We start from the raw sequence: 115,343 nt of genomic DNA on the forward strand, positions 1-115,343 counted from the left end.
TGCCTGAACGGATACATGACAAATCTATCGTTTATCAAATCGTCGGTAAGCCTAAAGCTATAGCCATTAAGCACGATAAAGAAAATCATTCATAATCGCTATAGCAACTAGTGTAGACACTTGACGTTCCTTGTGATTTGATAAATAGAGGTTTTTATCTGACTTCACAACAAGGGCTTCTGGATGACTTTGAAAGTGAACATTACCATGCTTATCTTCAATAGCCTCTATTACCCCCTCACTGGAAAATGCTGCAACTTTATATCCAAGTGACTCCAATTTTCTTCTATTTTCTGGTGTATTACCTACTGCTCCTGAATGAGCATCTGGAAAATATGTTGAAAACCAGCCATTTTCATTAGGTATTAGGAATTTGGCTACTACTTCTGCTAAACGACTATTTGGAACGATCTTTATCTGCTGGAGAGGTACATCCTCTTTCTGTGGATTAGGTGCTGATTTTAAATGAGATCTTCGTTTCTCTTCATCACTCACAACACTCACTACTTCAATTCCCTTTGCATTCATTATGCCTTCACATATGCCAAGTAAATGAATTGCAGGGTTATCATCCACTATTTTTACAATTGCTTCAGTAACAAGCTGGCGACAAGGAGTGGGTGCTGAGTGTAAATTATCCGGAATAAATATTCTATTTATTTTGTGCTCTTTAACAAACTTTGCAACTTCAACTTTTATTCGGTCTAATGTTAGCTTCTTTGCCAATGTTTCATCTTGTTTTGCAAAGATAAGCGACTTTTCTTGGATTTCTTTTAAGTTAATTATTTTATTGTAGTCAATGAGTACGGTTTTAACTCCAAAGTTATTAAACATCTCGTAGATATTTTGAGATAGCCCAAGCTCATGTGCTTCTTCCGTTTTCAACAAACCAACAACTATGTCATTATTTACTGTATTTTCTGCCGTCAAGACAGTTGACGCTGGTTCTTCTTTTCTGGTTACATGTTGAGATGCCGGTTTTTCACTAACGCCAGCATAAGTAATATTGCTTAATAATAGAACTATAATTAATAAGATATTAAATAGTTTATTATAATATTTATATACTATGACTTGCCTCCCTAATATTTATATTACGATATAGAGTATTTTATAACAAAAAGGCAAGTTTGCCAAGAAAGAGAAGGTGGCCTGAGCAGGAATCGAACCAGCGACACAAGGATTTTCAGTCCTTTGCTCTACCAACTGAGCTATCAGGCCAACTGTATACTTTTATTTTTAGATAAAAAATGTTATTATGTCTATCAAAAGTTTTTAAAGTAGTTTATAAAAATAAAGGATGAACATTAATGACAAAATAGGAATCTACCCTGGCACATTTGACCCTATAACTTTTGGGCATCTTGACATAATCAAAAGAGCGTGTAAACTAGTCGATAAATTAATAATAGGAGTTGCAGAAAACGTTAATAAGCATACTGCCTTTGACACAAAGCTACGCACAAGCATGGCTGAAAATGAAATCAAAGGGCTAGGAATTGATGCAGATGTTATATCTTTTAATGGGTTGCTAGTGAAGTTTGCCAAAGAGCAGAATGCTTCTGTTATTATTAGGGGATTAAGAGCAGTATCGGATTTTGATTACGAGTTTCAAATGAGCTGGGTAAATTATAAACTTCTTCCTGAAATCGAAACCATATTTCTTCCTGCTTCTGAAGATACTCAATTTATCTCATCAAGCTTTGTAAAGGAAATAGCAAGATTAGGAGAAGATGTTAGCAAATTTGTATCAAAAGGTGTTCAAAACGAATTGATTAACCTGAATAGGATAAAAAATGGAGAATAGTGCTTGTTGTTTTTTATTTCTGAATGGGTATATTCAATATATAAAATGTTATAAGCTAAAGGAGCAGCATGTCAAAAGTGAGGGTTAATAATAGAAAAGTTTGTTGTCATGGTGATGAGAATGATGAGGGTTCCGGCCATCCATTAATATATTTAGATATGGGAGAAGAAGAGGAAATAGCCTGCCCTTATTGTGAAAAGACGTTTGTCCATGACTGCACTGTAGAAGCGGTTGGGGAGCTGACTAGGGATGAGCTCTAATGGCACTTCTGCAGACTTAGCTTATGTAAATAGCAATAAGAGGGGCAGTAAAAATGAAACTGTCCATACGGTCGAGCACTCCCCCATGGCCAGGTATCATATTTCCACTATCTTTAACACCGTAAGCTCTTTTAACAAGCGACTCAGTGAAATCGCCAAGTTGCGCTAGAATAGCAATTGCAAGGCCAATGATTGGAGAATAAAAAATTGAAAATAGACCAAAAAATATTGATCCAAAAATTGTACACACTACTCCAGCTAAAATCGCACCAAGAAGTCCTGCCCAAGTTTTTCCAGGGCTAAGAATTGGGCAAATTTTAGCTCCACCAAAATTCTTACCAAATAGGTAGGCAGTAACGTCAATTCCCCAAATGGTTAAGACGAACCATACTAATGCGTATTTTCCTTGTGGTAGATTATATAAATATATTAATGAGGCGCTTGGTAGTGCAATCAATAATAATGCAAAAACGTATAAAATTTTATTTCCTTGGGTTAGATTATACCATTCAAAAGAAGATAAAACTGCTATTGAAAAAATCAATAGGTAAAACGATAAATCACTGAAATATGTAGCAAAGGAAAATATGAATAATATTACTATTGAGGACAACATTCTAATTATAAAATTATTATCTACCATATTTTTTCTCTCTTTTTGTATAATCTTCTAATGCTTTACTCAAATCTTGACAAGAAAAATCAGGCCATAAAGTATCACAAAAATACAATTCAGCATAAGCTGCTTGCCATAATAAAAAGTTGCTTAACCTTTTTTCGCCACCAGTGCGAATTAATAAATCCAATTTTGGCAAATCTTTAGTATATAGAAATTTTTCAAATTCCTCTTCTGATACATAAGCAATATTTTCTTTTATAATATTGCTTATAGCTTGTGTAATTTCTTGCTTTGCTCCGTAACTGACTGCCACAGTGAGTAATAAACCATCGTTCTTATGTGTCATTTCTTCTGCTTTTTTAATTTGATCCAATATTTTACTGGGTAACAGACTTAAATTGCCAATAAAATTCAACTTAATGTTACAATTGTAAATGAAATTGACTTTATCTTCATTAGTTAAAACGGAGTAAAATAAATCAAATAGACAGTCAGTTTCGTTTTTAGGTCTAAGCCAATTCTCCATAGAGAATGCATACAAAGTTAAGTAGGGTATAGTTAAGTCCGTACAATACTTGGCAATATCGTATGCAACTTCACTGCCCTTTTTATAACCATCAATTTTTACCCTTCCTTGATTGTTCGCCCATCTACCATTACCATCCATAATAATTGCTAAATGTTTCGGTAAAGATTCTTGATTCAACATTTAAATTTAACCTAATTTTGACTTGAGTGAAATTTTTTGGATTTCAATGGACACCTGGAAGGTGTCAGCTACTTGCATGACAGGAAGAGAGTTACTGTAGTGACACCAATAGTTGATACTTGAATGCAAAATTGGTGTCATCCCAGTGCTCCGACACTGGGATCCAGGAAATTTGATTTCAAACAAGTGCATCAGATAGTTGTATAGTAAAGACTGGATTCCAGTGTCAAACACTGGAATGACATCATTTGCTATGTAAGCTTTCTCCATATCATTTAGTGATTCAGTATATCCTTTTCTTTGATGGACAATTCACCATCAATCTTTTTTATATTATCATCAGTAATATTTTGTATTTCCTTCTTAGCACCATGAAAATCATCTTCTGAGATTTCTTTATTTTCCTTCATTTTTTCTGTTTCTTCCATAATATCTCTACGTATATTTCTAATGGCAATCCGTGCATTTTCAGCAAACTGATGCAATAATTTCACTAATTTTTCACGGGTTTCTTGTGTCAAGTCCGGAAGAGCTATACGTATGGTGCTACCCTCGACAACAGGATTTAAATTCAGGTTAGCATTTAATATAGCGTTTTTCACTTCACCTACAACACTAATGTCCCAAACTTTAATTGATAGGGTTTTGTTATCTATAACCGAAACGCCTGCAACTTGATTTAACTTTTGATGCCCACCATAGATGTTTACAACTATACCATCAAGCAAAGATGCACTAGCTCTACCAGTGCGTACGCCTTTAATATCATCATGAAAGGACTGAATAGTTTTTAGCATTCTTTCTTTTGTTTGAGCTTTTATTTCATTTAACATAAATTACCTACTGTTTACAATCTGAAACTATAGTATAAGTACCTTGACCCTTAATAATATTGACTATTTTTTCTCCCTTCAAAGAAAAAACTATAATTGGAATAGAATTCTCACGAGCAAGTGAAATTGCTGATGCATCCATAACTTTTAAATCACGAGTCAATAAATCCGTGTAAGAAAGCCTATCATACATTACAGCATCCTCATTTTTTTTCGGATCAGCGGAGTATACACCATTTACTTGCGTACCCTTTAGAATAACATCACAATTCATTTCAACAGCACGTAAGGCTGCAGCTGTATCTGTAGTAAAAAATGGGTTGCCTGTGCCTGCTGCAAAAATTACCACTCTACCTTTTTCTAAATGACGAATAGCTTTCCTTCTGATGTAAGGTTCGCATACAGTGGCCATGGGTATTGCAGATAATACCCTAGAAGCTACTAAATTTTTTTCTAAAAAGTTTTGTAAAATTAAAGCATTGATTATAGTTGCAAGCATTCCAATATAATCACTGCTTGCTCTTTCACAACCACTTAAAGACGCAGATGTGCCACGAAAGATATTACCACCACCAACAACAATACATACCTGAACTCCAAGATTACAAACTTCAACTATGCCTTTAGATAACTCACCTATAGTCTCCATATCGTGACCAAATTGCTTTGATCCCATCAAAGCCTCACCAGAGATTTTAAATAACACCCTGGAATATTTTATTTCGCTTTTTTCATTTGTTGAAATAAACATTTTTTGCTATTTAATCTGCATCACCCAAAACAAGTAACTTGTAATTAGAGAGTTTAACAGCACTCAACTCGCTTGATTTTATAAAATCAGAAATCTTCATCTTATCATCCTTTATAAATTTTTGCTCCAGTAAAACAACTTCTTCATAGTACTTAGCCATTCGTCCATCTACTATTTTTTTTGCTACTTCTTCAGGTTTATTTAAGCTCCTCACTTGCTCTTCAATTATAGAACGTTCGTTGTTCAACTTCATTTGATCTAAATCATCTATAGACAAAGCTTCAGGCTTCATAGCAACTACATGCATAGCTATTTGTTTCCCAATCTCTTGTAGCTTCGCCTTATCACCAGATGATTGCAATGCAATTAAAGCACCAATCTTACCTAAGCCACACACATCACCATGTACGTAGCCAGCAATAACTCCATCCTTAGCTTCTAAGTAACAAAGCTTGCTTAACTCTAGCTTCTCACCAAGAACTGACGTACCATTCATAATAGCTTCCTGCACTGTGCCAATGCTTTCATACTTGGCATTTTTTAACTCATCAACGCTAGTACAGCGTTCTTGATGAGCAATTGATGCTAAATTTAAAACTAACTCTATAAATTTCTCATTCCTTGCGACAAAATCGGTTTCGCAATTGAGTTCAATCAATACACCACAATTTTCAGTCAAACACATAGCAACGAGCCCATCTGAAGCTACTCTATCAGATTTTTTGTCAGCTTTAGCAAGACCTATTGTACGTAACTTATCAACGGCTTTCTTAATGTCACCATCACATTCTTCTAATGCTTTTTTACAGTCACTTAAGCCAAGCCCTGTTCTATCACGTAATTCTCTTATATCATCTGGATTCATCTTCATTTGTTACTACCTCCCTTTCTTCTTCTTTGTAAACTTTACTACGTCTCCTTTTAGTTTGCACAATACCATCTTCTTTTTCTTGAATAAACTCATCACCCCTTATATCATCAATCTTAACTCCAGATTTTGCTAGACTAGACTCTATTCCAGCTAATATAGAGTCGGTAGCTAATTTACAATAGAGCTCTATTGATTTTCTTGAGTCATCATTTCCAGGTATTAGATAAGTAATACCATCTGGATCAGAATTAGTATCAAGTATTGCAACTATTGGAATTCCTAACTTCTTAGCCTCCTTAACCGCTATATGCTCTTTATTAGTATCAATGATGAATAAGATATCAGGAATTGCTCCCATTTCTCTAATACCGCCAAGCGCCTTATCAAGCTTTTGCTTTTTCTTTTCAATGTTTCCCAATTCTTTCTTTGTTAAAATGCTATCCTCGTCATTTAATATTTTCTCATATTGCATCAAGGTTTTTATCGAAGAAGAAACAGTGCCCCAATTAGTAAGCATACCACCAAGCCAACGATGATTCACATAATATTGACCACAACGAATCGCTTCACTTGCAATAATATCAAAAGCTTGAAACTTTGTACCAACAAATAGAATGCGACCACCTTGAAATGCAACGTCATATAAAGCCTTCATGGCCACCTGTAGCAATGGTAGTGTTTTTCGCAAATCAATTATATGTATACGATTTTCTTGATGCACTCCATATATGTATGGAGCCATTTTTGCGTTCCAGCGACTAATTTTGTGACCAAAATGTACACCAGATTCAGCTAAATCACGCACAGTGACTTTAGGCAAATTTGTCATATATCATTCCTCCAAATAGTTTATCTTCCATGGCATAACCCTAATGGGACTACTTGTACAAGCCATGTGTGAAATTAAATTATTTACATAGTAATAGAAAAGACAGCAAAGCGCAAACAAAAAATATTGACAAAGGGCAACATGTTTATTAGCTTTAAAGTTGAAGCCCGAAAATGCTAAAAAGAAATTAGGGGGGTGTAGCTCAGTTGGTTAGAGCGCATGCCTGTCACGCATGAGGTCGTGAGTTCAAGTCTCATCACTCCCGCCATATTAGTTTTAGCATAACTTAGAATTCGCAGTATTATTGCCGGTATTGAGAAACGCCTTCACCAAACTTGACATGGCATGGTATTGTAATTAATACTTAAATAGGTTTGTTTTTATCATTAACAATTAGGATTAAATATGCTCATTTCTGAAGTTTTTGCAGCAGATGCAACTAGCAATACATCAAGTATCGGCGCATCTTTTGCTAGTTTTATTCCACTGATTTTAATATTTGTGGTATTTTATTTTCTCATTATTCGCCCGCAACAAAAAAAACTAAAAGAACATAGAAAGATGATAGATCAAATAAAACGTGGTGATACAGTCATTACTTCTGGTGGAATAATAGGTGAAGTTAATAAAGTTGATGAGGCAAATGCACAATTTATAATAGAAATAGCACCAAAAGTTGAGATAAAAGTTCTAAAGTCCGCTATATCTGAGGTTTTAAGCAAAGAAACTCAAAAAGTAGCAGCTAAACCAATTAAAAAGGTAAAATCGAAAGAATGATAAAAAGAATATAAATCAACCAGTAATAAAGGCAAAAATGCTTAACATGTTTAGAAAAAAGTTTGTTTGGTGATCCATTTGTGTGCGGAATATTTGGTGTAGTAAGTAGCGGTGATTCAGTAATACCAACCTTACTAACTGGGTTACAAAAATTGGAATATAGGGGATATGATTCCTCAGGTATAGCAATCATAAATAACGAAGGTAAGATAGAAGTCAAAAAATCAGAAGGTAAAGTCGAAAGGTTATGTGAAGTTGTTGATGACAGCAAGATGTCTCACAGTACAGTTGGTATAGCACATACTCGCTGGGCTACACATGGAGTCCCAGGCCTTAAAAATGCTCACCCCATTCGTACAAATAATGTTGTTGTTGCTCATAACGGCATAATTGAGAATTACAATCTGCTAAAAAAGGGCCTAGAAGAAAGGGGCATGTCATTCCATACTGACACTGACACAGAGATCATACCAAACATGCTAACCTTATATCTTGATGAAGGATTGTCGCCAATTGATTCTCTATTTAAGTGTTTAAACAACTTACATGGCTCATTTGCCTTGGTCTTATTATTTGCAGAATATCCAGACGCCTTATTTGTTGCGAAGAGAAATTTGCCTTTAGCAATAGGCTATAACTGTAACACAGTGTTTGCTGCATCTGACTCTAATGCTTTAAGTGCATTTGTGGAAAGAATATCGCATTTGGAAGATGATGACATTGCAGTGATAAAATCTAGTGGAGTTAGTATATACAACAATGGTACACAAGTTAAACGCAGTATAGAAAATAGTAGTCCAAGTGATTTTCTAATTAGCAAAAATGGTTACCCTAGCTTCATGTTAAAAGAGATTTTTGAGCAACCGCGTGCATTAAACAAAACAATAAATCAATTTTACAAGCAATATAAAGAGGTAATATTTGCTAACAAAAAATTGTTTTCTGAGCTGAGTTACATTACTATAGTTGGATGCGGGTCATCTTATTTTGCTGGGCTAATAGCAAAGTATTGGCTGGAAAATGTCGCTCAAGTTCGAGTATATCTAGAAATCTCATCAGAATTTAGGTATAGCAACGTCAAGCTGGAAGAAGGCAGCATTGGGTTATTTATCTCTCAATCTGGTGAAACTGCAGATACCATAGAAGCGCTGCGTTATGCAAAATCACAGAAGCAAACAATCATTAGTATAACTAATACATTTAGCAGCAGCATTGAAAAGATCTCAGATATTGTGTTACATACTCTTGCTGGGCCAGAAATTGGTGTTGCTTCAACAAAAACCTTTTCTGCGCAACTTGCAACTTTAGCATGCTTTGCCGTGGAGCTTGGAAAAATAAAAGGTGTACTGGGTGGAGAGAGAATAAAACAGCTAAGCAACGCTATTAACTCTATTCCCGAGTATGTTGAGCACGTTTTGAATGTGATGAAAATACAACATATATCGGGCAGTATATTAGAACACAATAACGTTATTTTAATCGGCAGAGGAAGTTCATACGGAGTTGCAATGGAAGGCGCATTGAAAATAAAAGAGCTTTCATATATCAATACAACTGGTATTGCAGCGGGAGAAATGAAGCATGGTTCTATTGCTTTAATAGACTCTACTGTGCTTGTTATAGCAATTATCCCTTATGATGATTTATTCTTTAAAACGCTATCTAATATACAAGAGATTATTGCAAGAAAAGGCAAAGTAATTGCCTTCAGTGATAAACAAGGAGCGCCATTCCTAAGGGGAGTTTGCGCAGATGTGGTGCAACTTCCAGACACTGATAATTTTATCTCTCCAATCATCTACAGTGTTGCTATGCAATTCCTTGCTTACTTTACTGCAGCAAAAAAAGGGTTAGATGCAGATTGTCCAAGAAATTTAGCTAAGTCTGTCACGGTTGAGTAGTCCATTTAAAGTTAAAGCTAAACTTCTAATTAAGGTAACCAGACTGCATTCTGTGATTTTTAGCAAAACACGATACACAATCGTCATTCCGCTACTTGTTAGCGGAATCTATGCCGAGATACCGCGGCGGTATGAAGGTTCGCGGTGGTATGACGGTTAAGTAATTCGTCATCCCGCTGCTTGTTAGCGGGATCTAGAGATACCGCGGCGGTATGACGGTTCGCGGCGGCATAGCTATCTTCAAAAATATGGTTGAATAATTGTTAATAATAGTGTATAATTATTAATATTTTTAAGCACTTTGGCTATGGCTTTATCTAAGTTTCTCGACCCTAAGCTGGATTTAACCTTCAAAAAAATATTTGGCACTGAAAAAAATAAGAATATTCTCATACATTTTTTGAATGATATTTTAGGGTTTACCGAGATAAATACTATACAAGAAGTGGAATTCCTCAGTACTATAATGGATCCTGAAATTGCCTCTGATAAGCAAAGTATAGTTGATGTTCTTTGCAGGGATTCTAGTGGGGCCAGGTATGTGATTGAAATGCAGCTCACTCGCGATAAAGGCTTCGAAAAACGAGCTCAACTATATGCTGCTAAGGCTTACTCAAGGCAAGCTGATAAATCTGGTAAGTACATTGATTTAAAGAAGGTTTTCTTTATTGCTATCTCTAATTGTAATTTATTTCCTGATAAGCTTGATTATATATCCAGCCACACTATAAGAGATGAGAAAACCAATGAGCATGACTTAAAAGATTTTCAATTTGTATTTATTGAACTACCTAAATTTCCTAAGAATAAGGAAGAACAGCTAGAAAGCATAGTGGATCGTTGGTTATTTTTCTTCAAATATGCAGATGAAACTACGGAAGAAGACTTAAGGAAAATAGCAGAAAAAGCACCAATAATAAAGTTAGCCTACGATGAATTAGACAGGTTTAGCTGGAATGAAAAAGATTTAGTAGCTTATGAAGAAAGAATAATGGATCTACGGAAAGAAGAAGCCATTCTTGAATACAGACTTGACCTTGCTACTGAAAAAGGCATCCAAATTGGCGAAGAAAGAGGCATCAAAATCGGTAAAGAGGAAGGAAAAATCGAAGGAAAAATCGAAGTCGCAAAAGCAATGCTGGCTAACAATGTTGATGTCAACACTATTGTCAAATTTACTGGCCTTTCTATTAGTGAGATTGAAGAATTAAGTGTGAACGGTTACTAATTAAGAACTTTAATTATCAATCATAAATCACTGAATTTCGCTAGTAAATTTGTTGCCATTGTCCATATTGCACAATTGTATATAAGATATAGTATAACAATAGTGTCCGTTCAGCTAATACCAATTCCCACTGCACAATAAACGGATAGATAACAATGGAAAAAAAGCCATACTATTGCCTTTCTTTCTCACTCCACAATTAAATAACTCTACAATATCGCTTATTTGATTCACTAATAATGAGAATTGGTATAACTTTGCTATTTTTCTCTCTAGATTCTTGCAAAGTTCTACAAGATTAACCACATTACCTCACGGTTTCTCTATGATTATTTTTTTAGATTACTTGTTTACCTTATTTGCCGTTCTCCTGAACGAATATACATAAGCTATAAAAACTATCTAATAGCTACCCAAAACCCTTATTTCCCACTCAAGTTCAACATTAAATTTATCCTTTACTGCATCTTTTACTTTGTTGCCAAGGTTTTCCAAGTCAGATGCAGTTGCATTATCGTAATTGAGCAAGAAGTTACAATGTTTCTTAGAGATTCTAGCTCCACCAATATTTAACCCTAGGCAGCCAGATTTATCAATTAACTCCCATGCTCGGTAGTTTTTTGGATTTTTGAATATGCACCCAGCAGTTTTTCCTCTTATTGGCTGGCTTTTATTTTTCCTCTCAATAACTTCCTTTAACCTTTGCAGTATAAGCTCATACTCTGAGTTTACTCCTTTAAACTCAGCTTCAACAAAAATCCAATTTCCTTTTAGGCTATGTCCACGGTAAAAATACCCCATTTCTTCGCTGGAGAACTCATATAGGTTTCCATCCTCTAGATTCACTGCTTTTATGGATTGTACAACACTTGCGATATCACTACCATATGCACCTGCATTCATTTCTATTCCGCCACCAACTGTTCCTGGAATTCCAACTAGAAACTCCAACCCACTAATCTGCTGATTTCCCGCAAAGTGAGCAAGGTTGCTGAGCAGCACAGCTCCCCCAGCTACAATAGAGTTGTTACCCTTACTTTTAATATATGCAAACTCCTTACCTAATTTTACTGTTATTCCTCGAATGCCACTATCTCGCACTATTATGTTGGATGTTGCACCAATAACGCTAACTGGCAGTTCAGTATTTTTAATCAAGTATGTTAAATCTTCAATATCACATGGTTTAAATAATACATCAGCTCGTCCACCAACATTTAACCACGTCGCTTTAGACATTAAGACATCATAACGATAGATTCCACGTACTTTAGGTAAGCTTATAAGCATTTTGATTTCAACTCTAATCCTGCATCCATACCCATTTTCTCCGCATCTTCTATAAATGAAGTGCGCTCAGTGAAGTATATATTTTTTCCACTTGCTAACATACAACGAAGGTGTAGCATATTTTCGCTCACATATTCAGCCAAAGCTGCAAGTGGTGTAAAACATGAACCATTCACTGTCTTCATAAAACTGCGCTCTGATTTCACTCCTATAAAAGACATATTATTATTAATTTTCTCTAAAAGATCGATAATTTTTACATCATTCCTTCTACATTGAATACAAACCGCCCCCTGCCCCACTGCACTTAACATAACTTTTGGTGGCAATACCTCTGTAATCAAGTGATGTTTTTCTAATCTTATGAGTCCTGCTTCAGCTAGAATTATTCCATCAAAACTTTGATTTTGCAATCTGGTTGTTACATTTCCACGTAGCGATATTATATTTAGATCTGGTCTAATATTTAACAACTGAACTTTTCTTCTTATTGAAGAAGTGGCAATAGTAGCCTGCTGTGGCAAAGACTCAAGGCTATTGTGTTTATGAGAAATAAACGCATCGCATGAACTTAGCCTTTCTAAAACACAAGGAATTGTTAAACCCCCTGAGAAAAACGCAGGCATATCTTTTAGCGAATGAACTGCCATGTCTATATTATTTTCGAGCAATTCAGTCTCAATTTCTTTAATGAATAATCCTTTGCCTCCTATTTCAGCAAGATTTGCGTTTGCATACTTATCTCCAGAAGTTTTTATTTTAACAATTTCAATAGATAAGTTAGGAAAAGAATCCAGCAACTTTTGTTTTGCTTCCAAAGCCTGGGCAACCGCAAGCTTGCTTCCTCTGGTACCTATTTTGACTAGCATGTGTACGATTGTTTGTCTGATGTCATTCAAGTAGCTAACTACTTGGATCCAGTTTATATAAACCTTTGCATTTATTGTACTTTAACTTAAAACCAAAAGCAACTTTGACTTTACAAAATAATAACCTTTTATATGCATAAATAAGCTTACTGGATTCTAGTACTTGCATGACAAGGTATAAACCTTATCGTCATACCACCGCGAACCGTCATACCGTCACGGTATCTCTAGATCCCGCTAACACGTAGCGGGATGACGAATTATTTAACCGTCATACCGCGATTCATTCGCGGTATCTCTAGATCCCGCTAACAAGCAGCGGGATGACGGTTGTCGTTTAGCTATAAATATTAAAAAATTTACCAAGCGAAAAAAAAGGCAAAAGAAGCCCCGTGGTGGTTGGCTATTTACTATGTACTAAAATATCGGCGTTTTTTTTATTCTAAAACGCTTGATTAAGAGCGATTTAGCTGCTTTTAACTTGCAACTAACCTACATCGCAAGTGTTTAAGAAATTTACTAAGCAGGAAAAAAGGCAAAGAAACCCCGTAGTAGCTAGCATTCAAATTCTCCCTTGTCAATTTGACGTTTTTTGCTGTCTTAAACGCTTTGTAAGCGCGTTTCGGCTTATATAGGTAAAAACCCAGAAATTTTTAAAGACATGCGATGCACGTAGTGCGAAAAATTAAACATGAGACGCCAAATACCCTAAGTTTTTTGTCATTAACCTGCACAGATTGCGAAGATAAATAAATAGCTTCAGTTTCATGATAGGGGGGATGGCAAAGCTTGTCAAGGAATTTTTATGGCCTAGCGTCACGTGCTGGAATGACATTTGGGAATATGTTATCCGTTTGTCACTTCTAAATGATAAGAGCCTCAATGAATTTATTAGTTTATTACATGTCTCTTTTCATGTATAAATCTATAGAAAGTTTTATACGGAAGTTGTTTTATGAGCAAAATTATAGAAATCAGAGCACCAAAAACTCTTGGTGGTGAATCAGTTACAGAAGGTATAGTAAAAATAAAGAAGGGTATTGGAGAAGCAGTAAAAGTAGATGACTTGATCTTTGAAATTGAAACTGACAAAACAGCACTCGAATTAACTGCAGAAGCTTCGGGGCAAATAACTGAATTTCTTATAAAAGAAGATGATGTAATAAGTCCTGATCAATTGTTAGCGAAGCTTTCCGTGGGAGAAGTAAAAGAGGAAGCAAAAAAAGAAGATAAAAGCGAAAGTTCTGCCAAAAAAGATGCTCCATCAGCTCGTAAAATTATGGAGGAAAATGCAATTAATGCAGAAAGTGTCAAAGGAACTGGCATGGGAGGCAGAATAACAAAAGCAGATGTAATAGGCCATATAAACAAAACAGAACAGCCTGCAATAAAACAATACGAATTGCCAAAAAGTGTAGTGAGTGGAGAGCAAAGAGAGGAACGAGTAAAAATGAGTAAAATAAGGCAAGTAATTGCCGCTCGTTTGAAGGCGTCACAAAATACTGCTGCGATACTGACCACATTCAATGAAATCGACATGAAAAATGTAATGGATCTAAGAGCAAAATATAAGGACGCCTTTGAAAAAAAATATGGAATAAAACTTGGTTTTATGTCGTTTTTTATAAAGGCAGCGGTGCAAGCATTGAAAGAAATTGCTGAAATTAACGCTGAAATCTCAGGCGATGAAATCATATATAAACATTACTATGACGTAGGTGTTGCTGTTGGCACCGATAAAGGTCTTGTTGTACCAGTTATTCGGGGTGCCGATCAGATGTCATTTGCAGAAATTGAGTTGACTTTAGTTGCTCTTGGCAAAAAAGCTCGTGAGGGTAAATTACAAGTATCAGAAATGGAAGGTGCAACATTTACCATCTCAAACGGTGGAGTATACGGTTCACTTCTTTCCACTCCGATAATAAACCCTCCGCAATCTGGAATACTTGGAATGCATTCAATACAAAACAGGCCAGTTGCCATGGGCAACTCAATTGAGATTAGACCTATGATGTACATTGCCCTCTCTTACGACCACAGAATAGTTGATGGCAAAGGAGCAGTAACTTTCCTCATTAAAATAAAAAATTATATAGAAGATCCAAACAGGTTAGTTTTGGAAGTGTAGCTCAAATGAGTTGTTGTTAGTCTAGTATTGCTAAAAACCTAAATATCATCTAGTTCTGCCAATAGTTTCACAACTTCCGGATGATCAGGGCCATAATGTTTCTTAAAGATGGATGAAGCCCGTTCAAACAATTCCTTTTGTTTCTTGTGGTCACCTAGAGCACCATAAACGTCACATAAGTCTGCCAGTAGTTTGGCAACTTCAGGGTGATCAGGGCCGTAATGTTTCTCAAAAATAGGTAAAGCCCGTTCGAACAACTCTTTTGCTTTCTGAGGATCATCTAAATCCCCATAGGTGATACTTAGGTTTGCCAATAGTTTAGCAACTTCAAGATGATCAGGACCGTAATGTTTCTCAAAAATAGGTAAAGCCCGTTCAAACAACTCTTTAGCTTTTTGAGAATCACCTAAGTCTCCATAAGTTCCGCCTAGGTTTTTTAGTATTATAGCAACTGTAAAATGGTTAGGCTCATAATGTTTCTCTTGAATTGCTAAAGCCCGTTCAAGCAACTCTTTTGCTTTCTGAAGATTGCCTAAATCTCCATGAGCGTTACTTAGATTTGTCAATGTGATAGCAACTTGGAAATGATCGGAGCCATAATGTTTCTCTTGAATTGCTAAAGCCTGTTTAAGTAACTCTTTTGCTTTCTGAGGATCACCTAAAGTCCTATAAGTGGTACCGAAGCTCACTAATGTTCTAGCAACTTCGAAATGATCAGGTCCATAATGTTTTTCTTGAATTGCTAAAGCCCGTTCAAGCAACTCTTTTGCTTTCCGAGAATTACCTAAATTCCCATAGGCATCACCTAGATTGGCCAATGCAATGGCAACCTGAAAATGATCAGAACCATAGTATTCTTCAAGAATAGGTAAAGCCTGTTCAAGCAACTCCTTTTGCCTACTAGGATTACCTGAATCCCCATAAGCATTACCTAGATTTGTCAGTGCAATGGCAACTTGAAAATGATCAGAGCCATAGTGTTTCTCAAGAATAGGTAAAGCCTGTTCAAGCAACTCCCTTTGTTTCTGAGGATCACCTGAGGTACCGTAAACAATACCGAGGTTTATCAATGCAATGGCAATTTGAAAATGATCAGAGCCATAATGTTTTTCTTGAATTGCTAAAGCCCGTCCAAGTAACTCTTTTGCTTTCTGAGAATCACCTAAAGCTCTATAAGAGGTACCTAGACCTACTAATGTGCTAGCAACTTGGGAATGATCAGGCTCATAATGTTTCTCTTGAATTGCTAAAGCCCGTTCAAGCAACTCCTTTTTTTCTTCATAGTTACCTAAATTCCCATAAATGATACCGAGGTTTGTCAATATAACAGCAACTTGGGAATGATCAGGCCCATAATGTTCCTCTTGAATTGCTAGAGCCCGTTCAAGTAACTCTTTTGCTTTCTGAGGGTTACCCAGACCCCCATAAGCGTTGCTTAGGTTTGTCAGTATAATAGCAACCTGGAAATGGTCAGAGCCATAATGTTTCTCAAGAATAGGTAAAGCCTGTTTAAGTAACTCCTTTTGTCTCCTATGATTACCCAGATCCCCATAAGCGATACCTAGATTTGCCAGCGCTATAGCAACTTGAAAATTATAAGGCCCATAATATTTCTTAAAGATAGATAAAGCCTGTTCAAGCAGCTCCTTTTGTCTTCTGGGATTACCCAAGTCATGGTATCCATCGTTCATCCATATTAACAAATACACAAGATAATCCTTTTCTATTGTTTGTTTTTCTGAAGGATTTTTTGCTAGCCAATTATCTATATGTGATAAAAACGCTTCTAAGTGCGGCAATAATTGTCGCTTCTTAGCATAATCTTCTAATTTATCACTGTCGTCAGGGAAGCTTTCTTTTAGTAATTCAAAAGTCTTTTTCACAACTTTGTTTTTGCCTTGTTTTTCTAACTCTATCCTTATTACTTGCTGTACTAACCTGTGAATATTGACTAAATTTTGCTCTTCTCCTGAGTTGATCATTGAATATTGCTTAAGTAGTTGGATAGCATCACCTAACTTTTCTTCATTGCGTTCTACCCCTAAAAACATTTTTGCAGGAATGTTGTCAGGAGCAATATAGGCAATGATATCCAAGATTTCTTTGGCTTGCTGACCATACTCTGGGTTATCTTTGATTTTATCAATAGTAATTCTCCAGGTTATAAAAGTTGTCTTGGTGTAGCTATTGTCGCTGTCTTTAGGAAACTTAAAATCAAGTAATTTTTCTGCTTCCTCTTTGTATCTCTTTAAATAATCACTAATTTCAAACTTCAAGCCTACATTCTTTAATGCTATATCCCTTTCTTTTATGTATGCAACTGCCTGCTGCAAAGCTAAAGGAAAATGCTGTAATGTTTCTGCCAAATTCTTTATTTCATTTTCTTGTGACCCATCTTTTATACCTAATGCTTTTCTAATAAAGTCTATTGATTCTGGTTCAGTAAATGCACCCAATGTTAATGATTTTATATCTCCCCATTTCTGATTACGAGAGGTAATCAAAACACTAGGTTTATTATCATCAGATGATAAAAAGTGGGACGGTAAGAATTGACTAATACCAGCATCTTGACCTTCACTTCTATATTCTTCCGCATTATCGAAAACAAAGAGACTTTTTCTCTTGGCGAAAAAAGCGTATATGTCTCTTACAATAGATTCAATATCCCTATCTTCTGTAGGAATGCCTAAAGGATCTCTAGCTAACCTGAGAAAAGACTGCACCATGGTTTCATGGGTTTCAGCTTTTATCCATATAATATTGTTGTCATAATCTTTACTGTGTTCTTCAATATATTTTTTGGCCAGCTCAGTCTTACCTATTCCTCCCAACCCACTAATAGAAACCAGTTGCGATATTACTGTGGCTACACCTTGACTTTTTTGTATTAATTTGTGTAGTTCTCGTAATTCTTCTGTCCTTCCAGTGAACGATCCTACTGGATTTCTCACCTCAAATCGAAAGCCTCCTAAGATTTCTTCTTTCATCTTGCGAAAGAATTCTCTTCCGTCTTCATGTGTAAGAAAACGTCTCCCTTTTTCTTTCAACCAATCTAGCATTTTTTCTTGGAAGCGAGCGTAAACATTCTGTCTATCAATATCATTAAATTGCTCGCCTAGCTCACTTTTGATAATATCCGCTAGTTTTATTTCATTGGGCTGATTTACTGCAAATACTAACTTATCAAAAAATTCTTTTATATTGTCTTCCAACCTACCTTCATTCATCATTCGTCCAAATTCACGTTGCCACGTCTGATTTCTTTCCAATTTCCTTTTTGAGTTCTGATCTGGCTTGTTTTGGAGTTTTTTTATCTCCTCTTCTAATTCTTCCATCGCTTCTTCTACAGCACTTTCAAATGCTGGTTGCACTACTGAAATCATGTTATTGTGAATATAAGAGAACTTATATCTAGTGCCACCATCTTTAAAAAAGACATCACTAGTGTCGATTACTTCAACTAAAATTTCTATTTCCTCGTTTGGTCCTAAAGTTTTTACCCTCAACTTCTTCACTGTGTTTCGTGCTGTGCTTTGATCCAGATCAAAATCGATATTAGTACAGATAATAAAATCTTTCAGGTTACCATCTGCAAAATCTTGATTATTTTTGATCTTTAGGTAAGAAACAAAATACTTTGCTAATCCAAACTCACCACTTTTATCTTTTGTAAGTAAGTTCCCTACTCCAATTTTCTTGTTATCTTCATCTTGTGTGTGTTTAGCCTGCAAAAAACGGTATACTTTCTTACTACCTTGGGTACATTCAAATACTAAATCATCGAATTTTCTGGCCTCTTCTATTTCTGTACCTAAGCGAAAAGAGTGCTGATAGAGCACTCCTCGATGCAAAAATAGCATCAATACCTTTAGCTGGTAGATATTACCGTGCATAACTAGTTACCTCATACAGGCTGCTATAAATTTGTTTGATCTAGAATTAAAGATTACCAAACACCTAAAATAATGCAATAGAGTCTTTATGTGTTGATAGAAAGGCCTTCGAGGGTAGGAATTGCCTGGCAAACTCTTAATTCTTGATTTAAAAAAGACTTTCCAAAGACTCCCCAAATCTAATATGTAATTGCTGTAGGCTGCATTTAGTAATATAATCTCATATTAAATAAGACTTTACTTAAGTTTATGCTAGATTCTCCGCTAATTTTGACAGCCATTCTTATATTTTTCATTTTTACGTTGTCATTCTTTTTTATAAGAAAGATATTTGGATCAACAAACAAGAAGATAATAAAATCCTTTAGGAAAATTGTTCAGCAAATAAATGCATTAGAAACAGAAATGCAGAGCTTATCTGATGAGGAGCTTGCTGGTAAAACTGAAGAATTCAATCGAGAATTGAAAAATGGGAAAACGTTAAATGATCTTCTCGTACCTGCATTTGCAGTTGTGCGTGAAGCCTCTCGAAGATTTCTTAACATGAGGCACTTTGATGTTCAACTGATTGGTGGAATGGTGCTCCACAATGGCATGATATCAGAAATGAAAACAGGAGAGGGAAAGACACTCGTTGCAACTTTAGCAGCATATCTAAATTCCTTAGAAGGGAAAGGCGTACATGTCGTAACTGTTAACGACTATCTTGCAAAACGAGACACAGAGTGGATGAGCAAATTATATAATTCTCTTGGGGTTTCTGTTGCGTTTATTACGAATAACTTGACAGACGAAGAGAGGAAAGAGGCTTACAGTGCAGATATCGTGTATTCCACAAATAACGAGCTTGCCTTTGATTACCTGCGAGACAATATGAAATTTTCTCAAGAAGACATGGTTCAGAGAGGCTTTCACTACGGAATAGTTGATGAAGTGGACTCAATACTCATTGATGAAGCTCGCACTCCGCTTATTATTTCTGGCCCGGTTGAGGAAAACAATCAGATATATAAGCATATCAATAAAATAGTAACCAAATTAGTTGACTCCGATTATGAAGTAGATGAAAAAGGTAGAACGGTATTCTTGACTGAAGATGGTATTTCACGAGTGGAGGAACTACTAAGGTCATACAATCTCATTCCTGAAAATTCCTCGCTCTATGATACTGACAGCATGATAATGACTCATTATATAGACCAAGCATTACGTGCATATAAGCTGTTTACTGCTGATAAAGATTATATAGTAAAGGATGGCAAGGTAGTGATTATTGATGAATTTACTGGGCGTATGATGGAGGGCAGAAGATATTCCGATGGTCTTCATCAGGCACTTGAAGCGAAGGAGAATCTTGAAATTCAGCATGAAAACCAAACTTTAGCATCGGTCACATTTCAGAATTACTTTCGTATGTACAATAAACTTTCCGGAATGACGGGAACAGCAGCAACAGAGGCAGAAGAGTTTCGTGATATATACAGATTAAATGTAGTAAAAATTCCAACCAATGTACCTGTAAAAAGAGTTGATATTGATGATGAAATTTACGGTACAGAAAAGGAAAAATTTAATGCTGTGTTGAAGTTTATAGAAGAATGCTACAAACGCCTTCAACCGGTCCTTGTTGGCACGGTGAGCATCGAAAACTCTGAGAAGCTTTCTGCGCTTTTGCAAAGCCATTCTCTTAAGCATTCAGTATTAAATGCTCGTTATCATGAACAAGAGGCGTACATAATAGCGCAAGCTGGAGTGCCAGGTAGTATCACTATAGCAACTAACATGGCAGGACGTGGAACTGATATTCAGCTTGGTGGAAATGCTGAAATGATTGCAAAGGTGGAGCTAAAGAAGATAAAAAATGCTGATGAAAGAGAAAAAAAATACCAAGAAATAGTTGAAAGAGTAAAAAAAGATAAGGAAATTGCTATAAAAGCTGGTGGTTTATGTGTGGTTGGAACCGAAAGACATGAAAGCAGGAGAATAGATGATCAATTACGCGGCCGTTCTGGTCGTCAGGGGGATCCTGGACTTTCTAAGTTCTTTTTATCGCTCGAAGATGACCTAATGAGAATATTTGGCTCTGATAGAATGAGAAGCTTTTTACAAAAAGTAGGGTTAAAGAATAACGAAGCTATTCATCATCCATGGATCAATAAGGCACTCGAGAAAGCGCAAAAGAAAGTTGAAGCTAGAAACTATGACGTGCGGAAATCTCTACTTAAGTTTGATGACGTAATCAATAACCAACGTAAAGTTATTTTTAAGCAGAGAAACAATATCTTAGGCAACGAAATTAATGATATATTTGAAGTGTATAGCGAAGTAAATGAGAGCGTAGTAGAAGGTATAATCCAAAGTGGCTATTACGAAGATTATGTTGAAGATATAGCCAAAGAATTCCATACAAGGTATGGAATAACGCTTGATAAAGAAGACTTGGCAAAGTTTTTGAATAAACAAGAAGCTTTGAATTATATAAATGATAAGATACAAGAATTTTTTACTGAGAAAGAAAAATATTTCAACAGTCAGCACACTACAGATTTGTGGAATACGATCGTGAAGCAAATGATGATAATGACACTTGATCATTTATGGAGGGAACACCTTTCAGTTCTAGAGAGCCTAAGACAAAGCATAAGCTTACGTGCTATGGGGCAGAAAGATCCACTGAATGAATTTAAACGCGAAGCTTTCTTGATGTTTGAGTCAATGCTTGAAAAATGGAAGGAACTCACCATTCACCGCTTAGCACACTTTAAGTTGGCAGACAACCAAGAGATAGGCAATAGGTTACATTCTGCTAGAAATAGCAGACTTCCCAAAGTCTCAAGAAATGACAAATGTCCTTGCAACTCCGGAAAGAAATACAAACACTGCCATGGTGCGGTTACTGTGGTGAACTAATAATTATGGTTATACAGTTTGTTTATTTCCATCAACATTACTGCAGCTAACCTCACTTAGCTTACTGTTTAATGAATGCTCTGATGACTTATATGCAACTCCATAGGTAATACCACCAACTATCAGTACAGATGCTACAGTCATTCCAATTATTGCTAGTGCAGGTAATGCAGTGGCATAGGCAAGTACTAGTGGAACTACAACAGCAGATATAACACCCACAGTAATTCCTGCTGTTATAGCTTTAGGTCTATGGATGCATGATGGATTTGCACCATAATTTAGCAGGAGTTTTGCCATCCTTGGACTAGGTTTGTAAGGTTCATAAAAATTACCTAGTAAAGTTGTGTCACAATCTAGTAGCAGTTTTCCTCCTAACCTTATATTACGGTAACTATAATTAAGAGTAGCATAGTATAAAGGTGCCCTTCCATCCTTGTCTTTTATATTAGCATCTGCACCTTTTTTTAATAGCATTTCTATTGTTTGTATAAGTTCATAACCAATAGCATAATGCAAAGGAGTTTTTCCATCCTCGTCTTTTATATTAACATCTACTCCTCTTTGTAATAAAAGTCCCGCTATCTTTGCTGCACTATCATCCTTCATAGGAGTACATATGTTAGCATTACATGTAGCATAGTGCAAAGCAGTTCCTCCAGATTTATCCTGTAGATTAACATTTGCCACTTTCTCCAATAACATTTGCACTATTTCTATATCTCTTTTGCCAGCAGCTACATGTAAAGGAATCTCTTTATCTTCATCTTGTGCATTAACGTCTGCTCCCTCTTCTAGCAAAACTTCTACTACTTGCGTATACCCATACTGAGCAGAATAATGTAAAGAGGTTTTTTTCCATACATCTTGTACATTAACATTAGCCCCGCTTTTTATTAGGTGTTTTACTACTTTTCCACAACCATTTTTAGCTGCTATAAGTAATAAACCACAATTAAGTACTTCAAATGTGTGATTTATATCAAACTGGTTACTTTCCCACTCACTGTAGATATCTGGAAGCTTCTGCTGTAGTTCATCTTTGATTTTCTCAACTACATTTTCTGCACTCAGGTCTGGACTACTGTTGACTTCTTGTAGTATTAACCTTAATGTCATTTCCTTCTCCAAGATATAAAATTTTATTATGGCATATGGAGTGGATTATGTCAATGAAGAACTAAGAAACTGGTTCTTCTTTTTTTCTATAGCTTTAGGTTTACCTACAATTTGAAAAACAACAAATTCGTCATTCCGCTACTCGTTAGCGCCGCGGCGGTATGATGTAGGGAAACCTTTCTTGGGTTAGCTATAAAGTTAAAATTCGACCAGGGCAGCCGCAATAAGGTAGCAAACGCCATCATGTCTTTAGGAGAGTTTGCTAATGAAGGCTCTTAAGTTGACGCCATTGCCTGAACGGATACGCCAATTTTTATGTTCATTTGTAACCGTCTATTATTTTACACCCCAGTCTTTTTCAAATATTGCTAGCCCTTGGTCAGTAAGTGGGTGATTAATTAATTGTCTAAGTACTTTTGCTGGCACAGTAATTGAATCAGCACCAAGCCTTGCAGCTTCTATTACATGCGCTGGGCTTCTCACTGATGCAACAAGAACTTTAGTATCAAAACCGTAATTAGAATATATAGTACATATATCTTCTATTAGCGATAAGCCATCATAGCTTATATCATCAAGGCGACCAACAAAGGGGGAAATAAAACAAGCACCGACCTTAGCGGCAAGCAGTGCTTGTCCAGGAGAAAAACATAATGTGATGTTAACAGGTATTTTATGCTCTGTCCATAACTTTTTACAAGAAATTAATCCTTCATGTGTAAGAGGTAATTTGATCACAACATTATCAGCAATTTTTGCTAAATTCAGACCTTCTGTGATCATCTCTTCATGGCTATCTGCAACAACTTCAACACTAACAGGCCCTTTTATAATAGAGCATATTTCACGCACTAAATCCTCGTATTTATCTTTACGCCCGGACTTTGCTATTAAAGAAGGATTAGTTGTTATGCCGTCAATGAACTCCTTTAGTCCTTTAATTTCATTTAAATCAACGCTATCAAGAAAAATTTCCATATTAATCTCCTATAAAAAAAATACCCTTGCAAAATCTTGTCATCCTACCGCTTGACTTACAACCGTATGAACTTTCTGCGTTGTAAACATCAAACAGCCGATAACACAACTGTACAAATATTGAGACATAAGAGTAATTTGTACCAAGAAAAAAGATGTCATCCCAGTGCCCAGACCCCTTAGACAATGTACCATCTTTTGATTTTGTCCATTCTGGGCGGGGTTTTCAAGTTCTTTGATCTTAAATACTACATCTACTTTATCAAGATCAATGTTGACTTCTTTTACTAATGTTCTAATAAGACTACGTTTGGCTTGCCAATCTAGGTCCGATTTAACACTAGAATAAAAGCCCTTTATGCTATTTGTAATAAGATTCATTTTCTGCCGTATTCCCTTTTACCTTTTTCTTCTCTCCTTCAATCTCTTTTAAACGTTACTTCATTTTTTTTATTGCCTGCTTAAAGTCTTCCTTACTTATAGTTAGTGCATACTTTGTTGCCGTAAAAACTTCTGGTACCCAAACAATTGTAATAAGTATACACAATCTTTGTCAACTATTTTCGGCACTGGTATATTGACCTTACCCAGAAAAAGTGGAGAGAAAGAAAGGAGTTTTTTCGGGTAAAATAAAATTTTGGAGGATTAGAAATGGTAAGAGAATATACGGCAGAATTCAAATTGGAAGCTGTTAAGCTGGCAAATGAACAAAGAAAGGTAGGTCAACCAGTTGCAAAAGTAGCAAGAGATCTAGGAATAAGGGATAGTGTATTAGGAAAATGGATGAAGAAATATAACGAAAAAAAGTCAGCGGCAAATGCATTTCCAGGTAGAGGTAACATGGCTCCTTACGACAAAGAGAGGTTTGATTTACAAAGAGAGTTAGCAAGAGTAACAAGGGAAAGAGACATTTAAAAAAAAGCCCTGGCCAGTCAAAAAGAGTAAAATATTTTTTTATAAAAGAGCATAGTAACTGCTATAAAGTACAGGAATTATGTAGGATTTTCTGCTAGTGGCTACTATAAGTGGACCACAAGAAAAATAAGCAGTAGAGAATCAGCAAATAAAGAGCTACTCGCAGCTATTCAAAAAATATATCAAGTTTCTAAATGTAGATATGGAGCTCCTAAAATTCATGCTGAATTGAAGGCTTTGGGTAAAAGTTGCAACTTAAAAACAGTGCAAAGTATTATGCAGAAAAATGGTATTCAGGCTATATTGAGAAGAAAATTTAAAATTAAGAAACAACAAACGGACAGTAGAGTCGTAGCTCCCAATATATTAGACCAAAACTTTATTGTCGATCAACCAAATAAAGTATGGGATTACTTATATAAAAACCAAAGAAGGATGGCTATATTTGGCAACAATAATCGATCTATATTCACGCATGGTAGTTGGCTGGTCAATGAGCAGTTCAATAAATAAACAATTGGTTATGGACTCTTTATTAATGGCCGTTAACAAGCGTAAACCTGCCAAAAATCTACTATTACATAGTGATCAAGGTTCACAATATACTTCGCAAGGTTATCAATATCTCTTATCCATAAAAAACATAGATGAGTTATAAAGGTTGTTGTTACGACAATTCTGTTGTGGAAAGCTTCTTCAGTTCTCTAAAAAGGGAGTTACCAATAGACACCTCTTGGCACTCTAAACAGCATATCAAAACTGCTATATTTGAATATATAGAAATTTTTTATAACAAACAACGTCACTATTAACTATTGCATTCCTGAGCATTTTGATTCATCATTCTCTTTGTGAAAAACATTCCAAACTTTCTCTCCACTTTTTCTGGGTAAGGTCAGATACTATAAACTATAAAAAAATTTCTCCGATAGTTCATATAGCAAGTAAATTCACAAAATGAAGACTATTATTTTTATTACAGGTGTATCTACGGTTGGAAAATCAAGTTTGGCTCATATATTAGGTTCAAAGCTTTTTATGCCTAGAAACTTTGCAATTCCACTAACTATAGCTAACCCAAGAAAGGTTTCCCTACGTCATACCGCCGCGGTATCTCAGCATAGATTCCGCTAACGAGTAGCGGAATGACGAATTTGTTGTTTTTCAAATTGTAGGTAAACCTAAGCCACTTTAGCTATACTTGTAGAGAAAAAAGAATAGATGATGATCCTAAATATTTAATAAATTTGACTACTGAGGAATTTCAAAAATCTCAATTTTTTATTAATTGTGATATGGTACATTCTATCTTCATATAGCTTTCCTCTTCATACCTCAACTAATGAAATCAGAAGCATCAACTCCCTTTTGCAAGCAAGCAGCAATAACAGTGTTCATCATTAGAAATGCAATGGTCATTGGGCCAACGCCCCCGGGTACTGGGGTCATAGCTTTGGCTTTCCCTTTTATTCCTTCAAAGTCAACATCACCTACAAGCTTTCCTACGTTAACGCTATTTATGCCAACATCGATCACTATTGCACCTTTCTTTATCCAGTCTGCTTGAACAAAATTTGGCTTTCCGACTGCTGCAACTACTATATCCGCTTTAGAGCAATATTCAGCTAAATCCTTGCTTTGTGAATGCAAGATGGTGACAGTGCAGTTTTCTTGCAATAGCAGGTAAAACATTGGCTTGCCCACGATATTTGACCTACCAATTACCACTGCGTTTTTACCGGAAAGGTTCTCTTCAATTGACTTAATTAAATGCAAAGAACCTTTAGGAGTGCAAGGTATAAGGCAGTTTTTTTCACCTTTAACTAATTTGCCAACGTTTTCATCATGAAAGCCATCTACATCTTTTTCAACACTTACTGTGTTAATTACTCTGCTTGCACTAATATGATTTGGTAAAGGCAATTGCACTAAAATGCCATGCACAGATGGATCTTCATTTAATTCATTGATTTTTTCAATTAATTCATCTTCTAAAATATTATTAGGCAAAACAATGGTCTCAGAACTTATGCCTATTGATTCTGCTTTTTTCTGTTTGTTGCGAACATAAACCTGACTTGCTGGATTGCTACCCATGAGAATTACTTTCAGGCAAGGAAAAATGTTATACTCTCTCTTTAAAATATCAATTTTTTGTGATAGCCTCTCACATAGGTCGTTTGCTATTTTTTTACCATCAATAATAATTGTCACTTCCTTGCCACTCCTTAAAGTCGGGTAATTTGATATCAAATAAATCCAATACTTTGCCAACAGAATGATTAATAATATCATCCAACGATTTCGGTTTAATATAAAAAGCAGGCACTGGTGGAGCAATAATTGCTCCCATCTCCGTTAATTTTAACATATTTTGTAAATGCCCAAGATGCAGTGGTGACTCTCGCACCATAAGAACTAACTTTCTTCTTTCTTTTAGCGTTACATCTGCAGCCCTTGTCAATAGATTGGAAGTAACACCTGATGCGATTTCAGACATTGTCTTCATAGAGCATGGTGCTACAATCATCCCTGAGGTTTTAAATGAGCCGCTTGCTATTTTTTCTCCAATCTTTTCTTCAGAATAGTAAAAATCTGCAAGTGATGTAATATCTTCAAGTTTTTCTTTAATCTCGTGAGCTAAAGTTACTTTCCCAGCACGACTTATCACTAAATGAGTTTCATAATCGACGTCTTTCAACGCTTCTAAAATACGCACACCGTAAATAGAACCAGATGCTCCACTTATTCCAATTACAATTCTGCTATTCACTTAACTCTTCTTCGTAGCTCATTCCCAATGCACGTTTATAGGTATCAAGCAATATTTCTTGTTCCTCTCTGTCATCATCATCCATCTTCCTCAGCCTAATAATTTGTTTCATCACTTTTATATCCCAACCTTCATCTGCGGCTTTTGCATATACATCACGAATGTGATCTTGCACATCCCTCTTTTCTTGTTCAAGTTTTTCGATTCTCTCTATGTAACCCTTCAACTCTTCAGCCGTTATTTTTACTGTATCTTCCATGAAACTCCACTAATTAATTGCTGCCACTAATATTACCAATTTTTACTTGCACTTCAACAACAGTAATAATATTTTTATCTTTTTTTAAAATCTTAAAGCGAAAACCATACATGGAAAACTCCTCGCCTTCGTCAGGAATGCGCTCTATTTCATTCACAATCATACCTGCTAGAGTTGTAGCTTCTTCATCAGGGAGATTCCAGTATAACTGCCTGTTAATGTCCCTAATAGTAGATTTTCCTTCTATGTGATACATATTATCAGATATTTTCTTTATAAAATTCTCCGTAATCAAATCATGTTCATCCGAAATTTCTCCAACTATTTCTTCCAGTATATCCTCAAGAGTTACAATTCCCTGCAGTGCTCCATACTCATCAATAACAAATGCAAGGTGTTTCCTGTTCTTACGGAAGTTGTGAAGTTGCACGCTGAGCGGTGTACTTTCTGGTATGAACCAAGGCCTTGACATAACTTGGGTAATGTCAACTTCTTCCGCTTTATTATTCTTTTCACGCAAAGCATTTATTAGAGCTTTCACGTGAATTACACCTACAATGTTATCTGGTTCCTTCTGCCATAAAGGTACTCTACTGTGACTGCTGGTTAAAATCTCTCTTATTAACTCTTCTTTATTCCGATCTATATCAAGAGAAAATAGGTTTCTTCTATGGGTCATAATTTGTGATATCTCTGTCTCAGCCAAATCAAGTATGCTGCTTAGCATATCTAAATCCTGTTGCAACATAGTTCCTTCACTGCGGTGAAGAGTAATCATATTACGCATTGCATCCGCTGCAGATATCACTTCCTTATCTTTATGCAGCCCACATAATTTTAGGATGAGGTTAACAATAAATTGAATACCTAGTGTCAATGGAGAAAAAATCTTTACAAAAAACAATACAAAATAAGCAGAAAATGATGCAAATTTTTCAGGATTTTGAATAGCATAAGTTTTTGGTAGAACTTCGCAGAACAATAAAATACAAAATGTCATTATAATTGTTGATAGGAGAATGCCCTCATTTCCAAAAAGATTGATAAATATTGCTGTAAATAAAGCAGAGCAAGTAATATTAATAATTGTATTGCCGAGCAATACCGTTCCTATTGTCAATTCTTTCCTATTTAATAAGCGATCTATTACCCTGGCTTTTTTGTTACCGTCTAGCTTTAGCTTATTAACTCGAGAACGGCTAATTGAGGTTAAGCCTATTTCTGCTCCTGAGAACAAAAACGATAAAACTAACAAAACAAAAATTGCTGATGATACTAAGACCAATAACCAATCCATTAAAGTACGATGTTATTGTGATAAAAAATAAAATTAATTTTACATGTTATGAGAGGCATTTGCAAGCCTGAATTTATATTGCCGAATTTTATATACCTTTAATCTTAAAAAACAAATCATAAAGCATACTACACGCTGCGTTCACATGCTCATCCTCAATGATAAGTGGTGGGGTTACCCTTACTACTTTGTTGTTTAAAACCCTAGTTATTATTAAACCTTTATCAAGAGATCGACTAATAATTTTATCAGCTACAAGAGTTGCTAGTTCTATTCCCATTAGTAACCCTTCTCCACGAACTTCTAAAATCATCTCAGGAAATTCTTTAGCTAAAAGCAACAGCTTTTCTTTTAAATATTTACTAATTCTTTTAACATGATCAAAAAAGCCTTCTTTTAGCATTATATCGAGCACTGCATTACCAACAGTCATGGCAAGTGGATTGCCACCATAGGTTGATCCATGAGTTCCTGGAGTAATTGCTTCTGCTATATAATCTTTCACTAAACATGCAGCTACAGGAAAACCGTTACCCATAGCCTTCGCACAGGTTAGCATATCAGGTTCAATGCCGACATTTTGATAATGAAATAAAGAACCGATGCGTCCATATCCGCACTGCACTTCATCAAAGCACAAAATTATTCCTTGAGCTTTTGTTATTTCCCTTACTTTTTGAAGATATTCTACGTCTAGTGGATATACTCCACCTTCGCTTTGTATGGGCTCTAAAAATACAGCAGCTATTTCATTGTTGATTTTTTCTTCTAATGCTTTAATGTCATTTCTTGGCACTTTATCAAAACCAGAAAGGAGCGGAGCAAAACCTTCGCGTGATTTTTCATTGCCTCCAGCAGAAATTGCAGCAATACTGCGGCCATGAAAGCCTCCTTCAATTGTAATAATACGATTACGTTTTGCTTGCCCTTTTGAATAAAAGTAACGACGAATAAACTTAATTGCAGCTTCTGTTGCTTCAAGCCCACTTGAGCAGAAAAAAACTTTATCTGCAAAAGTAAGGGTTGTTAAACGCTCGGCAAGCCTTTCTTGCTCGGGAATAGTGAAAATGTTAGAGCAGTGCCATAATGAGCTCGATTGCTCTTTCAGCTTATCTGTAATGTATGGATGACAATGCCCTAAAGAAGTTGTAGAAATACCTGCAGCAAAATCTAAATATTTTTTACCATCTTTATCAAAAAGATATGCCCCTTCTCCCCTGACTATAGGAGTGTCAAGTCTATTATACGCATTAACAACATGATCCATTTTATAAGTATTGTGGTATTATCTATACTATACCTGAAATGAATCCATTAACACAAAGCTTTTCCTTTAACCTCTTATGCTACTTCAACTAAAAATTTGGCTAATGCAAACCTTTTTTGTCATTCTATAGCTAAAGTGACTTGGTTTTACCAACACTTATTAGCCATTGTAAAAGTTTTTGTTTCTATTGAATGATAGTTGTAGCCTATGCAAGAAGTTTATTGACTTTGAGCGCACTTTAGCCTATACAATTTTAATATCTTAAACTACTGGACATGCCCGATCTAAAGACAATGATGTTAAATTTTGGACCTCAGCACCCAGCTGCACATGGAGTGTTGCGTCTTGTTTTAGAGATGGATGGTGAAGTGATCGAGAGGGCAGATCCCCATATTGGGCTTTTGCACCGCGGTACTGAAAAATTAATAGAACATAAAACGTATCTTCAAGCTTTGCCTTATTTTGATCGCCTTGATTACGTATCACCAATGTCACAAGAGCATGCATATTCACTTTGTGTGGAGAAATTGTTGCAATGTGAAGTGCCAATTAGGGCAAAGTATTTACGTGTCTTGTTTTGTGAACTGACGAGAATACTAAATCATTTACTGAACGTTTCTTCTCAAGCACTTGATGTTGGAGCAATGACCCCTCTTTTATGGCTCTTTGAAGAAAGAGAAAAAATACTGGAATTTTACGAAAGAGCTTCAGGTGCAAGGTTTCACGCAGCTTACATCAGGCCAGGTGGAATTGCAGCAGATGTTCCAGAAGATTTGATTGAGGATATTGCAAAGTTTATAGAGCAATTTCCAAAATATATAGACGATGTTGATGAACTTTTAACAGAAAATAGGATATGGAAGCAACGCACTGTAGGAATTAGTGAAATATCAATTAAACAGGCACTTGATTGGGGCTTTAGTGGCCCAATGTTGCGCGCTGCTGGGCTTGCTTGGGATTTGCGAAAAAGCCAGCCATATGAGATATATGATCAACTAGATTTTGATATACCGATCGGCCAAAATGGCGACTGTTATGACCGTTATCTAGTTAGAATGGCAGAGATTAGGCAATCTATCAGTTTGGTGAAGCAGTGCATAGAGAAAATGCCTGAAGGGCAAATAAAAACTGAAGATAGAAAAATTTCTCCACCGTCAAGAGCAGAGATGAAAAAATCTATGGAAGCTCTGATTCACCATTTTAAGCTCTATTCAGAAGGATATCACGTACCAGAAGGTGAGGCTTACGCAGTTGTTGAGGCACCAAAAGGTGAGTTTGGAGTGTATATAGTTTCAGATGGTACCAATAGACCTTATAGGTGCCGAATAAGAGCACCTGGCTTTGCGCATTTACAAGCCTTAGACTTTATGGCAAAAGGACACATGCTTGCTGACGTTGCAGCAATTATTGGCTCACTCGATATAGTTTTTGGTGAGATTGATAGGTAATCATTGGTACCCGTTCAGGCAATGGCGTCATGCAAGTAGCTGACACATAACTGTACGAACATTTGTTTGCAAAGGCAGTATGTTAAGTGTTATAGCCGATTTTGCCTCAAACACAAAGGCAGTGCCTTGACTACTTGGATCCAGAAAAATTGATTGTGTACTATACAACATTTTTGATCAAAAGCGTAACCGTTCACTGTTAGACTGCATTCTGTGATTTTTAGCAAAACATGATCTTTCATTTGAGCTTCCTTCAATTTAAAATAAATACAGAAAATTGCTGCCTATAGCTAAACTGACTTAGATTTACCAACAATCGTCATCCCGCTACTTGTTAGCGGCTAAGAGATACCGCGGCGGCATAGCTATCTTCAAAAATATGGTTGAATAATTGTGTGTATAATTATTAATATTTTTAAACACTTTGGCTATGGCTTTATCTAAGTTTCTCGACCCTAAGCTGGATTTAACCTTCAAAAAAATATGTAGGGTCAAGAACTGGCGCGCCTACTTTAGGGTTTGGTGGCTGATCCATTGTTTTCACAATAGGCCTCAATCCAAATTCCCATGTTAACGTTTCCAGCTCCCGCCTCGTCAAACGCAGCATCCGCACTACGCTTTCCTAGCAGATTCTTTACCAAAGTTTATAACATATTGTGCTGGTGATGCTTTCGGTTTGTAATACCTTATTCTATAGTCTGAATATAGACCCAGCGTTTTGTATATCCATTCGCTACTCCACTTCTTCCAACCAAACCCTCTCTTCACTTTCAGCTAATAAGTGATTTTCTATTTCACCTTCCAAACTTGCCTCCAGCAGCTTTTTTATAAATGGTGTAAATGCTCCATCCCTTCCTGTTAATGGTCTGCCTTCCCTTATTGATGACAGTATATTTGCTTCCAGTTCTTTGTAATCTACCAAACCGGTAGTTCTGTTTACTACTTTCTGACTCATTGTCAAACCTCCATTTTTTTTATATCAATTTATTACTTTTTTTTTGGTTTGACACACTTTTTTGAACATTCCCTGTTAAGATGCCTAATCTACTTTCAGCTCCTCAGTATGTAAACTGCGTGGTAAAGACTCTAATTCCTTTGCAGCACTTAAACTTTTATTTTTTGCATGTATACCAAGCTTATTGAATTCTCGAGCAGCAGGAAACACCCTTGCTTCAAGAGAGCCAGCAGTTTTATTATAATGATCAACAGCACTTTTTAAGCTCCTGCGCAAATTATCAAAGTTTTCACCCATTGTGCAAATGCGCTCATATAAAATATGACCTAGTTCACTGATTTTCTTTGCGTTTTCAGCTATCATCTCTTGCTTCCATCCATACGCTATTGCTCTCAGCAACGCAATTAGAGTGATCGGTGTTGCAATGATCACTTTTTTTTCCACTCCAATCTCTATCAAAGCAGGCTCATATTCCAGTGCTGCGCTAAAAACCCCCTCCCCTGTTAAGAAAAGCACCACAAGTTCTGGCGTATTTTCAAATTGATTCCAATACTCTTTTTTACCCAAATCATTTATGTGTTTTTTTATTGCCAGGGAATGGTTCTTTAATTTCTCCTTTTGTATTTGCAAATCATTTTGTGATATAGCATCCATGTAAGAATCAAGCGGCACTTTAGCATCTATTATTATTTGCTTTCCAGATGGCATTTTGATTATTAAATCAGGACGCAATAAATTATCCTCGTTTTTATCAATCACTGACGGCTGAGTAAAAAAATCGCAATACTCAATCATTCCTGCCATTTCTACCACTCTTTTGAGTTGCATTTCACCCCATTTGCCCCTAATGTGAGGTTTCCTCAGGGCATTAGCAAGGTTGGAAGTTTGGTTCATCAGCGCTCCAATTTGCTCCTTTAAACCTTCATAGGCCCCTACCCTCTCCTTTTCTAGCTCACGTATTTCATTATCGAATTTTTCTAATTTTTCTTTTATTGGAGTTACAACTTCGTTGATCGTTGCTTGTCTTTTTTTGAAATCGCTTTCCGTTTCTTTTAATTTACTATCGATTACTTCCTTTGCTAAGTTCAGAAAATTATTGTTATTTGTTTGCAAAGCATCAAGAGAGAGCGCTTTAAAAGTGTTTGTTAATCTCTCCTCTGCTTTTGTTAGTAATTCTATTTCCTTTTTCTTTTCCTCACGTTCTTTTTGCAGAGTTACTTCAAGTTCTGCTTTTTTGACCCTTAAATCAACTATTTCTTCATTCTTCGTAAGCAAAGTTTGCTTTGTTTCTTGAAGTTCTTGCTCTAATTTACATAAATTACCCTCAAGGTTTGCTTTCTTTTCGCTCAGTTTTTTTACGATAATGTAGAAAAATAGTAATAGAGAGACAACCAGAGCTATAGAATTGAAAAGCATCAGAATAAAAAAGCTGTATTTACAATTCTATATGATTTTTGTGTGTATAAGAAAGAAAAAAGGAGCACCTAAAGAGGTGACCTTACCCAGAAAAAGTAGAGAGAAAGTTAAGACGTTTTTATCATGAGAATAAATTGTGCAGGAATGCAATAGTTAATAGTAGAATGTCTACGTTATTTGTTATAAAAGATTTCTATGTATTCAAATATGGCAGTTCTGGTTTGTTGAGCGAGAAGTATCAATAAGCAGCTCCCTTTTAAGTGAACTTTTCTGCAACAGAGTTATCGTAACAACAGCCCTTATGGCTCATGCTGGAAATGATGTTTTTTGTATTCAATAGAAATTGGTAATTTTGAGAGGTATACTGTGACCCTTGATCGCTATGTAACAGCAGATTTTTATCGGGTTTGCGTTTATCAACGGCCATCAATAAAGAATCTATAACTAATTATCATGTTACTCATTAACCACCATGCGTGAATATAGGTCAATTATTGCCGCCAACAACCTTCTTTAGTTTTTATGTAGGTAATCCCAAACTTTATTTGGCTGATCAGTAGTAAAATTTTGATCCAATGTGTTCGGAGCCACAACTCGGTTGCTTATTTGCTGTTTTTTATTTTTGAACCTTCGTCTAAACTTGGCTTTAATGCCATTTTCTTGCATAACACTTTGTACTGTTTTAATTTTTGCCTAAAGCTTTTAATTCAGCGTGAATTTTAGGGGCTCCATATCTGCATTTAGAAGCTTGATTATTTTTTGAATATCTGCTAGAAGCCCTTCTTTTGCTAATTCTTTACTGCTTTTTTCCTTAGCAACCAATACCACCAGTACAAAACCCTACATAGTTCCTGTGTTTTATAGCAATTTCTATATAAAAGAATACTTTACTCTTTTTCTTTGCCCAGGGCTTTTTTTAAGATGTCTCTTTCTCTTGTTAGTTCTTTTTTTAGATCAAATCTTTCTTTGTTATAAGGAGCCTTTGCCTGGAAATGCGTATGCTCCAGACATTTTTCCATCATATTTTCTTACTTAACATACTGCCATCTATACCTAGATCTTTTGCTATTTTTGTACTTGCTTGACCTGTTTCTTTAACCAGCTTAACAGCTTCTAATTTGAATTCTGCTGTATATTCTCTTCTATTTGTCATATTTTGAAAAAACGTTTTATTTTACTCCAAAAACGTCTTAACTTTCTCTCTACTTTTTCTGGGTAAGGTCAATTTACCGCCGCGGCGCTAACTAGTAGCGGGATGACGGGTTACCAAATTGTAGAAGTTGCTTTAGCTATAAATTCAAGTTTTATCAATGTCTTGTGTTGTTACCCAAATAATGGTTGTGCAAGCGCTTAATTTTTTGATCAAAAAGGAACAAGTTTAGTAAAAAATAATGATATTATTAGTGGAACATAAAACAGTCCCACTGCAGTACTGATTAGAAGCAACAGAGTAGCTTTATCTGGTTGATAATTCAAAATATTAGCAAGTATTATACTGGACCCAGAAACTGGAATAATAGCCAGCAACATCAGTGCTTTATATATGCTCTCATCGTATATACCTATAACATGCTTGTCTAAAAGGACAATTCCTAAAACAAACAGTGGCCAGAATACGTACTTTGCTGTAATAGTGATCAAAGCAAGCTTCCAATCTATTTTAAAGCTTGCAATATTCGCAATGCTCACTCCAAGTAGCACCATTCCTAATGTGACAAATGTACTTCTAATATTCATCATAACATCTGTTAAAAAAGTAGGTATTTGTATATCGTATATACTTAAAAAGAAGCCCAGAACCATCGCATAAAGCGAAGGAAGTTTGAACAACTTTAATATGCATTCTTTTGCGGTATAAATACCATTTGCAGCTATGTAAAATCCTAAGCTGTTTTCAAATAGCGCCATTCCTATATAACAAACAACATATACAGATACTGAATCTTCATCAAATAAAGCCATGGCAATCGGCAGGCCAAAATAACCCATACTTGTGCTGCCCGAGCTAAATGCTAATATGTTTCTTGTGTTATCCTTAAATAAAAAAGAAGAAAGATAATACACTGATAAGGACATAGTGCTACCTATAAACCATATCAAAATCGGCAGAGAAATTACTTTTAAGTTAACTTCTGTATGAGAGACTCCATATAAAATCACTATTGGATTAGCTATATAAAAAAGTATTTGAGATATAGTGTTTCTATCAATTTTAAGATATTTTCCTGCTAAGTAACCAATAAATATTGTAATATAAATAGGTAATATTTTGAGAAAAAGAGTAAGGAACATACTAGCCTATTGTAATATTTTTGATTGATAAAGTGACATTAGATCTTAAGGTGTTGTAAAAGTAAACAAAATTTATTTTCCAATTTATCCAGCTCATAGTTAATTAAATTAGTGCCAAAATTTGTTTTTACATAGGACTTAAGAATGACATTTGTATGATAAAATTATGTTAAGTTTCTGTAAAGCTTCTTGCATATTTTTGAATAATGACATATTTACTAAAAATTAAACTGCTTGTAGTAATTTAGACGGACTGTTGAAAAAGTAAGAGGAAATAAGTAAAGTTAGGACAGAGAGTAAGAGCTTTAACATAGTTGTCATATTTTTCTTTAATTAACCCTAGTGTCCAATTTATCCACCATTCCTTCACATGAGGTGTTTCTAACCATTTTAATAACAGTAAAAAATGTTTTCTTTCAACGCTTTAAATGTGATATTTTTATTCATTAATTAAAAATCTCAAATGTTACTACCATTTCTGTTAATCCTGTCTCTCATTGCCAAGTTCATTGAAATTGACATTTCCGTACCTAGTTTTCCTGATATGGTGCACTATTTTAACGTACCGGAAGGCATAATTCAATTAACTATTGCTTATAATTTCCTAGGCTTTTGCATAGGAGGGTTGTTTTTTGGTCCATTGTCTGAATGCTATGGCAGAAGGAGAATTATGATCATAGGTAACACTTTGTTATTAATCGGTGCTGTTGGTTGTGTTTTTGCACCGTCGATTTTTTGGCTTTTAATCTCTCGCTTTGTTCAGGGCATTGGTGTTAGCACATCTGTAGTTGTGTTTGCAATCGTTGCAGACAGCTACAAAGGCGACGAAGCGGTGAAATTTATTGGAATCATGAATTCTGTTCTTACAGTTGTCATGGCAATTGCGCCAGTGTTAGGCAGTTTCATCAATGAAATTGTAGGATGGCGTGGTAATTATGCAACTGTTGCAATACTTTGTTTGATCTCTTGGGTTTTGCTGCTTTTAGCGTTACCAGAAACAAAAAAGAACCGCGATATTTTCAGTTTGAAAAAAACGATGAAAGATTACAGAAAACTACTATCTAATCTGAGGTTTGTTACGTTGTCTTTGATGTCAAGCCTCTTTTCTGCTGCGTATATGTCATTCATTACTTGTGGACCTTTTCTGTATATGAAGACTTTTGGTTTATCTAGCACTATTTATGCACTACATCAAGGTGCAATAGTTGGGTGCTTCTCACTCATCAGTCTATTTGCTGGCAAAATCTTGCAGAAACTTGGAGCAATAAAGTGTGTAATTTCTGGTACGAGCGTGGGTGCTATTGGGTCTCTATTGCTTGTAATATTCAGTATAATTGTACCCCACTCTTTCTACTTAGTAACACTGTCTATGATTATTTTTTCTATCGGTTGTGCAATTTTCCAGCCAGTGATTTTTAATGCATCAATAAATGTTTTCCCTGAAATTAAAGGCACAGCTTCTTCTGCAGTCTCGTTCATTAGAGCTTTTATCATGGCTATTTTTATCGGCTTAACAAGCTACATTTACAATGGTCAAACAATTAGTGTAGCTGTTCTTGTTCTATCCGCGGTAGTACTAGAACTTATTTTTACTGTCTATCTATTGCGTTTAAAAGATCCTATGTAATTAATAAAGATATTCCATTGTAGGCTGCTAACTTTCCCCGGCCAATCTTTCTGCTTCATTACGTGAGATTAGTGCCTCAATAAATTCATCTAGTTCACCTTCTTTTATAATCTGCTCTAGCCGATGTGAAGTTAGATTAATTCTGTGGTCTGTTATTCTTGATTGTGGAAAATTATATGTTCTTATGCGCTCGGAACGATCCCCAGAGCCAATCTGACTTTTCCTCATTGTTGACCTTTCCATTTCTTTTTTTTGTCTTTCAATTTCGTATAGCCTTGCCCTCAATACTTTGAGCGCTTTAGCTTTATTTTTATGCTGCGATTTTTCATCTTGCTGTATCACAACTATCCCTGTTGGCAAGTGGGTGACCCTTACTGCGCTGTCAGTTGTATTCACTGATTGCCCTCCAGGACCACTGGATCTATAAACATCTATTCGTAAGTCTTTTTCTTCTATTTTAAAGTCAACTTCTTCTACTTCAGGTAATATCGCAACAGTAGCGGCAGAGGTATGCAACCTTCCTGAAGATTCAGTTTCTGGCACTCTCTGTACTCTGTGCACTCCTGATTCAAATTTCAACCTTGCAAAAACTTCTGTTCCATTAATGAGTGCAGAAGCTTCCTTATATCCACCTATACCTGTATTAGAAATGCTTATTGGCTCGAACTTCCAATTTCTTCTTTCTGCATATTTTTGATACATACGAAATAACATTGCTGCAAATAATGCTGCTTCTTCTCCGCCTGTACCTGCTCTAATTTCTAATATTGCATTTCTTGAGTCATCTTCATCTTTGGGCAATAATGCTAACTTTAATTTTGCTTTTATTTTTGGTAATAATACCTTGTGCTTTTCGAAAAATTCTTCTTTTGCTAACTCTTTTATATCACCTTCGCTGTTTTCATCTTTCATTATTTCTTCTAAGTCTGAAATTTCCTCTTTCAGCGTGTTATATTCATCAATTATCTTGATTATTGGCCTGAGCTCAGAGTATTCCTTTGAAAGGGTAATGAATTCTTTTTGACTTAAATTGGTAGGATTTTCCAAATTCCTCTCTATATCATTAAATTTTTTCTTTAAGTCTTGTAAATTATTTTCCATATCCATATAGCACAGATCTAGCTAAGTAATATATACTGAAATAAAAAATTTCTTATATCAAGCAATAACACTATAATATATCTACTACCTTCTAGTTGAATATAATGGCAAAACAGATAACATCAAACTGCAATTTCATATTTGGAGCTTCGGACATAAAATCATTACCAGATGAATCGGCTCCAGAGATTGCGTTTGCTGGTAGATCAAATGTAGGAAAATCCAGTCTGATCAACTTACTGATAAACAGCAAAAAAGCTGCCAGAGTTTCCTCTAAACCTGGATGCACTAGACAAATAAATTTTTACTCTATGTACGATGATAAGTTCAGGCTTGTTGACCTGCCAGGGTATGGCTACTCTCATGCAGGCAAGGAGGAAATTATACAATATTTAAACTTAATTGAGTATTATCTAATTCAAAGAGAAAATCTAAGAAGAGTGTTTGTGTTGATAGATAGCAAGGTAGGATTAAAAGAAATAGACAAAGACTTCATTTATTGGTTAATATATAATAACATTAACTTTAACATTGTGCTAACAAAAATAGATAAAGTAAGTCAAAAAAGCTTAGGTGCTGTTATAGAAGATATTCAAAAATGGATTAATAATGAGAATGTGTCAATTCATCAAATGAGCATCCGTGTTAAGCATAAAATAACCAAGGTAAGAGATGAGTTTTTCAAGTTTACAAGATAAAAAAATGAAGAGTAGTGAATTTTTAAAGGGTGAGGTATCATTTGAACAAAAAGCAGAAATATTACTTGAAGTGCTATCTAACATACCTAGCTTTGTAGGCGAGACTTTTGTCATTAAATGCGGTGGTACAATAATCTTAGATGAAACACTATTTAATACTTTTGTGCATAATGTTGTCTTGTTGAAGCAGCTTGGTATAAATCCGGTAATAATTCATGACGGAGAATATGAAATTAACTCAGTGTTAAAAATGCTGGATATGAACAGTAAGTTTGTGAATGGTATCAGACTTACAGACAAAGACACTATGAAAATCATTGAAATGGCACTGTGTGGTTCAGTTAATAAAAAAATTGTTCAGTATATAAATTCTGCTGGTGGTTCAGCTATTGGATTATGTGGAAAAGATGGTAACTTAATTAAAGCCGAAAAAATAACCGCTACGCTTAGAGAAGATAGATCAAATAATATCGAAAAGATATTAGACATGGGGTTCATCGGTAGACCCACTGAAATCAATCCTGATATATTATTTTTTATTGAAGAATCAGATTTTATACCAGTTATTGCACCAATTGGTCATGGAAAAGATGGGGAAACATATCATATTGATGCCGATAGCACTGCAAGCGCAATCGCAATCGCAGTTTCTGCATCTAAAATGATAATCTTGAGTGACACAGATGAAGAAATAGATAAAATTGGTGGCAGGAAGATATCTGTTAAAAATTTAAATGCATCGATTGATTGTGGGAAAATTAAAGGGGAAAAATTTATTGAAAGGCTTATGGCATACGTTAAAATGGCGGAGGAATGTGCTGGAGTTGTTCACATAGTTGATGGTAGAATACCTAACATTATGCTTGATTTATTTACTGAGAGTAATTCAAGCATATCGATTGTGAGTGATTTATAGCTATACTGCTTGCAACTACACGAATACCAAGAGGGTGTCATTCAAGTAGCTGACACTGGAATGACAACAATCTACGTCATACCGCGATTCATTCGCGGTATCTCTAGATCCCGCTAACAAGTAGCGGGATGACGGTTGTCAGGGTGTCATCCCAGCGCCCTTATGATGTCATCCCAGTGCCCAGACACTGGGATCCAGAAGACTTAATTTCAACCAAGTGGCTGCATAATAAGGACTAGATTCCAGACTGGAATGACATCATAGAGGCACTGGGATGACAAAAAAAGGAGCACTGAACTTGTCAAGGAATTTTATGGCCTAGCGTCACGCGCTGGAATGACATCATTTACATTTATCACTTTTGCAGATACAATTTACATGCTATAATTGAGTCTTCATAGATGGTAAATTGGAGTGCAAAGAAGTAAAATTAAAGTAGAAATAAAAAGATTATCACACGGAGAAGACTTGTCTCTTCCATGTTATGCAACTACGCAGAGTGCTGGCATGGATCTTTATGCTGCATTGAATGATTCTGCTGTTTTAAATCCACTTGAAAGATTACTTGTTCCAACTGGAATTGTGATTGCAATACCAAACGGTTTTGAGGGGCAAATCCGCCCACGTTCTGGTCTTGCTGCAAAACATGGAATCACTGTCTTAAATTCTCCGGGCACTATAGACTCTGATTATCGAGGTGAAGTTAAAATTTGTCTAATTAATCTAAGTAATCAGCCATACGAAATAAAAAGAGGAGATAGAATCGCACAAATCCTTATTTCTCCTGTATCTCAGGTAATTTGGGATGACAGAGAAGAATTCTGCGCAGAAGAAACCGGTCGCAATGCAGGGGGCTTTGGCTCAAGCGGCAGGTAGCTTACGAAAAAGCTTGACTATGACAGTTTTTTTATTTAAGCATATTAATATTTGAGGTCGTTTATGCTAACTTTCAAAAATCACTGTGGTCAATTCCACAAAACAAATACTGCACTTGTTGCACTTACTTCTTTGTATGTCATAGGCGCAGCAGTAGCACTTTCAGCACCATATTGGGTGTCTTCAACTTGCACGCTTGCTCCACTTGCAGCTTTTGCAGCTACACCACTTGGAATCGGTATATTAGCAATTGTTGCTGTTGCACTGGTTAGTTCAGCAATGTACGCTATCAGCAAAAACAATGAAATATCTGAGTTGAGAGCTCCGAAGATTGTTGTTAATAACGATAGAAAAAACGGTAAAGAAACAGCATTGCTAGTAACAAAAGACACATTTAAGGAAATGGCAAGGAATAACCAAGTTAAAGATGAAGAAGGTAAGGTAGAAAAGGGTAAACATTATATAGCCTTCAGCTTAGAAGGCAAGAACTACCGTATTATTGTTGATATTAATCAGCTTACCAATACGCTAGGCAATACTTTACTCTTCGAGATAGGTTCACTAAAAGAGAAAAACGATGAAGGTAAGTTCGAGGCAGTAAATGAAACAAAGTGGAATAAAACATTAGGTTTAGACAAAGATGGTGCTAAAGGGGTTAACACTTATTTAGGCTCACTTATTGTTGAACAAGTTGCTTCTCAACAACAGACAGTATAGCCAAGTGAAATAAAAGAGGTAGATTAAGTCTGCCTCTTTGTTTTTTTTGATTTTTAGTGTTACGCGCATAACTGCATGGATGTTGCGATTCTCAAGGCAACGTATCTGTTTAGATGCATGGCTAATGCTGAAACAAAAATTCCAGTGTTCCCTTTCTTGTCATCCCAGTGCTTGACACATAACTGTACAAACATTCATTTTTGAAGGTAAATTGCACAACAGATAATGTCATTCCAGTGCTCCCTTTCTTGTCATCCAAGTAGCTGACACTGGGATGGCTTTGTTGCATCACACTTTATGAGATGGTGATTTATGGTAAATTCATGTAACTATCTCAAATTTAGCCATACCAATATCAGTGAATTTATTAAGCAAATAGCATTTGATTAGCAGTTCTTTTTCTCGATTTATCTCAGATTTATTCCTAAAACTAAATCCGAATATTTGCTTTAATCTTGAGAAAAACCCTTCAATATAAGATCTTTTCCCATAATTTACTTCTTTTTTCCATTCTTTCATGCCATCTTCACCGTATAATTTTATTAACCTAATAGCAGCATTCCTGTCAGACATATAATCTATTTCTGGATGTTCTGCCGCATTGTTTATTGGTGGAATTTTTGTCTTTATATCATATTCGTTACACAACTTATAAAACTTGTGCCTATCACATGCCCTATCTGCATATAGTACTTTTATGACATACTGAAAATCGACTTCTTTTAGCAAATCACAAGCTCCATAGTGATCAGAGTAGACACCGTTACTGTATTTTACAGCTATGGCTTTTTTGCTGTTTGTATTCAACATTACATGCAATTTTCTTGTCTGTTCATAGCTGCGATACTTTCTATCTTCGCTATTTTCTTTGCTATGACCAGGAGTGTTGTTGTATATACTAATTCCTGTACTGTCTATAGCAATTTCGATATCTTCCATATTATTTTTATCAATTCTGCAATCATTGATCTTAATATTGAGTTTCTTAAACCTTCTTGATGATTGTGAATAGCTGATAACTTGCAAATTTTTCCCAATTTGCTCAAGGTATCCTGCTATAAACCCAACTGTTTGCCTCAGGCCTATTCTAAATAAACAAGTTATTATGTGCACCAAAATTACAACTTTATCGCTATAAATATTGTTGCCACCTGGTATTTTTGGACCATTCTCGTACCACTTTTCTATGGCTTCGTTGATATAATGAAAAATATTTCCTCTTTTTTCTAGAAATTTGTTATATTCGCTATGGTTACTGACCCTCATTTTTTGTGGCATATTTTTTCTTTCAAGGTTAAATGGCTATTTTATAATGAATTTTGTCAGTAGCCACCAGATTTTTTCAGTTGCTATGCAACAAAGCCATTCCAGTGTCAAGCACTGGGATCTGGTAGACAATGTTCATACAGCAGCTACTCGGATGACACCTTGTGCTTGCTGGCTATAATTGCTAAGGATTTTTATTTAATTTAACTGCATCTTTTGCCTTATCCAATAACCCATTAATAAAACCAATTTCGCTTGGTTTATCAAGTAAATCAGATGCAATGTTAGTATATTCATTAATGACAACTGGAACTGGCGTATCACAATTAGCTAACTCACATATTGCAACACGCAAAATAGATAAGCTTATAAGATTTAACCGTGAAAGGGACCAACTTGGGTGTAAATAAGACTCTATTATTTTATCATATTCTTCACTGCTTTTTATAACCTTATATAACAAGTTTTCTAAGAACTGATGTTCAAATTCTTCACATTCAAATATATCTTTCAACTTATTTATGTAGTCCTTAAGCTCACAATTTTCCAGTTTAAAAGTGCTTTTGTTGTAACCTACGAAAATATTTGAATAAGCAATTTGTACAGCAAGAAATCTTGCCGTGCTTCTTTTTATGCGCCACTTTTTATCTACTGGTTTTTCCTCCATTATTTTAATTTATTGTGTAAATCTATCATACGCAAAACAGTTGAGGCTGCATGGCCACCAACGTTCTTTTTGTTTTTATCAGCTCTAACTAGTGCTTTATCTTTGCTGTCAGCGGTAATTACACCCATACCAAGGGGTATTGCATAATGCATAACAACCTCATTTAAGCCTTCAATTACTCCTTTACAAACATATTGATAATGATCGGTTTCACCGCGAATTACGCACCCAAGAGCTAAATAACCATCATAATTAGTATGCCCACTCTTGACTGCAAAAAGAATTGTAGCTGGTATCTCAAATGTACCAGGAACCTCAACTACATCGTAACTGGCATTACTGCCTTTTAATTTATCAATTGCACCTTCAAGCAAAAGGTTCGCTATTTCAGTATAATAAATCGAATTAACTATTAGTATTCTCGACATTTACTACCACTTTTTTTGTTAAAAACAACTTTATTAATGACTGTTGAATTAGAGTTATAATATTACTAAATATCCAATATATTACCAGGCCGGCAGGAAAAGAAGAAAAAATAAAGACAGAAATGTAAGGTAAAAACTTCATAACATTTACTTGAATATCATCTTTACTGGTTTGATCTTTCTCACTTAGCTTCTGCTGAATTATCATGGTGGCACCGAAAATTATAGGTAAAATGCCTATAGAAATAGGAAAGTTATAATTAAACAACCCAAATAATGTAAAGATGTTCGTTGGGTCAGGAGCTGAAAGATCCTTAATCCATAAAAAAAAAGGAGCATGCCTCATCTCTATAGTAACAAATAATACTTTATATAGAGCAAAAAATACCGGTATTTGTATTAGCATGGGAAAAATGCTCGACATTGGATTTACGTTGTTTCTCTTAAACAATGCAATTGTCTCTTTATGCTGCTTTAAGCTGTCATTTTTATACAACTCTTTTATACGAGTTAATTCAGGCTGCAGGCTTTTTACCTTAAACATCGAAATATATGATCTATTAAATAAGGAAAGCATCAAAAGTTTGATTACTAAAGTCAGCAATAATATTGCTAAGCCAAAATTTTTTAAAACGAAGTTAAAATATTCAAGCAGTAAAAACACTGGTTTAGTTATAAAGTAAAGAACACCAAAATCTACAGCTTTATCAAACAGGGGTATATTGAGAGTGTCCTTATAAGAATCCAGTAAATTCAACTTTTTTGCTCCAGCAAAAAAATAATTCACATTAGAAACGCTTGCACCAGGAAGTATGCTCTTGTAAGGTTTGACAAAATCTACTTGGAATTTATCAGTATTATTAACGTTTGTGTGTTTAATGCTTACATTTATTTTATCAGATTTTTCAGGTATGATGGCTGTGAGCCAGTATTTATCAGCAAAACCAAACCAATTTTTTTCACTCGTGCTTGCTTTTATTAAATGTTTTTTGGAAATATCCTTATATGTCCACTCCTCTAGTTTATTATCAAATGCACCCAGTACTCCTTCATGGGATATCCAATAAGATTCGTTGATATTGTCACGTTTACGGTTAATTTTACCATAAGGAACCAAAACTACATTATCCTTTGTATTATTTTCAACAACTTGCTCAACTTTAAACATGTAATTATCGTCGAGGTTAATTTTCATTCTAAATAAAATGCCATTCTCATTGTCCCAAGATAAATTGACCTCTTTTTGATTAAGTTTATCTGCTCGCCAGACTGCTTTAGAATCTGGAACTTTAATCTTGTTACTCGGATCGAGCCACCCAAATTCTGCAAAATATACATCTTTTGATTCTGCAGGTGACAGTAACACCACTTGTGGAGAAGAAGAACTCGGTTCTAAGTGGTAATTAGTTAAAATTAAGTCATCAAACCTTGCACCTTTCAGAGAAATTGATCCTTTAATCATGTTATTGGTTAAACTAACCCTCTGTTCTCGAGTAGAATTAATAATTTCAGAACGATTTTGGTATATTATAGGAGCAAGGTCGTTAAAAGATTCGATATGTTCAATATTTTCAATCAATGGCTGGTTTTGGTTTGTACTAAAAAAATTATCATAAATAATACGCCAAGACACCATGATTAACATGGAAAGGATAGCTGCCAAAATTAAACTTTTTGCTTCTGACATGAAATTAAATCAAACATATCTTCTTAAAGTGTATACTAAATATTGTACTAAAACAATGAAATTTACTTATTTTTAATAATAACTTTTAACGCTGATCTTTAAAATTTATTTTAATAGCTTCAAATTTTAACAATATGAACGCGGTGAAAAATCTAGTTATTTGGTTGCTAATAATAGCCACTACTGCAATGCTTATTGATTCACAAAGGGACAAACTAAGCGACAGATTTCTCAGTACTTTTTTACCATATAAAGGAAGAATTCAAAATAGCGGTCAGAATAGTGGAAGTATTGAATTTACGAAGTCATATGATGGACACTTTTATATTCAGGCTCAAGTCAATGATCGCAATATAACGTTTTTGCTTGATACTGGAGCAACCGATATTGTTCTATCACAAAAAGACGCATTACATGTTGGTATTAACTTACAAAATGTTCAGGATTTTAAAATATATGAAACTGCGAAAGGTCAAATAAAAGCTGGAGTGGTTCAAATACCTCAAGTTAAAATAGGAAATTTTTTGATTAATGATGTACAGGCAAGCGTTAACACTCATTCTATGTCTCATTCACTACTTGGAATGAGCTTTTTAAGGTATTTTCATTTCACTATAAGAGATAATAAGTTGATATTATACCGCGACTAAACACTTCTACAATCTACTTATCAAAGCTCTGTAGGTCAATATAGGAGCAGAAATAAATATTGCAGAACAAGTGCCAATCAAAATACCAAAAAAAATGATCAAGCTGAAGTCTCTCACTGCATCTGTGCAGATTAATACCAAAGGAAGAGCAGCAAGAAGGGTTGTACCAGAAGTTAATATAGTGCGAAATAATGTAGCGTTGATACTTGCATCTACTACCTCACTCATCCGCCCACTTTTACCACTCCTGCGATACTCTCGAATCCGATCATATATAATTACTGAGTTATTGATTGAATAACCAATGACAGTAAGGAGAGCTGCAACTGATGAAATATTAAACTCAATGCCAGTTAGGCTAATAAAACCAACAGTTAAAATCACGTCATGAATCAGTGCTGTTATTCCACTGAATCCACATTGCCAATTAAATCTAAACCAAACGTAAAAAAATATTCCAACAATCGCGATCAACATGGATAACATTCCTTCAAATATTTGTGTTGAGCTTATTTGTGGGCCAACATAGTCTATTTTACGATAGCTTATTGAGCTCCCCAGCTTTTCTTCTAGTATGCTTTTTATCTTTTTGATTTTATCTTCATCTCCTTCATCTTTAAAACGCATGACTAAATTATCACCCGCTTTTGAACTCTGCACTGTAAAACCATTTTCTTTTAATGCATCGAGAATAGAGTGATTCTCATCTGAAGATTTTATCTCTATCAAAATTCCGCCTGCAAAGTCTATGCCTAAGTTCACTCCACGCAGCACAACAGTGAATATTGAAAAGATGATAAGAATAATGCTAATTAATGCAGTCAAATCCCTATATTTACTAAACTTGATATCGAGGTTGTCTGGAATGAGTCTAAGTGCCATGCTATTTACTTAAACTTGAATTTTATATACTTTTCAAAAAATTCACTAGTTTATTCTGTGATTGTTTGATTATGTCAATTTTTCCATCAGTTAATTCTTGTCTGTCAATTAAGTTCTATCTAGCTTGCATACTACCATTTTGAAGTACATTACAAAAGCGAAATACTGCCAATTTGGCCCATCATTTTATCTCTGCAAGCTTATCCCCCCCTTGCTATGTTAGCAACGCAACCTAAGCTAGGTTCCTTCATAGCAGTGTTAGGTACACTGCCATATCTTTCAAAACTTTCATGCTCTATAGCTTCCTCAACACTTTTTCCTCCTAAAAGACAGTTTTCCCCTAAACTTTTTCCCCTATTTTTTAACTCATTAAGCCTTGCTCTGTTTTCCCCATCAATCTCCACTTTTATTTTATTGCTGCCTTTCTCACTAGGACTTAGATAAATACTTATCTCTCCTACCTCAGTAGTAAAAGACATTTCAATACCACCTTTTGAGACATCCATGTAATTTCTTTTTCCCCCTATTTCTTCTACATTTTCAACTCTTACTATACTTTCTCCAATTTTGAGTATGCCAACTCTTAAATTTAAGTCTTTGGCTTTTTCATTGTTTAGGATTTCTGCAACTTCAACAATACTATCTTGCGAGTACTCTATACAAAAATATCTATTATCCTTGTCTACTCCTAATACATTTTGAGTCTGCTTGCTTTTGTTTACAATACTTTCATATGCTAAACCTTTTAGCTTGCTTTCAATTTCCTTACATTTCTCAGAAAGACCATCATCAAATCCATTACAAGTAACTATCTGCTCAAACTCATTCCCATCGAAAAAATTATGGCGTTTTACTTTCCCACCTTCTAACAATAAATTACTAACAATGCTTTTGATAATGTCCTCTTCGGACACTTCATTTTTTTTGTTACAGTTTTGACCTTTACTTTCTTTGTTACAGTTTTTATCTTTACTTTGATAGGGAAAGTTATCAAATACAAAAGTGTTACTTCTGTTACTTATATGACTACCACTAGTAAGATCTTTTATTTCTTCAAATACTGTATTTGTTACAGTTTTGTTACAACAACTACATTTTAAATTTAACATTACTTCTTTTTCTAAGTATTTAGCTACTATGCACTTAATACTTTCTGGAGTATTTTTTATATCTTTTTGTTCATTTTGTTCTGTTATACCTCTCACCTCCCCACAGCATTTATCAATCAGATCCTGTTTACTTTGAGTTAACGACATTTTTAGTTTCATAAAAAGTGAGTCTTTTAGAAAAGGATTATCATCTTCTAGGTCCCGATCATTTTCTGAATCCAAATCATCTGTTAACTCCATTGAATCAAGATTACCTGAACTATAGTACGAACCCTTTTTTGAGTCCGAACTATCTTCTGAGTTCCCATCACTATCTGACCAATTGTCAACTTTCGGAAATTCTGAGCTTTTCTGTTCAGAGGTTGTCCGGAAACAAGTAAAAGGCTATAATATCTGAAATTTTAGTACGGGGTAAAGATGAGAAAAAAGTATCCAACAGATCTAAGAACCTGTCTTGAAAGGAGTTAAGCAGCTAATTTAGTAAGCATAGAAGTAATCATATTAAATAAGATATTGTTTTTTGAAGTAAGAGGAGAATGCTCGTAATCCTTGCTCATGCGTCTAAAATTGGAAAGCCAAGCAAAGGTTCGTTCTACAATCCAACGTTTAGGAATAACCTGAAATCCTGTATCAACCAATTTCTTGGTAATCGTTAGCAAACATCCAGTTTCCAACAAACATCGATTTTGTAATTTACCTTTGTATCCTTGATCAGCAAAAAACTTACGTAATGTTGGAGCTTTGCATTTAGCTTGAATAAAAAGATTGGTAGCACCATCACGATCCTGAATGCTTGCGCTGTGTACCTCTGCAGTAATTACAAGACCTAGTGTATCTACAATAATATGGCGTTTTCTACCCTTTATTTTTTTACCGGCATCATATCCTCTTGATCCCCTTTTTGAGTCGTTTTCACTGATTGACTGTCAATTATACCTACTGAAGGTGTTTCATTTTTACCAACCATTTTTCTTACCTCTTTTACTAGCATGTCATGTATTTTTTTCAATTTTCCATTATTACGCCACCTGATAAAATAGTCATACACCGTTTTCCATGGGGGAAAATCCTTTGGTAGCATTCTCCACTGGCAACCACCCCTCATTATATACCTTATTGCATTAATAATTGTTCTGATGTTATGTTTTCTTGGTCGTCCTATCGCTCCTTGTGCAACATAGGGCTCTAAAATTTCCCATTCCTTGTCACTTATATCACTTGGATACAATTTACCCTCCTATTTTTTGCTTACCTCATCATACTCTTTTCTTTATTCCCTTTCAAGACAGGTTCTAAGCGAAAGGGAATGGGCAAGAATAGAAAAACACTTCAGAGTATCATACAAGAAAGGAGGAAGGCCGCCAAAGTATAGCAAAAAAGAAATATTAGAAGCAATTTTCTATGTATTGCGTACAGGGTGTCAATGGCGGTATTTACCAAATGATTTTCCGCTATGGAAGACTGTGTATGAGCAGTTCAGGCAATGGAAGAAGCAGGGAATTTTTGAGAAAATGAATTATGAAATTACAAAATATAGTAGAAGAAAAATAGGAAGGAATGAGCAGCCGAGTGCCTGTATAGTAGATAGTCAATCTGTAAAGACTACAGAAAAGGGGGGATCAAAGGCTATGATGGAAGTAAAAAAGTAAAGGGTAGAAAAAGGCATATAATTACAGACACTCAGGGTTTTATACTAGGTTGTTACGTAGGCGCTGCTAACGAAAATGATAGAGATGGTATTAAAATAGCATTAAACAATATGAGAACAAAATATACTAAAGTTAAAAAAATGTGGGCTGACATGGGATACCAAGGAAGAAATTTAAAGAATCACATAAAGGAAGAATATGACATAGATATTGAAATTGTTAAAAGGCCTCCATGTAGATTTTGGGTGCACAAAGATACGCCACCTGAGCTACTACCAACAAGAGAACAAGGGTTTAAAGTACAGCCAAGAAGATGGGTTGTAGAAAGGACTTTTGCTTGGGTTAATAGGAATAGAAGGCTATCGAAGGAGTATGATTTACTCACAACATCCACTGAGAATTTCATATACCTAGCTATGAGTAGGGTTATGTTAAAGAGGGAATATGCTTGAATTTACTAGTTTCCGGACAACCTCTCACCTTCAAAAGTCTGATTACTACCACCAGCGCCCTTTGTCAAATTTTCTTTATTTTCACAAGAACCACCTAAAGAATAGCCTTGACCCTCTTCTTGATCTGAAGCACTTAATTTACTATAAGTTGCTTGACTATAACCATTGAAGTTATAACCTAAACCATTACTACCATGCTGTAAAGGATCGCTTTCAAAAGTTTGTGGATTATCACTTTCACCTAACAAACCACCATTTGTTGGATTACATACATTTTCTGTATATTTTTGATTATTTTGTGCTTCTATTTTCCTCTTCTTGTACAACGGTTCAAACTGATCAATTTCAATCGATCGTACTCGTTTCCTTGAAGGAAAGTCCTCTGGAATCTGATCCTCATCGTCAGAATTGTGACCTGAATCACAAATTACATGATCATTGAAGGTAGAATTATGCTCTTGACTAATCAAGGAAAGCTGAATTAGATTGCTAAAAACAATATTATCTAGCTGTACTGAATCAGTACTTTCAAAAATTTGTGGATTATTACTCACGTCTGGCAAATCACCTGATAAACCAGTCTGATGATTATTTTCACCTACCCAACCATCAGTTGGTGTTGGAATGCATATTCCTGTATATCTTTGGCTATCAAGAGAATCATTAGTTAATTGTACTGCTGTATAAGTTGTCCGGTCATCCTCATCATCGGAACTAATACCTGAATCATGGCCATCACCTTCTTCAATCTTTTGAGTTTCTATATCGTGTTCATTTATTTCGCTCGACGAATCATAGTTGGAAGGGTTATACTGTTGATTAGGACGTTTAAAAATTTGACGCCAATCGCTGTAAGGCTCCTTAAAATCGAAAGGAGTGCGTATAACTTTTTCCTTGCCTGATACCCCACCATTCATATTGTATAACCATTACTCACTAATCCCTTAGTGAATATCGTAATATATAGGTCTGTCAATAAAAAAATATAACTTTCTTTGGTTCTAACCTTTGCAAATCAGTATCTATAGCTCGGTAATTTCTCATACGTTGCACTCTGGACCTAGGAGCGTTGTTAATAAAATCCACGACAGCTAGACAATCCTTGCTCGTCCACTAAAAGGAAAAGCAGCAAGGAGCGAACCAAAAGCGATAAGAAAGGATCCAAGCCAGATTATAGACATTCCAGGTTTATAGTGCACTTTGGCTGCGATTTTGCTCTTACTCTTATCAATCTCTCCAATTACAACATAAATATCAGAAAGCAAATTGTGGTAGATACTGCTTTCAACATTTTTCTGACCTTCCGCAAGGTAAAATCTATATTCAGGAGTTACTTCACCTAATATCTTATTATTCAGCAAATTCCTGATATCCATTGTACCCCTCACTGCATGGAAATTTTTTTCTTTTATTAGCTCAATATTGCGTAAAGTAACTTTAAATTTATTGACTGTTATGCTATCCCCTATTTTTAAGTAATTTTCTTTTTTCTCCTGCCAACCAACTGAATAAGCTATACCAAGCACTAGAATTGCCACTCCAGCATGAGCAAGCATCATTGCATAGTAGGACTTAGAAACTCTTCTTGCTAATAAAATTGATTCACCAAATGCTACCTTAAATAAACGAATTCTTTTACTGTATGCTTCTAAAACAAAGATTAATAATGCTATGGAGATAGTAATTGATAGCACAATTATTAGCTCCATGTGAAAGATAAACGGCAAAATAGCTGCAGCACTGCAGAATGAAAATCTATATTCACGGAATATTGGCAATAGACTATTTCCCTGCCAACTGCAGTATTGCCCGATCATGGTGAGCACTAGAATAGCTAGTGCAATAGAGTTAAATAAAGAATTGTAATATGGTGCTCCAACTGAAATTAATTCACCGGTTAAATACTCAAGCACTGTAGGGTATAAAGTGCCAACGAACACGATGAAAAAGGCAGTGATGAATAATAAATTGTTCATCAGTATCATCGTAAAGCGTGAAAAGAATCTTCTACCCTCTGTCACTTGAGTAGCAAGTTTCTTTCTGGATTCCAGTGTCAAGCATTGGAATGACATCGCAGGCGTGTGATTTTTTCTCGTAAATACTACAAATATTACTAAGCTACTGACTGTAATTACACCAAGTAGAGCTAATATATATAGTCCATATCTTGGGTCATCTGCAAACGTGTGCACTGAGGTAAGTATTCCTGAGCGGACTAGAAATGTTCCAGTCACACTCAATATAAAAGTTGTAAGCGTAAGTAAAATAGCAAAGTTCCTTAAAACATTGAAATTCCGTACCACGAGCAACAAATGTGTCAGCGCTACTGCAATTAGCCACGGCATCAAAGAAACGTTTTCCACTGGATCCCAAAACCAAAATCCACCCCACCCAAGTTCGCGATATGCCCACCAGCTACCCAAGCTGATGCCCAAAGTGAGCAGCGACCAAGAAATAAGTACCCAAGGCCTGACAATTTTAGCCCAAACATTTCCTTCAGTATTTAAAATTAATCCAGCTATAGAGAGCGAAAAAGGAACGCTAAATCCAAGGTACCCCAAATATAATATCGGTGGATGAATAGCAAGGCCTATATCCTGCAATATCGGATTAAAACCCAATCCATCTGTTTCAATGCCTGGCATTTTAGTGAAGGGGCTGGATTCAATTAAAGTGAACAGCAAAAAACAAAAGCAAATCAGCCCATGAGTGATAAGAGATATTTTTTTTAATTTACTACCATTAGTTCGTTCTGGTGTCATTCCAGTGCTTGACACTGGAATCCAGTTTTTATTACACTGCCATTTGATGTACTCATTTGCAATTAAATTGTCTGGATCCCAGTGTCTGGGCACTGGGATGACAGAAGAAGAGACTGGGATGACAGAAGAAGAGACTGGGATGACAGAGGGGGAAACTGGGATGACAGAAGGTATATAAATATCCATTAGTAATAAATACATGACAAGCACTAAGGTCCAAAGCAACATGGACCCTTCTTTGTTTCCCCAAACACCACAAATCTTGTAGATCAAAGGTTTTGTTGTGTGTGAGTGGTAGTATACGTTTTCAAGTGAAAAATCATTTGTAATGTGGCAGTAGATCAAAATAGCCATTGACGCTGATACACAAAAAAATATGGCAGTGGTAATAAACCGACAAGAACTAAGCGGTAAAAACAAATATGTCAAAGACAATAAGCAGGCTAGCAATAGCAATATATTCCCAAGTTCAGGCATAAAAAATTATAGTTTTTATATAAACAATATTACTGATGACAAGTTAGAAGTTAAAGTGTTAATTGATGCTAGCATAATGCTCCCGTAGTTAGCTGTGCTAGTATTAATTAAAAATTAAATATTAAATCTTTATACTTTTATAGATAGCGTTAATATTGAGGTAACATTGTGGGTACAACTAAGATTAGTAAATTTCCATTCAATATAAAAGGTAAAGTGGCAAAACAACATGCCGAACCAATAATCGAAAAAAATCTCTATACTATTTTAGGATTCAAAGATATAGAAGATTTTGAAAATAAGACAAGTAAACTTGTTAATAAAAAAGTTTGGCAATCATTTGTTGACTGCTTTGTAAAAGAAATAGATTATGCAGCAACCGAAGAAGTTGTAAAAAACATCGTTTGTAACATTGCAAAGAGTGATCAAGGTAATGCTTTTACCAAAACTGAACATCTCATATTAAATGAAAAGCAAGATAATAAAAAGAGAGAAAAAGCGATTAGAAAAGCTATTAGTATTTTGAGAAAAATCAATCCAGAAAAAGCCTTTAATGAACTTTCAGTAATAAAAAAACAAGCTGAAGATTTTTTACAAACCGATTTTTGTAAAGCACAGAGTAAATCACTTCAAGGATTTGCTCCCTCTGGTGGACAGCTCTTTGCGGAAACTCTGAAATATATAGAAACACTAGAAAGATTATCCGAAGTAAAAAAAGAAGGGCTAGTTAGAGATTTCTTGTTAAATCATGTTAGTTTATTGAATAAAAAGTATCCTAAATCACAAGGTAAAAGGGAAGATGCTATAACAATACTATCAAGTGATGAGTTGAAGAATTTTTACAATAAAGGTGTAAAAGAAGGAATGTTACAACCAATGGCATCTTACAAAGGATGCAGAAACCTGTATGACAAAATGAACCAGATAAAAAATGAATCCAAAAGTATAATTAAAAGAGAAGAACGGGAAGAAAATTTAAAGAAAATAGATAAGTCGATAATCAGCGCAATTAATGACATAAAAAAACATAGAGAAGCAATCCTTAACTGTAAAGACTTTCAAAATTCTTACATAAAAGAGAAAAAAGAACATCCATTTAGAGGCAACGCATGTCAAAAAATGATTGATATATATCAAGAGAGAATTGTTGGATATCAGGAGAAAATTCGTCAAAACTTAAACCAAATAAAAGCGATATTAAAAAGTGCGCCGCAAGAAATGGATGATGTGGAAGAATTCGAGGAAATAATTGATGATATACATGAAGCAAAGCAGTGTGATGAAATTTTTGATTCAGCTTTAATTTGTTTATCGAACATACAGAATGAGCTAGATATTCAGCTGGAAAATCCTTCAACAGAACTCAGAGCTTCACACATTAACGTTAAAACTGAGCTAACTAGGTTATAAGAACCAAATCTTTAGGATAATGAAAGCACTTTAATTCAAGACAGCTCTTAGTCTGTGTTTTAATTTGGTTGTGTTTTATTAAAAAAACTTTAGATTTATTTTATAATCGATACTCAAATATAATGACTCAAACTTGGGATTTGTTGCAAACAGGGCAAAAGGAAGGCTATAAAATTGCGTATACTAATGCTCGTATTATCGACCCGGAAACTAAACTTGATATAAAAGGTTCATTATTGACTGAAGGGGATAAAATTGTTGACTTTGGTGAATCATTATTTTCAACAAGTGGAGTTGATGAAACAATAGACTGTAAAGGGCTTGTTCTAATGCCAGGCCTTATTGACATTCACGTACATTTTCGTGAACCAGGCCAGGAACATAAAGAAACTATATATACAGGCAGCAAATCTGCAGCTGCGGGGGGAGTTACAACTGTAGTTTGTCAGCCAAACACTGTTCCAGCAATTGATAGCGTTATTTTGGCTAAATATTTGAAATATAGAGCACTTGAAACTTCACATGTAAACGTTGAATTTTACGCTAAAATCACCACTTCGGAAGAACACCTGACTGAAATGGCACTTTTAAAGGAAGCAGGTGCGGTTGGGTTCACCGATGATGGCATGCCAGTTATGAACCCAATGATTATGAGACAGGCGCTGCTTTATTCAAGTATGCTGAATGTTCCTATTGCTCAACATGCAGAAGATTTAAATTTATCTGCTGGTGGCGCAATCAACGAAGGTAAAATTTCTGAAGAATTGGGAGTAAAGGGGATCTTGAGTGCGTCAGAATCGGTTATGGTAAATCGTGATATACTGCTAATGAAGGATATGGAAAATGTGCACTACCATATTCTACATGTCTCTTCAAAAGATTCACTTGATGCTATTAAACGTGCAAAAGATTTGGGATTAAATGTTACGTGCGAAGTAACCCCTCATCACTTCACTTTGACTGAAGATATAGTAAAACAACATGGAGCAATTGCAAAAATGAATCCGCCGCTTCGCACTGAAGAAGATCGTTTAGCTATGGTTGAAGGTTTAAAGACAGGTGTGATTGATTGCATTGCAACTGATCACGCTCCGCATGATCGTAGTTCTAAAGATCTACCACTTGAAAATGCTGCATTTGGTATTGTTGGTCTTGAAACAATGCTGCCCCTTTCACTTGAACTCTATCACAGTGGGCAAATGGGTCTACTTGATGTGCTTGCAAAATTGACATATAAGCCTGCAGATATAATACACATACCACGTGGTCGTATACAAAAAAACCTTGCTGCAGACTTAATTTTAGTTGACCTCAATCATGAATGGGAAATTAAAACTGACAACTTTGCTAGTAAATCAAAGAATTCTCCTTTCGATGGTCGCAAAGTAAAAGGACACGTAGTACGTACTGTTGTGTCCGGCAAAACTATATACTCGCAGAAGAGTTAGTTATCATATCTTATCTATTCCAATTTGTTATCACCAGAATGGGCTAAGTGCACCTAAATTTAAATTAAGAAATCTTACACTGTCTCCGAATAAACACATCCTCTTATCTTTCCCTAATCTGTAAAGTTATTTTGTCTATCAATCTGATTCCAAAACAGCAAAATTATTGTATAATGTTACTTTGAAGTTTTATTTTCAATGCACAAGTTTGCAATACTTTTTTCTATACTGCTTGCAATAGTTGCTTACTACCTAAACAATGAAATCATATTTGAAATAGCAAAGCTATTTAGTGATATCTTTATCAGCTTGCTCAAATTAATAAGCTTACCTCTGGTTTTTTTATCCATAGTTTCCACAATTTCCGGGCTCAAAGACTCAATTGAAATCAAAGTCTTAGTTAAGAAAACACTATTTTATACTCTGCTTACAACTATTATAGCTGCGTTTGTTGCATTATCGTTTTATTTGTTAATAGATCCAGCAAGAAAAAATTTCATAAGTAATACAATAGGGAGTATTAACAGCAATAACCACAGTTATTTTTCATATTTAAAATCACTCATTCCTTCTAATTTTGTGCAAGTTTTTCTTGAAAATAATATGATTGGTAGCATATTAATCGCTTTTTTGATGGGTGGAGCTATTGTTTCACTTTCAAAAGAAAAGCAGGATATATTATATCAAGTATTCTCTGCACTTTTTGATACGCTACTTAAAATTGCTCAAGGGTTATTAAAATTTATTCCGCTTGCTGTTTGGTCTTTTATTACATGTTTTTTGCATGAATTAAAAGGCGGTAGTGAGTTCTACAATCTTTTATGGTATTTTGTTTGCATAATGTCTGCAAATTTTGTGCAGGCATTTCTGATTTTACCGCTATTTATGTGGTATAAAGGCATATCACCAATTCAAACGCTGAAAGGGGTTATGCCAGCACTCACACTTGCGTTTTTTTCTAAATCATCCAGTGCAACATTGCCAACAACTATAGAATGTGTGCAGAACAAGCTAAAGGTGCCAAAGAAATTATCGTCTTTTATTTTACCAATATGCACAACAATTAACATGAATGCATGTGCTGCATTTATACTAATCACTGTAATGTTTGTTGCAGAAATGAACGGATACGTATTTTCCTTAAGCGAAATGTTGATATGGATTTTTTTAGCTACAGGGGCTGCAATTGGTAACGCTGGAGTGCCGATGGGGTGCTATTTTATGGCAACCAGTTATCTCATGTCGATGAATGTTCCTCTGCATATTATGGGACTGATTTTGCCTATTTATACAATCATCGATATGTTTGAAACTGCAATAAATGTGTGGTCTGATGTTTGTATCACTCAGATAATTAATAAAGAATGTAATAGTGAAACTTAAAAAATGATATTAGACGAAAATAACCTAATAATAAAAGAATTTAAAGAAGCAGAAGCAATTTTGCATGGGCATTTTGTTTTATCATCCGGGCTGCATAGTGACACATACATACAGTGTGCGAAGATTTTTGAAAATCCAAGCAGAGCCATGAAAGTTTGCGCATTATTAGCAGATAAAATAAAAAAAGAATTAAATAGCTCCATAGATTTAATATTATCTCCTGCAATTGGTGGAATAATTGTGGGTTATGAGATTGGCAGGCAGCTTGGAATAAAGACAATGTTTTGCGAGCGCGTTAATGGTAAGTTTGAATTACGCCGTGGATTTAAGATCAAAAAGGGTGAGAAAATATTGCTCATTGAAGATGTAATAACCACAGGTAAATCTTCACTTGAAGCAGTGGAATGTGCAGAAGGGGAAGGAGGTAAAGTTGTTGCTGAAGCTTCTTTGATAAAGAGAAATAGTGAAACGAAACTGCCTTTTCCTGTCATATCTTTGATTGAACTGAACATCAAAAACTACAGCGAGGAAGAACTTCCAAGTGAATTAAAACAACTACCCATAACAAAACCTGGGAGTAGGGAATATTTAACAAAGTAATCCTATAATATCTTGGAAACACAGCATTTATACACAGCTTTAGTTATTTACTCCAAGTGTATTTTATGTATACTTATTACTAAATTAATTTTGAAATGATAGAAAATGAACGAATTTAAATCGATCCGAAATATAGCAATAATCGCACACGTTGACCACGGTAAAACTACTTTACTTGATAACATGTTAAAACAAAGTGGCACATTCCGCGAGAATCAAGAAGTTCAAGAACGAGTGATGGATAGTGGTGATCAAGAGCGTGAACGCGGAATTACAATACTTGCAAAATGTACATCAATAATGTGGGGCGATGAAAAGATCAATATTATTGACACGCCAGGGCACGCGGACTTTGGTGGGGAAGTGGAAAGGGTATTGTGCATGGCAGATGGTGTGTTGCTGCTGGTTGACGCTGCAGAAGGTCCCATGCCACAAACAAAATTTGTGCTCTCAAAAGCACTAAAAGCAAATTTGAAGCCAATTGTGATAATCAATAAGGTCGACCGACCAGATAGCAGAATTGATGAAGTATTAAATGAAATATATGAGTTATTTTTTAACCTTGATGCAACCAACGAGCAGCTAGATTTTCCAGTGTTGTATGCTTCAGGTAGAAATGGCTGGTGTGCTAAGGAGCTTTCTGATGAAAGAAAAGATTTAAGCCCATTATTTTCAACGGTTATAGATTATATAAAACCTTCTGTTTATAATCAAAATGCACCTTTTGCTATGTTGGTCACTCTACTTGAGTCTGATAAGTTTCTTGGCAGAATATTGACAGGAAAGGTTTATCAGGGCATTGCAAAAGTCAATTCAGATCTTAAGGTGCTTGACCTCGATGGCAAAGTAATTGAACGAGGAAGATTAACTAAGTTGCTCTCATTTTCTGGCTTGAAACGCATTCCAGTAGAACAAGCTGTGGCGGGAGACATAATTGCAATTGCAGGACTTGAGGAAGCTTCGGTTTCAGATACTATAGCAGCACCAGAAGTTACAACTGCAGTAAGCTCAACTCCAGTTGATCCGCCAACAATGGCGATTACTCTGAGCGTTAATGATTCACCTTTTGCTGGGCAAGAAGGTACAAAGCTTACTTCAACTGCTATAAAGGATCGTTTATATGCGGAAGCAGAAACAAATGTTGCAATTACTGTGACTTTGGCACCAAGCGGTGAAGCATTTGAAGTAGGTGGGCGTGGTGAGTTACAGCTTGGAGTGTTAATTGAAAATATGAGGAGAGAAGGTTTTGAGCTTTCGGTATCACGCCCTCGCGTGTTATTTAAAGAAGAAGGCGGTAAAAAACTTGAACCTATAGAGGAAGTAGTAATTGATGTAGATGATGAATATAGTGGAATCATCATGGAAAAACTCAGCTTCCGTAAAGGTGAAGTAACTGACATGAGACCTTCTGGTAATGGCAGGACAAGATTAACGTTTTTAGTGCCATCAAGAGGATTAATCGGTTATCAAGGAGAGTTTTTAACTGATTCTCGTGGCACAGGCATAATTAACCGTTTATTTCACAGTTATGCTCCACATAGAGGTCCAATTTCTGGAAGGCGCAATGGAGTTTTAATTTCTACAGATAAGGGTGAGGCTGTGGCATATGCAATTTTCAATTTGCAAGACAGGGGAATTATGTTTATTAAGCCACAGGATAAGGTATATTGTGGCATGGTTGTCGGCCAGCATAGCCGTGACAATGATTTGGAGATAAATGTGTTAAAGGGTAAGCAATTAACAAACGTAAGAGCTTCAGGTAGTGATGAAGCTATAAAGCTCACTCCACCAAAGATAATGACACTGGAGGATATGATAGCGTATATAGATGATGATGAATTGGTGGAAGTAACTCCAAAATCTATACGTTTACGCAAGAAATTCCTTGATCCAAATGAACGTAAGCGTGCAGGAAGGGCAAAGAATAAGGAGTAATCAGAGGTTGAACATTTGCGAAAAATAGTGTATAATTATTCGTCTCCTAATTGTATTTAATTATGGCCTTTTCGAAATTTCTCGATCCAAAAAACAATTTCGCGTTCAAGAGAATATTTGGCACTGAGAAAAATAAAGATATTCTCATTCACTTTCTCAATGATATATTGGGCTTCGCTGGCAAAGATGAAATAGAAGAAATAGAATTTCTCAGCACTATCATGGATGCTGAGATTGCCTCTAAAAAACAAAGTATTGTTGATGTTTTCTGTACTGATTCTGCTGGAACCCAGCTAATTATTGAAATGGTGCGACCTGAAAGTCTTCGGTCATATTGTTTAAAAGGAGAGGAATTCCTTCAGAAAGAAACTAAAAGAGTTCTAAAACTTATTAAACCAGATGTTTTGCCATCTGAGTCTATGCATCAGTGCGAATCGGGTAACCGGTTGGTGCCAAGCGATGCGGACAATGAACCTCCTCTTGAAAAAGAAGATGCTCAATCGTGAAAGGAGCATAAACTACAAGCATCATGTGGTTGGAGAGCTAGGCTTAGTGGTATGGTGAACGTAAGTGAAGCTTCATAAGTATCGTAACGATTAAAGAGCTAAAGATGCTGATAAGCTCCGACCAAAAGGTAATGTGACATTTTTCATTTCTGGATGTACGCAAATCACCGGTATAGAGAAGTCACCTAACCCACTGTTGTATGACAGAAGGAACAGGGTAAGCCTGTATTTCCACCTATATGGCAAGCAAACCGCAAGGAACGCTGATGAAAATGCAGGTAAAGGATAATGGAGAAAGCGAATGCCATTTTGTAACGAAATGTATAGAATTTGTAACATTAATTCGCGTGAAAACGAGCAGATTTCCATTTGGTCCCTCGTGACAAGAAACTTTGTTAACCACTTGAGGTAGAGAAGCAGATGACCTTACCCACAGAAATGATGAAGAAATTAGGAATATTTTTTACAAAAAGGACAATACTAACAAAAGAACTTTATTCTATTTAAAATATAAAGTTACAATAAATTTTCCTGTCATCTCCAAATAAATTACATTAACTTAGTATTGTATATTGTTAATAACTTAAATAATACAACCATTTTCAGCAACAAAAACCAAAGGTCTTGAGATACAAGATATTTGTATGGTTACTATGATAGTTCCTTTTTTAAGAAAGTTTTAAATTTCATACCTAACAATAAACAACTTTAGGTTTAAATTTATGAAATCAGTTGTTATATACATCAGCAAATACGAATTTAACTGGTGTTATGGACTTAAATAAATTTACCGAAAAAGCAAAAAGTCTAATTCAAAGTGCTCAAATGAAAGCGTTGGGAGCTGGGCATCAGATTTTTATGCCTGAGCATTTACTAAAAGTGATGCTTGAAGATGAATCAGGTTTAGTTCAGGATTTGATAAACGCTTGTGGTGGAAGTGTGCAAAGTATTTCTGATGCTGTGGATAGCGCAATAAAAAAGTTGCCAGTAATTGAAGGTCCAGGAAGTGGTGGCCTTCAACTTTCAAGAGAAATAGCAAAAGTTTTTGAAGATTCAATTGGTATTGCAAAGAGAAATAAAGATTCATTTGTTGCTGTCGAGCGTTTACTGCAGGGCCTCACTGCACAAAAAGATGATACTGTAGGCAAAATTCTGGCAGAGAATGGTGTGACTCCACAAAAACTGAACTCAGTTGTTGCAGAAATGAGAAAGGGCAGCAGTGCGGACTCGCCAAACAGTGAGGAAAAATTAAACGCGGCAAAGAAATATACAAAAGATGTTACAGAGCTTGCTATGCAAGGAAAGCTTGATCCTGTAATTGGTCGTGATGAAGAGATCAGAAGAACTATGCAGGTATCACTGAGGCGGACAAAAAATAATCCAGTGCTGATCGGTGAACCTGGTGTTGGAAAAACTGCAATAGTTGAGGGGCTTGCAAATAGAATTGTTGCAAACGATGTACCACTTGGTTTGCATGATGCAAAGGTCTTAGCTTTGGATCTTGGTGCATTAATCGCTGGAACAAAGTTTAGAGGAGAATTTGAAGAAAGGTTAAAAGCAGTTATTAATGAGCTTTCGAAAGCGGAGGGAAAAGTTATCTTGTTTATAGATGAGCTTCATACTTTAGTTGGAGCAGGAGCAACAAGTGGTGCAATGGATGCCTCGAATCTGCTGAAGCCTGCTCTTGCGCGTGGAGAAATTCGCTGTATAGGAGCCACAACTTTAGATGAATATCGTCAGCATATAGAAAAAGATCCTGCGCTTGCAAGGCGTTTCCAGCCTGTGTTTATTTCTCAACCAACTGAAACTGATACCATTTCAATACTCAGGGGTTTGAAGGAAAGATATGAGGTGCATCATGGTATAAGAATTACAGACGGTGCAATAATTGCTGCTGCAACGTTGTCCAATAGATATATAACAGATAGGTTTTTACCTGATAAAGCAATTGATTTGATTGATGAAGCAGCAAGTAGGGTGAGAATTGAAATGGATAGCAAGCCTGAAGTTATTGATGAACTTGAGAGAAAGGTTATACAGCTAAAGATTGAAGCAGAGGCTTTAAAAAAAGAAAGTGATGAAAATTCTAAACAGCGTTTAAAAAAGATAAATGAGAAGGTTGAAAACCTAAATAGCAAATTTGCTGACTTGAACAGCAAATGGCAGATGGAAAAGAATAAAATAGCTAGAATACAAGAAACAGCCGAAAAATTAGATAACGCTAGAAAAGAGCTGGAATTGGCTCAGCGGAGTGGAAATTTAGGAAAAGCAGGAGAGCTGATGTATGGTGTGATCCCTCAGCTTGAGAATGAATTAAAAAATCAGGAAAAGGTTACTGATAGTTTCTTAAAGAAAGAAGTGACTGGAGATGATATTGCAAACATTGTTTCAAAGTGGACAGGAATTCCAGTTGATAACATGATGCACAGTGAAAAGGAAAAACTTCTTAACATGGAGAATGAAATAGGAAGAAGAGTAATAGGGCAGAAAGATGCAATAGAAGCGATAAGTAATGCAGTTAGGCGCTCCCGCTCTGGGGTGCAAGATACTAATCGACCTTTTGGTTCATTCTTATTCTTAGGCCCAACCGGGGTTGGTAAAACCGAACTTGCGAAAGCCTTAGCTGAATTTCTGTTTGACGATCAATCAGCGCTTCTGCGTTTTGATATGTCAGAATATATGGAAAAACATTCTGTTTCAAAGCTAATTGGCGCGCCTCCAGGGTATGTTGGCTATGAACAAGGTGGCAGATTAACTGAAGCGGTAAGAAGAAGGCCATATCAGGTTATTCTGTTTGATGAAATCGAGAAAGCAAATCCAGATATATTTAATCTATTGCTGCAAATCTTGGATGAGGGTAGACTCACTGATAGTCATGGTAAATTAATTGATTTTCGCAACACCATACTGATTTTAACTTCTAACCTTGGCGCTGAGATAATGCTAAAAGGGAATGTTGATTCTGTAAGAAATGAAGTGATGCAAATAGTTAAATCAGCATTTCGTCCAGAATTTTTAAACAGGCTGGATGAAATTATTATATTCCACAGTTTAACCAGAGATGACATCTATAAAATTATAGATGTTCAATTTTCTTATTTACAAAAAACACTTGCTAAGCGTAAACTGAGTATAAGTTTGTTGCAGGAAGCTAAAGAACTAATAGCACAAACTGGCTATGACCCTGAATATGGAGCAAGGCCCTTAAAAAGGGTTATACAAGAGTGTATTCAAAATAATTTAGCTAAATTAGTTTTATCAGGGGAAGTAGTAGAAAATGATGAGCTAATAGTGTACGCTCTTGATAATGAAATCTTAGTTAAAAAGGTTTAAGTTCACTGTGTATTTTTGTTAAAAAAAATGTGTATAGATCATAATGTTGACACTGAGTCTTTATTTAAGTTAGCTGATCAAGAAAATCAGCAAGATAAAGAAAAAATTAAAAAATTTATTAAGTATTTTTATAGTTTTGTTTATAAAAGCGACCTAAAAGCCAATGATAAGTTTTTGCTATATATTGTAAACGATGCTTACAATTTTGTTTCTCAAAAAGAGAAAGATGAAAGTAAGTTAGTAGTAAGCAATATAGATGATATACCAGGAATAGAAGGCGATTTTACCACGATTAAGATAACAAACGATGATATGCCATTTTTGGTTGACTCCGTTATTGCAACTATTAAGTCGCACGATTTAACCATATGCTATTACAGCAACAGCATAATTAACATTAAAAGAAAAGATGGCCTAATAGACGAGATTTACTCTTTGGAAGAAAGCAATGGAGTCAAAGAGTCAGTCATATATGTAATTATCAAAGGTATAAGTGACAGCTTTGTTGATACATTAAAAGAATCTCTACAGAAAACGCTGAAAGCGGTTAATTGCGTTGTGAAAGATTGGCACTTAATGCTCAAGAAACTTGATGAGGCAAGTCTTTCTGTCATCCCAGCTGGGATCCAGGAAAAGGACACGTGGATTCCAGTGTCACGCACTGGAATGACACCAGACCGAAATCAAGAGCAAAAAGATTTTCTAGTTTGGTTAAAGAATAATAACTTCGTATTTCTAGGTTATCAAGAATATATTGCTGGTAAAGATGAAAAACTCGTCTGTGACAGCAAAAAGGACCTTGGCCTGATGAGAGTAGGTCAAAGTACGTTGATTCCTTCTGCAAACCTTGATTCCCTATACATATTGAGATCAGATCTAATCTCAATAGTCCATCGGCGTACATACATGAATTGTATAGGAGTAAAAGAATTTGATGACCAGGGTAATGTGGTAAAGGAACGGCGTTTTTTCGGGCTATTTACTTCTGTAGCGGAGGTCCAAGATATTAGAACTATTCCAATAATAAGAGATAAAGTTAAAGTTATAGAAAAAAATGCAGGGTTTGTAACCGGGGGCCACAATAACAAAGCTCTAATTTATATTTTACAAGTATTCTCATGTGATGAATTGTTCCAGTCTAATGAGGAAGAATTATTTCAAATTTGTACTTCTATTATGTCCCTTGCAATAAGACCAAGAGTCAAGTTATGCTTAAGAAGTAAGGGAGCGTTTACTAGTTGTATAGTGCTGATACCGATGCGTTATGCTAGCTCCAGGCTAATGCTCAAGATAAGCAATATATTGAAGGATGAGATAAATGCAGAAAGTTCAGATATTTATAACCACCACATTATAAACGAATATGACTTAATGAAATTGCACGTGGTGCTAAAGGCTAAAAACGCTAGTGTTCCTGATGATGAAGTTTTGCGTATCGAAAACAAATTAAGGAACATTACGGAAAAATGGGAAGATCGTTTTATAGACAATTTATATAATACTTTTAGCACTGTTGAGGATATATTCATCCGTTATTGCAAGGCATTTCCAATAAGCTATCAAGAGAGTTTCGAACCTCATGACGCATATTACGATATGAAAAAATTGGAGATAGTGAGGAAGAAAGGAGTTAGCGAGGTCGATTTAAGACTTACTCGTGATAATCTTAATTATCAATTAAAGGTTTATACTCCAAACAATGGAGGCCTTGAATTATCGAAGATATTAAGGATCACTAAGAATTTGGGAGCTAAAATTCTATCTCATAATGGCTATTACATAGAAATTAACGGTGGAATATGGATACACCATTTTGTGTTGTCAAGAGTCGATGAATTAATAGACAACATTACTCTAAAAGAGCAATTTGAAATAACACTTGCGAAAGTGTTTAGCAAGGAAATTAAAAATGACTATTTCAATAGTTTGATCATTATTGCTGGGCTCAAGTGGAAAGAAGTGCTTCTGGTTAGAGCGTTAAGTGCTTACCTAAAGCAGACGTCATTTAACTACAATCCAGAATATATCCAAAAGGTAGTCTCAGAGCATCCAAAAATAGTAAAGTATTTGATACAACTATTTCATGCAAGATTTGATCCTAACATAGACATTGATAGAGCAGAAACTACGGACATTGTCAGAGAAAAAATTGAGGAACTTCTAAAAGAGATCAGCAATGTTTCACATGATTACGTTTTGCGCTCGATATTTAACTTGATAATGGCTATTTTAAGGACCAGTTATTATCAAGACGATAAACCATATTTATCTACAAAATTTGACTCAAGTAAAATAAATGGTTTACCTGATCCTCGTCCGTATCGTGAATTGTATATTTATTCAAACCTTTTTGAGGGAATACATCTAAGAGGAGGGAAATTAGCCCGTGGTGGCTTAAGGTGGTCGGATAGGACGGAAGATTTTCGCACTGAAGTTTTGGGGCTCATGAAAGCTCAGATGACAAAAAATGCGGTTATTGTCCCTGTTGGTGCAAAGGGTGGGTTTGTAATAAAGCAAGCTTATAAAGATAAGAATATTTTAAGAGAGAAAAGTGTTGAGTGCTATAAGAGTTTTATCAGAGGAATGCTTGATATTACTGATAACGTGGTTGATGGTAAAATAATTCCACCAGAGAATGTGATTAGGTATGATGAAGATGATCCATATCTCGTGGTTGCCGCTGATAAAGGAACTGCTTCATTTTCTGATTATGCCAACCAGATAGCCTCTGAATACAATTTTTGGCTTGGCGATGCATTTGCATCTGGTGGATCAGCAGGTTATGATCACAAAAAAATGGGTATTACAGCTAGAGGTGCATGGATTGCAGCACAGAGGCATTTTTGGAAAATGAATAAGGATATTTACCAGGATACAACTGTTATTGGAATTGGAGATATGGCTGGCGATCTATTTGGAAACGGTATGCTGCTTTCAAAAAATATACATTTAATCGGCGCATTTAACCATATGCATGTTTTTGTTGACCCAAACCCTGATGCAGAAAAGAGTTTCACAGAGCGTAAACGTCTCTTTGAGTTACCATTTTCAACTTGGATGGATTATAATAAAGATTTGATTTCTAAGGGTGGAGGAGTATTTGAGCGTAGCAGCAAGCAAGTAAACATTTCTCAAGAAATAAAAGAATGCTTTGATATAACAGAAGATATGCTACCTCCAAGTGATTTGATTAGATATCTGTTGAAAGCAAAAGTGGACTTCATATGGAATGGAGGAATTGGCACGTTTGTTAAGGCAAAGAGTGAAAATCATAGCATGGTCGGTGACAAAGCAAACGATGAGCTGAGAGTAAATGGTAAGGATATTAGAGCTTCTATGTTTATAGAGGGTGGAAATCTTGGTTGTACACAGCTTGGAAGAATAGAATATGCTGAAAAAGGTGGATATATCAATGCAGATTTTGTTGATAATTCAGCCGGAGTGATATGTTCGGACCTTGAAGTTAACATTAAGATTGCATTTGTTTCAGCTATGAAAGCAGGGGGTATTTCTTTAGAAAAAAGGAATGAAATACTGGCAAGTATGGTGGATGAAGTTGCATCCAAAGTGCTTGAGAACCACAACAAAATTGAAACAAAAGCATTACTTCTTGAGTGTTTGCAAGCTAAAGAGAGATTGGAGCAGCACCACAGGTTACTGCTCAGTTTAGAAAAATCTGGGCTGTTAAACCGAAGCGTAGAATTTCTTCCAACTGAAGAAGAGATAGCAAGGATGTTAACTGGTGCAGAAGGTTTCAGTTCTCCTCAGCTCTCTGTTCTAATGTCTTATGCTAGAACAGCAATAAAAAATGAAATTATACATTCCGATCTGTCTGAAAAAGATCTTATATCTCATGACTACTTGCTAGGTTATTTTCCTAAAAAGATGGTAACAAAGTTTAAGGATTTCATATTAAAACACCAACTTCGTAGAGAAATTATCTCCACTTGCATTGCAAATGATGTTGTAAATAGGATGGGCTGTATATTTATTAATAATTTAGTTGAGAATACTGGAATTAAGGTACACGAAGCAGTTAACATATATATCGTTGTTAACCACCTATATGATTTAAATAACCTGTGGCAGAAAATTGATGAATTGGATGGAAAAATTGATATTAACTCATACTTGCAAATAGTGAGAAATGTGCAGAAATTTATTGGCAGAGTATCGTTTTGGTTAGTAAAAAATCTTAGCTTTGTAGAATTGGATGATGTTACAAAATTTAAAGATGCAATTGAAACTTTAGGCCATGATGTTTTAGATGAACACCTGTTAAAGGTCTATAATCATGGATACACTTCTTTAGTGGAACTTAATATAGATAAAGATCTAGCAAAAAAAATTGCTGACCTGTGCGTTCTTACTTATGCACTGGATATTATATCTGTTGCTGAACAGACATCTTTGTCCATTCTTGATGCTGGTAAAATATACTTTGAGTTAAAGTCGCTGTTAAGATTCGATCTGATTAGAACAATTGCCATCAAGATGAAAAGCCGCTCTTCTTATTGGGATCGCAGCTTAGTTAATGATTTATTGGACGATTTAAGCAATTACCATCACAAGCTAGCTGTTAAAGTCATAAAAGCTACTGATAACCCCGAAGATAAGGTTCAAACTTGGGCTTGTAATGATAAGGACTACATAGAACGTTATAATAGTTTTTTAGATGAGATGGTTGCTTCTAAACTTGATTTAAGCAAATTAATATTTATAATCAGAAGGATTAAAGTACTTGCTTCATAGGAAAATGTTCAATATAGGTCTTTCAGAAATTTTAGTTGTAGCTTTAGTGAGCATAATTGTTCTTGATAAAAATAAGGTGCCTGTATTTATTGATCTTATTAGGAATGTGTATAAGTATCTTATGATTATAAAATCAAAAGCTAGGAGGTTATTGAAAGATGCAGGAGTTGAAGACTTATATAAAGAATGTAATGCTGAGAAAGTAAATTACATAATTGGTAAAAATGGTAAGCTTTATCCTACTTATGATATAGATAATACATCTAAAGATAATGACAGCAAAGATTCTGGTAGTAGATGATGTACTATCTAATGTCAAGCTTTTAGAAGCTCGACTAAAAGCAGAGTACTATACGGTTATCGTAGCTCATGATGGTGAAGAAGCTATAGATTTAGTAGCAAAGCAGCAGCCCGATATTATATTACTTGATATCATGATGCCAAAGATGAATGGCTTTGAAGTTTGTAAGGAGCTAAAGAGTGATCCCTTGACAACCCATATTCCAATAATTATGGTAACTGCGCTGCATGACACTCATGATAGAGTGCAAGGTATTAATGCTGGCGCGGATGATTTTCTGACTAAACCAATAAACGAAACTGCTTTATCTGCAAGGATCAAGTCTCTCACGCGCTTAAAAATGATTATAGATGAATTGCGTTTAAGAGGAGAAACTAACGCTGAGATTGGTGGAGTCGCAGGAAACAGTATTATGGATTATTCCAATCAGATTTTTGATGCTAACATACTTGTTATAGATGAGGATGTTCATCAAGCAGAGCAGATATATAATATATTAAAGCAACGCTTTAGGTCAATTAAAATACTGAGTGATCCAATGGAAGCATTGAAGGTTGGTATTGAGAATGGTTACGACCTGATCATTTCTGATATGCAATTTTCAAAAACTGACGGCTTGCGTTTGTGTTCTGAGTTTCGTAGTAAGGTGGAAACACGTTATACACCAATTCTGATTCTTTCTGAGGATTATGATAAAAACAATTTAGTAAAAGCACTTGATGTAGGTGCTAATGATTATTTAACAGTACCTTTGGATGAGGGTGAGCTAATAGCAAGGGTTAATTCGCAAGTAAAACGCAAAAGATATCAAGATGCCTTGAGAATGAATTTATTTAATAATGCGGAAATGTCTATAAAGGACCCATTAACTAACTGTTATAATAGAAGATATTTTGATGCACACTTAAGAAACATTGTTAAGGACTCTGTGGAAAAGGATAGAAGGTTGTCTCTTATGATACTTGATATAGACTATTTTAAGATAGTGAATGACAGTTTTGGGCATAGTGCTGGAGATGAACTTTTAAAGCAAATACAGAAAAGAATTTCTGAAAATATCAGAGTGACAGATTTACTAGCTAGGTTTGGTGGTGAGGAGTTTGTTGTTGTAATGCCAGATACCAATGTATCAGATGCGTATACTATTGCGGAGAGAATACGAAAAATTATTGCTAAAGAACCTTTTATACTTGCGGATAAAAATACAACCCATAATGTAACTGTGAGTATTGGAATTGCAGAAATGCAAGGATCTGACTTTGATGATATTAAAAAATTTATAGTACGTGCTGACAGATATCTATATAAAGCAAAAAACAGTGGTAGGAATAGAGTGGTTACTGGCTATAGCTAAAGTGGCTTAAGTTTGCCGACAACCGTCATTCCGCTACTCGTTAGCGGAATCTATACCGCGAATGAATCGCGGTATGACGGTTCGCGGCAGCATGACGATAAGGTTTATACCTTGTCATTCCAGTGCTTGACACTGGAATCCAGTTTTCCATATAATCTCATCGAAAACGTTGTAACCACTTTCCATGCTAGTTTGCTTGTTCACAAGCAAACTTTTCTGGATCCCAGTGTCTGGGCACTGGGATGACATCATAGGGGCGCTGGGATGACACCCTGACAACCGTCGTCCCGCTGCTTGTTAGCTGGATCTATGCTAAGAGATACCGTGAATAAATCACGGTATGACGGTTCGCGGTGGCATGACGATAAGTTCGTCATCCCGCTACTTGTTAGCTGGATCTATGCTAAGAGATACCGCGAATGAATCGCGGTATGACGTAGGACTGCTAAGATTAAAGCGACAACATGAGGTTTCTCAGCTCTGGAAATTTCACGTTTAACTGCAAAAATAGATACTTATTTAAAAAATATCCTGTGACTTTCAGTCCTAACTGAAATTCTTGGAATGAGTAGCTGTTTTGTAAGTTATTATTGTATACATCATGCAACATTTGTGGAAAAGGTAGGAGTTTATCTGCATAATAGTCTCCTACTTTTTTTGACACTGCTCTACCAGTTTTTGGAGAAATAAATTGCAGATTTTCCTTAACACCTGTTATAGCGCATTTTGATAAGTCTAACTTGAATCCCAATTGCGTAAGAAGCAGAAGCTCTAAGTTAAGGTAATGGCTTTGCCAAGACTGATTGTTGTGTTTAATTACATCGATGAAATATCGAAAATTGTCATACAGCATGGCACAGGGTTCACTTTCTGGAAGCACTTTTTCTAAAATAGAGGAGAAAGAAACAATAGTAATGCTTTTTAACCTATCTTGAAAAAAATGATGGAATGGAGATTCGATTAATTCGCACTTAAAAAAACCTAGATTTTCAGGTAACTTAGCACTCCATTCTGCATGTAATAGATTACTTATCTGAAACTTATAATTGCTATTGTTTGTTAGCTTAGTTAATCCCCTGCGCTTTCCATGATTTTTTGTAAACAGAGAGAGAATTAAGTTTTTATCGCCGTATTTTTTAGCAGCTATAATGATGCCTTCATCTTTCCATCTCATTTAGAGTATATTGACCGTATGATATTATAGGATAGTACACCTAGAGCTTGTAATCCATAAAAATCACTTGCTCTGTTACTGTTTGCTTCCAAAGTTTCAAGGCTATGAGAGAGTAAGTTATTGGCTGCCACTCTTCTTCCTGAGCCTCCATGCTGAGCTTTTGGTTTGCTAAATAATTGTTTGAATGATTTTAGTAACATTACTTTTCCTCGTCTGAAATTTTGGATAATTCAGCTTCTAATTCTTCTATCGTCGGTAAAGCTGTTTTTATGTTTTCTGGTAGATTCTCAGTGATTTGATATTCTGCAAGACCTATTGGTTTGGTCATGTCTCGGAGTGCATATTCAGCAAGTACATTATCTTTAGATTTGCATAAAATTAATCCTATTGAAGGGTTATCTGTTGAATGTTTTAGCAAGTCATCAACCATTGATAAGTAAAAATTCATCTTTCCAGAATGTTCTGGTTCAAACTCAACTGCTTTAATTTCTATTACTACAAAACACCTAAGCTTTAAGTGATAAAATAGGAGATCTAAGTAGTAATCCTTTTGTCTAACTGTTAAATGGTATTGGCGCCCAACAAAAGAAAAACCAGCGCCGAGTTCCAGTAGGAATTTCTCAATATGTGCCACTAACCCTTTTTCTATTTCTCTCTCATGAGCGTCTTTGCCTATACTTAAAAAATCAAAAATATATGGATCCTTAAGAGTTTGATTTGCTAGATCTGATGTTGGATAAGGCAGTTTTTCTTTAAAATTTGTAATTGCTTTACCTTGCCGTTTATGAAGGCCAAGTTCTATTTGATGTATCATTATAGCGCGTGACCAACCATACTCTGAAGCATTTCTTACATAAAATAGCCTTGCTTCGTGATCTTTTACTCGTTCCATTAAAACGACATGATGATACCATGGTAATATTCCAGCAACTTGCTGGAGAAATTCAGGATTAGGATAAATCTCCGCAAAACGCCTCATATTATGCAAGTTAGCAATACCAAATCCTTTCATTTCCGGGAATTCAGCCTTTAAGTCTCTACTTAACTGATCAATTACTTTAGCTCCCCAACCCTGACTCTTTTGTTTTTCTAGAATCCGCGTTCCAATATAATGATAAAGCAGTAGCAGTTCTTTATTTACTGTTCTTGCTGCCTTATAACGGCTTGTTGCAATACGATCTTTCAACTGCTCTAAAAATTCTGTATATTCTTTTGCTATAATTTTTGTCATACGGTTCCTTTTAATCCATTATACAATTCCTTTGTCTGTCGAGAAGACAATCTTCCGCTTGCCTTCAGCTTTGAAGGGATTCCTTATTGACTTCAAACTCGTCCATCAACTAAAATATATTGACTTTACGTGCAATATTAGCTTTAAACCAGTAAAACAAGCTGCTTAACATATGCGTTTTTTCTATTCTAATTATATTCTTTTTTTGTCTTTATGTTGTTTTTTGCTTTTTTCGTTATCTTCAACAAAAGCCCAAACGAATGATACATTAGCTGTTCCTATACCACAAAGGAAAAAAGAAATAGTTGAGCACACTGTTGTAGCACAACCGAGGCAAATTATCGAAATGCAAGAAGAAGTCATTATTAACGAGGGTAAAGAATTCATTCCAATTCCAAAAAGAAAAAAAAGTGTAGAGAAAAAACTAAGAAGGGATGTTAGAGGGGCAAAAAATGAAATAGGAAACGAAAAAAGCGTTGAGAGCAAAAAGGATGAATTAGTTGTAACAGAAATTATTAACTCTATAAGAGACAAGCTCACAAAATGCTGGAGCATTCCTGAAAGCATAGCTTACAAAGAAAATTTTAATATAAAAATTAACTTATTGTTATCCAGTCAAGGCGAGATAATTATGGCGGATGTAGCAGACAGTGATTCCTATCGAAATAATCCACTTTTCAGGTCGATAGCAGATAACGCAATGCGTGCAGTATATAAATGTAGCCCATTGACCGGCTTGCCTACTCAGCACCACCACATTTGGCGTGAAGTAACACTAGATTTTATTCTATAGCTAAAGTAATTCTATAATTTAATAAGCCCACTGTATCCGTTCAGGATAGCAGCAAGGTAGTATAACCATAGAGTAAAAGTGAGTTTACAACAAATGGTGTCATCCCAGTGCTTGACACTGGGATGGCTTTGTTGCATCGCTACTTATGAAAGGCTAACTATAGTTAGAATTATAAGCAACCTATTGAAAATCTTGTTTTTTTGCAATCAATCTGATCAAATTTAAGAATAGTAATTTATTATTTATATTAATAAATTTAATTCTATTGAAAATAGCTAAAGCATTGAAATTCTTGAATTTTAGCCAGATTAGTGAGTGGTAGTGAAATTTCTTTTACTCAAATTTAGGTATTCACTGACCGTTCTTATTATAAATACCAGAATAATAAGCTACTGATATTCTCCATCTTTTTTATCTTTAATCCATCATAGCTAGCGATGCAACAAAGCCCACTGGGATCCAGTTTTCTTTACAAATTCACCAAAAGTGCTTCATTCTATAACGCAAAACCCATACTTACCAAACCCAATGCATTACTTGCAATTAAGTTTCCTGGATCCAAGTAGTCTGGGCACTGCCGTCATAAAGGAACTAGTGTCAGCTACTTTCATGACACCCTTCTGGTAGGCCCAAATCGCAATGTTCGTACAGTTATGGAATGAACCGCGGTATGACGTAGGAAGATCTGAGCAAACTTTCAATCAGAAACAGCCAAAGATCTCTCTAAGATGTCAGTTTCTTTTGTATCTTCAACTTTACCGTCCTGGTCGAATGAAATTTGCAGAGACTTACTACTATACTTCCTTTTTCCTAAAAAATTGGCTTGTTTAATTTTATATGAGACATAGTACCAAACATTGTCATCGAACTTTGATACTAATGTTGGTGATCCTAAAGTGTGAACCACTTTTTCTTTATCGTCACCTACTTTTATCTTGCTCCACAATTCAACACTAATGCCAGGAGCTCCGTGATTGTGAATAGTGTGAGTGCAGCTCACTGTAAATAATAAAATAAAAGATATTAATACTCGCATTTCTGTTGATAAATTACTTGAAGCTATAATACACTAATAAATTATCTGCCGTCAAATTTCAAAAAAGTTAAATTGACTGATTCTCAATATCACTTAATATAATATTTACTTTAGAAAATAATAGGTGTCTTATGTCATTGTTAGAAGCAGATCCAATATACAAACCTTTTAATTACCCTTGGGCGTATGATGCGTGGCTGCAGCAACAAAGAATCCATTGGATACCTGAAGAAGTTCCGCTCGCTGATGACGTGAAGGATTGGAAAACTAAACTTTCAAGTGTAGAAAAAAATCTACTAACCCAGATCTTTAGATTTTTTACTCAGGCAGACATTGAAGTAAATAACTGCTACATGAGGCATTATTCAAATATATTTAAGCCAACAGAAATATGCATGATGCTTGCAAGCTTTTCCAATATGGAAACCATACACATTGCAGCTTATTCTTATCTTTTAGACACAATTGGCATGCCAGAAAGTGAGTATCAAGCATTTTTAAAGTATGATGCTATGAGAAAGAAATATGAATATATGTTGGAATTCGAGGAAAGCAAAAAACACGATAAAAAACATGTAGCTAAAACTCTAGCAGTGTTTGGTGCATTCACTGAAGGGTTGCAGTTATTTGCATCATTTGCAATTTTGCTCAATTTCCAACGTTTTGGAAAAATGAAAGGAATGGGGCAGATAATCGCCTGGTCAGCCCGTGATGAAACTTTGCACACCAATTCAATTATCATGTTATTTAATACATTTATTAAAGAGAATAATGAAATTTGGGACAACGAGTTTAAAGAGGAATTATATTCTGCATGTCGCACCATCGTTGAACTTGAGGACGAATTCATAAAGCTTGCCTTTGATTTAGGAGATGTTGAAGGACTATCCGCAGAAGAAGTGCGCAATTACATACGCTACGTAGCAAACAGACGGTTAATGCAATTAGGTCTTGAGTCCATATATGATGTCAATGATAATCCTATTCCGTGGCTTGATGAAATACTAAATGGCGTTGAACATACGAATTTCTTTGAAAATAGAGTAACAGAGTATAGCCGCGCAGCAACTCAAGGCACGTGGGAAGAAGCTTTTACTGAAAATGACACGAATAATAAGTGAATGCTAATTTCACTCTTTTTTGTCATTCCACTTTCATTACACCATTTGCTGTGCAGTTTAGACAGTTTTGCTTTACTTAACAACTAACTTACCATATATATGTCCATAGGACATTGGTATATAAGAACGTGCTACAACTATTAATCTTACTCACGGTCATCACTTCAGCTGCATTCTTTGGTCATTTAGTTCCAATGGAAGTAAAAACCTTCTTGTACTCAACGAGCCTTAGTATAAAAGAGGTTTTGCTATTTATAATGCCTTTTATTATTTTTGCGTTAATCTTTAGCAGTGTTAACAATCTTAAGCAGTCAGCTATAAAGTTCATATTGTTACTTATTATAATGATCTTCTTATCGAATCTGGCTTCAAGTTTAATAGCTTATTCTGTTGGGCATTTTATCATACAAAACACTTATTCAATACAAGATATAACGTATGAAGAAACAATTGTTCCCTTATGGTCGTTTAGACTGCCTGCATTGCTTTCTAATTTTTATGCCCTTGCTTGTGGATTTGTGTCCAGCATAGTAGTGTCCACACTGCTACCCAAAAAAAGCAGAGAGCTTTCGAACAAAATGTTAGATTTAACTCTCTTTATTTTGAAGACGTTTTTGACGCCGATTATTCCAATATTTGTACTTGGGCTTGCTTTAAAAATGCAGCATGATCAAGTTTTATCTATAATATTTAAGGATTACTCAATAATTTTCATTATTATAGCATCTGCAACCTACCTTTATGTTTTCCTCTTATATGGAGCAGCAAATTCATTCAAGATCACAAGCTGGATAGCTAGTATAGGCAATATGATACCGGCATTTATTACTGCAATGAGCACAATGTCTAGTAATGCAACTATGCCGCTTACTCTTGAAGGAAGCAAAAAAAATGTAAAGCAACCTGACATAGCATCGTCTGTTGTGCCAATAACTGCTAGCTTTCATTTAGTAGGTGATTGCTTTTTTATTATAATATTATCAATGATAATTGCCTCCGGTTATTCATTGTGCACAACAGACTATGTAACTTTCCTTCTCTATTTTTTGTTATTTAAGTTTGCTATCGTGGCAGTTCCGGCAGGAGGAATTATGGTAATGCTACCTATTCTTGAGAAATACCTCAAATTTTCTCCAGAAATGCTTTCGTTAATCACAGCACTGTATATAGTGTTTGATCCAATAATCACTTCAGCAAACGTTATGGGTAATGGTGCCTTTGCTATAATGTTTACAAAACTCTATGATAAGCTTAAGTAATGTCTATTTTAGCGATTGATACTGTAGGTATTGGTAGTTCAATAGCAATAGTTGATTATGATGGTAACTGTTTTGTAGAGCACAATTCCGCCAGCAACAATCATGCAGAATCATTTTTTCAAATTCTGAATACTTTGTTTGATAAGCACAACTATAATTATGATAAAATAGATCATTTAGTGGTAGTAGTTGGACCAGGAAGTTTCACTGGAATTAGAGTTGGTATATCAGCTGCACAAGGTATAAATCTTGCTACAAATAAGCCATTATACGGAGTTAGTGCGCTGGAAGTTCAAGCCTACGCAATATCTTTGCTTTGTACGAATAACAAAAAAAATATCAGAGCTATAGTCAAAAATGCTCAAGGGTTTTATACGCAGTTATTTGATTTCAATTTATTGCCACTATCTGCACCTGGATCCCAGTGTCACGCTACAAGCAGTACACATATGGATTGCAATTTAAATGCTAGCCATGCAGGGCTATTAGTCCGTTATAGATTAGAGAACAAGCAAAAATTAAATGAAGTTGAAGCTCTATATTTAAATGAGCCTCAGTATATGAAATCATTATAGACTATTCTTTCGCGTACATGCAATGTTACTAAGCTTGTGCATCTGGTTTACTATCTCTTGAGCTACTTCTTTTATACTCATATCTGAATTTTCTATCTCTATGGCACTTGGTGGTATAAATAAATCGTCAGTCCTAAATTTCTCTACAATGCTATTTAGATTAATCACCTTCCTATTTTTTCTTTGCCTTTTTAATGCAATACGCTTTTGTAATGTCGGTAGATCACACCTAAGTACCACAGGAAGGATTTCTGTGTTCATTTTTTTACTAAGCCTTACTATTGAATCATACATCCTCATGTTCTGGTCATTATTTTCCATCAACTCATCAATAAATATGTAATTTTTTGAGTGAATCGGATAATTTTCTATTACCTGAAGCATAATTTGCATAATGCCATATATTCTATCTTGAACTTCTTTAGGTATTTGATCACGTTCAAAGACACCATCGTATATAGAGCAAGCTTGAACATTGTTATAGAACTTACTATTTACAATTAATGCGTTTATCATATTAGATAATTCTATTGCTGTGGAAAGTTTACCACTTCCCGAAAGACCAGAGAGATATATGAAAAATCCTGCTGGCTGTTTTTTTGTGTTAATATTTACCATATTATTTTCAATCTTGAAACTTACATTTATAATAACATAAAAATGAAGCTTTAAAACATATGAAATATTATATAGAAAATTATTTTTGTAGTTAAGATATTATGTAATTTAAAAACATAAATTCTGTATATAAACTCTATAATAACGATAACTATTTTTAAGCAAGCTACAACACAAAAGTGTTTGGTATTCAGAAAGCAAGACAGAGTGGCATAGACTTATTAGTTTACTACAAGTCTCTTTTCGCGTATAAACCTTCAGAAGATTCTAACAGAGGATTGTGTTGTTAACAAAGAGCAGAGTAAAAAGGGATCTAGTCTATGCCTATCAGATTTTGTCCTACCTTAAGTTCGATGATCATACATATACTCACCTTTCAGTGCGTTCTGAAGATCAAAAGTCGTTTTATATTTATCCGTTTGGTATGCGTTTTGATGAAGTAGATGAACGTTCGTTAATGAAAGTATCATTTGATGGAGATGTAATTGAAGGCAAAGAATATCAATATAATAGAACTGGCTATATAATTCATGGTTTTGTTTATCAAGCAAGGAAAGATATTCAAGCAATTTTTCACTTGCATACACCTTCTATTGTAGCGGTTTCTTCTCTCAAAGATGGGCTGCTTCCTATAAGTCAATGGGCACTGCACTTTTACAATAAAATCTCTTACCATAATTATAATTCCCTAGCACTTAGCGATACAGAAGGAAAGAGGTTAATAGCTGATCTGAAAGAAAATTTTGTCATGTTAATGCGTAATCATGGATCTATAACGTGTGGTCGGACTATACAAGAAGCAATGTTTTACTCGTATCATTTAGAACAAGCGTGCAAAACTCAATGTTTAACGTTAGCAATGAATAAGGAGTTATCAATTCCAAGTGAAGAAATTTGCTCAAAAGCTGTAAAGGATCTCCTATCTTTTGAAAGCAATCTTGGTGAGAGGGATTGGCACGCATGGGTTAGACTAATTAAAAGTAAGTTGTAAGAGACTTTCGCACTACTATCTGTCATCCAAGTAGTGACCTTACCCAGAAAAAGTAGAGAGAAAGTTAAGACGTTTTTGGAGTAAAATAAAACGTTTTTTCAAAATATGACAAATAGAAGAGAATATACAGCAGAATTCAAATTAGAAGCTGTTAAGCTGGTTAAAGAAACAGGTCAAGCAAGTACAAAAATAGCAAAAGATCTAGGTATAGATGGCAGTATGTTAAGTAAGAAAATATGATGGAAAAATGTCTGGAGCATACGCATTTCCAGGCAAAGGCTCCTTATGACAAAGAAAGATTTGATCTAAAAAAAGAGCTAATAAGAGAAAGAGACATCTTAAAAAAAGCCCTGGGCAAAGAAAAAGAGTAAAGTATTCTTTTATATAGAAATTGCTATAAAACACAGGAACTATGTAGGGTTTTGTACTGGTGGTATGGGTTGCTAAGGAAAAAAGCAGTAAAGAATTAGCAAAAGAAGGGCTTCTAGCAGATATTCAAAAAATACATCAAGCTTCTAAATGCAGATATGGAGCCCCTAAAATTCACGCTGAATTAAAAGCTTTAGGCAAAAATTAAAACAGTACAAAGTGTTATGCAAGAAAATGGCATTAAAGCCAAGTTTAGACGAAGGTTCAAAAATAAAAAACAGCAAATAAGCAACCGAGTTGTGGCTCCGAACACATTGGATCAAAATTTTACTACTGATCAGCCAAATAAAGTTTGGGATTACCTACATAAAAACTAAAGAAGGTTGTTGGCGGCAATAATTGACCTATATTCACGCATGGTGGTTAATGAGTAACATGATAATTAGTTATAGATTCTTTATTGATGGCCGTTGATAAACGCAAACCCGATAAAAATCTGCTGTTACATAGCGATCAAGGGTCACAGTATACCTCTCAAAATTACCAATTTCTATTGAATACAAAAAACATCATTTCCAGCATGAGCCATAAGGGCTGTTGTTACGATAACTCTGTTGCAGAAAAGTTCACTTAAAAGGGAGCTGCTTATTGATACTTCTCGCTCAACAAACCAGAACTACCATATTTGAATACATAGAAATCTTTTATAACAAATAACGTAGACATTCTACTATTAACTATTGCATTCCTGCACAATTTATTCTCATGATAAAAACGTCTTAACTTTCTCTCTACTTTTTCTGGGTAAGGTCAATTTGGGTCTGCACCATTTTTGAGTAATAGTTTTACTTCTTGTGCATTACCATCTTCTACAGCTAGGAATAATTGTTCTTCCTGTGTTTTTACGCGTGTTTCCACATTAGATATAAAAAATAACAATACTAAACATGCAATACCAATAATGCTAATATATTTTATAACTTTTCTCATAAGATATTTTACAATGCTTCTAATAATATTAGATATCATCTATAAAATTAAAAAATCCATGAAAGGGGATGAAAATATGTAAAAAAGTATTATTGATTAATTAAAAACAGATTTTGATTTGATAATACTAATAAAATCGATTTATCTTAAATTTACGTTGATTTTTACCTGTTATTTTTTGTAGTTTATCCAACGTAAATTCCAGGTAAAACAAAGTCGTTATCTCCAACCGTTACAACCAACTCTCCTTCTTTAATTTTTATTTGATTAGGTGTATGGTCCCATACCATCACACTCTGGGATCATACACCTAAAGTACTCCGACACTGGGATGACACCCCGGGGTTTCTGGGATGACAAAAAAGAGCCCCCTGAGCAAAAATCTTATAGCCACTTGAATGATAATTGACTTTTTGCCTAAAATAACTAAGAAAGAAACTTCTCATCAAGATAACTTAAATATATACTAATTCTCTTATTTTTAAACGATTTCTCATCATGAATTGCACGATCAAAAACCTGAATTTGACTTGTTATAATGCTACAATTATTATTTGCAACTTCTAATACGCCACTATCAATTACAACCTTCTTTTCTGTTTGGTTACTCATTTTAACAGTAATCATACCAGGCAATAAATAAATTAAGTAAGGAGCATGGTGAGCTAAAATCATAAGCTCCCCTTCGAGCCCAGTTACTGAAAGAGAAACCACTCCACTGAATGAAATTTGATCATCAGGAGAGAAAAATTGCACTTTAAAAGTATTCATAATCTTTAACTTTTATTTAGCTTCAGCTTGTATTAATTCAGCCTTTTTTATTGCTTCATCTATATTCCCCACCATATAAAAAGCAGCCTCTGGTAAGTGATCATATTTGCCTTCAACAATCCCTTTAAAACTGGAAACAGTATCAGAAAGTGAAACAAATTTACCAGGCATGCCAGTAAATATTTCTGCAACGTGAAAAGGTTGAGAAAGAAATTTCTGAATCTTACGAGCCCTATCAACAATAATTTTATCTTCATCAGATAGCTCATCCATACCAAGTATTGCGATAATATCTTGCAGTGATTTATAAGTTTGCAATATACGTTTCACCTCAGAAGCTACATTATAATGTTCTTCACCAATGATTTCAGCAGATAAAGACTGAGAAGTTGAATCAAGTGGATCAACAGCAGGGTATATTCCCATTTCAGCTATTTGCCTTGACAACACTGTGGTTGCATCAAGGTGAGAGAATGTAGTTGCTGGGGCTGGATCAGTCAAATCGTCCGCAGGAACATATATAGCTTGCACAGAAGTAATAGAGCCAGAAGTTGTTGAAGCTATTCTTTCTTGCATTGCACCCATATCAGTTGCAAGGGTTGGCTGATAACCAACAGCTGACGGTATTCTTCCAAGTAAAGCAGAAATTTCAGAACCAGCTTGTGTAAATCTAAAGATATTATCCACAAAAAATAGAACATCTTGGTTTTCACGGTCACGAAAATACTCTGCCATAGTAAGTGCTGTTAAAGCAACTCTAGCCCTTGCTCCAGGAGGCTCATTCATCTGACCATAAACCAAAACAGCTTGAGATTTTTCATGTTCATTTATATTTATTACATTTGAAGTGATCATCTCGTGATAAAGATCGTTACCTTCACGCGTTCTCTCCCCTACCCCGGCAAACACAGAAAATCCTTTATGAGCTTTTGCTATATTATTAATTAATTCCATTATTAGGACTGTTTTACCAACACCGGCTCCACCAAATAAGCCAATTTTTCCTCCTTTAAGATAAGGTGCAAGAAGATCTATAACTTTTATTCCCGTAACTAAAACTTCTTCCTGTATTCTCTGTTCAGTAAAACTTGGAGGTGCTCTGTGTATAGGCTCTAAGTTATACTTTCCCTTCAGTGGACCACACTCATCTATAAGCTCTCCAACAACATTAAAAATCCTTCCTAAAGTTGAACGCCCAATTGGCACCGATATTGGTGCACCTGTATCAACAAATTCATCCCCCCTTGACATGCCATCTGTGCTATCCATAGCAATACAACGAACTATATTGTCACCTATATGCTGCGAAACTTCTAAAACCAGCTCCTTATCCTTATATTTTAGTTTGCTTTTTAAAGCATTAAATATTTTAGGCAATTCACCTTCAAATTTTATATCAACAACTGCTTGAGTTACCTTAATCGCTCTACCTATATTCATCTCTTTATTTTTATCACCTAACACTATAATTCCATAAAAGAACTTCTAAAGAAAATAAATTTTATATTATTAATAGAAATTTTGCAACATTAAAACGCTTACTAGTTACGCTTCATTACAAACAATGCAAATGCATTTAATAGCCAAGTAATAATAAACAATACTAAACTAAGCGCATAAGCAGCAAGAGTTTGTACACTATTGAAATCCTGATCTCCGGTAAGTAATGTAGCGATCTGCACGGTAATGGTAGTAACTGAATTAAGAGGGTTAAAAGTCAAATTTGCGTTGATTCCCACAGCCATTAGCACAATCATTGTTTCACCTATCACTCTTGAAATTGACAATAAAATTGCACTTAAAATTGTAGGCATTGCATAAGGTATTGTTATATGCCATATAGTTTCCGCTGGAGTTGCACCAAGTGCCATGAAGCCATAACGCAAGCTTTTTGGAACAGATCTTATGGCATCTTCGAGTAAAGAAATAATAAAAGGAAGAATCATTATCCCAATCGATAAACCGGCAACTAAGGCACTTTCTGAGTGTATACTTAAACCAAAAAAATTTGCTACCTGCTTTATAAAGAAAGACAAAAACACAACCGCGAAATATCCATATACAACCGTAGGAATAGCAGACAAAACTTGCAAAGTTGTATTAACAATATAACGCACTTTCTCACTCGCATATTCACTAATATATATTGCAGAAAATAAACCAAGCGGAACGACAACTAACATTGCTATAATAGTTATAAGTAATGTACCAACTAAAAGCGGCGCTATACCAAAACATCCTATCTTCTCTTCATTGATAGTAACTACATTGTGGCCCCATTTCAAGCAAAACAAGAATTCTGAAATAGCTACTTTATTAAAAAAACTAATGGATTGAATAAAAATAGACAGCATTATAAATAAAGTGATAAAAAATGATATGGCCAAAGCCACAAATAACGAAAGTTTTATTATCTTATTTCTTTTATTTTTAAAGATAAAAGCAAGCATGAAAAAAAGTAACGCTATAGAAATAAAAGTTACAAAACAATTATTATAGAATACTAACAACCAAGTTAGCATCCATACACAACTAAGATATAGATAAGATTTAACCTTATTTACTTCTTGAAACCTACTAAAACAAAATAAAAGGATTAGTAAGACAGGTATGACTATCACCGAATTCATTCTTCCATGCATCAAATTTTATTCTACGAAAATGTCATACAAGTTCACCATTATTTGACAATAAAGTAAAACAATTTAAAATAAATAATTATATTAATATAAAAACAATGAAGAGAACATTTCAACCAAAAAATTTGATAAGAAAGCGCAGACACGGATTTCGTTCACGTATGGCAACAAGAGCTGGAAGAAAAATCCTTAATAGGCGCCGTTCATTAGGGTGTAACAAATTATGCGCATAGTAAGTATAAAAAAAAAGATTTTTCTTCTGCTTTCAAAAATAAGTTAGCACTCAACAGTCTTTTTTATCGTGGGCTTTATATATCACTGTACGCTATAAAAGAAAGAGAACCTGAAAAGTACATTCATACTATTAGAGTAGGTCTGGCTATCAGTAAAAAAACCGGAAAAGCAGCAAAAAGAAATAAAATAAAAAGGCAACTACGAATGCTTGCTAAAATTAGCATTTTAAATATAAGTAATATAGGGCACTACTACATAATACTAACTCATAGAAACATTATGCAAGCAAGTTATAAAAATTTACAAAAAGATCTAACTATTTGCTTAAAAAAGATAAAATAAAAAAAAATCTCAATTAAGGTATTTACAACTATATTTTTTATGATAATATAGGTAAAATTTTTAAAAATAGTTAATGGGTGTGGTGAATGGTAGAGCATATAAAAGAGGTAAATAACACAGGCTTTGGTCAGATGTATCAATTCTTATTTCTTCCTAAAGGAACAGGAACAGATTGGAGGTCAGCATTTCGCCAACAAGAAGAATTATTTAAAAAAGTGGGAGGTAATGTAATATTACCAGAAATCAGTAATTCTCCTTCAAAAGGGAATCAATTAGGGGAAGTAGGAACAATGCTAAATAATGTAGAAAATGACCAAGAACATATAAGAAAAAAAAGATATCGTAGTTAAAGTAAAAACTTAAAGAATAGTAACAAAACAAGAAAGTTAAAATATAAGTATACCTACTGTCTAATTAACAAAGAAATTTTTATAAACTTGGCGGCGACCTACTCTCCCTTTTCAAGTACCATCAGCGCTAAAAAGTTTCACTTCCGAGTTCGAGATGAGATCGGGTGGTTCATTTTTGCTATAGCCACCAAGTCAATAAAAATTTCTAACTTAACAATTTTAACTTAATATTTAACACTGCATACACACATATAGAAAGCAAATAAATCAATCAGGCTATTAGTACTAGTTAGCTTCACATGTTACCATGCTTCCACACCTAGCCTATCAACGTGGTAGTCTTCCACGGCCTTAATTGGGAAATCTTTTTGAAGAGGGTTTCTTGCTTATATGCTTTCAGCAATTATCCCATCTATACATAGCCACCCAGCGATGCTATTGGCATAACAGCTGGTACACCAGAGGTATATCCATCTCGGTCCTCTCGTACTAGAGTCAGACCTTCTCAAATTTCCTTCACCCACGGCAGATAGAAACCGAACTGTCTCACGACGTTCTAAACCCAACTCACGTATCACTTTAATCGGCGAACAGCCGAACCCTTGGGACCTTCTTCAGCCCCAGGATGTGATGAGTCGACATCGAGGTGCCAAACGGTGTCGTCGCTATGAACGCTCGAACACCATCAGCCTGTTATCCCCGGCGTACCTTTTATCCGTTGAGCGATGACCCTTCCATACAGAATCACCGGATCACTATGACCGACTTTCGTCTCTGCTTGGCTTGTCAGCCTCGCAGTCAGGCAAGCTTATGCCATTATACTATCAAGCTGATTTCCGACCAGCTCTAGCTTACCTTCGCACGCCTCCGTTACTTTTTAGGAGGCGACCGCCCCAGTCAAACTACCCACCATACAATGTCCTAGTTCCAGATAATGAAACATAGTTAGATATCAAAAGTGTAAAGGGTGGTATCTCAAGGTTGACTCCATTATAGCTAGCGCCATAACTTCAAAGTCTCCCACCTATCCTGCACATCACACTTTTAATAGCAATGTAAAGCTATAGTAAAGGTGCACGGGGTCTCTTCGTCTAACCGCGGGTACCCCGCATCTGCACGGGGAATTCAATTTCGCTGAAGTGATGTTGGAGACAGTGGAGAAATCGTTACGCCATTCGTGCGGGTCGGAACTTACCCGACAAGGAATTTCGCTACCTTAGGACCGTCAGTGTTACGGCCGCCGTTTACTGGGGCTTCAATTCGGAGCTTGCACCCTTCCTATTAACCTTCCAGCACCGGGCAGGCGTCAGACCCTATACTTCCACTTACGTGTTTGCAGAGTCCTGTGTTTTTAGTAAACAGTCGCTACTCCCTATTTTGTGCCACCTACTCATAGTTGCCTAAAAGCAGGTTACCCTTCTTCCGAAGTTACAGGTATAATTTGCCGAGTTCCTTCAACATCATTCTTTCAACACCTTAGTATACTCTACTCATCCACCAGTGTCGGTTTGCGGTACGGCCTCATAAATATAAGTGCTATTTCCTGGAGCTTCTTTTAAGCATAGATCAATCCAATAAGATCTATACAAATACGAAACCCGTCACACTTAAGAGGTTTAGGAATATTAACCTAATTGCCATCGACTACTCCTTTACGGACTCGCCTTAGGAACCGACTAACCCTACGCAGATTAACTTAACGTAGGAACCCTTAGATTTTTGGTGAGAGTGTTTTTCACACTCTTTTACGCTACTTATGTCAGCATTCTCACTTCCGATATCTCCAGCAGTTTTCACAAACCACCTTCACAGACTTACGGAACGCTCCGCTACCGCGCCTATTGATCGAAATCAATAAGCACTCACATCTTCGGTATACAGCTTTAGCCCCGGTACATTTTCGGCGCAGAAAAACTTATTTAGACAAGTGAGCTGTTACGCTTTCTTTAAAGGATGGCTGCTTCCAAGCCAACCTCCTAGCTGTAATGGTTTTTCTACTTCCTTCCCCACTTAGCTGTAATTTTGGGACCTTAGATAGTGATCTGGGTTGTTTCCCTCTTCACCACGGACTTAGCACCCGTAGTGTGCCTGCTGTATAATTAATTGTTGGTATTCGGAGTTTAGTTAGATTTGGTAAGACGGTGAATCCCCCTAGTCTATCCAGTGCTCTACCCCCAACAACATACATACAACGCTCTACCTAAATAGATTTCGCGGAGAACCAGCTATTTCCAAGTTTGATTGGCCTTTCACCCCTAATCACAACTCATCCAATAATGTTGCAACATTAACTGGTTCGATCCTCCAGTGTGTTTTACCACACCTTCAATCTGGTCATGACTAGATCACTTGGTTTCGGGTCTAATCCATAAAACTAAAACGCCCTATTCAGACTTGCTTTCGCTACGCCTACACCTAACGGCTTAAGCTTGCTTCATAGATTAACTCGCTGACCCATTATGCAAAAGGTACGCTGTCACTCTAAATATCAATAAATTGATATAGAGCTCCAACTGTTTGTAAGCACTTGATTTCAGATTCTATTTCACTCCCCTCCCGGGGTTCTTTTCACCTTTCCCTCACGGTACTTGTTCACTATCGGTCGTTAAGGAGTATTTAGGCTTGGAGGATGGTCCCCCCATATTCAAACAGGATTTCACGTGCCCCGCTCTACTCAAGGATTTAAAAACTTTCTACTTATACAGGACTATCACCTTCTATGGTTACTATTTCCAGAGTATTCTAATTCTTATTCTTAAATCACTAGCCTTTTCCGCTTTCGCTCGTCACTACTAACAGAATCTCGGTTGATTTCTTTTCCTTTGGCTACTTAGATATTTCAGTTCACCAAGTTTGCTTTACATACTTAGTACGTAATAACTAGCTAAACTAGTTGGGTTTCCCCATTCGGAAATCTGCGGATCAAAATTTGTTGACAATTCCCCACAGCTTATCGCAGCCTGCCACGTCCTTCATCGCCTCTTAACGCCAAGGCATCCATCAAGTGCTCTTAATAATTTATTTATCCGACTATATGCAGAATATGCAGAGTTAAATATTATTAAAATTGAATTGAGATTAAATTAATCTCTACCATAAAACTTGTCAAACATCTAAAAACTAAATTAATCTTTTATATGTTATAACCTAATAAATAATATGTCAACGCCTTTTTGCACAAAACATTTACTTATATTATCAACAACAATATACTAGCAATCCTAAACAGTATAATCTGAGAAATATGTGGTAAACTTATATATACAGTAAAAATTAATAAAAAAGATATTTTGTAAGATAAAATGTGTTAAAATCAATTGCCTAAAAATGATAATAAACATTCGGAGTATTTCTAACGTATGAAAAGTAATCTCTCTTTTATAAAAAACGTTGCTTTAAATTGTATGTCTAAGCTCATTGGCGTATTAAATATTAAGAAAGTAAAACACTTCATTGTGAATAAATATAATACTCTTCATAAAGAAATGACAGTGCTTCTTAAAAAATCTAAGAACCTGTTAAACACCAACATTGAAATCGGTTTATATCACTTTTATAAAGGTAGCATATCAGACGCAAAGTTACGATTTTGGTTAATTAGCATATTTTACCCCCATTTACCTATAGTCTGGTATAACATCGGAAGGTGTCATTTTGCGGTAGGGAATACTAACAAAGCTTATAATTATTTAACAAGGGCACTAAAATTAGATAATGACCACGAGGAGGCGTCTTACTATATAAAAAAAATGACAAACTCAGCGCCTATTACAGAATTGCCAAAAAACCTCATAAGACAATATTTTGATTACACAGGTGAATATTTTGTTGAGCATTGGTTGATTGCCAAACAATATAGAGGGCATGAACTTGTACACATGATAATTACAAAAATCTTCAACAACTCCACTTCTGAGCTCAATATACTCGACCTTGGTTGTGGAACTGGAATATGTGGTCATTTCTTGAAAATAAATAGTATTGGAAACCATATAACAGGAATTGACATTTCAAGTAGAATGCTAAATATCGCAAGAGGATGCTTTATAAAAGGTAAGCCTGTTTACAATGAATTAATACATATGGAAATGAAAGAGTTTCTTAAACAAGAGAAAAACCAGCAGTATGATGTAATTATCTTTGCTGAAGTGCTACATTATCTACATGACTTTCAAGAAGAGTTGGAATTAGCAAAAAGATCTACGAGCAAAAAAGGAGTTATTGTATGTTTAATAAGAAGAAAGGAAGGTGAAGGTATTGACTTTGTAAACAAAGGAGACTATTTTCGTCACTCAGAAAGTTATGTTCAACATGTTGCAAAAGAAATAAATATGCAAATAAGTTATATGAGTTACTGTAAAATATATGGCAGTCAGGTTGACGGTATCTTGTTTGCATTACAGCATCAACAAAAAAATCCGAAAAACCTAACTTAAAAATCGCTCAAAATGACTTTTAAGTACCTATATATAATAAAAGAATAAAAGGAACTTTATGAATAACATTACCATTAATTACGCAAAGGACAGCAAATTAACCGACTTTGGAAAAGCAGTTCTATCAGACAGGTATTTAATAGAAAATGAAAGTTATCAAGACCTCTTTGCACGTATTGCTAATTACTATTCTGATAATAAAGAACATGCGCAGCGTCTTTATGACTACATGAGCAACTTGTGGTTCATGCCTTCAACACCAATACTCAGCAATGGTGGCACTAAGAGAGGGTTACCTATCTCTTGCTTTCTTAATGAAACCGAAGACAGCTTGCAGGGAATAGTTGATCTATGGAACGAAAATGTTTGGCTTGCTGCACGTGGAGGAGGCATAGGTAGTTATTGGGGAAATTTACGCTCAATAGGCGAAAGCGTAAAGGGTAGCGGCAAAACATCAGGAATTGTTCCATTTATTGTAGTGCAAAATGCTCTAACGCTTGCAATTAGTCAGGGATCCCTAAGGCGAGGAAGTTCAGCAGTCTACCTTCCTGTATCTCATCCGGAGATAGAAGAGTTTCTAGATTTACGCAAGCCAACAGGCGGTGACCCAAATCGCAAAGCGTTAAATATACATCATGCTGTAATAGTAACAGATAAATTTATGCAGGCTGTTGAGAATGATCAAGAATGGAATTTAATAAGCCCTCACAACAATAAGGTTATTTCAACTGTAAAAGCGCGGGATATATGGATCAAAATATTAACAGCAAGAGTTGAAACTGGAGAACCTTACATTATTTTCCTTGATGCAACAAATAACAATAAGCCAGAATCTTACAAAAAGCTCAACTTAGACATCAAGATGTCAAATCTATGCAGTGAAATAACTTTAACCACAGGTTATGATCACCTGAATAAGTCACGCACTGCTGTGTGTTGTCTATCATCCGTAAACCTTGAGTACTACGAAGAATGGAAAGACAATAAACTCTTCATAGAAGATATAATGCGCTTTCTTGATAATGTATTGGAAGATTTCATAAATAAAGCACCGAATGAAATGCAGCGAGCAAAATATTCTGCAGCCAGAGAACGCAGTATTGGTCTTGGTGTGATGGGCTTTCACTCATTTTTACAAAGCAAAATGGTTCCTTTTGAATCAGTAACAGCACAACAATGGAATAAAAAAATATTTAAGTATTTACGCGAGCAAGCAGATATAGTTTCTAAAAAATTAGCAGAAGAAAAGGGAGCATGTCCTGATGCCAAAGAAGTTGATCTAATGGAAAGGTTTACACACAAACTCGCTATTGCTCCTACTGCCTCGATCTCCATTATTGCAGGTAATACCTCCCCTGGAATAGAACCATACGCAGCAAACGTATTCATACAAAAGACACTTACAGGCTCATTTGTAGTGCGAAATAAATTCTTGCAAAAACTATTAGCAGAAAAAAATCAAGACAATGATAAAATATGGTCTTCAATTTCAACAAACGAGGGTTCCGTTCAGCATTTAGATTTTCTTAGTGAGCATGAAAAATTGACATTTAAAACAGCGTACGAGCTTGACCAAAGATGGATTATAGAACATGCAAGTGATAGAACTTCGTATATTTGTCAATCTCAATCAGTAAATCTGTTCTTACCTGCCAACGTACATAAACGTTACTTGCACAAAATACACATGCTTGCTTGGAAAAAAGGATTGAAGAGCTTATATTACTGCAGATCACAATCAATGCAGAGAGCCGATAAGGTCTCGCATGACATATTCAAAAAAAGTGAAATATTGCAACAAAAAACAGATATTGACTACGATGAATGTCTGTCATGCCAATAGCGGCCTTACTCAGAAAAAGTAGAGAGAAAGTTAAGCAAATGGGTAAATAGACTTCTTGCATAACCATATAACGCACTTTTATTGGGAATAGAAACGAAAAAACTTTCTTGACAAACTCCGCCAGCTCCCTTATCATAAAACTGAAGCTATTTATTTATCTTCGCAATCTGTGCAGGTTAATGACAAAAAACTTAGGGTATTTGGCGTCTCATGTTTAATTTTTCGCACTACGTGCATCGCATGTCTTTAAAAATTTTTAGGTTTTTACCTATATAAGCCGAAACGCGCTTACAAAGCGTTTAAGACAGCAAAAAACGTCAAATTGACAAGGGAGAATTTGAATGCTAGCTACTACGGGGTTTCTTTGCCTTTTTTCCTGCTTAGTAAATTTCTTAAACACTTGCGGTGTAGGTTAGTTGCAAGTTAAAAGCAGCTAAATCGCTCTTAATCAAGCGTTTTAGAATAAAAAAAACGCCGATATTTTAGTACATAGTAAATAGCCAACCACCATGGGGCTTCTTTTGCCTTTTTTTTCATTTGGTAAATTTCTTAAACATTTATGGCTAAACGACAATCGTCATCCCGCTACTTGTTAGCGGCCGAGATACCGCGAATGAATCGCGGTATGACGGTTCGCGGTGGCATGACGATAAAGTTTATACCTCGTCATCCCGCTGCTTGTTAGCGGGATCTCTTGTTAGCGGCTGAGATACCGCGAATGAATCGCGGTATGACGGTTCGCGGTGGTATGACGGTTCGTGGCAGCATGAAGATAATCCCGCTACTTGTTAGCGGCTAAGGGATACCGCGAATGAATCGCGGTATGACGATAAGCTCGTCGTCCCGCTACGTGTTAGCGTCGTAGCGGTATGGTGTAGGAAAATTAGCTATATAGCTAACTTGTACCACGCGTTAAAGCTTTTAAACAGGTCTTGGTTTACTTACTCCATTATTTTCTTTATTATCAGATATCATTTTAAATAATATGGAGGAGCAAATTGTCAGCAATTGCCATTATTGATTTTGGTTCACAGTTTACACAGCTTATCGCAAGACAAGTAAGAGGAATGGGCGTTTATTGTGAAATATTTCCAAGCAGCGTCAGTTTTGAAACAATATCAAAATTCAATGGGTTTATTCTCTCTGGAGGACCACAATCTGTAAATGATGATTGTTCTGAAACAAGTAGAATAGTACATGAAATTATAAAACTTAATGAGGCAACAAGCGTTCCTATACTTGGAATATGCTATGGACAGCAACTCATTTGTCATTATTTTGGAGCAAAAGTAAAAGAGAGTTTCAAACAGGAGTTTGGTAGAACTAAAATCAAGATACTAAAAGAATCCCCCATTGTAAAGGATACCTGGGATGTTAATTCTGAAGTGGATGTATTAATGAACCATGCGGACAGTGTTGATACTATACCACAGGGATTTACTGTTATCGCATCAGGTGTGATAAATCAAACAATTGCAATGATTGTCAACGAACAGCGGAAGATTTACTGTACTCAGTTCCATCCTGAGGTTAAGCCCACAACAAATGGCAGTAAATTGCTCTCTAACTTCTTGGATATTGCAAATTGCAAAAGAGACTGGACAATGAAGTCGTTTATTGAGGAGCAAAAGGAAAAAATCAAAAATGTAGTAGGAGAGAAAAAAGTAATCGCTGCAGTAAGTGGTGGGGTTGATTCAAGCGTTGCAGCGGCTCTCACACATAAAGCTATAGGAAAACAATTGAACTGTATTTTTATCGATACTGGGTTGTTACGCAAGAACCAAACCATCGCTATGTTGAAAGAGATTCCGATAAATTACGTTGATAAATCAAATTTATTTTTGAGTAGGTTGAAGGGAATAACTGATCCAGAAGAAAAGCGAAAAATTATCGGTAACACTTTTATTGAAGTGTTTGAAGAAGAAGCAAAAAAAATAGGTGATGTGGATTTTTTGATGCAAGGTACCATCTACTCTGATGTAGTTGAGTCAGGGCATGCCTCAAACAACACTAGTACAATTAAGTCTCACCATAATGTTGGTGGGTTGCCAGAAAAGATGAACCTGAAGCTAGTGGAGCCTTTACGCTACCTCTTTAAAGATGAGGTAAGGCTACTTGGAAAAGAAATTGGGCTTTCAGATGAGATAATATTTCAACATCCATTTCCTGGACCTGGACTTGCAGTGAGGATTATAAGTGAAGTCGATGAAGAAAAGGTGCGAATATTGCAAGAAGTAGATGAAATATATATTAATACGATGAAAAATTACGATCTATACGATAAGATATGGCAAGCTTTTGCTGTATTATTACCAATAAAAACTGTAGGCGTTATGGGAGATGGTCGTACGTATGGATATGTTTGTGCTTTAAGGGCTGTAACATCATCTGATGGTATGACAGCCGATGCATTTCCATTTGAAGATAAGGATCAACACTTGCTAGTATTTTGGGATTTTTTACGCAATGTCGGCAGTATAATTGTTAATAATGTTCCCGGAGTAAATAGAGTTGTTTATGATATCACTTCTAAACCACCCGCAACTATTGAGTGGGAGTAAATCAAAAAGATCCCGCTGCTTGTTAGCTGGATCTAGAGATACCGCGAATGAATCGCGGTATGACGGTTAATTTTCTTTATTTTGCTTATAATTTCCACAAGCAGTGCAAACATAAATGAAGAATACAAATATCCTTTTGGTAATTCTATATGAAATCCATGAAGTATGAGGTACACACCGACAAGTAAAACAAATAAAATGGCGATTATTTTTAACCCTGGGTTAGATTTGATTAACTGGGCGGTATAACTTGATAAAAACAGCATTGCTAGCATGGAAAATGTAAATGCTGTAGCAATTATTACCATGTTATAAGTTAGTGCTATAGCAGTTAATATCGAATCAACCGAAAAAACTAAATCTATTAATATAATTTGTAGCACAACTAAAAAAAATTTTGATTTAACGTTTGCTTTCTTTTTATTTTTCTTACATACAAAGATGTCATCCCGTAACTCCATAGAGCTCTTAACAATAAGGAATAATCCCCCTGCGATCATAAGTAAATCCCTTGCTGATGCAGTGTGAAATATAGGTTTTTGCATTGATAATATAGATGATGTAAAAAATAGTATTACAAAACGCATTAATAGTGCTAATCCAAGGCCCATAAGGCGCACTCTTTCTCTCAGCGCATTTGGTACCTTATCTATTGCTAGAGAAATAAAGATTAAATTGTCTACACTAAGTATAGTTTCAAGTAGTGTAAGTGTCAGTAAAGTCCAAGCATCAGTTAGCATTTTTGTTTCAAATTCGGTTCTTCTTACTCTACAATAGATGTGTAAAAATTAAGTGACTTCACTCAGAAGTTTTATAGCAGTTCTCCAGAAAAACAGGATATATAAAGTTCAGCAGCTTCTTCTATTTTCGTTTTTGAGCAAAATCAATAATAAGAGAGTTTCTTATTTTCATGCACGCAAATAAGATAAAGCCTTATTTTCATTTTTGACTTTATTTGAAAATAATATATACTATAAAAATAGTGTGCTCGGTTGAATGAATGTATATTAAAGGATCACCATCAGGCAAAGTATTCGCTGGTTATCAGGCATTTATACCAAGCCCCTTGCCACCAAAATTTGAATGGGACAATGATTTAGTTAATAGTCTTTAAACCCTTACTTTACTATAAGGAAAGTGGTTGAAAACTTAGGTGTCGTATTTACAACAGCCCAAAGAGCAATCGTAAAGCTTGAAGATTTAGGCATCGTTTCACAAACTTCTCAAGGAAAGAGAGATCGGGTTTATTGTGCAACTGATATTTTGAATATTCTAGAAGAACCAACTAAGATTACAGAGAACTTCGATAGCACATTGTAGCTATTGTGATGAATAAATTCAGCAAACAGCAAGCTTAAAGAGTCTGATCCAATGGACATGCTGAACAAAAAGTAAGGAGCTCCTTTTGGAGGATTATATTAACTTATTAATTAATTGCTTGACTTTTAGCAGGATTTATTATATTATTTATTAATGAGTAATGCAATCAAACCAAAGAGGATAGCATGATAAATAATTTGGATTCAATAATTCTTGGAATAAAAGATGGTGAAAAGGCGATTGAAGATTTAAGGGTTGTTCTTAAAAAAAGAAAAGAAGAAGTTATTACTACACAGACATTTAATTACGCTTTACGATGCCCAAAAACTACAAAGGAAGCGATAGTACACGAAATTCTGCTTCATTTTATACAAAATCCTGGCGAGCAATCACTAGAACAAGTGATACAATGCTTAGATAGAGCAATACAATCTGGGATATATGCAAAAAACAACCCAATAAGAAATCTAGATGAAGAATTTCGTACTCATATAAACTTTAAAGATGAAGAGGGAAATACATTACTACATCATGCAGTTATAGGTAATAAAACTGAAGAAATAACCACCCTTCTTGTTACATATAGTGCAAATCCTTTGATACAAAACGCGGATAATAAAATTCCTTCAGATTTAGCTCAAGGAAAAACAAAAGAAGTGCTTATTAAAAGCCCAGAACAGATAAAATCTGTAAAACCAAAAAGAAACTCCCTCTTTACTTTATGTTCTTTGGGTATAGTGTTATGAAGAAGCGCTTCTGCAGCTATAACCGAAACAATCAATGGTGCTATAAATGCCCGTTTGAAAGCATGGTTTTGGGGGAAATGGTAAAACCATTGATGGAGTTCTTTTTGGGCTACCTCGTTTAGAAGATTGTATAACCTAACCGTCCCAAGCTGAAGTGCTTCTTATCATAATAATATAGGAGGGATTTTATATGGCAGAAGCAAAAAGTAAATTAAAAACAATAAACCTTGATGCAGCAGGGATTGATATTGGCTCGACTGTACATTATGTATGTGTACCTGAAGGAAGAGATGAACAACGTATCCAAAAATTTGGGTGCTTTACAGTAGATCTACACAACTTAGCAAAGTGGTTAAAAAAGTGTCAGGTTAGAACTGTAGCCATGGAGTCAACTGGAGTATATTGGATTCCCTTATTTCAAATATTAGAATCACATAAATTTGAAGTAAAATTAGTAAATGCGCGACATGTCAAAAATGTGCCTGGTAGAAAGTCTGATGTTCAAGATTGTCAATGGCTGCAACAATTGCACAGCTATGGACTGCTTCAAGGATCATTTAGACCGGATAATCAAATGTGTGTACTGCGTAGTTACGTTAGACAACGTGCTAATCTAATTGAAAATGCAGCTAAACATACTCAACGTATGCAAAAAGCGCTAATTCAAATGAATATTCAATTACACAAGGTTATTAGTCATATTACTGGGATAACTGGTATGAAAATCATTGAAGCTATAATTGAAGGCGAAAGAGATCCTGAGAAATTGGCTAAATTCAGGGATGCACGAATAAAAAATGATCAGTCTACTATAGCAAAAGCGTTAGCTGGTGATTATAGAGAGGAACACTTGTTTGTGCTAAAACAAGAATATGCAGCATATACTTTTTTTCAAGAGCAAATAACGGGATGTGATAAAAGTATAGAAAATTACTATAAAACATTTGAAACAAAGTCGAATGAGAACAGGGCATTGAATAAGACACGAAAGAGAAAACAGAAGAATAGTCCAGATTTTGCCGTAGATGAAGATTTATATCGAATAACGGGGATGGATTTTACTAGAGTTCCAGGACTTGATGTATTAAGTGTACAGGCTATCATTTCAGAAACAGGTATAAATCACAATAAATGGAGGACAGAAAAGCATTTTTCTTCCTGGCTCGGATTAAGTCCTGCTAATAAAATTACAGGAGGGAAAATTATTGGAACAAGAACTCGTAAAGTTGTTAATCGTGCTGCAACTGCCTTGCGACTTGCTGCTCATTGTGTATCAAGAAGCAACACTGCACTTGGTGCATACTGCAGGAGGTTAAAGAAGCGACTAGGGATACCAAAAGCGATCACTGCTACAGCAAGGAAATTAGCATGTATTTTTTATAATATGCTAAAATATGGACAAGAATATGTAGAAAAAGGAATGAACTATTATGAAACACTCTACAAAGAGAGAGTAGTCAAAAATTTGACTAAAAAAGCAAAGGAATTTGGTTATATACTAATGAAAGAGGAGCCGATAGATGAAGAAGGTTCTTAGGAGTTTCTTAGAAGGTGTGTTCGAACTACTTTTGGAAAAGAGTGGTAGCATTAATGCTAGAGATCAGTACGGTTGGGCGCCTCTACACTACGCTGTCTATTACAATGAACCTGATATTGTCAGTTTTCTTGTAGATAAAGGGGCAGACATTAATGTTCAAGCAGAAGATTATAAAACACCTCTACATGTTACTGCTCAGTACAATAGCGGATCTGAAATAACTAGGCTTCTTCTTGATAGAGGTGCTAACATTGAGGCTACAGCAAGTAATAATTTTACTGTTTTACATGATGCTGTTTACTATAATAAACTTGATATGGTTGAATTTCTTGTTCAGAGAGGTGCTAACATTAACGCTAAAAATGGTAGAGATGAAACACCTCTAGAGGTAGCAAATAGGTTGGGTAGAACAGAAATAGCAAACTTTTTAAGGGCAAAACAAAACGAGAAACCTGTACAACGTAAACGCCGTCATCACCATGGAGATCACCCTCGTCATCATAGTGGAGAGCAAAAGTACTTACAAAGGGAAGAACGTTCTATTGGACCAAAAGGTGCTAGTCGTAATATTGAAAATATTAATTCTGCAATAGAAGGCAATCAACAAGCCATAAGTGGGGCAAGTAAGCCATCTTCTTGGACAAATGCTTTTGCTCATATAGTAGACGCTGTTAAAGGTGTTTCTCAGTTTATCTCTTCTCCTTTTAAGCCAGTTATAGGTATAGAGCACTCTCAACCTTCTAAAGCCATGACAACTCAAGGTGTTGATGCAAATGGTACACTTCTTTTGTTGGATGTGTTCATAAGGAAGATCACAGGTCAAAAGTACATTTCTGCAGCAGATCAGCCTACAATATCTTTACCAGAAGCGGAGTGCCATGCATCATATATTATAAATGGATTTGAAAAAGTATTGAAGGAAACAGCAGTTAAGTCAGGAATATCAGTAACAAATTTAAATTTTGATCCTATAAAACTACAATCAGATATAGTTGGACAACTAATAAATGGGAAATTTTCTGAAATATCGAAAACCTTGTATTCGTCTGCAAAACAAGCGTGCCCAGAGTTTAAGCAAACCAAGAGATTTCTGGAACGTATGGAAAGCCATATAGAAGAATTTTTAGATAAGAAAGAATTTTCTTCTATAGGTCAAAACTTAAAATTGAAGAAGCAAATACGTAAGCAGAAATTATGTAGTAGTGCTAATTTTATAACTGATAATCCTACTATTGCTTCTCTCGCTAACGTTAGTCGGTCAGAAAGTCAGTTACCAGGGAAAACAGATGATAAACCTAGAACCTGCTTAAATGATCCAACAGTGGATAACCAACTACAAAGATCTCTGTGATGTCAGGATATTTCTTCTTTGAGTTGTGCAATTTCAGCTTGAGGAAGACCGGTAGATTTAGCTATCAAGTCGATAGATACGCCAGCTTCAAGTAGGTTTTTAGCCACTGCTATTTTAGCCTGTTTTTCGCCCTCTTCTCTGCCTTTTTCATGTCCGATTTGTATGCCTTCTTCTTTACCTTCATCTCTAGCATCATCAAGGCGTTGTTCCCAAATAGCAGCTTCTTTCTGTACACTCAATACTCTTTCTTCGTATGCTGCAAGATCCTCTTCTTCCCAACTAAACTTGTCTAATTCATCATATGCTAGCTTTATTATTGGAGATTTTTCTGCAATATCTTTTAGGTCTTCATCTGTAGTATCTTCTGCATACCGGAAAAAAAAACACCATCTTTCTACTGTGCTCTCTAGTTGCTCTACTTTGTTCTTTGTAAATTTAGGCAACTCAATAAAGACGAATTGAAAATCTTTTAAGTAATGTCCGTTAGTCTTTATATCACGTATATTGTGAGTGGAAATATACTCAACCTCTGTAGGAAATAGCGTACTGTTGGAAATAGCGATAAAGAAGACTTTCTTAAAATCAATATAATTTCCTGATTGTCTTGAGTAAGCTTTAGAAGCATAAAGTTGGGCACGTTTTTCAAAGCCCTTGTCACGAGCGAGCTGCATCTCCGCAATATATCTATTCCCGAAAGAATCCTTACAGAGGACATCAACAATACTCTGTTTATCAGAAGCAATTTCAGGATCCATAATAGTGCTAAGAAACTTAACATCTTGAATTGTGTTAACACCAGTAAACCCTAAGATGTCATTCAAAAAGTGGATAAGAATATTCTTATTTTTTTCAGTGCCGAACACTCGTTTGAAGGGCAAATCGTATTTAGGGTCGAGGAACTTAGAAAGAGCCATAAAATTAACCTAAAAAGCATTAATAATTATACACAATTCTGAAGAAATGTTCAAGTTTTTTATGCTAAAGTCTATTAAAGTGGTAAATTTAGCTGAATTTCAAGAGTTGGCAAAAAACTACCTTCATAGATGGCCCTAGAATGCTACTATGCACCTTAGACGTCCTTTTCATACATCTTTTATCAACCCTTCTGTAAAGCGCCTTTAAAGCCCAGGAAATGGATGCTATGAATTTGGAGCTATAGGAGACATCGAAGATACACTCTAAAAACCATCATAAGCCCTCCATTCAATTCTACAATACTTGTCATAGCGTGAGCATTGAATATACTAGTTTTCAACAGGCATCTGAGAGTTAGTTTGTTTATGTAAAAAAGAGTAGTAACATTAATGGTAGCCCCTGTAAGATACAAAATAGCGCAAAAAATAAGAAGCTGGAGGTTAAAAAGAAAATATACCCTAAAAGATCTAGCAGACGAAACAGGTATAAACTATCATACGCTGCGAAGATATGAACAAGGGATATGTGGCATTCCAGATGAAGAATTACAAGTTATAGCAAATGCATTGTCAGTTAGTTTGAGTGATCTACTTCCTAGACAAAAAGTACTCAAAGAAAATCGTTGTTTTGATAAACAATGGATGTACAATTTCGTAGAAAAATACACAAAAACAAGAGGTCGAGAATTACGCAAGGCAATTTGTGCATTAACCCAATCTATTCGAGCTGAGGAGGAAAGTGCTATAAAATCAGCAAGAATAAGAATGGCGGAGAATATGCTGGAGGAAGGATTTGCTACTGATATAATCTACCGAGCAACAGGCTTATCAACAGATGAATATGATAATAAAGAGGAAAAAGGTTCTAAGCGTCGAAGCAAAAGACAAGAGATGAAAAAGTGGAGAATAATACAAGGATATACGCAAGAGGAATTAGCGAAAGAACTCGGTGTAGGAGGTCCACAGATACATTACTATGAACAAGGGAGCACCATGTTCGGTGAAAGGTTATGGGAAATAGCAAGAAAATTATCAGTGAATGCTGAAGATCTGGCGCTTAAATCAACGGAAGAAAACTGCTGTGAAGACAAGGATGGTGAGGGAGAAAAAGAGCTATTAAGTTGGGCAAGAGAGTCTAGAAAAATTAACAATCAAGAATCAAGAGATGAACTGGATATATGGGTAGAATTTTTATCGCAAAGAAGGCAAATTTATAAAGAAAAGATTGATAAAGTAGAGGGAATCAAAGTAGCAAATAATCTACTTATACTAGGTGTTTCTGTTGATGCTATTTCTTCAATAACTGGCTTACCTGCAGAGGAAATTGCAACATAGCTAGCCTTAAACGATACTTATTTTTTTTAAACACGGATCTATCGCTTAAGGGAATAAACATCTATTAATATCTTTTGTATTTTCATAAAAAAATAAACAAAAAAAAATCGAAAAAATTGACTTGACTCCCGCCAAAATAGATGGCTTTGTGCCAATACTGCTAAAAAAATAGCAGTAAACATTTAAAAACAATTTATTATTAACGAAGGGTATATTTTATGAATAACAAGAATAATAGTGAAAAACTTATAGAAGAAATTGAGAGAGTACTACAAAGCGGAGGAGGAAGTGCTCTATTTGATCGTGAAATAGTGGCAGTACTTCTAGGAGCAGTTCATGACAGGGCCCAAGCTCAAGATGTTACTAAAAATCTAATGGACAATTGCCCAGGAATAGGAGAAATTTTAGGCCGAGAAATCGATGACCTGAAAATGATAGACGGAATGACCGAACATGCAGCCGCAGCAATTGAATGTGTTAAAGAAGCTTACAAGAGGGCACTAAGAGAAGGGTTAAAAAGAGGACCGGTAATGGATAGCCAAGAAAAGCTCATAGAATATGTAAGGGTAAGTATAGGCTTTTCAGCAAAAGAAGCTGTCCAGATAATATATTTGGATACACAGTACCGTTTGATAAGAGACGAAGTGTATTTTGGTACAATAGATGAGGTGCACCTATCTGAAAGGAAAGTGGTAAAAAAGGCATTATCAATGGAGGCAGCATCGATAATATTAGCTCACAACCATCCAGGAGGGAGTTTAGAGCCGTCAGAAGATGATAAAGTTATGACTAGAGAATTAGTGTCAGCGTGTCAAGGTGTGGGAATTGAGCTAGAGGATCACATTATTGTGACAGACAAAGGATATTGCAGCTTTAAGGAAAGAGAGCTGTTATAAAGATGGATGCCAAATTTTTCAGGTTTGGGAAGTTTGGCTACCACTACTAGTGGCAAACAATACGAAATATGAATATAAAAATCAAGTGGCAAAGTGATTTAAGGAAAGCATATTTCTATAGCTGAGATTTGGAAAAAGACATCACAAGAGTTGCGAAGCATACAAGATCTTTGTATAACTTGTATATTAAGTTATAATAAAGGAATAAAAGCCTGAATAGATCTGTTCTTTTATTATAAATAGTTGCAAACTGTACAAGATCTTTCTATAATTTGTATATTAAGTTATAGCTCTTTCCACAGAAGTCCGGATATGATAAGATAAGGATAGATGGCGATAAGGAGGTTGGATGCCGGCAGCATATAGTTATGATTTAAGAAAAAAAGCAATGGAAGCACTAGACGAAGGGGAAAGCAGAGAAGCAGTGGCAGCAAGATTTAAAATTGGACGAACTACTTTGTGGGAGTGGCAGCAAAGAAAAAAAGAAACAGGCGACTTTCAGTCAAAAAAACTCGGTAATGGAGGTTACAATCAGAAAATTATCGACTGGAATAAGTTTATCGAATTTGCTAAAAAACACGGTAGAAAAACTCTGTCGGAAATGGCTAAACTTTGGGGCAACGTTAGTATCCAAACGATCCACCGAGCTCTCAGAAAAATTGGATTTACGCGCAAAAAAAGACATATGGATACAAGGAAAGGAACGAAGAAAAACGTGCTGAATTCTTAAAAATTATAGCAACAAAAGAACCAGAAAACTTAGTGTATATAGATGAGTCTGGGATTGATAACACGGAGGACTATCCATATGGGTATTGCCAGAAAGGACAGCGATTTTATGCCCTAAAATCTGGAAAAAAAACTCAACGAATCAGCATGGTTGCAGCCTTAAGTAGAAGAAAGATAGTTGCTCCATTAACATTTGAAGGCCACTGTAATATGGATATTTTTAATGGATGGTTTGAGCAATTTTTGGCACCGATCTTAGAACCTGGACAAACTGTCATTCTTGATAATGCTACTTTTCATAAGTCTGATAAGCTTATCAAGCTCGCTAAAGGAGTCGGTGCAGAAATTTTGTATCTGCCGCCTTATTCTCCAGATTTTAACAAAATTGAGCATCATTGGTTTGCTATAAAAAACAGAGCCAGGAAAAACATTCCTCTATTCGAATCCTTTCGTCGTGCTGTTGATTCTGCCTTCCTATGACCTATTCGGACTATTATGAGAAATGCTATAAGAGGTTGTCCGGAAACTAGTAAATTCAAGCATATTCCCTCTTTAACATAACCCTACTCATAGCTAGGTATATGAAATTCTCAGTGGATGTTGTGAGTAAATCATACTCCTTCGATAGCCTTCTATTCCTATTAACCCAAGCAAAAGTCCTTTCTACAACCCATCTTCTTGGCTGTACTTTAAACCCTTGTTCTCTTGTTGGTAGTAGCTCAGGTGGCGTATCTTTGTGCACCCAAAATCTACATGGAGGCCTTTTAACAATTTCAATATCTATGTCATATTCTTCCTTTATGTGATTCTTTAAATTTCTTCCTTGGTATCCCATGTCAGCCCACATTTTTTTAACTTTAGTATATTTTGTTCTCATATTGTTTAATGCTATTTTAATACCATCTCTATCATTTTCGTTAGCAGCGCCTACGTAACAACCTAGTATAAAACCCTGAGTGTCTGTAATTATATGCCTTTTTCTACCCTTTACTTTTTTACTTCCATCATAGCCTTTGATCCCCCCTTTTCTGTAGTCTTTACAGATTGACTATCTACTATACAGGCACTCGGCTGCTCATTCCTTCCTATTTTTCTTCTACTATATTTTGTAATTTCATAATTCATTTTCTCAAAAATTCCCTGCTTCTTCCATTGCCTGAACTGCTCATACACAGTCTTCCATAGCGGAAAATCATTTGGTAAATACCGCCATTGACACCCTGTACGCAATACATAGAAAATTGCTTCTAATATTTCTTTTTTGCTATACTTTGGCGGCCTTCCTCCTTTCTTGTATGATACTCTGAAGTGTTTTTCTATTCTTGCCCATTCCCTTTCGCTTAGATCTGTTGGATACTTTTTTCTCATCTTTACCCCGTACTAAAATTTCAGATATTATAGCCTTTTACTTGTTTCCGGACAACCTCTAATAGTAAAGCAATAAATTGCGCTATAGACTTAGATAATATGCTTAATATAGGAGGCTTATATGACTACTAAAAAAACAGTATCATTTGATGATATAGATGGAAATACTTATGAATTAATCATTGATTCTAAAAAGTTACCAAATGGACTATCTAGTGCTATTGAAGGTATAAGGCGTACTGGCAAGAAAAACCAGAGGTCTAACTTTACAAACGAAACAGGTAATAAGAACGATCTTAGCAGATTACCGGAAATATTTGATGCCATGGATCGTACTAGTAACTGGTGGCCTGTCTTTGCAGGCGATAAGAAGACTCAGAAGCCTGAAAGTGTGCCTTCCCCTAGAGATCTCGTAATCAACTTTGGAGAAGGACGTGAATTTTATAACACAAAATCTTCAAATCGTCAAAGTTCAAATCCATTTATTCCAGCTTTAAACAAGATAGAGCCGAGTGCAATTGAAAATGCAGAATTGATATGGTTTAAAAATGCAGTGGTAAAGGTAAAAAGTGTAAGTGAACTGAACAAAGTTGTAGATCAAGCACTACATGCTGGAATCAGGATAAACGCATATAGTGAAGGACAGACGAGTTTTGCTGATGCAGTAATATTGAAAATGCTTTCGATCCCATGCAAAGAAAATGAGAAGGAAGATATAATATGTGAATTGATGCTAAGTGGAGCAATGTTCAGTTACGATCTATTGCAGGATAAGCGAATAAGTGAAGTTCATAACAAGCTGTATCAAGAGGTTCGTCCACAGATAGATAAATGGCTTAAAGAACTGAGAGAAGTCGGTGAAAGTGCTATTGAAAATGAAGGGATCGTAGAAGATGTCGGAATAGATAACAAAACATTTTTTATGAAATTTTCTGAGAATAGCAAAGTAAATGTTGCAAGAGTATTAGAAGGTACAAAAAATTTAGGTCTAACCACAGGGGAGGTAAAATTAGGAGGTGATATTATAAAAATGGGTAATAGTGAAGTTGAAGTCAGAAGTGGAAAAGGAGGTGAAAGAAATTACACCGATATATCTGACAATAGTGCTTTTGAGATAACATTTCCCACAAGCATTGGTGGCTTAAGAATTGAAGTATACCATAATGCAGAAAATGACCATCAAGTACAGGTCAGAGTAGCAGATACAGAAATGTGGTCTGAACTACAAAAAGGAGGTGAAGTAATAGGAAAAGGTTGCCTTTTTGGGGGAATGACGGTCAAAGAAGCGGTAGAAAAAGGAAGTTTTGTTAGGGATGGCAGATGGAGTAAAGAGAAGGTTACAGAAGAAATAAAGGCAGTTAGTAATAATTGCTCAAGTGAAGCATTGTCTTTGTGGGTGGATAGGACATGTGGAGGTAGTAAAGAAACCTTTAAGCAACGTTAAACAATAAGGGAGGGAGGTTTTGCTTCCCTTCTTTATCTGCAGCCACAAAATTGCAAGCTCTTCCAACAAATAAAAGCGCTTAAGCTAAATTTAATCTTTTAGTAAAGTAGGTTATAGCAAAAAGCCTATTAACAGGATATATATGTTTATTTCTATGAAACCGCTGCGGCATGGCAAAGCATACTACTACTATCTCCATAAGATACAAAATAGCGCAAAAAATAAGAAGCTGGAGGCTAAAGCGAGGATATACCCTAAAAGATCTAGCAGACAAAACAGGTATAAACTATCATACGCTGCGAAGATATGAACAAGGGATATGTGGCATTCCAGATGAAGAATTACAAGTTATAGCAGATGCATTATCAGTTAGTTTGAGTGATCTACTTCCTAGACAAAAAGTACTCAAAGAAAACAGTTGTTTTGATAAAAGTAAGATCCAATGGATGTACGATTTCATAGGAAAATACACAAAAACAAGGGGGCGAGAATCACGTAAAGCGATTTATGCATTAACCAAATCTATTCGAGCTGAAGAGGAAAGTGATGTAAAAGCAGCAAGAGTAAGAATGGCGGAGAATATGCTGGAGGCAGGATTTGCTACTGATATAATCTACCGAGCAACAGGCTTATCAACTGATGAATATGATAATGAAGAGGAAAAAGGTTCTAAGCGTCGAAGCAAAAGACAAGAGATGAAAAAGTGGAGAATAATACAAGGGTGTACGCAAGAGGAATTAGCAAAAGAGCTTGGTGTAGGAGGTCCACAGGTACATTACTATGAACAAGGGAGCACCATGTTCGGTGAAAGGTTATGGGAAATAGCGAGAAAATTGTCAGTGGATGCTAAGGATCTGGTGCTTAAATCAACGGAAGAAGACTGCTGTGAAGACGAAGATGGTGAAGGAGAAAAAGAACTATTAAGTTGGGTGAGAGAGTCTAAAAAAATTAGCAATCAAGAATCACGAGATGAACTGGATACATGGGTAGAATTTTTATCCCAAAGAAGGCAAATTTACAAAGAAAAGATTGATAAAGTAGAGTCAATCAAGGTTGCGAATAATTGTAAAAGACAAGATTTGATCTGACAGACAAGAATTAACTGACAGAAGAATTGAGGTAGTCAAAACTAATATCAGGCTCTTGTGTAATGCTACTAATATTTTTCTGAAAAGCAATATATTTGCTATCAAGAAAAGTTTGCATAGGCGTTTTGCCATAGCAATATTTACCCGAGTGAGGTCTTGTCTCATTATAAGAACGCAACCAATGATCAACATCAATCTGTAGATCTTCCAAAGAACTGTAGATTTTCTTTCTAAAGATGATATTGTAACACTCATCTTGCATGGTTCTATGAAACCTTTCACATATGCCATTAGTCTGTGGAGAGTTGGCTTTAGTTCTAGAATGATCGATGTTTTCTATGCCCAAATAAAGCTGATAAGCGTGATTTTCGGGCTTGCCACAATACTCCGTACCCCTATCAGTTAAAATGCGTAATAATGGAATTTTCTGCTCATCAAAAAATGGAATAACTCTATCGTTGAGAAGATCTGCAGCTGTAATAGCTGTTCTGTCCGTGTAAAGTTTAACCATTGCAACTCTGGAATAAGTATCAACAAAAGTTTGCTGATAAATGCGCCCTATACCTTTGATATTGCCCACATAATAGGTATCTTGAGAACCCAAATAACCTGGATGTTGCGTCTCAATTTCACCATGAGCTTCCCTTTGTTCTTTCACTTTTTCTAAAGCTGCAAGTTGTTCTTCAGTTAAAATGATTCCGTCTTGAGCTACTTTTGTCTCTAGTGCTTTAAGTCTCTTTTTGAGAGTTTCAAGGTCATTTCTTAGCCATACAGACCTTACTCCTCCCTGAGAAATTATTATACCTCTTTTTCTCAGTTCATTTGCAGCTCTTTCTTGCCCATATGCTGGAAATTCTGTTGCTATACTAATCACTGCTCTTTCTATATCGTCGGAAACTCTGTTTGCTAATAGCGGTTTTTTCTTACTTATTTCATGTAATGCTTCCTCTCCTCCATTTTCATATAACTCCTTAAAGCGATAAAATGTATCTCTTGAGTATCCCATCACTTTGCATGCTTGAGACACATTTCCTAGTTGTTTTGCTAGTTCTAATAATCCTAGCTTTGGTTTTAATATTTTTGTCTGTATTGTACTCATATCTAACACTCCTTTATTTTTATTATTTTTAACTTACTTTTTTAAAGTGTCAGGTCAAGTCTTATTTAATACAACTTATACTAGGTGTTTCTATTGATGATATTTCTCAAATAACTAGCTTGACTGCAGAGGAACTTGAAACCCCAAATAGGCATCTATAGCAGAAACTTCATATAGACTTTTGGAGAAAGGTTACAAATTCCTCCTCGGTTAAAATTTTAATACCCAGCTTTTTAGCCTTTTCGAGCTTTGACCCAGGTTTTTCGCCGACAACCAAGAAGTCCGTTTTATTTGATACACTTGAATTCACAATTCCTCCTAAAGATTCTGCCTCTACTTGCGCTTCCTTTCTTTCCATTGTCAAGAGGGTTCCAGTGAAAACTACCGTTTTACCGCTAAAAGGGGAATTACTAACATTAGCACTTACAGGCTCAATCTTTAGTTGAGAGGCGAGATTCTTTACCATTTCAACATTATCCTTTTCAGAGAAGAAAGATATTAATGAATCTATAATCTTTTCTCCTACGCCTATTATGCTCATTAATTCTTCTTCATCAGCAGAATACCAATTTTCATATGAGCCATAATGTTTTGCTAGTAATTTTGCTACGTGTGGTCCGACGTATTGAATCCCTAGAGAACATATAAATTTATCCAAACTCACAACTCTTCTGCTGTTAATGGATTTGAGTAAATTAGATATTGCTTTTTTTCCCCATCCATTTAGCTCGCTTAAGTTAAAATTTTTTAGTTTTTCTTCGAGAGCAAAAATGTCAGATATTTTCCTTATCAAACCAAGGTCATAAAAGAACTCCACTTGTTTACCGCCAAAACCTTTAATGTCAAGGACTTCCACAAAATGTTTTAACTTTCCTATTCGCTGTGCTGGGCAACCGTTTTCTTCGGAACATCTAGCTGTAGCTTCATCTTCAAATATATCTACTGCACTTCCGCATTCCGGGCAAGTATCAGGAAATATAAACTTTGGTGTATTCCGAGAACGAGACTTTTTATCCACTTCTACAATGCGGGAAATAACATCTCCAGCTCGTTCTACTACTACGATATCACCTTCCCTTATGTCTTTGCGCTTAATTTCATCTTTATTATACAGATTTGCCCTAGTAATGAGAACCCCTCCTATATTTATCGGAACTAATTCTGCAATTGGTGTCAGCACACCGGTTCTGCCTACTTGTACTGATATCTTCTTTATCTTGGTTTTTCCTTGAGCTGCAGGAAGTTTGTGTGCTGTAGATCCACGTGGTGCCTTGTTAGTATTTCCTAATCTATCATGTAATTTCAAATCATTAACCTTGTAGACTACGCCATCGATATCATAGCCTAAATTATGACGATTACTATAGATTCGATCATAGAACTCCAACATTTCGCCTACATTGTTTGCTAAAAATTTATATTCATTAACACAAAAGCCAAGTTCTTTCAGTCTATTTAATACTTCAAATTGAGTCTTTTCTGTACCGCCAATCAAAGAATAAGCAAAATATTTCAGCGGTCTCCTAGCGGTAACTTCTGGGTCCAATTGCCTTAATGAACCTGACGCTGTGTTGCGTGGATTTGAAAATTGATTATCCTTATTTAATTTTAAAAAGTCGTCATTACTTATGTATGCTTCCCCTCTCACCTCTAATCTACCCTTTATACCAGGTAAAGCTTGAGGAAAATCCTTTATGGTTTTTATGTTATCAGTAACATCTTCGCCTAAATTACCATCACCGCGCGTTGCAGCTTTAACGAGTAAGCCATTTTCATAAATTGCAGTGAAACTTAAGCCATCAATTTTCAGCTCGCACATTATCTTCAGCTCATCTGTATTTAGGAGTTCTCTGGACTTAGCAATAAATTCTTCAATGTCTTCTTGGCTGTAAACTTTGTTTAACGAGAGCATAGGCACAATATGCTGTACCTTGGAAAACCTATCGTCAGGCGCAGTACCAATGGTTTGAATATCTACTTTTTTTACCAGTTCATCGTACTCTGCATCGGTTATTTCTGATATATTTTCCCGATAGTACAACTCATTGTAGCGTTTTATTTCTTCTTGTAATGCATTTTCACTCATAATAATTTACCTCAACCACTGTTTCAGTATATAGCGACAATTGTAAATCAATTATTAACTCTTGCACTCACTTTTAGGTTATTTTGCGAATAAAATTCCCGCTTTACTAGTGTTTTTTATTAAAAAGATAATATTTAAATAGAAATATAAAAGTATTTAATATTAATAGAATTTTATGTAGGATGCTAAAAAAATGCTGACTGAGTTGCTTTCTCTGTAAGGAACTTTAATAAAATTTTATAAAATGGTATATATATGTTTGTACTGCAATTGAGTGAAAACATGAGTACTGAAAAGAAGATAGATCCTGATTCTTTATGTTACCATATAATTCAAAAGATAAAAGATGTTAGGCTAGAGCTAAATTGCTCTCAAGCGGATTTCGCAGAAAAAACTGGTGTAGCAAAGTCACTAATAGGAAAGTATGAGCGAGGGATACACAGCATTCTACCTGAAACGCTCGAGAAGATGGCAAAAAAATTACCGCGTGATGTTGAATATTTCTTCCCGAAGCCAATAAATTGTATTAACAGTGAAGACAAGAAGGCTTTTGATTTAGTGCAAAACCTAAAAAGAATTAAGGACCAAAAAGTTCGTGATGCGGTGTGCGCATTAACCAGATGTGTGTCAGAGGGGATTCAAATTAGAAAGGTTACAACAGAGATAAGACCTATAAGTTACCAAATGGCGCATAAGGCAAAAGATTGGCGGTTTGCAAGAGGTTATCCACAGACAGAGTTAGCAGATAGGACCGGATTAACAAATTCACAAATACGAAGATATGAGGAAGGGGACATATCGTTCAAAACAGTACCTAAAATAGCAGGAGGATTATCATTACATTATGGAGTTCTACTACCTACATCAAAAGAGGAAATCTATTGTGAAGATGAGGATGGTCAAGGAGAAAACAAGATATTGAGTATAATGCAAGAATATCAAAAAATTGGTGATCAAAGATTAAAGGATTCATTGTGCACATTTGTGTCTGAGATAGTAAAAATCAGCGAGGAAAACCTAAGATAAAAAGATATACCTTTATAGATATTTATATATAATATTTTTTTTACGCATAGCTTTAATATTTAGGAGCTAAGAGTGGAAAAACTACAGAAAATAATAAGAGCTATAAAAGGTGTATCTATAGCCAATTTTGTGAGCCTCCAAGCTGTTTCAAGCAAAGATTTGGAAAAAATAAAGTCATTGGTAGAAAGTGGTTAATGAATGCAGCAGACACACCTTTGCACAAGGCTATAATGCTGGAAAATATACCTGTTGTGATTGTGCACAGCTATTTATAAAGAATAAAAAAGGCAAAACAGCATATGACTTATCTCAAAATAAATCTTTGGTTCAAGATCTCTTTGCAACCGATAAAGAAATTAGACGACATGTTGGAACTGACATAGGGAGTGTTAAATAAACTGTGTCAAACCGCATTTTTAGTTCAACTCAATTTTCAGTCTGTTGGGAAAGAAAATATCAAGTTGAGAAATAGTTAATGCCCAATTAGGTAGGGTCATAACCCATTTTTGCTCTACCTTTTTTATAGCACAATATACCTGTTTGTACAAGGCATTTGTGCTGGTAAATGAGCCTTTGGTTTTGGTGAATTTTCTGATCTGCCTATGTAGCCCCTCAATAGGATTGGTAGTATAAATTAGCTTCCTAACTGGGCTAGAATACTTGAAATAACCAGATAAATTTTCCCAATTGTTCTGCCAGGATTTTACAACTAAAGGATACTTTTCTCCCCATTTTTCCTCCAATTCAAGCAAATAATTCTCGGCAACTTCTCTGCTTGAAGCACGATATATTTTTTTCAAATCACTCATGAAAACTTTCACATCTTTGCTCGATACATATTTCAGTGAATTCCTTATTTGATGCACTATACATAGCTGTACTTCCGCATTAGGAAACACACTATTTATAGCTATAGGAAAGCTTCTTAGGCCATCGACACAAGCAATCAAAATATCTTCTACTCCTCTTTCTTTTAGATCATTTAGTACTCCCAACCAGAAGTTAGCTCCTTCGCTTTCAGCTAAATAAAAGCCCAATACTTCTTTTCTACCATTTTGATCTATACCTAATATATTATACATACATTTACTTACACAATGCCCATCCTCTTTGACTTTAAAAAACATTCCATCCATAAACACTATTGGATACACGGACTGCAGCGGGCGACTACGCCATTCATTGATTACAGGCAGTAATTTGTCAGTAATACTCGATATCTCTGCCACCGATATTTTGTGATCATACATTTCCTCAACATGTGATGCTATGTCTCTGTATCCCATGCCACTGGCATATGTGCTTAATACCTTTGCTTCAAGTTCGGGATGCAGGCTTGTTTGCCTTTTTTTGACTATTTGTGGTTCGAAACTTCCTTCTCTATCTCTTGGCGTCAAAAGCTCAAATGACCCTGCGCTTGTACGTAAAGTCTTTGCATTTCTCCCATTTCTTCGGTTATTCTCTTCACTTTTAGCCAACAAGTGGTTTTCTATTTCACCTTCTAGACTTGCTTCTAGCAGCTTTTTTATCAATGGTGTTAGCGCACCATCCCTCCCTGTCAATGGTCTACCTTCTCGTATAGACGACAAGATATTTGTTTCTAATTCTTTATAATCTACCAATCCGGTAGTTCTGTTTACTATTTTTTGACTCATGTCAAACCTCCATTTTTTTATATCAATTTATTACTTTTTTTCGGTTTGACACAGTTTATTTAACCATACGCGTCAAGTTAAGGAAATAAAGGTATGAAAGAGATAGAATAATAAGGTATAAGTTCTCCCAGATATACTTTTAGTGAGAGAACCAATGAATAAAATAACTTGCTTATCAAAAAAGCTCAAAGAATTTTTTAATGAAAAAGCAGAGAAAATCTCAATTACAACAAGGTTTATAAAAAGAAAGAGAAAGCTAAAAGGTTCATCATTCGTAAAAGCCATGGTCTTGGGTAATATAGGAGTTGATAATTGTAGCGTAGAAACAATGTGTCAATTACTAAACGAGGACTCGATAGATATAACAAAACAAGGTTTGGATTTTAGATTTACTGAAGAAGCAGTGGAATTTATGAAAAGGATGTATAATGAATCTGTGATTCTCTTTAAAAATATCTTGCAAGTTGATTGCAAAATCTTACAGCAATTTAATAGTGTTAAATTATTGGACAGTAGCTATATTACTCTACCTAACAGTATGGAAGAGATGTATAAAGGTTATGGTACTAGCTACAGTGGCTATGAAAGCAATACTAAGTCTGGAATAAAGTTACAATTAGTTTTCGATTACATGAATCAGATAATAGACCAACTTAATTTAACGGAGGGAATAAGATCAGACCAGGGATATAGGAAACATTTAAGTAATATATCAAGCAATGATTTGCTAATATCTGATCTCGGTTATTTTGTGCCAAGTTCTTTTAAACAAATCAATGAAATAGGAGCTTATTTCATAAGTCGTTATAAATCCGATACCAACGTATATGATGTAGAAACAAATCAAAAAATGGAGTTATTAGAATGTTTAGAGGATAAGTTATTTTTAGAAAACGAGGTATTGTTAGGAAAAGAAGCAAAAATTAGAGTAAGAATTATATGTCAGAAACTAACTGAAGAACAGTCTATGGCCAGAAGAAGGAAAGCTAATAGATTAGCAAGATCGCAGATCCTCTAAAAGAAATCAAAAATTGTTGAACTGGTCAATATTTATAACTAATGTTCCAGAAAATAAAATTAGTGCTGAGCAAGTATTAACGATTTACAGAGTAAGGTGGCAAATTGAGTTATTATTTAAATTGTATAAAAGCCATATCAGGCTTGATAAGCTAAAAGGAAAGCCATGCAGAGTATTATGTGAACTATATGCTAAATTGTGCGCAATTCTTATATTTCACGGCATAGTTGGTTGCACAGAAGTGAAAAAGAATACAGAACTTAGCTTAACAAAGGCATTTATTGAGCTAAAAAGGCGGGTTAGAGAGTTATTTTTAGTATTAACCAAAATTAATAGTTTAAAAGCATTTCTTAAAAAACTCACTATAACTTGGTCGCGATTTTCATTAAAAGACAAACGTAGAAGGGCTAGAGTATCCACTTTAACCTCTCTAAATTTGCTCACAATCTCTTAACTTGACGCGTATGGTTTATTTAACACTCCCGTTTTTTCGCAGCTTCCTACAAACGGAGCTACCGCCCTCTTCCCTTATACTTACCCTGGGTTGAAGACTGAGCTTTCACAAATAGCTCCCAATATCCCTTCTGATCGCCTTCTTCCTGTATCAATCGTGCCAAACGCTGCATCAATTCATTATTGAGTATAGCCATCTTTGTCCATTTACCCACTGGTTTTGCAATAGCAACTATTTCCGGATTCTCTTTATAAACCTGGATGTCGTCAAAGTTATATTCTGTTTTCTTTTCACTCTCTCTCAATGGAGCCTTTCTGACGAGATTTTTGTATATTCTTCTGAAAAAGAGAAATATTTTAATAGCAATAATTAATATTATACCGTATATAACGATTTGCTCGTAGGACATCTTCTCTACTCTAAAATGATTCCATGAAGCAGAAACAATGCTACAATTTTTTTGTTTCGATTTGCTACAGCGTTTTCCAGTGCTGTATAACCTTCTTCAGAGTTATAAAAACATTTCAGATGAGCGTTTGCCTTCCTATCTAATAATAACTC

General features: G+C 35.4%; 113 protein-coding genes, 2 tRNA genes, 2 rRNA genes and 4 pseudogenes (1 of these 121 running past the window's edge). 62 read left to right on the plus strand and 59 right to left on the minus strand.

What is annotated here, in order from left to right:
• Positions 1 to 66: 66 nt before the first annotated feature.
• A complete protein-coding gene (locus tag ACICPZ_RS05855) occupies positions 67 to 930 on the minus strand; it encodes a gamma-glutamyl-gamma-aminobutyrate hydrolase family protein (RefSeq protein ID WP_264374161.1) in 864 nt (287 codons plus the stop codon).
• A gap of 218 nt (positions 931 to 1,148) precedes the next feature.
• Positions 1,149 to 1,221, minus strand: a tRNA-Phe gene (locus ACICPZ_RS05860).
• A gap of 79 nt (positions 1,222 to 1,300) precedes the next feature.
• Here ACICPZ_RS05860 and coaD point away from each other — a divergent pair.
• Together coaD and ACICPZ_RS05870 are read left to right on the plus strand one after the other, a co-directional pair.
• Positions 1,301 to 1,807 carry a pantetheine-phosphate adenylyltransferase gene (gene coaD, locus ACICPZ_RS05865; protein ID WP_006279325.1) on the plus strand — a complete coding sequence of 169 codons (507 nt, stop codon included), beginning with the start codon at positions 1,301 to 1,303 and terminating at the stop codon, positions 1,805 to 1,807.
• A gap of 68 nt (positions 1,808 to 1,875) precedes the next feature.
• Positions 1,876 to 2,067, plus strand: coding sequence for a zinc-finger domain-containing protein (locus ACICPZ_RS05870; RefSeq protein WP_006279326.1), 192 nt, complete (start codon positions 1,876 to 1,878; stop codon positions 2,065 to 2,067).
• A 16-nt stretch (positions 2,068 to 2,083) separates the two neighbouring features.
• Here ACICPZ_RS05870 and ACICPZ_RS05875 read toward each other — a convergent pair whose 3' ends face one another.
• From ACICPZ_RS05875 to rpsB, 7 genes are read right to left on the minus strand one after another with little or no spacing between them, the layout of a single operon-like run.
• Positions 2,084 to 2,710 (minus strand): phosphatidate cytidylyltransferase, encoded by a 627-nt coding sequence (locus ACICPZ_RS05875; protein WP_077188153.1) that lies wholly within the window; start codon positions 2,708 to 2,710, stop codon positions 2,084 to 2,086.
• Positions 2,700 to 3,395 carry a polyprenyl diphosphate synthase gene (gene uppS, locus ACICPZ_RS05880; protein WP_006279327.1) on the minus strand — a complete coding sequence of 232 codons (696 nt, stop codon included), beginning with the start codon at positions 3,393 to 3,395 and terminating at the stop codon, positions 2,700 to 2,702. Before uppS ends, ACICPZ_RS05875 begins: the two co-directional genes overlap by 11 nt.
• 6 nt (positions 3,396 to 3,401) lie before the next feature.
• Positions 3,402 to 3,665, minus strand: a complete 264-nt coding sequence (locus ACICPZ_RS06555; RefSeq protein WP_010962657.1) for a hypothetical protein — start codon at positions 3,663 to 3,665, stop codon at positions 3,402 to 3,404.
• 5 nt (positions 3,666 to 3,670) lie between these two features.
• Complete coding sequence (frr, locus tag ACICPZ_RS05890) at positions 3,671 to 4,228, minus strand: ribosome recycling factor (protein WP_264329672.1); 558 nt, start codon at positions 4,226 to 4,228, stop codon at positions 3,671 to 3,673.
• A gap of 7 nt (positions 4,229 to 4,235) precedes the next feature.
• A complete protein-coding gene (gene pyrH, locus ACICPZ_RS05895; RefSeq protein ID WP_369800793.1) occupies positions 4,236 to 4,973 on the minus strand; it encodes a UMP kinase in 738 nt (245 codons plus the stop codon).
• Between the two features lie 16 nt (positions 4,974 to 4,989).
• The gene (tsf, locus tag ACICPZ_RS05900) at positions 4,990 to 5,850 is read right to left on the minus strand and encodes a translation elongation factor Ts (RefSeq protein ID WP_070356839.1); all 861 of its coding nucleotides are present in this window, start codon (positions 5,848 to 5,850) and stop codon (positions 4,990 to 4,992) included.
• Positions 5,831 to 6,679, minus strand: coding sequence for a 30S ribosomal protein S2 (gene rpsB / locus ACICPZ_RS05905; RefSeq protein WP_010962661.1), 849 nt, complete (start codon positions 6,677 to 6,679; stop codon positions 5,831 to 5,833). The genes tsf and rpsB overlap by 20 nt, the downstream gene beginning before the upstream one ends.
• 191 nt (positions 6,680 to 6,870) lie before the next feature.
• Here rpsB and ACICPZ_RS05910 point away from each other — a divergent pair.
• The 4 genes from ACICPZ_RS05910 (at position 6,871) to ACICPZ_RS05925 (ending at position 10,585) form a co-directional block, all read left to right on the plus strand.
• A tRNA-Asp gene (locus ACICPZ_RS05910) sits at positions 6,871 to 6,947 on the plus strand.
• Between the two features lie 137 nt (positions 6,948 to 7,084).
• On the plus strand, positions 7,085 to 7,456 hold the full coding sequence (gene yajC, locus ACICPZ_RS05915; RefSeq protein ID WP_010081840.1) for a preprotein translocase subunit YajC: 372 nt from the start codon (positions 7,085 to 7,087) through the stop codon (positions 7,454 to 7,456).
• A gap of 80 nt (positions 7,457 to 7,536) precedes the next feature.
• Positions 7,537 to 9,357 (plus strand): glutamine--fructose-6-phosphate transaminase (isomerizing), encoded by a 1,821-nt coding sequence (gene glmS / locus ACICPZ_RS05920; protein WP_264374049.1) that lies wholly within the window; start codon positions 7,537 to 7,539, stop codon positions 9,355 to 9,357.
• Positions 9,358 to 9,664: 307 nt separating this feature from the next.
• Positions 9,665 to 10,585 (plus strand): Rpn family recombination-promoting nuclease/putative transposase, encoded by a 921-nt coding sequence (locus ACICPZ_RS05925; protein ID WP_213862864.1) that lies wholly within the window; start codon positions 9,665 to 9,667, stop codon positions 10,583 to 10,585.
• 114 nt (positions 10,586 to 10,699) lie between these two features.
• Here the strand turns inward: ACICPZ_RS05925 and ACICPZ_RS05930 are convergent, their stop codons facing one another.
• The 3 genes from ACICPZ_RS05930 to hemC form a co-directional block, all read right to left on the minus strand.
• Positions 10,700 to 10,891, minus strand: coding sequence for a hypothetical protein (locus ACICPZ_RS05930; RefSeq protein ID WP_070356842.1), 192 nt, complete (start codon positions 10,889 to 10,891; stop codon positions 10,700 to 10,702).
• A gap of 96 nt (positions 10,892 to 10,987) precedes the next feature.
• Positions 10,988 to 11,875 (minus strand): UDP-N-acetylmuramate dehydrogenase, encoded by an 888-nt coding sequence (gene murB, locus ACICPZ_RS05935; RefSeq protein ID WP_253303484.1) that lies wholly within the window; start codon positions 11,873 to 11,875, stop codon positions 10,988 to 10,990.
• Positions 11,866 to 12,744 (minus strand): hydroxymethylbilane synthase, encoded by an 879-nt coding sequence (gene hemC / locus ACICPZ_RS05940; protein WP_264374251.1) that lies wholly within the window; start codon positions 12,742 to 12,744, stop codon positions 11,866 to 11,868. Before hemC ends, murB begins: the two co-directional genes overlap by 10 nt.
• Before the next feature lie 955 nt (positions 12,745 to 13,699).
• On the opposite strand from hemC, the gene odhB reads away from it, so the two are divergent.
• Positions 13,700 to 14,872, plus strand: coding sequence for a 2-oxoglutarate dehydrogenase complex dihydrolipoyllysine-residue succinyltransferase (gene odhB, locus ACICPZ_RS05945; RefSeq protein ID WP_264373841.1), 1,173 nt, complete (start codon positions 13,700 to 13,702; stop codon positions 14,870 to 14,872).
• Between the two features lie 38 nt (positions 14,873 to 14,910).
• On the opposite strand, the gene ACICPZ_RS05950 is transcribed toward odhB, so the two are convergent.
• Positions 14,911 to 18,768, minus strand: coding sequence for a tetratricopeptide repeat protein (locus ACICPZ_RS05950; protein WP_264706335.1), 3,858 nt, complete (start codon positions 18,766 to 18,768; stop codon positions 14,911 to 14,913).
• Positions 18,769 to 19,017: 249 nt separating this feature from the next.
• Here ACICPZ_RS05950 and secA point away from each other — a divergent pair, with 249 nt between their 5' ends.
• A complete protein-coding gene (gene secA, locus ACICPZ_RS05955; protein ID WP_244663065.1) occupies positions 19,018 to 21,678 on the plus strand; it encodes a preprotein translocase subunit SecA in 2,661 nt (886 codons plus the stop codon).
• Positions 21,679 to 21,687: 9 nt separating this feature from the next.
• Here secA and ACICPZ_RS05960 read toward each other — a convergent pair whose 3' ends face one another.
• The 3 genes from ACICPZ_RS05960 to ACICPZ_RS05970 all read right to left on the minus strand — a co-directional run bounded on the left by ACICPZ_RS05960 (position 21,688) and on the right by ACICPZ_RS05970 (position 24,156).
• On the minus strand, positions 21,688 to 22,797 hold the full coding sequence (locus tag ACICPZ_RS05960; protein WP_264373843.1) for an ankyrin repeat domain-containing protein: 1,110 nt from the start codon (positions 22,795 to 22,797) through the stop codon (positions 21,688 to 21,690).
• A gap of 336 nt (positions 22,798 to 23,133) precedes the next feature.
• Positions 23,134 to 23,775, minus strand: a complete 642-nt coding sequence (gene fsa, locus ACICPZ_RS05965; protein ID WP_007552982.1) for a fructose-6-phosphate aldolase — start codon at positions 23,773 to 23,775, stop codon at positions 23,134 to 23,136.
• A gap of 39 nt (positions 23,776 to 23,814) precedes the next feature.
• Positions 23,815 to 24,156: a hypothetical protein gene (locus tag ACICPZ_RS05970; protein WP_213862869.1), complete on the minus strand. Its 342-nt coding sequence runs from the start codon at positions 24,154 to 24,156 to the stop codon at positions 23,815 to 23,817.
• Between the two features lie 270 nt (positions 24,157 to 24,426).
• Here ACICPZ_RS05970 and ACICPZ_RS05975 point away from each other — a divergent pair, with 270 nt between their 5' ends.
• The 4 genes from ACICPZ_RS05975 (at position 24,427) to ACICPZ_RS05990 (ending at position 25,502) form a co-directional block, all read left to right on the plus strand.
• A complete protein-coding gene (locus ACICPZ_RS05975; RefSeq protein ID WP_010082296.1) occupies positions 24,427 to 24,690 on the plus strand; it encodes a transposase in 264 nt (87 codons plus the stop codon).
• 126 nt (positions 24,691 to 24,816) lie between these two features.
• Entirely contained in the window at positions 24,817 to 25,203 is a 387-nt protein-coding gene (locus ACICPZ_RS05980; RefSeq protein ID WP_264329863.1) for an IS3 family transposase, read from the plus strand.
• Positions 25,136 to 25,348, plus strand: coding sequence for a DDE-type integrase/transposase/recombinase (locus tag ACICPZ_RS05985; protein WP_264329769.1), 213 nt, complete (start codon positions 25,136 to 25,138; stop codon positions 25,346 to 25,348). The genes ACICPZ_RS05980 and ACICPZ_RS05985 overlap by 68 nt, the downstream gene beginning before the upstream one ends.
• Positions 25,338 to 25,502: an IS3 family transposase gene (locus ACICPZ_RS05990; RefSeq protein WP_264373845.1), complete on the plus strand. Its 165-nt coding sequence runs from the start codon at positions 25,338 to 25,340 to the stop codon at positions 25,500 to 25,502. Before ACICPZ_RS05985 ends, ACICPZ_RS05990 begins: the two co-directional genes overlap by 11 nt.
• A gap of 523 nt (positions 25,503 to 26,025) precedes the next feature.
• On the opposite strand, the gene folD is transcribed toward ACICPZ_RS05990, so the two are convergent.
• The 5 genes from folD to ACICPZ_RS06015 all read right to left on the minus strand — a co-directional run bounded on the left by folD (position 26,026) and on the right by ACICPZ_RS06015 (position 30,286).
• Entirely contained in the window at positions 26,026 to 26,904 is an 879-nt protein-coding gene (gene folD, locus ACICPZ_RS05995) for a bifunctional methylenetetrahydrofolate dehydrogenase/methenyltetrahydrofolate cyclohydrolase FolD (RefSeq protein ID WP_209472766.1), read from the minus strand.
• Entirely contained in the window at positions 26,888 to 27,463 is a 576-nt protein-coding gene (locus tag ACICPZ_RS06000) for a UbiX family flavin prenyltransferase (protein WP_010082294.1), read from the minus strand. Before ACICPZ_RS06000 ends, folD begins: the two co-directional genes overlap by 17 nt.
• Positions 27,456 to 27,722, minus strand: a complete 267-nt coding sequence (locus ACICPZ_RS06005) for a DUF2312 domain-containing protein (RefSeq protein ID WP_010082293.1) — start codon at positions 27,720 to 27,722, stop codon at positions 27,456 to 27,458. Before ACICPZ_RS06005 ends, ACICPZ_RS06000 begins: the two co-directional genes overlap by 8 nt.
• Positions 27,723 to 27,735: 13 nt before the next feature.
• The gene (locus tag ACICPZ_RS06010; protein WP_010962674.1) at positions 27,736 to 29,019 is read right to left on the minus strand and encodes an HlyC/CorC family transporter; all 1,284 of its coding nucleotides are present in this window, start codon (positions 29,017 to 29,019) and stop codon (positions 27,736 to 27,738) included.
• A gap of 88 nt (positions 29,020 to 29,107) precedes the next feature.
• On the minus strand, positions 29,108 to 30,286 hold the full coding sequence (locus ACICPZ_RS06015) for an aspartate aminotransferase family protein (RefSeq protein WP_264373847.1): 1,179 nt from the start codon (positions 30,284 to 30,286) through the stop codon (positions 29,108 to 29,110).
• 275 nt (positions 30,287 to 30,561) lie between these two features.
• On the opposite strand from ACICPZ_RS06015, the gene ACICPZ_RS06020 reads away from it, so the two are divergent.
• A complete protein-coding gene (locus ACICPZ_RS06020) occupies positions 30,562 to 31,734 on the plus strand; it encodes an NADH-quinone oxidoreductase subunit D (RefSeq protein WP_010962676.1) in 1,173 nt (390 codons plus the stop codon).
• Between the two features lie 27 nt (positions 31,735 to 31,761).
• On the opposite strand, the gene ACICPZ_RS06025 is transcribed toward ACICPZ_RS06020, so the two are convergent.
• The 7 genes and pseudogenes from ACICPZ_RS06025 to ACICPZ_RS06055 form a co-directional block, all read right to left on the minus strand.
• Positions 31,762 to 31,905, minus strand: a complete 144-nt coding sequence (locus ACICPZ_RS06025; RefSeq protein WP_153296793.1) for a hypothetical protein — start codon at positions 31,903 to 31,905, stop codon at positions 31,762 to 31,764.
• 589 nt (positions 31,906 to 32,494) lie between these two features.
• A pseudogene (locus tag ACICPZ_RS06030) lies at positions 32,495 to 32,689 on the minus strand (IS256 family transposase); the annotation flags it as partial.
• 84 nt (positions 32,690 to 32,773) lie between these two features.
• Positions 32,774 to 34,105 (minus strand): DNA recombination protein RmuC, encoded by a 1,332-nt coding sequence (gene rmuC, locus ACICPZ_RS06035; protein WP_151807714.1) that lies wholly within the window; start codon positions 34,103 to 34,105, stop codon positions 32,774 to 32,776.
• 256 nt (positions 34,106 to 34,361) lie between these two features.
• Entirely contained in the window at positions 34,362 to 34,547 is a 186-nt protein-coding gene (locus tag ACICPZ_RS06040) for a DDE-type integrase/transposase/recombinase (protein ID WP_338062968.1), read from the minus strand.
• A gap of 445 nt (positions 34,548 to 34,992) precedes the next feature.
• Positions 34,993 to 35,127, minus strand: coding sequence for a hypothetical protein (locus ACICPZ_RS06045; RefSeq protein WP_007548353.1), 135 nt, complete (start codon positions 35,125 to 35,127; stop codon positions 34,993 to 34,995).
• The gene (locus tag ACICPZ_RS06050; RefSeq protein WP_007548354.1) at positions 35,124 to 35,258 is read right to left on the minus strand and encodes an IS3 family transposase; all 135 of its coding nucleotides are present in this window, start codon (positions 35,256 to 35,258) and stop codon (positions 35,124 to 35,126) included. The genes ACICPZ_RS06045 and ACICPZ_RS06050 overlap by 4 nt, the downstream gene beginning before the upstream one ends.
• Positions 35,259 to 35,467: 209 nt before the next feature.
• Positions 35,468 to 36,397 (minus strand): AEC family transporter, encoded by a 930-nt coding sequence (locus ACICPZ_RS06055; RefSeq protein ID WP_006279391.1) that lies wholly within the window; start codon positions 36,395 to 36,397, stop codon positions 35,468 to 35,470.
• Between the two features lie 463 nt (positions 36,398 to 36,860).
• On the opposite strand from ACICPZ_RS06055, the gene ACICPZ_RS06060 reads away from it, so the two are divergent.
• Positions 36,861 to 38,024, plus strand: coding sequence for a multidrug effflux MFS transporter (locus tag ACICPZ_RS06060; RefSeq protein ID WP_264373848.1), 1,164 nt, complete (start codon positions 36,861 to 36,863; stop codon positions 38,022 to 38,024).
• A gap of 27 nt (positions 38,025 to 38,051) precedes the next feature.
• On the opposite strand, the gene prfA is transcribed toward ACICPZ_RS06060, so the two are convergent.
• On the minus strand, positions 38,052 to 39,131 hold the full coding sequence (gene prfA / locus ACICPZ_RS06065) for a peptide chain release factor 1 (RefSeq protein WP_007548640.1): 1,080 nt from the start codon (positions 39,129 to 39,131) through the stop codon (positions 38,052 to 38,054).
• Positions 39,132 to 39,229: 98 nt separating this feature from the next.
• On the opposite strand from prfA, the gene yihA reads away from it, so the two are divergent.
• The 4 genes from yihA to ACICPZ_RS06085 all read left to right on the plus strand — a co-directional run bounded on the left by yihA (position 39,230) and on the right by ACICPZ_RS06085 (position 42,332).
• Positions 39,230 to 39,823 (plus strand): ribosome biogenesis GTP-binding protein YihA/YsxC, encoded by a 594-nt coding sequence (gene yihA, locus ACICPZ_RS06070; protein WP_264373849.1) that lies wholly within the window; start codon positions 39,230 to 39,232, stop codon positions 39,821 to 39,823.
• A 4-nt stretch (positions 39,824 to 39,827) separates the two neighbouring features.
• Positions 39,828 to 40,739 (plus strand): acetylglutamate kinase, encoded by a 912-nt coding sequence (argB, locus tag ACICPZ_RS06075; protein WP_209473400.1) that lies wholly within the window; start codon positions 39,828 to 39,830, stop codon positions 40,737 to 40,739.
• Positions 40,740 to 41,153: 414 nt separating this feature from the next.
• Positions 41,154 to 41,615: a dUTP diphosphatase gene (dut, locus tag ACICPZ_RS06080; RefSeq protein ID WP_006279458.1), complete on the plus strand. Its 462-nt coding sequence runs from the start codon at positions 41,154 to 41,156 to the stop codon at positions 41,613 to 41,615.
• A gap of 63 nt (positions 41,616 to 41,678) precedes the next feature.
• Complete coding sequence (locus ACICPZ_RS06085; protein WP_182282568.1) at positions 41,679 to 42,332, plus strand: hypothetical protein; 654 nt, start codon at positions 41,679 to 41,681, stop codon at positions 42,330 to 42,332.
• A 121-nt stretch (positions 42,333 to 42,453) separates the two neighbouring features.
• Here ACICPZ_RS06085 and ACICPZ_RS06090 read toward each other — a convergent pair whose 3' ends face one another.
• Both ACICPZ_RS06090 and ACICPZ_RS06095 read right to left on the minus strand, forming a co-directional pair.
• A complete protein-coding gene (locus ACICPZ_RS06090) occupies positions 42,454 to 42,621 on the minus strand; it encodes a hypothetical protein (protein WP_167471207.1) in 168 nt (55 codons plus the stop codon).
• Between the two features lie 32 nt (positions 42,622 to 42,653).
• Positions 42,654 to 43,610 (minus strand): IS5 family transposase, encoded by a 957-nt coding sequence (locus ACICPZ_RS06095; RefSeq protein WP_264329805.1) that lies wholly within the window; start codon positions 43,608 to 43,610, stop codon positions 42,654 to 42,656.
• A 34-nt stretch (positions 43,611 to 43,644) separates the two neighbouring features.
• On the opposite strand from ACICPZ_RS06095, the gene ACICPZ_RS06100 reads away from it, so the two are divergent.
• On the plus strand, positions 43,645 to 43,779 hold the full coding sequence (locus ACICPZ_RS06100) for a hypothetical protein (protein WP_256433050.1): 135 nt from the start codon (positions 43,645 to 43,647) through the stop codon (positions 43,777 to 43,779).
• Positions 43,780 to 43,782: 3 nt separating this feature from the next.
• Here the strand turns inward: ACICPZ_RS06100 and nusB are convergent, their stop codons facing one another.
• From nusB to yidC, 3 genes are read right to left on the minus strand one after another with little or no spacing between them, the layout of a single operon-like run.
• Positions 43,783 to 44,265: a transcription antitermination factor NusB gene (gene nusB, locus ACICPZ_RS06105; protein WP_007549265.1), complete on the minus strand. Its 483-nt coding sequence runs from the start codon at positions 44,263 to 44,265 to the stop codon at positions 43,783 to 43,785.
• The gene (locus ACICPZ_RS06110) at positions 44,265 to 44,693 is read right to left on the minus strand and encodes a 6,7-dimethyl-8-ribityllumazine synthase (RefSeq protein WP_006279647.1); all 429 of its coding nucleotides are present in this window, start codon (positions 44,691 to 44,693) and stop codon (positions 44,265 to 44,267) included. The genes nusB and ACICPZ_RS06110 overlap by 1 nt, the downstream gene beginning before the upstream one ends.
• Complete coding sequence (yidC, locus tag ACICPZ_RS06115) at positions 44,671 to 46,380, minus strand: membrane protein insertase YidC (RefSeq protein ID WP_095742636.1); 1,710 nt, start codon at positions 46,378 to 46,380, stop codon at positions 44,671 to 44,673. Before yidC ends, ACICPZ_RS06110 begins: the two co-directional genes overlap by 23 nt.
• A 134-nt stretch (positions 46,381 to 46,514) precedes the next feature.
• Here yidC and ACICPZ_RS06120 point away from each other — a divergent pair, with 134 nt between their 5' ends.
• On the plus strand, positions 46,515 to 47,030 hold the full coding sequence (locus ACICPZ_RS06120) for a TIGR02281 family clan AA aspartic protease (protein WP_006279648.1): 516 nt from the start codon (positions 46,515 to 46,517) through the stop codon (positions 47,028 to 47,030).
• A gap of 6 nt (positions 47,031 to 47,036) precedes the next feature.
• Here the strand turns inward: ACICPZ_RS06120 and secF are convergent, their stop codons facing one another.
• The 3 genes from secF to ACICPZ_RS06135 form a co-directional block, all read right to left on the minus strand.
• Positions 47,037 to 47,912 carry a protein translocase subunit SecF gene (gene secF, locus ACICPZ_RS06125; protein WP_010082185.1) on the minus strand — a complete coding sequence of 292 codons (876 nt, stop codon included), beginning with the start codon at positions 47,910 to 47,912 and terminating at the stop codon, positions 47,037 to 47,039.
• A gap of 200 nt (positions 47,913 to 48,112) precedes the next feature.
• Positions 48,113 to 49,261, minus strand: a complete 1,149-nt coding sequence (locus ACICPZ_RS06130; RefSeq protein ID WP_395462159.1) for a hypothetical protein — start codon at positions 49,259 to 49,261, stop codon at positions 48,113 to 48,115.
• A gap of 224 nt (positions 49,262 to 49,485) precedes the next feature.
• A protein-coding gene (locus ACICPZ_RS06135) for an IS5 family transposase (protein ID WP_156518237.1) occupies positions 49,486 to 50,249 on the minus strand; the annotation gives its coding sequence in 2 pieces (ribosomal slippage) (positions 49,486 to 49,895 and positions 49,895 to 50,249; 765 coding nt in all).
• A gap of 16 nt (positions 50,250 to 50,265) precedes the next feature.
• On the opposite strand from ACICPZ_RS06135, the gene ACICPZ_RS06140 reads away from it, so the two are divergent.
• A protein-coding gene (locus tag ACICPZ_RS06140; protein ID WP_264706329.1) for an IS5-like element ISWpi1 family transposase occupies positions 50,266 to 51,122 on the plus strand; the annotation gives its coding sequence in 2 pieces (ribosomal slippage) (positions 50,266 to 50,659 and positions 50,659 to 51,122; 858 coding nt in all).
• Positions 51,123 to 51,127: 5 nt separating this feature from the next.
• Here the strand turns inward: ACICPZ_RS06140 and ACICPZ_RS06145 are convergent.
• Both ACICPZ_RS06145 and ACICPZ_RS06150 read right to left on the minus strand, forming a co-directional pair.
• Positions 51,128 to 52,039, minus strand: coding sequence for a hypothetical protein (locus tag ACICPZ_RS06145; RefSeq protein WP_264373850.1), 912 nt, complete (start codon positions 52,037 to 52,039; stop codon positions 51,128 to 51,130).
• A 174-nt stretch (positions 52,040 to 52,213) separates the two neighbouring features.
• The gene (locus ACICPZ_RS06150; RefSeq protein WP_341810845.1) at positions 52,214 to 54,238 is read right to left on the minus strand and encodes a heme lyase CcmF/NrfE family subunit; all 2,025 of its coding nucleotides are present in this window, start codon (positions 54,236 to 54,238) and stop codon (positions 52,214 to 52,216) included.
• A gap of 22 nt (positions 54,239 to 54,260) precedes the next feature.
• Between ACICPZ_RS06150 and ACICPZ_RS06155 the strand changes: the two genes are divergently transcribed.
• The 11 genes and pseudogenes from ACICPZ_RS06155 to ACICPZ_RS06205 all read left to right on the plus strand — a co-directional run bounded on the left by ACICPZ_RS06155 (position 54,261) and on the right by ACICPZ_RS06205 (position 71,383).
• Positions 54,261 to 54,449 (plus strand): hypothetical protein, encoded by a 189-nt coding sequence (locus tag ACICPZ_RS06155; protein ID WP_022626229.1) that lies wholly within the window; start codon positions 54,261 to 54,263, stop codon positions 54,447 to 54,449.
• Positions 54,450 to 54,529: 80 nt separating this feature from the next.
• Complete coding sequence (locus tag ACICPZ_RS06160) at positions 54,530 to 55,771, plus strand: hypothetical protein (RefSeq protein WP_264373852.1); 1,242 nt, start codon at positions 54,530 to 54,532, stop codon at positions 55,769 to 55,771.
• Between the two features lie 122 nt (positions 55,772 to 55,893).
• Positions 55,894 to 57,219 carry a dihydroorotase gene (locus ACICPZ_RS06165; protein ID WP_022626228.1) on the plus strand — a complete coding sequence of 442 codons (1,326 nt, stop codon included), beginning with the start codon at positions 55,894 to 55,896 and terminating at the stop codon, positions 57,217 to 57,219.
• 198 nt (positions 57,220 to 57,417) lie between these two features.
• Positions 57,418 to 58,602 carry a dicarboxylate/amino acid:cation symporter gene (locus ACICPZ_RS06170; RefSeq protein WP_010082165.1) on the plus strand — a complete coding sequence of 395 codons (1,185 nt, stop codon included), beginning with the start codon at positions 57,418 to 57,420 and terminating at the stop codon, positions 58,600 to 58,602.
• Between the two features lie 3 nt (positions 58,603 to 58,605).
• Positions 58,606 to 59,202: an orotate phosphoribosyltransferase gene (pyrE, locus tag ACICPZ_RS06175; RefSeq protein ID WP_006279657.1), complete on the plus strand. Its 597-nt coding sequence runs from the start codon at positions 58,606 to 58,608 to the stop codon at positions 59,200 to 59,202.
• A gap of 105 nt (positions 59,203 to 59,307) precedes the next feature.
• Positions 59,308 to 61,137 (plus strand): translational GTPase TypA, encoded by a 1,830-nt coding sequence (typA, locus tag ACICPZ_RS06180; RefSeq protein WP_010962447.1) that lies wholly within the window; start codon positions 59,308 to 59,310, stop codon positions 61,135 to 61,137.
• Between the two features lie 62 nt (positions 61,138 to 61,199).
• A pseudogene (locus ACICPZ_RS06185) lies at positions 61,200 to 61,445 on the plus strand (PD-(D/E)XK nuclease family transposase); the annotation flags it as partial.
• A 969-nt stretch (positions 61,446 to 62,414) separates the two neighbouring features.
• Complete coding sequence (clpB, locus tag ACICPZ_RS06190; protein ID WP_209473398.1) at positions 62,415 to 64,976, plus strand: ATP-dependent chaperone ClpB; 2,562 nt, start codon at positions 62,415 to 62,417, stop codon at positions 64,974 to 64,976.
• A 27-nt stretch (positions 64,977 to 65,003) separates the two neighbouring features.
• Complete coding sequence (locus tag ACICPZ_RS06195) at positions 65,004 to 69,728, plus strand: NAD-glutamate dehydrogenase (protein WP_264373854.1); 4,725 nt, start codon at positions 65,004 to 65,006, stop codon at positions 69,726 to 69,728.
• A gap of 4 nt (positions 69,729 to 69,732) precedes the next feature.
• Positions 69,733 to 70,029, plus strand: a complete 297-nt coding sequence (locus ACICPZ_RS06200; RefSeq protein ID WP_038250226.1) for a hypothetical protein — start codon at positions 69,733 to 69,735, stop codon at positions 70,027 to 70,029.
• Entirely contained in the window at positions 70,001 to 71,383 is a 1,383-nt protein-coding gene (locus tag ACICPZ_RS06205; RefSeq protein ID WP_264373855.1) for a PleD family two-component system response regulator, read from the plus strand. The genes ACICPZ_RS06200 and ACICPZ_RS06205 overlap by 29 nt, the downstream gene beginning before the upstream one ends.
• A gap of 114 nt (positions 71,384 to 71,497) precedes the next feature.
• On the opposite strand, the gene ACICPZ_RS06210 is transcribed toward ACICPZ_RS06205, so the two are convergent.
• The 4 genes from ACICPZ_RS06210 to ACICPZ_RS06225 all read right to left on the minus strand — a co-directional run bounded on the left by ACICPZ_RS06210 (position 71,498) and on the right by ACICPZ_RS06225 (position 73,788).
• Positions 71,498 to 71,662 (minus strand): hypothetical protein, encoded by a 165-nt coding sequence (locus tag ACICPZ_RS06210; protein WP_010962440.1) that lies wholly within the window; start codon positions 71,660 to 71,662, stop codon positions 71,498 to 71,500.
• Between the two features lie 172 nt (positions 71,663 to 71,834).
• A complete protein-coding gene (gene recO / locus ACICPZ_RS06215; RefSeq protein WP_264374151.1) occupies positions 71,835 to 72,557 on the minus strand; it encodes a DNA repair protein RecO in 723 nt (240 codons plus the stop codon).
• Entirely contained in the window at positions 72,554 to 72,757 is a 204-nt protein-coding gene (locus tag ACICPZ_RS06220) for a hypothetical protein (RefSeq protein ID WP_264373857.1), read from the minus strand. Before ACICPZ_RS06220 ends, recO begins: the two co-directional genes overlap by 4 nt.
• Complete coding sequence (locus tag ACICPZ_RS06225) at positions 72,757 to 73,788, minus strand: YhcG family protein (protein WP_264374150.1); 1,032 nt, start codon at positions 73,786 to 73,788, stop codon at positions 72,757 to 72,759. Before ACICPZ_RS06225 ends, ACICPZ_RS06220 begins: the two co-directional genes overlap by 1 nt.
• Positions 73,789 to 73,960: 172 nt before the next feature.
• Here ACICPZ_RS06225 and ACICPZ_RS06230 point away from each other — a divergent pair, with 172 nt between their 5' ends.
• From ACICPZ_RS06230 to ACICPZ_RS06240, 3 genes are all read left to right on the plus strand, one after another.
• Positions 73,961 to 74,581, plus strand: coding sequence for a hypothetical protein (locus tag ACICPZ_RS06230; protein WP_022626225.1), 621 nt, complete (start codon positions 73,961 to 73,963; stop codon positions 74,579 to 74,581).
• Positions 74,582 to 74,659: 78 nt separating this feature from the next.
• On the plus strand, positions 74,660 to 74,806 hold the full coding sequence (locus ACICPZ_RS06235; protein WP_155975170.1) for a hypothetical protein: 147 nt from the start codon (positions 74,660 to 74,662) through the stop codon (positions 74,804 to 74,806).
• A gap of 212 nt (positions 74,807 to 75,018) precedes the next feature.
• Positions 75,019 to 75,147: a hypothetical protein gene (locus tag ACICPZ_RS06240; RefSeq protein WP_255325705.1), complete on the plus strand. Its 129-nt coding sequence runs from the start codon at positions 75,019 to 75,021 to the stop codon at positions 75,145 to 75,147.
• Between the two features lie 131 nt (positions 75,148 to 75,278).
• Here ACICPZ_RS06240 and ACICPZ_RS06245 read toward each other — a convergent pair whose 3' ends face one another.
• A complete protein-coding gene (locus tag ACICPZ_RS06245; protein WP_006279908.1) occupies positions 75,279 to 75,617 on the minus strand; it encodes an outer membrane protein assembly factor BamE in 339 nt (112 codons plus the stop codon).
• Between the two features lie 131 nt (positions 75,618 to 75,748).
• Here ACICPZ_RS06245 and ACICPZ_RS06250 point away from each other — a divergent pair, with 131 nt between their 5' ends.
• The 3 genes from ACICPZ_RS06250 (at position 75,749) to tsaB (ending at position 78,572) form a co-directional block, all read left to right on the plus strand.
• On the plus strand, positions 75,749 to 76,738 hold the full coding sequence (locus ACICPZ_RS06250) for a ribonucleotide-diphosphate reductase subunit beta (RefSeq protein WP_006280119.1): 990 nt from the start codon (positions 75,749 to 75,751) through the stop codon (positions 76,736 to 76,738).
• Positions 76,739 to 76,866: 128 nt separating this feature from the next.
• On the plus strand, positions 76,867 to 77,997 hold the full coding sequence (locus tag ACICPZ_RS06255) for a cation:dicarboxylate symporter family transporter (RefSeq protein ID WP_006280118.1): 1,131 nt from the start codon (positions 76,867 to 76,869) through the stop codon (positions 77,995 to 77,997).
• Positions 77,997 to 78,572 (plus strand): tRNA (adenosine(37)-N6)-threonylcarbamoyltransferase complex dimerization subunit type 1 TsaB, encoded by a 576-nt coding sequence (gene tsaB / locus ACICPZ_RS06260; RefSeq protein ID WP_010962437.1) that lies wholly within the window; start codon positions 77,997 to 77,999, stop codon positions 78,570 to 78,572. Before ACICPZ_RS06255 ends, tsaB begins: the two co-directional genes overlap by 1 nt.
• Here the strand turns inward: tsaB and ACICPZ_RS06265 are convergent.
• Positions 78,567 to 79,190 (minus strand): AAA family ATPase, encoded by a 624-nt coding sequence (locus tag ACICPZ_RS06265; protein ID WP_010082279.1) that lies wholly within the window; start codon positions 79,188 to 79,190, stop codon positions 78,567 to 78,569. The genes tsaB and ACICPZ_RS06265 overlap by 6 nt on opposite strands.
• Positions 79,191 to 79,470: 280 nt before the next feature.
• Between ACICPZ_RS06265 and ACICPZ_RS06270 the strand changes: the two genes are divergently transcribed.
• The 5 genes from ACICPZ_RS06270 (at position 79,471) to ACICPZ_RS06290 (ending at position 81,184) form a co-directional block, all read left to right on the plus strand.
• Complete coding sequence (locus ACICPZ_RS06270) at positions 79,471 to 80,181, plus strand: class II aldolase/adducin family protein (protein ID WP_010082280.1); 711 nt, start codon at positions 79,471 to 79,473, stop codon at positions 80,179 to 80,181.
• A 105-nt stretch (positions 80,182 to 80,286) separates the two neighbouring features.
• Positions 80,287 to 80,421: an IS3 family transposase gene (locus ACICPZ_RS06275; RefSeq protein WP_007548354.1), complete on the plus strand. Its 135-nt coding sequence runs from the start codon at positions 80,287 to 80,289 to the stop codon at positions 80,419 to 80,421.
• Positions 80,418 to 80,552 (plus strand): hypothetical protein, encoded by a 135-nt coding sequence (locus ACICPZ_RS06280; RefSeq protein WP_007548509.1) that lies wholly within the window; start codon positions 80,418 to 80,420, stop codon positions 80,550 to 80,552. Before ACICPZ_RS06275 ends, ACICPZ_RS06280 begins: the two co-directional genes overlap by 4 nt.
• Positions 80,553 to 80,611: 59 nt before the next feature.
• Positions 80,612 to 80,758: an IS3 family transposase gene (locus tag ACICPZ_RS06285; protein WP_080717648.1), complete on the plus strand. Its 147-nt coding sequence runs from the start codon at positions 80,612 to 80,614 to the stop codon at positions 80,756 to 80,758.
• A gap of 240 nt (positions 80,759 to 80,998) precedes the next feature.
• Positions 80,999 to 81,184: a DDE-type integrase/transposase/recombinase gene (locus ACICPZ_RS06290; protein ID WP_338062968.1), complete on the plus strand. Its 186-nt coding sequence runs from the start codon at positions 80,999 to 81,001 to the stop codon at positions 81,182 to 81,184.
• 176 nt (positions 81,185 to 81,360) lie between these two features.
• On the opposite strand, the gene ACICPZ_RS06295 is transcribed toward ACICPZ_RS06290, so the two are convergent.
• The 4 genes from ACICPZ_RS06295 to pstC form a co-directional block, all read right to left on the minus strand.
• A complete protein-coding gene (locus tag ACICPZ_RS06295; protein ID WP_223823054.1) occupies positions 81,361 to 81,540 on the minus strand; it encodes an ankyrin repeat domain-containing protein in 180 nt (59 codons plus the stop codon).
• A 426-nt stretch (positions 81,541 to 81,966) separates the two neighbouring features.
• Positions 81,967 to 82,311 (minus strand): F0F1 ATP synthase subunit epsilon, encoded by a 345-nt coding sequence (locus ACICPZ_RS06300; RefSeq protein ID WP_006279902.1) that lies wholly within the window; start codon positions 82,309 to 82,311, stop codon positions 81,967 to 81,969.
• Between the two features lie 12 nt (positions 82,312 to 82,323).
• Positions 82,324 to 83,751, minus strand: coding sequence for a F0F1 ATP synthase subunit beta (gene atpD / locus ACICPZ_RS06305; RefSeq protein ID WP_010962432.1), 1,428 nt, complete (start codon positions 83,749 to 83,751; stop codon positions 82,324 to 82,326).
• A gap of 101 nt (positions 83,752 to 83,852) precedes the next feature.
• A complete protein-coding gene (gene pstC / locus ACICPZ_RS06310; RefSeq protein ID WP_038199744.1) occupies positions 83,853 to 84,941 on the minus strand; it encodes a phosphate ABC transporter permease subunit PstC in 1,089 nt (362 codons plus the stop codon).
• 107 nt (positions 84,942 to 85,048) lie between these two features.
• Between pstC and rpmH the strand changes: the two genes are divergently transcribed.
• From rpmH to ACICPZ_RS06325, 3 genes and pseudogenes are all read left to right on the plus strand, one after another.
• The gene (rpmH, locus tag ACICPZ_RS06315; RefSeq protein WP_006279898.1) at positions 85,049 to 85,183 is read left to right on the plus strand and encodes a 50S ribosomal protein L34; all 135 of its coding nucleotides are present in this window, start codon (positions 85,049 to 85,051) and stop codon (positions 85,181 to 85,183) included.
• 67 nt (positions 85,184 to 85,250) lie between these two features.
• Positions 85,251 to 85,526: pseudogene (gene rnpA / locus ACICPZ_RS06320) on the plus strand (ribonuclease P protein component); the annotation flags it as partial.
• 86 nt (positions 85,527 to 85,612) lie between these two features.
• On the plus strand, positions 85,613 to 85,876 hold the full coding sequence (locus ACICPZ_RS06325; RefSeq protein ID WP_077188558.1) for a hypothetical protein: 264 nt from the start codon (positions 85,613 to 85,615) through the stop codon (positions 85,874 to 85,876).
• A gap of 85 nt (positions 85,877 to 85,961) precedes the next feature.
• Here ACICPZ_RS06325 and rrf read toward each other — a convergent pair.
• Both rrf and ACICPZ_RS06335 read right to left on the minus strand, forming a co-directional pair.
• Positions 85,962 to 86,068: ribosomal RNA gene (gene rrf, locus ACICPZ_RS06330) — 5S ribosomal RNA — on the minus strand.
• A 66-nt stretch (positions 86,069 to 86,134) separates the two neighbouring features.
• Positions 86,135 to 88,900: ribosomal RNA gene (locus tag ACICPZ_RS06335) — 23S ribosomal RNA — on the minus strand.
• Between the two features lie 335 nt (positions 88,901 to 89,235).
• Between ACICPZ_RS06335 and ACICPZ_RS06340 the strand changes: the two genes are divergently transcribed.
• The 3 genes from ACICPZ_RS06340 (at position 89,236) to guaA (ending at position 94,716) form a co-directional block, all read left to right on the plus strand.
• The gene (locus ACICPZ_RS06340; protein ID WP_010082287.1) at positions 89,236 to 90,312 is read left to right on the plus strand and encodes a methyltransferase domain-containing protein; all 1,077 of its coding nucleotides are present in this window, start codon (positions 89,236 to 89,238) and stop codon (positions 90,310 to 90,312) included.
• A gap of 58 nt (positions 90,313 to 90,370) precedes the next feature.
• Positions 90,371 to 92,155: a ribonucleoside-diphosphate reductase subunit alpha gene (locus ACICPZ_RS06345; protein WP_264373860.1), complete on the plus strand. Its 1,785-nt coding sequence runs from the start codon at positions 90,371 to 90,373 to the stop codon at positions 92,153 to 92,155.
• 998 nt (positions 92,156 to 93,153) lie between these two features.
• Positions 93,154 to 94,716, plus strand: coding sequence for a glutamine-hydrolyzing GMP synthase (gene guaA / locus ACICPZ_RS06350; protein ID WP_264373861.1), 1,563 nt, complete (start codon positions 93,154 to 93,156; stop codon positions 94,714 to 94,716).
• 32 nt (positions 94,717 to 94,748) lie between these two features.
• Here the strand turns inward: guaA and ACICPZ_RS06355 are convergent, their stop codons facing one another.
• Positions 94,749 to 95,456, minus strand: a complete 708-nt coding sequence (locus ACICPZ_RS06355; protein WP_010082284.1) for a TerC family protein — start codon at positions 95,454 to 95,456, stop codon at positions 94,749 to 94,751.
• Between the two features lie 397 nt (positions 95,457 to 95,853).
• Here ACICPZ_RS06355 and ACICPZ_RS06360 point away from each other — a divergent pair, with 397 nt between their 5' ends.
• From ACICPZ_RS06360 to ACICPZ_RS06375, 4 genes are all read left to right on the plus strand, one after another.
• Positions 95,854 to 96,036 carry a hypothetical protein gene (locus ACICPZ_RS06360; RefSeq protein ID WP_006279522.1) on the plus strand — a complete coding sequence of 61 codons (183 nt, stop codon included), beginning with the start codon at positions 95,854 to 95,856 and terminating at the stop codon, positions 96,034 to 96,036.
• 185 nt (positions 96,037 to 96,221) lie between these two features.
• A complete protein-coding gene (locus ACICPZ_RS06365) occupies positions 96,222 to 96,782 on the plus strand; it encodes an ankyrin repeat domain-containing protein (RefSeq protein WP_264373862.1) in 561 nt (186 codons plus the stop codon).
• Positions 96,783 to 96,972: 190 nt separating this feature from the next.
• The gene (locus ACICPZ_RS06370) at positions 96,973 to 98,319 is read left to right on the plus strand and encodes an IS110 family transposase (protein ID WP_065106789.1); all 1,347 of its coding nucleotides are present in this window, start codon (positions 96,973 to 96,975) and stop codon (positions 98,317 to 98,319) included.
• Positions 98,303 to 99,670 (plus strand): ankyrin repeat domain-containing protein, encoded by a 1,368-nt coding sequence (locus ACICPZ_RS06375; RefSeq protein ID WP_341813830.1) that lies wholly within the window; start codon positions 98,303 to 98,305, stop codon positions 99,668 to 99,670. Before ACICPZ_RS06370 ends, ACICPZ_RS06375 begins: the two co-directional genes overlap by 17 nt.
• 2 nt (positions 99,671 to 99,672) lie before the next feature.
• On the opposite strand, the gene ACICPZ_RS06380 is transcribed toward ACICPZ_RS06375, so the two are convergent.
• Positions 99,673 to 100,584, minus strand: coding sequence for an Rpn family recombination-promoting nuclease/putative transposase (locus ACICPZ_RS06380; RefSeq protein ID WP_264373964.1), 912 nt, complete (start codon positions 100,582 to 100,584; stop codon positions 99,673 to 99,675).
• A 390-nt stretch (positions 100,585 to 100,974) separates the two neighbouring features.
• Here ACICPZ_RS06380 and ACICPZ_RS06385 point away from each other — a divergent pair, with 390 nt between their 5' ends.
• From ACICPZ_RS06385 to ACICPZ_RS06395, 3 genes are all read left to right on the plus strand, one after another.
• Positions 100,975 to 101,919 carry a helix-turn-helix domain-containing protein gene (locus tag ACICPZ_RS06385; protein WP_264373965.1) on the plus strand — a complete coding sequence of 315 codons (945 nt, stop codon included), beginning with the start codon at positions 100,975 to 100,977 and terminating at the stop codon, positions 101,917 to 101,919.
• Positions 101,920 to 102,137: 218 nt separating this feature from the next.
• Entirely contained in the window at positions 102,138 to 102,815 is a 678-nt protein-coding gene (locus tag ACICPZ_RS06390) for a RadC family protein (protein ID WP_213862848.1), read from the plus strand.
• Between the two features lie 349 nt (positions 102,816 to 103,164).
• Positions 103,165 to 104,024 (plus strand): IS630 family transposase gene (locus ACICPZ_RS06395; RefSeq protein WP_156518142.1). Its coding sequence is split into 2 segments (ribosomal slippage): positions 103,165 to 103,489 and positions 103,489 to 104,024, totalling 861 coding nucleotides; the frame shifts between segments, so codons are not numbered across the junction.
• Positions 104,025 to 104,079: 55 nt separating this feature from the next.
• Here ACICPZ_RS06395 and ACICPZ_RS06400 read toward each other — a convergent pair.
• Positions 104,080 to 104,912 (minus strand): IS5-like element ISWpi1 family transposase gene (locus ACICPZ_RS06400; protein ID WP_209472412.1). Its coding sequence is split into 2 segments (ribosomal slippage): positions 104,080 to 104,543 and positions 104,543 to 104,912, totalling 834 coding nucleotides; the frame shifts between segments, so codons are not numbered across the junction.
• 121 nt (positions 104,913 to 105,033) lie between these two features.
• Here ACICPZ_RS06400 and ACICPZ_RS06405 point away from each other — a divergent pair.
• Complete coding sequence (locus ACICPZ_RS06405; RefSeq protein WP_213863266.1) at positions 105,034 to 106,356, plus strand: hypothetical protein; 1,323 nt, start codon at positions 105,034 to 105,036, stop codon at positions 106,354 to 106,356.
• A gap of 170 nt (positions 106,357 to 106,526) precedes the next feature.
• On the plus strand, positions 106,527 to 107,444 hold the full coding sequence (locus ACICPZ_RS06410) for a helix-turn-helix transcriptional regulator (protein WP_264374249.1): 918 nt from the start codon (positions 106,527 to 106,529) through the stop codon (positions 107,442 to 107,444).
• Between the two features lie 10 nt (positions 107,445 to 107,454).
• Here ACICPZ_RS06410 and ACICPZ_RS06415 read toward each other — a convergent pair whose 3' ends face one another.
• Entirely contained in the window at positions 107,455 to 108,543 is a 1,089-nt protein-coding gene (locus ACICPZ_RS06415) for an IS481-like element ISWpi2 family transposase (RefSeq protein ID WP_264373697.1), read from the minus strand.
• Positions 108,544 to 108,712: 169 nt separating this feature from the next.
• The gene (ligA, locus tag ACICPZ_RS06420) at positions 108,713 to 110,629 is read right to left on the minus strand and encodes an NAD-dependent DNA ligase LigA (protein ID WP_264373939.1); all 1,917 of its coding nucleotides are present in this window, start codon (positions 110,627 to 110,629) and stop codon (positions 108,713 to 108,715) included.
• Between the two features lie 282 nt (positions 110,630 to 110,911).
• Between ligA and ACICPZ_RS06425 the strand changes: the two genes are divergently transcribed.
• From ACICPZ_RS06425 to ACICPZ_RS06435, 3 genes are all read left to right on the plus strand, one after another.
• The gene (locus ACICPZ_RS06425) at positions 110,912 to 111,655 is read left to right on the plus strand and encodes a helix-turn-helix transcriptional regulator (RefSeq protein WP_264373940.1); all 744 of its coding nucleotides are present in this window, start codon (positions 110,912 to 110,914) and stop codon (positions 111,653 to 111,655) included.
• A 72-nt stretch (positions 111,656 to 111,727) separates the two neighbouring features.
• Positions 111,728 to 111,850: a hypothetical protein gene (locus tag ACICPZ_RS06430; protein ID WP_264373941.1), complete on the plus strand. Its 123-nt coding sequence runs from the start codon at positions 111,728 to 111,730 to the stop codon at positions 111,848 to 111,850.
• A complete protein-coding gene (locus ACICPZ_RS06435; protein WP_264373942.1) occupies positions 111,843 to 112,052 on the plus strand; it encodes a hypothetical protein in 210 nt (69 codons plus the stop codon). The genes ACICPZ_RS06430 and ACICPZ_RS06435 overlap by 8 nt, the downstream gene beginning before the upstream one ends.
• Positions 112,053 to 112,071: 19 nt before the next feature.
• Here the strand turns inward: ACICPZ_RS06435 and ACICPZ_RS06440 are convergent, their stop codons facing one another.
• The gene (locus tag ACICPZ_RS06440; protein ID WP_264373966.1) at positions 112,072 to 113,310 is read right to left on the minus strand and encodes an IS256 family transposase; all 1,239 of its coding nucleotides are present in this window, start codon (positions 113,308 to 113,310) and stop codon (positions 112,072 to 112,074) included.
• A gap of 154 nt (positions 113,311 to 113,464) precedes the next feature.
• Between ACICPZ_RS06440 and ACICPZ_RS06445 the strand changes: the two are divergent.
• A pseudogene (locus tag ACICPZ_RS06445) lies at positions 113,465 to 114,782 on the plus strand (IS4 family transposase).
• 58 nt (positions 114,783 to 114,840) lie between these two features.
• Here ACICPZ_RS06445 and ACICPZ_RS06450 read toward each other — a convergent pair.
• Both ACICPZ_RS06450 and ACICPZ_RS06455 read right to left on the minus strand, forming a co-directional pair.
• Complete coding sequence (locus ACICPZ_RS06450; protein ID WP_264373967.1) at positions 114,841 to 115,191, minus strand: hypothetical protein; 351 nt, start codon at positions 115,189 to 115,191, stop codon at positions 114,841 to 114,843.
• 5 nt (positions 115,192 to 115,196) lie between these two features.
• Positions 115,197 to 115,343, minus strand: partial view of an ankyrin repeat domain-containing protein gene (locus ACICPZ_RS06455; RefSeq protein WP_264374128.1) — the final stretch only. The gene runs 663 nt beyond the window's last position; the window shows 147 of its 810 coding nt (coding positions 664-810); its start codon lies off the right edge, out of view; its stop codon occupies positions 115,197 to 115,199.

Source organism: Wolbachia endosymbiont (group A) of Melitta haemorrhoidalis (genome assembly GCF_964273365.1).
Lineage (GTDB): Bacteria > Pseudomonadota > Alphaproteobacteria > Rickettsiales > Anaplasmataceae > Wolbachia > Wolbachia pipientis.

Bases quoted from the DNA above. Each gene is read 5' to 3' on its own strand.
- coaD (WP_006279325.1), top strand. From the start codon at position 1,301: ATGAACATTAATGACAAAATAGGAATCTACCCTGGCACATTTGACCCT.
- ACICPZ_RS05870 (WP_006279326.1), top strand. From the start codon at position 1,876: ATGTCAAAAGTGAGGGTTAATAATAGAAAAGTTTGTTGTCATGGTGAT.
- ACICPZ_RS05875 (WP_077188153.1), bottom strand. From the start codon at position 2,710: ATGGTAGATAATAATTTTATAATTAGAATGTTGTCCTCAATAGTAATA.
- uppS (WP_006279327.1), bottom strand. From the start codon at position 3,395: ATGTTGAATCAAGAATCTTTACCGAAACATTTAGCAATTATTATGGAT.
- ACICPZ_RS06555 (WP_010962657.1), bottom strand. From the start codon at position 3,665: ATGGAGAAAGCTTACATAGCAAATGATGTCATTCCAGTGTTTGACACT.
- frr (WP_264329672.1), bottom strand. From the start codon at position 4,228: ATGTTAAATGAAATAAAAGCTCAAACAAAAGAAAGAATGCTAAAAACT.
- tsf (WP_070356839.1), bottom strand. From the start codon at position 5,850: ATGAAGATGAATCCAGATGATATAAGAGAATTACGTGATAGAACAGGG.
- rpsB (WP_010962661.1), bottom strand. From the start codon at position 6,679: ATGACAAATTTGCCTAAAGTCACTGTGCGTGATTTAGCTGAATCTGGT.
- yajC (WP_010081840.1), top strand. From the start codon at position 7,085: ATGCTCATTTCTGAAGTTTTTGCAGCAGATGCAACTAGCAATACATCA.
- ACICPZ_RS05925 (WP_213862864.1), top strand. From the start codon at position 9,665: ATGGCTTTATCTAAGTTTCTCGACCCTAAGCTGGATTTAACCTTCAAA.
- murB (WP_253303484.1), bottom strand. From the start codon at position 11,875: ATGCTTATAAGCTTACCTAAAGTACGTGGAATCTATCGTTATGATGTC.
- hemC (WP_264374251.1), bottom strand. From the start codon at position 12,744: ATGCTAGTCAAAATAGGTACCAGAGGAAGCAAGCTTGCGGTTGCCCAG.
- odhB (WP_264373841.1), top strand. From the start codon at position 13,700: ATGAGCAAAATTATAGAAATCAGAGCACCAAAAACTCTTGGTGGTGAA.
- ACICPZ_RS05950 (WP_264706335.1), bottom strand. From the start codon at position 18,768: ATGCACGGTAATATCTACCAGCTAAAGGTATTGATGCTATTTTTGCAT.
- secA (WP_244663065.1), top strand. From the start codon at position 19,018: ATGCTAGATTCTCCGCTAATTTTGACAGCCATTCTTATATTTTTCATT.
- ACICPZ_RS05960 (WP_264373843.1), bottom strand. From the start codon at position 22,797: ATGACATTAAGGTTAATACTACAAGAAGTCAACAGTAGTCCAGACCTG.
- fsa (WP_007552982.1), bottom strand. From the start codon at position 23,775: ATGGAAATTTTTCTTGATAGCGTTGATTTAAATGAAATTAAAGGACTA.
- ACICPZ_RS05970 (WP_213862869.1), bottom strand. From the start codon at position 24,156: ATGAATCTTATTACAAATAGCATAAAGGGCTTTTATTCTAGTGTTAAA.
- ACICPZ_RS05975 (WP_010082296.1), top strand. From the start codon at position 24,427: ATGGTAAGAGAATATACGGCAGAATTCAAATTGGAAGCTGTTAAGCTG.
- ACICPZ_RS05990 (WP_264373845.1), top strand. From the start codon at position 25,338: ATGAGTTATAAAGGTTGTTGTTACGACAATTCTGTTGTGGAAAGCTTC.
- ACICPZ_RS06005 (WP_010082293.1), bottom strand. From the start codon at position 27,722: ATGGAAGATACAGTAAAAATAACGGCTGAAGAGTTGAAGGGTTACATA.
- ACICPZ_RS06010 (WP_010962674.1), bottom strand. From the start codon at position 29,019: ATGGATTGGTTATTGGTCTTAGTATCATCAGCAATTTTTGTTTTGTTA.
- ACICPZ_RS06015 (WP_264373847.1), bottom strand. From the start codon at position 30,286: ATGGATCATGTTGTTAATGCGTATAATAGACTTGACACTCCTATAGTC.
- ACICPZ_RS06020 (WP_010962676.1), top strand. From the start codon at position 30,562: ATGCCCGATCTAAAGACAATGATGTTAAATTTTGGACCTCAGCACCCA.
- ACICPZ_RS06025 (WP_153296793.1), bottom strand. From the start codon at position 31,905: ATGTTGTATAGTACACAATCAATTTTTCTGGATCCAAGTAGTCAAGGC.
- rmuC (WP_151807714.1), bottom strand. From the start codon at position 34,105: ATGCTTTTCAATTCTATAGCTCTGGTTGTCTCTCTATTACTATTTTTC.
- ACICPZ_RS06045 (WP_007548353.1), bottom strand. From the start codon at position 35,127: ATGATGGAAAAATGTCTGGAGCATACGCATTTCCAGGCAAAGGCTCCT.
- ACICPZ_RS06050 (WP_007548354.1), bottom strand. From the start codon at position 35,258: ATGACAAATAGAAGAGAATATACAGCAGAATTCAAATTAGAAGCTGTT.
- ACICPZ_RS06055 (WP_006279391.1), bottom strand. From the start codon at position 36,397: ATGTTCCTTACTCTTTTTCTCAAAATATTACCTATTTATATTACAATA.
- ACICPZ_RS06060 (WP_264373848.1), top strand. From the start codon at position 36,861: ATGTTACTACCATTTCTGTTAATCCTGTCTCTCATTGCCAAGTTCATT.
- prfA (WP_007548640.1), bottom strand. From the start codon at position 39,131: ATGGATATGGAAAATAATTTACAAGACTTAAAGAAAAAATTTAATGAT.
- yihA (WP_264373849.1), top strand. From the start codon at position 39,230: ATGGCAAAACAGATAACATCAAACTGCAATTTCATATTTGGAGCTTCG.
- argB (WP_209473400.1), top strand. From the start codon at position 39,828: ATGAAGAGTAGTGAATTTTTAAAGGGTGAGGTATCATTTGAACAAAAA.
- ACICPZ_RS06085 (WP_182282568.1), top strand. From the start codon at position 41,679: ATGCTAACTTTCAAAAATCACTGTGGTCAATTCCACAAAACAAATACT.
- ACICPZ_RS06090 (WP_167471207.1), bottom strand. From the start codon at position 42,621: ATGCAACAAAGCCATCCCAGTGTCAGCTACTTGGATGACAAGAAAGGG.
- ACICPZ_RS06095 (WP_264329805.1), bottom strand. From the start codon at position 43,610: ATGCCACAAAAAATGAGGGTCAGTAACCATAGCGAATATAACAAATTT.
- ACICPZ_RS06100 (WP_256433050.1), top strand. From the start codon at position 43,645: ATGAATTTTGTCAGTAGCCACCAGATTTTTTCAGTTGCTATGCAACAA.
- nusB (WP_007549265.1), bottom strand. From the start codon at position 44,265: ATGGAGGAAAAACCAGTAGATAAAAAGTGGCGCATAAAAAGAAGCACG.
- ACICPZ_RS06110 (WP_006279647.1), bottom strand. From the start codon at position 44,693: ATGTCGAGAATACTAATAGTTAATTCGATTTATTATACTGAAATAGCG.
- yidC (WP_095742636.1), bottom strand. From the start codon at position 46,380: ATGTCAGAAGCAAAAAGTTTAATTTTGGCAGCTATCCTTTCCATGTTA.
- ACICPZ_RS06120 (WP_006279648.1), top strand. From the start codon at position 46,515: ATGAACGCGGTGAAAAATCTAGTTATTTGGTTGCTAATAATAGCCACT.
- secF (WP_010082185.1), bottom strand. From the start codon at position 47,912: ATGGCACTTAGACTCATTCCAGACAACCTCGATATCAAGTTTAGTAAA.
- ACICPZ_RS06130 (WP_395462159.1), bottom strand. From the start codon at position 49,261: ATGGAGTTAACAGATGATTTGGATTCAGAAAATGATCGGGACCTAGAA.
- ACICPZ_RS06145 (WP_264373850.1), bottom strand. From the start codon at position 52,039: ATGAATGGTGGGGTATCAGGCAAGGAAAAAGTTATACGCACTCCTTTC.
- ACICPZ_RS06150 (WP_341810845.1), bottom strand. From the start codon at position 54,238: ATGGCTATTTTGATCTACTGCCACATTACAAATGATTTTTCACTTGAA.
- ACICPZ_RS06155 (WP_022626229.1), top strand. From the start codon at position 54,261: ATGGCAGTGGTAATAAACCGACAAGAACTAAGCGGTAAAAACAAATAT.
- ACICPZ_RS06165 (WP_022626228.1), top strand. From the start codon at position 55,894: ATGACTCAAACTTGGGATTTGTTGCAAACAGGGCAAAAGGAAGGCTAT.
- ACICPZ_RS06170 (WP_010082165.1), top strand. From the start codon at position 57,418: ATGCACAAGTTTGCAATACTTTTTTCTATACTGCTTGCAATAGTTGCT.
- pyrE (WP_006279657.1), top strand. From the start codon at position 58,606: ATGATATTAGACGAAAATAACCTAATAATAAAAGAATTTAAAGAAGCA.
- typA (WP_010962447.1), top strand. From the start codon at position 59,308: ATGAACGAATTTAAATCGATCCGAAATATAGCAATAATCGCACACGTT.
- clpB (WP_209473398.1), top strand. From the start codon at position 62,415: ATGGACTTAAATAAATTTACCGAAAAAGCAAAAAGTCTAATTCAAAGT.
- ACICPZ_RS06195 (WP_264373854.1), top strand. From the start codon at position 65,004: ATGTGTATAGATCATAATGTTGACACTGAGTCTTTATTTAAGTTAGCT.
- ACICPZ_RS06200 (WP_038250226.1), top strand. From the start codon at position 69,733: ATGTTCAATATAGGTCTTTCAGAAATTTTAGTTGTAGCTTTAGTGAGC.
- ACICPZ_RS06205 (WP_264373855.1), top strand. From the start codon at position 70,001: ATGACAGCAAAGATTCTGGTAGTAGATGATGTACTATCTAATGTCAAG.
- recO (WP_264374151.1), bottom strand. From the start codon at position 72,557: ATGAGATGGAAAGATGAAGGCATCATTATAGCTGCTAAAAAATACGGC.
- ACICPZ_RS06220 (WP_264373857.1), bottom strand. From the start codon at position 72,757: ATGTTACTAAAATCATTCAAACAATTATTTAGCAAACCAAAAGCTCAG.
- ACICPZ_RS06225 (WP_264374150.1), bottom strand. From the start codon at position 73,788: ATGACAAAAATTATAGCAAAAGAATATACAGAATTTTTAGAGCAGTTG.
- ACICPZ_RS06230 (WP_022626225.1), top strand. From the start codon at position 73,961: ATGCGTTTTTTCTATTCTAATTATATTCTTTTTTTGTCTTTATGTTGT.
- ACICPZ_RS06240 (WP_255325705.1), top strand. From the start codon at position 75,019: ATGCAACAAAGCCCACTGGGATCCAGTTTTCTTTACAAATTCACCAAA.
- ACICPZ_RS06245 (WP_006279908.1), bottom strand. From the start codon at position 75,617: ATGCGAGTATTAATATCTTTTATTTTATTATTTACAGTGAGCTGCACT.
- ACICPZ_RS06250 (WP_006280119.1), top strand. From the start codon at position 75,749: ATGTCATTGTTAGAAGCAGATCCAATATACAAACCTTTTAATTACCCT.
- tsaB (WP_010962437.1), top strand. From the start codon at position 77,997: ATGTCTATTTTAGCGATTGATACTGTAGGTATTGGTAGTTCAATAGCA.
- ACICPZ_RS06265 (WP_010082279.1), bottom strand. From the start codon at position 79,190: ATGGTAAATATTAACACAAAAAAACAGCCAGCAGGATTTTTCATATAT.
- ACICPZ_RS06275 (WP_007548354.1), top strand. From the start codon at position 80,287: ATGACAAATAGAAGAGAATATACAGCAGAATTCAAATTAGAAGCTGTT.
- ACICPZ_RS06280 (WP_007548509.1), top strand. From the start codon at position 80,418: ATGATGGAAAAATGTCTGGAGCATACGCATTTCCAGGCAAAGGCTCCT.
- ACICPZ_RS06295 (WP_223823054.1), bottom strand. From the start codon at position 81,540: ATGAGAAAAGTTATAAAATATATTAGCATTATTGGTATTGCATGTTTA.
- ACICPZ_RS06300 (WP_006279902.1), bottom strand. From the start codon at position 82,311: ATGAATACTTTTAAAGTGCAATTTTTCTCTCCTGATGATCAAATTTCA.
- atpD (WP_010962432.1), bottom strand. From the start codon at position 83,751: ATGAATATAGGTAGAGCGATTAAGGTAACTCAAGCAGTTGTTGATATA.
- pstC (WP_038199744.1), bottom strand. From the start codon at position 84,941: ATGAATTCGGTGATAGTCATACCTGTCTTACTAATCCTTTTATTTTGT.
- rpmH (WP_006279898.1), top strand. From the start codon at position 85,049: ATGAAGAGAACATTTCAACCAAAAAATTTGATAAGAAAGCGCAGACAC.
- ACICPZ_RS06325 (WP_077188558.1), top strand. From the start codon at position 85,613: ATGGTAGAGCATATAAAAGAGGTAAATAACACAGGCTTTGGTCAGATG.
- ACICPZ_RS06340 (WP_010082287.1), top strand. From the start codon at position 89,236: ATGAAAAGTAATCTCTCTTTTATAAAAAACGTTGCTTTAAATTGTATG.
- ACICPZ_RS06345 (WP_264373860.1), top strand. From the start codon at position 90,371: ATGAATAACATTACCATTAATTACGCAAAGGACAGCAAATTAACCGAC.
- ACICPZ_RS06355 (WP_010082284.1), bottom strand. From the start codon at position 95,456: ATGCTAACTGATGCTTGGACTTTACTGACACTTACACTACTTGAAACT.
- ACICPZ_RS06365 (WP_264373862.1), top strand. From the start codon at position 96,222: ATGATAAATAATTTGGATTCAATAATTCTTGGAATAAAAGATGGTGAA.
- ACICPZ_RS06370 (WP_065106789.1), top strand. From the start codon at position 96,973: ATGGCAGAAGCAAAAAGTAAATTAAAAACAATAAACCTTGATGCAGCA.
- ACICPZ_RS06375 (WP_341813830.1), top strand. From the start codon at position 98,303: ATGAAGAAGGTTCTTAGGAGTTTCTTAGAAGGTGTGTTCGAACTACTT.
- ACICPZ_RS06380 (WP_264373964.1), bottom strand. From the start codon at position 100,584: ATGGCTCTTTCTAAGTTCCTCGACCCTAAATACGATTTGCCCTTCAAA.
- ACICPZ_RS06385 (WP_264373965.1), top strand. From the start codon at position 100,975: ATGGTAGCCCCTGTAAGATACAAAATAGCGCAAAAAATAAGAAGCTGG.
- ACICPZ_RS06390 (WP_213862848.1), top strand. From the start codon at position 102,138: ATGAATAACAAGAATAATAGTGAAAAACTTATAGAAGAAATTGAGAGA.
- ACICPZ_RS06405 (WP_213863266.1), top strand. From the start codon at position 105,034: ATGACTACTAAAAAAACAGTATCATTTGATGATATAGATGGAAATACT.
- ACICPZ_RS06410 (WP_264374249.1), top strand. From the start codon at position 106,527: ATGGCAAAGCATACTACTACTATCTCCATAAGATACAAAATAGCGCAA.
- ACICPZ_RS06415 (WP_264373697.1), bottom strand. From the start codon at position 108,543: ATGAGTACAATACAGACAAAAATATTAAAACCAAAGCTAGGATTATTA.
- ligA (WP_264373939.1), bottom strand. From the start codon at position 110,629: ATGAGTGAAAATGCATTACAAGAAGAAATAAAACGCTACAATGAGTTG.
- ACICPZ_RS06425 (WP_264373940.1), top strand. From the start codon at position 110,912: ATGAGTACTGAAAAGAAGATAGATCCTGATTCTTTATGTTACCATATA.
- ACICPZ_RS06440 (WP_264373966.1), bottom strand. From the start codon at position 113,310: ATGAGTCAAAAAATAGTAAACAGAACTACCGGATTGGTAGATTATAAA.
- ACICPZ_RS06450 (WP_264373967.1), bottom strand. From the start codon at position 115,191: ATGTCCTACGAGCAAATCGTTATATACGGTATAATATTAATTATTGCT.